This window comes from Citrobacter sp. T1.2D-1 (genome assembly GCF_950098555.1).
GTDB classification, from domain to species: Bacteria; Pseudomonadota; Gammaproteobacteria; order Enterobacterales; family Enterobacteriaceae; genus Citrobacter_A; species Citrobacter_A telavivensis.
In genome coordinates this window covers 172,141-287,483 of the sequence record NZ_CATNHH010000012.1, presented here as the reverse complement: position 1 = coordinate 287,483, position 115,343 = coordinate 172,141, and the positions used below count along the sequence as shown (strand labels likewise).

The 115,343-nt window shown below is 54.3% G+C and carries 97 protein-coding genes, 1 tRNA gene and 2 other RNA genes (1 of these 100 running past the window's edge); 54 read left to right on the top strand and 46 right to left on the bottom strand.

The annotated features are described in order from the left end of the window. The 3 genes in view from QQZ17_RS12760 to gpmM are tightly spaced (at most 9 nt apart) and all read right to left on the bottom strand, a layout consistent with a single transcriptional unit that may run on beyond the window. On the bottom strand, window positions 1-41 hold the start of the coding sequence (locus QQZ17_RS12760; protein WP_152400611.1) for a divergent polysaccharide deacetylase family protein. Its footprint begins 919 nt before the window's first position; only the first 41 of its 960 coding nucleotides appear in the window; its start codon is at window positions 39-41; its stop codon lies beyond the left edge, outside the window. Between the two features lie 3 nt (window positions 42-44). After that, entirely contained in the window at window positions 45-1,328 is a 1,284-nt protein-coding gene (gene envC / locus QQZ17_RS12755; RefSeq protein ID WP_152400609.1) for a murein hydrolase activator EnvC, read from the bottom strand. Between the two features lie 9 nt (window positions 1,329-1,337). Then, window positions 1,338-2,882 (bottom strand): 2,3-bisphosphoglycerate-independent phosphoglycerate mutase, encoded by a 1,545-nt coding sequence (gpmM, locus tag QQZ17_RS12750; protein WP_152400607.1) that lies wholly within the window; start codon window positions 2,880-2,882, stop codon window positions 1,338-1,340. Between the two features lie 246 nt (window positions 2,883-3,128). Here gpmM and QQZ17_RS12745 point away from each other — a divergent pair, with 246 nt between their 5' ends. The 5 genes from QQZ17_RS12745 (at window position 3,129) to cysE (ending at window position 6,337) form a co-directional block, all read left to right on the top strand. After that, entirely contained in the window at window positions 3,129-3,560 is a 432-nt protein-coding gene (locus QQZ17_RS12745; protein ID WP_046492084.1) for a rhodanese-like domain-containing protein, read from the top strand. A 76-nt stretch (window positions 3,561-3,636) separates the two neighbouring features. Then, window positions 3,637-3,888 carry a glutaredoxin 3 gene (grxC, locus tag QQZ17_RS12740; protein ID WP_152400605.1) on the top strand — a complete coding sequence of 84 codons (252 nt, stop codon included), beginning with the start codon at window positions 3,637-3,639 and terminating at the stop codon, window positions 3,886-3,888. Between the two features lie 62 nt (window positions 3,889-3,950). Continuing rightward, entirely contained in the window at window positions 3,951-4,418 is a 468-nt protein-coding gene (gene secB / locus QQZ17_RS12735) for a protein-export chaperone SecB (RefSeq protein WP_042323288.1), read from the top strand. Next, window positions 4,418-5,437 (top strand): NAD(P)H-dependent glycerol-3-phosphate dehydrogenase, encoded by a 1,020-nt coding sequence (gpsA, locus tag QQZ17_RS12730; RefSeq protein WP_152400602.1) that lies wholly within the window; start codon window positions 4,418-4,420, stop codon window positions 5,435-5,437. Before secB ends, gpsA begins: the two co-directional genes overlap by 1 nt. A 78-nt stretch (window positions 5,438-5,515) precedes the next feature. After that, window positions 5,516-6,337, top strand: a complete 822-nt coding sequence (cysE, locus tag QQZ17_RS12725) for a serine O-acetyltransferase (RefSeq protein ID WP_152400600.1) — start codon at window positions 5,516-5,518, stop codon at window positions 6,335-6,337. Window positions 6,338-6,415: 78 nt separating this feature from the next. Here the strand turns inward: cysE and trmL are convergent, their stop codons facing one another. From trmL to QQZ17_RS12695, 6 genes are all read right to left on the bottom strand, one after another. Next, window positions 6,416-6,892: a tRNA (uridine(34)/cytosine(34)/5-carboxymethylaminomethyluridine(34)-2'-O)-methyltransferase TrmL gene (gene trmL, locus QQZ17_RS12720; RefSeq protein WP_152400598.1), complete on the bottom strand. Its 477-nt coding sequence runs from the start codon at window positions 6,890-6,892 to the stop codon at window positions 6,416-6,418. A gap of 46 nt (window positions 6,893-6,938) precedes the next feature. After that, complete coding sequence (locus tag QQZ17_RS12715; RefSeq protein ID WP_152400595.1) at window positions 6,939-8,279, bottom strand: MFS transporter; 1,341 nt, start codon at window positions 8,277-8,279, stop codon at window positions 6,939-6,941. 192 nt (window positions 8,280-8,471) lie between these two features. After that, on the bottom strand, window positions 8,472-9,662 hold the full coding sequence (lldD, locus tag QQZ17_RS12710) for an FMN-dependent L-lactate dehydrogenase LldD (RefSeq protein WP_152400593.1): 1,191 nt from the start codon (window positions 9,660-9,662) through the stop codon (window positions 8,472-8,474). After that, window positions 9,659-10,435, bottom strand: coding sequence for a transcriptional regulator LldR (gene lldR, locus QQZ17_RS12705; protein WP_152400591.1), 777 nt, complete (start codon window positions 10,433-10,435; stop codon window positions 9,659-9,661). The genes lldD and lldR overlap by 4 nt, the downstream gene beginning before the upstream one ends. After that, a complete protein-coding gene (lldP, locus tag QQZ17_RS12700) occupies window positions 10,432-12,087 on the bottom strand; it encodes an L-lactate permease (RefSeq protein ID WP_152400589.1) in 1,656 nt (551 codons plus the stop codon). The genes lldR and lldP overlap by 4 nt, the downstream gene beginning before the upstream one ends. Before the next feature lie 252 nt (window positions 12,088-12,339). Then, complete coding sequence (locus QQZ17_RS12695) at window positions 12,340-12,702, bottom strand: YibL family ribosome-associated protein (RefSeq protein WP_152400587.1); 363 nt, start codon at window positions 12,700-12,702, stop codon at window positions 12,340-12,342. Between the two features lie 287 nt (window positions 12,703-12,989). Here QQZ17_RS12695 and QQZ17_RS12690 point away from each other — a divergent pair, with 287 nt between their 5' ends. Continuing rightward, complete coding sequence (locus tag QQZ17_RS12690) at window positions 12,990-13,196, top strand: hypothetical protein (RefSeq protein ID WP_152400585.1); 207 nt, start codon at window positions 12,990-12,992, stop codon at window positions 13,194-13,196. Window positions 13,197-13,211: 15 nt separating this feature from the next. Here QQZ17_RS12690 and mtlR read toward each other — a convergent pair whose 3' ends face one another. The 3 genes from mtlR to mtlA form a co-directional block, all read right to left on the bottom strand. Continuing rightward, window positions 13,212-13,802, bottom strand: a complete 591-nt coding sequence (gene mtlR, locus QQZ17_RS12685) for a mannitol operon repressor MtlR (protein WP_152400583.1) — start codon at window positions 13,800-13,802, stop codon at window positions 13,212-13,214. Beyond that, window positions 13,802-14,947, bottom strand: a complete 1,146-nt coding sequence (mtlD, locus tag QQZ17_RS12680; RefSeq protein ID WP_152400581.1) for a mannitol-1-phosphate 5-dehydrogenase — start codon at window positions 14,945-14,947, stop codon at window positions 13,802-13,804. Before mtlD ends, mtlR begins: the two co-directional genes overlap by 1 nt. A 129-nt stretch (window positions 14,948-15,076) precedes the next feature. Then, window positions 15,077-16,990, bottom strand: a complete 1,914-nt coding sequence (mtlA, locus tag QQZ17_RS12675; protein ID WP_152400578.1) for a PTS mannitol transporter subunit IICBA — start codon at window positions 16,988-16,990, stop codon at window positions 15,077-15,079. A 532-nt stretch (window positions 16,991-17,522) separates the two neighbouring features. On the opposite strand from mtlA, the gene QQZ17_RS12670 reads away from it, so the two are divergent. From QQZ17_RS12670 to aldB, 7 genes are all read left to right on the top strand, one after another. Then, complete coding sequence (locus QQZ17_RS12670) at window positions 17,523-17,885, top strand: DUF3302 domain-containing protein (RefSeq protein ID WP_152400576.1); 363 nt, start codon at window positions 17,523-17,525, stop codon at window positions 17,883-17,885. 2 nt (window positions 17,886-17,887) lie between these two features. Continuing rightward, window positions 17,888-19,024, top strand: coding sequence for an HlyD family secretion protein (locus tag QQZ17_RS12665; protein WP_152400574.1), 1,137 nt, complete (start codon window positions 17,888-17,890; stop codon window positions 19,022-19,024). Between the two features lie 72 nt (window positions 19,025-19,096). Next, window positions 19,097-19,705, top strand: coding sequence for a glutathione S-transferase (locus QQZ17_RS12660; protein ID WP_152400571.1), 609 nt, complete (start codon window positions 19,097-19,099; stop codon window positions 19,703-19,705). A gap of 120 nt (window positions 19,706-19,825) precedes the next feature. After that, a complete protein-coding gene (gene selA, locus QQZ17_RS12655; RefSeq protein WP_152400569.1) occupies window positions 19,826-21,217 on the top strand; it encodes an L-seryl-tRNA(Sec) selenium transferase in 1,392 nt (463 codons plus the stop codon). Then, entirely contained in the window at window positions 21,214-23,061 is a 1,848-nt protein-coding gene (selB, locus tag QQZ17_RS12650) for a selenocysteine-specific translation elongation factor (protein WP_152400567.1), read from the top strand. The genes selA and selB overlap by 4 nt, the downstream gene beginning before the upstream one ends. A 185-nt stretch (window positions 23,062-23,246) precedes the next feature. Then, window positions 23,247-24,398 (top strand): L-threonine dehydrogenase, encoded by a 1,152-nt coding sequence (gene yiaY, locus QQZ17_RS12645; protein WP_152400565.1) that lies wholly within the window; start codon window positions 23,247-23,249, stop codon window positions 24,396-24,398. Between the two features lie 145 nt (window positions 24,399-24,543). Next, window positions 24,544-26,076 carry an aldehyde dehydrogenase AldB gene (aldB, locus tag QQZ17_RS12640; RefSeq protein WP_152400563.1) on the top strand — a complete coding sequence of 511 codons (1,533 nt, stop codon included), beginning with the start codon at window positions 24,544-24,546 and terminating at the stop codon, window positions 26,074-26,076. Between the two features lie 96 nt (window positions 26,077-26,172). Here the strand turns inward: aldB and QQZ17_RS12635 are convergent, their stop codons facing one another. Continuing rightward, window positions 26,173-27,246 (bottom strand): type I restriction endonuclease, encoded by a 1,074-nt coding sequence (locus QQZ17_RS12635; RefSeq protein WP_152754494.1) that lies wholly within the window; start codon window positions 27,244-27,246, stop codon window positions 26,173-26,175. A gap of 320 nt (window positions 27,247-27,566) precedes the next feature. Beyond that, window positions 27,567-27,881 (bottom strand): hypothetical protein, encoded by a 315-nt coding sequence (locus QQZ17_RS12630; RefSeq protein ID WP_152400561.1) that lies wholly within the window; start codon window positions 27,879-27,881, stop codon window positions 27,567-27,569. 188 nt (window positions 27,882-28,069) lie between these two features. Between QQZ17_RS12630 and QQZ17_RS12625 the strand changes: the two genes are divergently transcribed. Both QQZ17_RS12625 and QQZ17_RS12620 read left to right on the top strand, forming a co-directional pair. Then, a complete protein-coding gene (locus QQZ17_RS12625; RefSeq protein WP_152400559.1) occupies window positions 28,070-28,396 on the top strand; it encodes a DUF3302 domain-containing protein in 327 nt (108 codons plus the stop codon). A 2-nt stretch (window positions 28,397-28,398) separates the two neighbouring features. After that, on the top strand, window positions 28,399-29,535 hold the full coding sequence (locus QQZ17_RS12620) for an HlyD family secretion protein (protein ID WP_152400557.1): 1,137 nt from the start codon (window positions 28,399-28,401) through the stop codon (window positions 29,533-29,535). Here QQZ17_RS12620 and QQZ17_RS12615 read toward each other — a convergent pair. Next, window positions 29,532-30,506 carry a LysR family transcriptional regulator gene (locus QQZ17_RS12615; protein WP_152400555.1) on the bottom strand — a complete coding sequence of 325 codons (975 nt, stop codon included), beginning with the start codon at window positions 30,504-30,506 and terminating at the stop codon, window positions 29,532-29,534. The genes QQZ17_RS12620 and QQZ17_RS12615 overlap by 4 nt on opposite strands. Before the next feature lie 123 nt (window positions 30,507-30,629). Between QQZ17_RS12615 and QQZ17_RS12610 the strand changes: the two genes are divergently transcribed. The 3 genes from QQZ17_RS12610 (at window position 30,630) to QQZ17_RS12600 (ending at window position 32,971) form a co-directional block, all read left to right on the top strand. Beyond that, window positions 30,630-31,370, top strand: coding sequence for a MipA/OmpV family protein (locus QQZ17_RS12610; RefSeq protein WP_152400553.1), 741 nt, complete (start codon window positions 30,630-30,632; stop codon window positions 31,368-31,370). 478 nt (window positions 31,371-31,848) lie between these two features. Beyond that, window positions 31,849-32,256 carry a winged helix-turn-helix domain-containing protein gene (locus QQZ17_RS12605; RefSeq protein WP_226991609.1) on the top strand — a complete coding sequence of 136 codons (408 nt, stop codon included), beginning with the start codon at window positions 31,849-31,851 and terminating at the stop codon, window positions 32,254-32,256. A 241-nt stretch (window positions 32,257-32,497) separates the two neighbouring features. Continuing rightward, complete coding sequence (locus QQZ17_RS12600) at window positions 32,498-32,971, top strand: 4Fe-4S dicluster domain-containing protein (protein WP_152400551.1); 474 nt, start codon at window positions 32,498-32,500, stop codon at window positions 32,969-32,971. Between the two features lie 34 nt (window positions 32,972-33,005). On the opposite strand, the gene avtA is transcribed toward QQZ17_RS12600, so the two are convergent. Together avtA and malS are read right to left on the bottom strand one after the other, a co-directional pair. Then, complete coding sequence (avtA, locus tag QQZ17_RS12595; protein WP_152400549.1) at window positions 33,006-34,259, bottom strand: valine--pyruvate transaminase; 1,254 nt, start codon at window positions 34,257-34,259, stop codon at window positions 33,006-33,008. 172 nt (window positions 34,260-34,431) lie between these two features. Continuing rightward, window positions 34,432-36,462 (bottom strand): alpha-amylase, encoded by a 2,031-nt coding sequence (gene malS / locus QQZ17_RS12590; protein WP_152400547.1) that lies wholly within the window; start codon window positions 36,460-36,462, stop codon window positions 34,432-34,434. A gap of 316 nt (window positions 36,463-36,778) precedes the next feature. Here malS and QQZ17_RS12585 point away from each other — a divergent pair, with 316 nt between their 5' ends. Beyond that, a complete protein-coding gene (locus QQZ17_RS12585; RefSeq protein ID WP_152400545.1) occupies window positions 36,779-37,603 on the top strand; it encodes a protein bax in 825 nt (274 codons plus the stop codon). A 49-nt stretch (window positions 37,604-37,652) separates the two neighbouring features. Here QQZ17_RS12585 and xylR read toward each other — a convergent pair whose 3' ends face one another. The 4 genes from xylR to xylF form a co-directional block, all read right to left on the bottom strand. Next, window positions 37,653-38,831 carry a D-xylose utilization transcriptional activator XylR gene (xylR, locus tag QQZ17_RS12580; RefSeq protein WP_152400543.1) on the bottom strand — a complete coding sequence of 393 codons (1,179 nt, stop codon included), beginning with the start codon at window positions 38,829-38,831 and terminating at the stop codon, window positions 37,653-37,655. 83 nt (window positions 38,832-38,914) lie between these two features. After that, the gene (gene xylH, locus QQZ17_RS12575) at window positions 38,915-40,096 is read right to left on the bottom strand and encodes a xylose ABC transporter permease XylH (RefSeq protein WP_152400541.1); all 1,182 of its coding nucleotides are present in this window, start codon (window positions 40,094-40,096) and stop codon (window positions 38,915-38,917) included. After that, complete coding sequence (locus QQZ17_RS12570; RefSeq protein WP_152400540.1) at window positions 40,074-41,615, bottom strand: xylose ABC transporter ATP-binding protein; 1,542 nt, start codon at window positions 41,613-41,615, stop codon at window positions 40,074-40,076. The genes xylH and QQZ17_RS12570 overlap by 23 nt, the downstream gene beginning before the upstream one ends. A 78-nt stretch (window positions 41,616-41,693) precedes the next feature. After that, window positions 41,694-42,686 (bottom strand): D-xylose ABC transporter substrate-binding protein, encoded by a 993-nt coding sequence (xylF, locus tag QQZ17_RS12565; protein ID WP_042998578.1) that lies wholly within the window; start codon window positions 42,684-42,686, stop codon window positions 41,694-41,696. Window positions 42,687-43,049: 363 nt separating this feature from the next. Between xylF and xylA the strand changes: the two genes are divergently transcribed. The 3 genes from xylA to yiaB all read left to right on the top strand — a co-directional run bounded on the left by xylA (window position 43,050) and on the right by yiaB (window position 46,437). Then, window positions 43,050-44,372, top strand: coding sequence for a xylose isomerase (gene xylA / locus QQZ17_RS12560; RefSeq protein WP_152400538.1), 1,323 nt, complete (start codon window positions 43,050-43,052; stop codon window positions 44,370-44,372). 101 nt (window positions 44,373-44,473) lie between these two features. Beyond that, a complete protein-coding gene (gene xylB / locus QQZ17_RS12555) occupies window positions 44,474-45,928 on the top strand; it encodes a xylulokinase (protein WP_152400536.1) in 1,455 nt (484 codons plus the stop codon). Between the two features lie 167 nt (window positions 45,929-46,095). Continuing rightward, a complete protein-coding gene (gene yiaB / locus QQZ17_RS12550) occupies window positions 46,096-46,437 on the top strand; it encodes an inner membrane protein YiaB (RefSeq protein WP_152400534.1) in 342 nt (113 codons plus the stop codon). 113 nt (window positions 46,438-46,550) lie between these two features. Here the strand turns inward: yiaB and QQZ17_RS12545 are convergent, their stop codons facing one another. Then, window positions 46,551-47,546: an acyltransferase gene (locus QQZ17_RS12545; protein WP_152400533.1), complete on the bottom strand. Its 996-nt coding sequence runs from the start codon at window positions 47,544-47,546 to the stop codon at window positions 46,551-46,553. A gap of 177 nt (window positions 47,547-47,723) precedes the next feature. On the opposite strand from QQZ17_RS12545, the gene QQZ17_RS12540 reads away from it, so the two are divergent. The 3 genes from QQZ17_RS12540 to glyS all read left to right on the top strand — a co-directional run bounded on the left by QQZ17_RS12540 (window position 47,724) and on the right by glyS (window position 51,116). Further along, a complete protein-coding gene (locus QQZ17_RS12540) occupies window positions 47,724-48,029 on the top strand; it encodes a YsaB family lipoprotein (protein WP_152400531.1) in 306 nt (101 codons plus the stop codon). Between the two features lie 96 nt (window positions 48,030-48,125). Continuing rightward, window positions 48,126-49,037: a glycine--tRNA ligase subunit alpha gene (glyQ, locus tag QQZ17_RS12535; RefSeq protein ID WP_042323214.1), complete on the top strand. Its 912-nt coding sequence runs from the start codon at window positions 48,126-48,128 to the stop codon at window positions 49,035-49,037. 9 nt (window positions 49,038-49,046) lie between these two features. Next, on the top strand, window positions 49,047-51,116 hold the full coding sequence (glyS, locus tag QQZ17_RS12530) for a glycine--tRNA ligase subunit beta (RefSeq protein ID WP_152400529.1): 2,070 nt from the start codon (window positions 49,047-49,049) through the stop codon (window positions 51,114-51,116). A gap of 77 nt (window positions 51,117-51,193) precedes the next feature. Here glyS and cueP read toward each other — a convergent pair whose 3' ends face one another. The 4 genes from cueP to QQZ17_RS12510 form a co-directional block, all read right to left on the bottom strand. Next, a complete protein-coding gene (cueP, locus tag QQZ17_RS12525; protein ID WP_152400527.1) occupies window positions 51,194-51,733 on the bottom strand; it encodes a copper-binding periplasmic metallochaperone CueP in 540 nt (179 codons plus the stop codon). Window positions 51,734-51,912: 179 nt separating this feature from the next. After that, the gene (gene cspE, locus QQZ17_RS12520; protein ID WP_004126446.1) at window positions 51,913-52,125 is read right to left on the bottom strand and encodes a transcription antiterminator/RNA stability regulator CspE; all 213 of its coding nucleotides are present in this window, start codon (window positions 52,123-52,125) and stop codon (window positions 51,913-51,915) included. Window positions 52,126-52,397: 272 nt separating this feature from the next. Then, window positions 52,398-52,688, bottom strand: a complete 291-nt coding sequence (locus tag QQZ17_RS12515) for an HTH-type transcriptional regulator (protein WP_152400524.1) — start codon at window positions 52,686-52,688, stop codon at window positions 52,398-52,400. A 257-nt stretch (window positions 52,689-52,945) separates the two neighbouring features. Then, window positions 52,946-54,316 carry an MFS transporter gene (locus QQZ17_RS12510; RefSeq protein WP_152400522.1) on the bottom strand — a complete coding sequence of 457 codons (1,371 nt, stop codon included), beginning with the start codon at window positions 54,314-54,316 and terminating at the stop codon, window positions 52,946-52,948. Between the two features lie 443 nt (window positions 54,317-54,759). Here QQZ17_RS12510 and QQZ17_RS12505 point away from each other — a divergent pair, with 443 nt between their 5' ends. After that, window positions 54,760-55,470 carry a DUF3053 domain-containing protein gene (locus QQZ17_RS12505; RefSeq protein ID WP_152400520.1) on the top strand — a complete coding sequence of 237 codons (711 nt, stop codon included), beginning with the start codon at window positions 54,760-54,762 and terminating at the stop codon, window positions 55,468-55,470. Window positions 55,471-55,511: 41 nt separating this feature from the next. Here QQZ17_RS12505 and ghrB read toward each other — a convergent pair whose 3' ends face one another. From ghrB to QQZ17_RS12475, 6 genes are all read right to left on the bottom strand, one after another. Then, window positions 55,512-56,486: a glyoxylate/hydroxypyruvate reductase GhrB gene (ghrB, locus tag QQZ17_RS12500; protein ID WP_152400518.1), complete on the bottom strand. Its 975-nt coding sequence runs from the start codon at window positions 56,484-56,486 to the stop codon at window positions 55,512-55,514. A 22-nt stretch (window positions 56,487-56,508) separates the two neighbouring features. After that, on the bottom strand, window positions 56,509-57,789 hold the full coding sequence (locus QQZ17_RS12495) for an MFS transporter (protein WP_152400516.1): 1,281 nt from the start codon (window positions 57,787-57,789) through the stop codon (window positions 56,509-56,511). Window positions 57,790-57,858: 69 nt separating this feature from the next. Then, entirely contained in the window at window positions 57,859-58,797 is a 939-nt protein-coding gene (locus QQZ17_RS12490) for a sugar kinase (RefSeq protein ID WP_152400514.1), read from the bottom strand. A gap of 3 nt (window positions 58,798-58,800) precedes the next feature. Further along, window positions 58,801-59,550, bottom strand: a complete 750-nt coding sequence (locus QQZ17_RS12485) for a sugar phosphate isomerase/epimerase family protein (protein ID WP_152400512.1) — start codon at window positions 59,548-59,550, stop codon at window positions 58,801-58,803. 100 nt (window positions 59,551-59,650) lie between these two features. Then, window positions 59,651-60,667 (bottom strand): LacI family DNA-binding transcriptional regulator, encoded by a 1,017-nt coding sequence (locus QQZ17_RS12480; RefSeq protein WP_061075967.1) that lies wholly within the window; start codon window positions 60,665-60,667, stop codon window positions 59,651-59,653. Between the two features lie 124 nt (window positions 60,668-60,791). Further along, window positions 60,792-61,454, bottom strand: coding sequence for an OmpA family lipoprotein (locus QQZ17_RS12475; RefSeq protein WP_152400510.1), 663 nt, complete (start codon window positions 61,452-61,454; stop codon window positions 60,792-60,794). Window positions 61,455-61,608: 154 nt separating this feature from the next. Here QQZ17_RS12475 and QQZ17_RS12470 point away from each other — a divergent pair, with 154 nt between their 5' ends. Further along, window positions 61,609-63,933 carry a molybdopterin guanine dinucleotide-containing S/N-oxide reductase gene (locus QQZ17_RS12470; RefSeq protein WP_152754495.1) on the top strand — a complete coding sequence of 775 codons (2,325 nt, stop codon included), beginning with the start codon at window positions 61,609-61,611 and terminating at the stop codon, window positions 63,931-63,933. On the opposite strand, the gene QQZ17_RS12465 is transcribed toward QQZ17_RS12470, so the two are convergent. Both QQZ17_RS12465 and tag read right to left on the bottom strand, forming a co-directional pair. Beyond that, a complete protein-coding gene (locus QQZ17_RS12465; protein ID WP_152400506.1) occupies window positions 63,902-64,342 on the bottom strand; it encodes an N-acetyltransferase in 441 nt (146 codons plus the stop codon). The two genes, QQZ17_RS12470 and QQZ17_RS12465, sit on opposite strands and share 32 nt — an antisense overlap. Further along, the gene (tag, locus tag QQZ17_RS12460) at window positions 64,323-64,901 is read right to left on the bottom strand and encodes a DNA-3-methyladenine glycosylase I (RefSeq protein ID WP_152406218.1); all 579 of its coding nucleotides are present in this window, start codon (window positions 64,899-64,901) and stop codon (window positions 64,323-64,325) included. The genes QQZ17_RS12465 and tag overlap by 20 nt, the downstream gene beginning before the upstream one ends. Before the next feature lie 158 nt (window positions 64,902-65,059). Between tag and QQZ17_RS12455 the strand changes: the two genes are divergently transcribed. The 11 genes from QQZ17_RS12455 to dppF all read left to right on the top strand — a co-directional run bounded on the left by QQZ17_RS12455 (window position 65,060) and on the right by dppF (window position 76,043). Beyond that, window positions 65,060-65,761, top strand: a complete 702-nt coding sequence (locus QQZ17_RS12455) for an autotransporter outer membrane beta-barrel domain-containing protein (RefSeq protein ID WP_152400504.1) — start codon at window positions 65,060-65,062, stop codon at window positions 65,759-65,761. A 230-nt stretch (window positions 65,762-65,991) separates the two neighbouring features. Continuing rightward, on the top strand, window positions 65,992-67,194 hold the full coding sequence (locus QQZ17_RS12450) for an L-lactate MFS transporter (protein ID WP_152400502.1): 1,203 nt from the start codon (window positions 65,992-65,994) through the stop codon (window positions 67,192-67,194). Between the two features lie 262 nt (window positions 67,195-67,456). Continuing rightward, complete coding sequence (gene eptB / locus QQZ17_RS12445; RefSeq protein WP_152400500.1) at window positions 67,457-69,148, top strand: kdo(2)-lipid A phosphoethanolamine 7''-transferase; 1,692 nt, start codon at window positions 67,457-67,459, stop codon at window positions 69,146-69,148. A 91-nt stretch (window positions 69,149-69,239) separates the two neighbouring features. Beyond that, window positions 69,240-69,316: transfer RNA gene (locus tag QQZ17_RS12440), tRNA-Pro, on the top strand. A 31-nt stretch (window positions 69,317-69,347) separates the two neighbouring features. Beyond that, window positions 69,348-69,480, top strand: a non-coding RNA gene (locus tag QQZ17_RS12435) — RtT sRNA. Window positions 69,481-69,511: 31 nt separating this feature from the next. Further along, window positions 69,512-69,644, top strand: a non-coding RNA gene (locus QQZ17_RS12430) — RtT sRNA. A 697-nt stretch (window positions 69,645-70,341) separates the two neighbouring features. After that, a complete protein-coding gene (gene dppA / locus QQZ17_RS12425) occupies window positions 70,342-71,949 on the top strand; it encodes a dipeptide ABC transporter periplasmic-binding protein DppA (protein WP_152400499.1) in 1,608 nt (535 codons plus the stop codon). Window positions 71,950-72,107: 158 nt separating this feature from the next. Then, complete coding sequence (gene dppB / locus QQZ17_RS12420) at window positions 72,108-73,127, top strand: dipeptide ABC transporter permease DppB (protein WP_152400497.1); 1,020 nt, start codon at window positions 72,108-72,110, stop codon at window positions 73,125-73,127. A gap of 9 nt (window positions 73,128-73,136) precedes the next feature. Then, entirely contained in the window at window positions 73,137-74,039 is a 903-nt protein-coding gene (dppC, locus tag QQZ17_RS12415; RefSeq protein ID WP_152400495.1) for a dipeptide ABC transporter permease DppC, read from the top strand. Between the two features lie 10 nt (window positions 74,040-74,049). Next, window positions 74,050-75,033, top strand: a complete 984-nt coding sequence (gene dppD, locus QQZ17_RS12410; RefSeq protein WP_152400493.1) for a dipeptide ABC transporter ATP-binding protein — start codon at window positions 74,050-74,052, stop codon at window positions 75,031-75,033. Further along, complete coding sequence (dppF, locus tag QQZ17_RS12405) at window positions 75,030-76,043, top strand: dipeptide ABC transporter ATP-binding subunit DppF (protein ID WP_152400491.1); 1,014 nt, start codon at window positions 75,030-75,032, stop codon at window positions 76,041-76,043. Before dppD ends, dppF begins: the two co-directional genes overlap by 4 nt. 55 nt (window positions 76,044-76,098) lie before the next feature. Here the strand turns inward: dppF and QQZ17_RS12400 are convergent, their stop codons facing one another. Beyond that, window positions 76,099-77,397, bottom strand: coding sequence for an amino acid permease (locus tag QQZ17_RS12400; RefSeq protein WP_152400489.1), 1,299 nt, complete (start codon window positions 77,395-77,397; stop codon window positions 76,099-76,101). A 341-nt stretch (window positions 77,398-77,738) separates the two neighbouring features. Between QQZ17_RS12400 and QQZ17_RS12395 the strand changes: the two genes are divergently transcribed. Next, on the top strand, window positions 77,739-77,846 hold the full coding sequence (locus QQZ17_RS12395; protein ID WP_152400487.1) for a type I toxin-antitoxin system toxin Ldr family protein: 108 nt from the start codon (window positions 77,739-77,741) through the stop codon (window positions 77,844-77,846). Window positions 77,847-77,927: 81 nt separating this feature from the next. Here QQZ17_RS12395 and bcsG read toward each other — a convergent pair whose 3' ends face one another. Genes bcsG through bcsE form a run of 3 tightly spaced genes read right to left on the bottom strand, consistent with a single transcriptional unit; the run spans window position 77,928 to window position 81,351 of the window. Further along, the gene (bcsG, locus tag QQZ17_RS12390) at window positions 77,928-79,607 is read right to left on the bottom strand and encodes a cellulose biosynthesis protein BcsG (RefSeq protein WP_152400484.1); all 1,680 of its coding nucleotides are present in this window, start codon (window positions 79,605-79,607) and stop codon (window positions 77,928-77,930) included. Then, a complete protein-coding gene (gene bcsF, locus QQZ17_RS12385; protein ID WP_042323160.1) occupies window positions 79,604-79,795 on the bottom strand; it encodes a cellulose biosynthesis protein BcsF in 192 nt (63 codons plus the stop codon). The genes bcsG and bcsF overlap by 4 nt, the downstream gene beginning before the upstream one ends. Then, window positions 79,792-81,351: a cellulose biosynthesis c-di-GMP-binding protein BcsE gene (bcsE, locus tag QQZ17_RS12380; RefSeq protein WP_152400482.1), complete on the bottom strand. Its 1,560-nt coding sequence runs from the start codon at window positions 81,349-81,351 to the stop codon at window positions 79,792-79,794. Before bcsE ends, bcsF begins: the two co-directional genes overlap by 4 nt. Window positions 81,352-81,639: 288 nt before the next feature. Between bcsE and bcsR the strand changes: the two genes are divergently transcribed. The 9 genes from bcsR to QQZ17_RS12335 all read left to right on the top strand — a co-directional run bounded on the left by bcsR (window position 81,640) and on the right by QQZ17_RS12335 (window position 97,481). Next, entirely contained in the window at window positions 81,640-81,828 is a 189-nt protein-coding gene (gene bcsR / locus QQZ17_RS12375) for a cellulose biosynthesis protein BcsR (protein WP_042323607.1), read from the top strand. A gap of 11 nt (window positions 81,829-81,839) precedes the next feature. Continuing rightward, a complete protein-coding gene (gene bcsQ, locus QQZ17_RS12370; RefSeq protein ID WP_152400481.1) occupies window positions 81,840-82,592 on the top strand; it encodes a cellulose biosynthesis protein BcsQ in 753 nt (250 codons plus the stop codon). Further along, complete coding sequence (gene bcsA, locus QQZ17_RS12365; protein WP_152400479.1) at window positions 82,589-85,210, top strand: UDP-forming cellulose synthase catalytic subunit; 2,622 nt, start codon at window positions 82,589-82,591, stop codon at window positions 85,208-85,210. Before bcsQ ends, bcsA begins: the two co-directional genes overlap by 4 nt. A 10-nt stretch (window positions 85,211-85,220) precedes the next feature. After that, on the top strand, window positions 85,221-87,578 hold the full coding sequence (gene bcsB / locus QQZ17_RS12360) for a cellulose biosynthesis cyclic di-GMP-binding regulatory protein BcsB (RefSeq protein WP_152400477.1): 2,358 nt from the start codon (window positions 85,221-85,223) through the stop codon (window positions 87,576-87,578). Window positions 87,579-87,584: 6 nt separating this feature from the next. Next, window positions 87,585-88,691, top strand: a complete 1,107-nt coding sequence (gene bcsZ / locus QQZ17_RS12355) for a cellulose synthase complex periplasmic endoglucanase BcsZ (RefSeq protein ID WP_152754504.1) — start codon at window positions 87,585-87,587, stop codon at window positions 88,689-88,691. Then, entirely contained in the window at window positions 88,673-92,170 is a 3,498-nt protein-coding gene (gene bcsC, locus QQZ17_RS12350) for a cellulose synthase complex outer membrane protein BcsC (protein WP_152400474.1), read from the top strand. The genes bcsZ and bcsC overlap by 19 nt, the downstream gene beginning before the upstream one ends. A gap of 144 nt (window positions 92,171-92,314) precedes the next feature. Further along, on the top strand, window positions 92,315-94,303 hold the full coding sequence (gene hmsP / locus QQZ17_RS12345) for a biofilm formation regulator HmsP (RefSeq protein WP_152400472.1): 1,989 nt from the start codon (window positions 92,315-92,317) through the stop codon (window positions 94,301-94,303). A gap of 175 nt (window positions 94,304-94,478) precedes the next feature. Beyond that, window positions 94,479-95,765: a C4-dicarboxylate transporter DctC gene (gene dctA / locus QQZ17_RS12340; protein WP_152400470.1), complete on the top strand. Its 1,287-nt coding sequence runs from the start codon at window positions 94,479-94,481 to the stop codon at window positions 95,763-95,765. A 222-nt stretch (window positions 95,766-95,987) separates the two neighbouring features. Further along, on the top strand, window positions 95,988-97,481 hold the full coding sequence (locus QQZ17_RS12335; protein ID WP_152400468.1) for a M16 family metallopeptidase: 1,494 nt from the start codon (window positions 95,988-95,990) through the stop codon (window positions 97,479-97,481). A 103-nt stretch (window positions 97,482-97,584) separates the two neighbouring features. Here the strand turns inward: QQZ17_RS12335 and QQZ17_RS12330 are convergent, their stop codons facing one another. Beyond that, entirely contained in the window at window positions 97,585-98,514 is a 930-nt protein-coding gene (locus QQZ17_RS12330; protein WP_152400466.1) for a sugar kinase, read from the bottom strand. A 232-nt stretch (window positions 98,515-98,746) separates the two neighbouring features. Between QQZ17_RS12330 and pdeH the strand changes: the two genes are divergently transcribed. After that, the gene (pdeH, locus tag QQZ17_RS12325; protein ID WP_152400464.1) at window positions 98,747-99,514 is read left to right on the top strand and encodes a cyclic-guanylate-specific phosphodiesterase; all 768 of its coding nucleotides are present in this window, start codon (window positions 98,747-98,749) and stop codon (window positions 99,512-99,514) included. Between the two features lie 77 nt (window positions 99,515-99,591). After that, the gene (locus QQZ17_RS12320; protein WP_152400462.1) at window positions 99,592-101,652 is read left to right on the top strand and encodes an AsmA family protein; all 2,061 of its coding nucleotides are present in this window, start codon (window positions 99,592-99,594) and stop codon (window positions 101,650-101,652) included. A 106-nt stretch (window positions 101,653-101,758) separates the two neighbouring features. Here the strand turns inward: QQZ17_RS12320 and QQZ17_RS12315 are convergent, their stop codons facing one another. The 3 genes from QQZ17_RS12315 to QQZ17_RS12305 all read right to left on the bottom strand — a co-directional run bounded on the left by QQZ17_RS12315 (window position 101,759) and on the right by QQZ17_RS12305 (window position 105,409). Next, on the bottom strand, window positions 101,759-103,081 hold the full coding sequence (locus QQZ17_RS12315) for an MFS transporter (RefSeq protein ID WP_046491892.1): 1,323 nt from the start codon (window positions 103,079-103,081) through the stop codon (window positions 101,759-101,761). Between the two features lie 352 nt (window positions 103,082-103,433). Beyond that, window positions 103,434-104,462 carry an inner membrane protein YhjD gene (yhjD, locus tag QQZ17_RS12310; protein WP_152400459.1) on the bottom strand — a complete coding sequence of 343 codons (1,029 nt, stop codon included), beginning with the start codon at window positions 104,460-104,462 and terminating at the stop codon, window positions 103,434-103,436. 47 nt (window positions 104,463-104,509) lie between these two features. Then, window positions 104,510-105,409 carry a LysR family transcriptional regulator gene (locus QQZ17_RS12305; RefSeq protein WP_152400458.1) on the bottom strand — a complete coding sequence of 300 codons (900 nt, stop codon included), beginning with the start codon at window positions 105,407-105,409 and terminating at the stop codon, window positions 104,510-104,512. A gap of 119 nt (window positions 105,410-105,528) precedes the next feature. Here QQZ17_RS12305 and QQZ17_RS12300 point away from each other — a divergent pair, with 119 nt between their 5' ends. Both QQZ17_RS12300 and QQZ17_RS12295 read left to right on the top strand, forming a co-directional pair. Next, entirely contained in the window at window positions 105,529-106,287 is a 759-nt protein-coding gene (locus QQZ17_RS12300; protein WP_042323126.1) for an SDR family NAD(P)-dependent oxidoreductase, read from the top strand. Between the two features lie 358 nt (window positions 106,288-106,645). Beyond that, entirely contained in the window at window positions 106,646-107,245 is a 600-nt protein-coding gene (locus tag QQZ17_RS12295) for a helix-turn-helix transcriptional regulator (RefSeq protein WP_152400456.1), read from the top strand. 10 nt (window positions 107,246-107,255) lie between these two features. On the opposite strand, the gene QQZ17_RS12290 is transcribed toward QQZ17_RS12295, so the two are convergent. Continuing rightward, complete coding sequence (locus QQZ17_RS12290) at window positions 107,256-107,810, bottom strand: GNAT family N-acetyltransferase (RefSeq protein WP_152400453.1); 555 nt, start codon at window positions 107,808-107,810, stop codon at window positions 107,256-107,258. A 152-nt stretch (window positions 107,811-107,962) separates the two neighbouring features. Between QQZ17_RS12290 and QQZ17_RS12285 the strand changes: the two genes are divergently transcribed. After that, the gene (locus QQZ17_RS12285; RefSeq protein ID WP_152400451.1) at window positions 107,963-109,543 is read left to right on the top strand and encodes an STY4199 family HEPN domain-containing protein; all 1,581 of its coding nucleotides are present in this window, start codon (window positions 107,963-107,965) and stop codon (window positions 109,541-109,543) included. A gap of 3 nt (window positions 109,544-109,546) precedes the next feature. Here QQZ17_RS12285 and QQZ17_RS12280 read toward each other — a convergent pair whose 3' ends face one another. Further along, entirely contained in the window at window positions 109,547-111,196 is a 1,650-nt protein-coding gene (locus QQZ17_RS12280; protein WP_152400449.1) for an alpha,alpha-trehalase, read from the bottom strand. 415 nt (window positions 111,197-111,611) lie between these two features. Here QQZ17_RS12280 and QQZ17_RS12275 point away from each other — a divergent pair, with 415 nt between their 5' ends. After that, a complete protein-coding gene (locus QQZ17_RS12275) occupies window positions 111,612-113,006 on the top strand; it encodes a cytochrome-c peroxidase (RefSeq protein WP_152400447.1) in 1,395 nt (464 codons plus the stop codon). A gap of 48 nt (window positions 113,007-113,054) precedes the next feature. Here the strand turns inward: QQZ17_RS12275 and gorA are convergent, their stop codons facing one another. After that, window positions 113,055-114,407, bottom strand: coding sequence for a glutathione-disulfide reductase (gorA, locus tag QQZ17_RS12270; protein ID WP_152400445.1), 1,353 nt, complete (start codon window positions 114,405-114,407; stop codon window positions 113,055-113,057). A gap of 71 nt (window positions 114,408-114,478) precedes the next feature. Further along, window positions 114,479-115,321: a 23S rRNA (adenine(2030)-N(6))-methyltransferase RlmJ gene (locus QQZ17_RS12265; protein ID WP_152400443.1), complete on the bottom strand. Its 843-nt coding sequence runs from the start codon at window positions 115,319-115,321 to the stop codon at window positions 114,479-114,481. Window positions 115,322-115,343 lie beyond the last annotated feature (22 nt).

The following is a 115,343-nucleotide window of genomic DNA, read 5'->3' as shown; positions in this document are numbered from 1 at the left end:
AGGCTGGCGAATGAAAGAACGGTACGGCGAAATTGAGGCAAAACTTATCTTCCCAACCACGGTTGTGGATTGACGGCCTGACCCTGGCGACGAATTTCGAAATAGAGCGACGGTCGGCCCTGACCACCGCTGCTACCCACCAGCGCAATTGGCTGACCGGCGCGAACCTGCGTACCGACGCTGACCAGCGCGCTCTGGTTGTAGCCATAAAGACTCATATCGCCCTTGCCGTGTTCAACGACGACAACCAACCCATACCCCTGCAGCCAGTCCGCCAGAATGACACGACCATCGGCAATGGCTTTCACTTCAGTGCCTTCAGACGCACCGATAACCATCCCTTTCCAACGTAGCTCACCTTGCAGCTGTTCGCCATAGCGATGCAGCGTGGGACCACGAACCGGCCAGAATGCCTGACCGCGTGGCGAACCCAGTCCGCCGGTACGCGACATCAGCGATTTCTCACTGTCAGTGGGTTTGTAAGTGGTGCCTTTGCGGGTAGCCTCTTTCTGGCGATTACGTACCGCTTCCGCCTCGCGTGCTTCGCGTTCGGCGCGTGCTTTGGCGGCCGCCTCGGCTCGGGCAATGCTATTGCGCAAACGGGATTCGTTGGCGCGCAGTTCACTGAGCTGTTGCTGACCCTGCTGAATAGAGGACTCCAGCCCGGCAAGGGTTTTCTTACGTTCGTTACGCGCCTGCTCAAGCTTCGCCTGCTGGGCGCGCTGTTCATACAGTAGGGTCTGTTGCTGACTCTGCTTCTCTTCCAGTTCAGTACGCTGGGCGGCGACCTCTTCGCGAGTCTGCTTCAGCTCGTTGATCGTCTCCTGGCGCGCCTGGTTCAGATAACCGAAGTAGGCCTGCAAACGTTGGCCGCGCTGACTCTCTTCACCGCTGAGGATAAGCTGAATGCCGGTGTGTTCACCCTGGCGAAACGCCGCGTCCAGTTGCGCGGCAAGGCTGCGCTCCTGATTGGCTTTCTGCCGTTCCAGCTTCGCGATAGACGCATTCATTTCATCGATTTGCTTGTTCAGTTGCGCGAGGGTGTTTTGCGTTTCACGTAACTGGCGTGCGGCGGCAGAGATGGCCTCTTCCTGCGCCTTCAGTTGCGCAAGCAGGCCTGAACGCTGCTGCTGTTGTTGACGTACCGCACGTTCTTTGGCGGCGATATCCGCCTGAATGGATTTAAGCTGATCGCGGTCATCCGCGTGGGCGGAAAAGGCGCACAACAATACGCCAGCGCTCACCACGCTGGCGTAAATCAGGGGCCTGACTGAAAACCGTCTTGGCTTCATGGCCCCATTTTTGCTATTTATCGTCTTTCCCCTCATGGGGACGGATTATTCCACGATGAACAGCGGCTTACCAGTCATCTCTTGCGGGATTTCCATGCCCATCAGTGTCAACATGGTTGGGGCGATATCGGAAAGTTTGCCGCCTTCCATCGCTTTCACATTTTTGTTGCCGACATAAATCAGCGGTACCGGCAGGTTAGTGTGCGCGGTGTGCGCCTGACCGGTTGCCGGATCGCGCATCTGCTCGGCATTGCCGTGGTCAGCGGTGATCAGCAGTTGACCGCCAACGGACTCAACCGCTTTCGTCACCTGCTCAACACAGTGATCCAGCGCTTCAACCGCTTTAACCGCCGCTTCCATCACACCCGTGTGACCGACCATGTCGCCGTTCGGGTAGTTACAGATGATGGTGTCGTATTTTCCGCTCTCGATAGCCGCAACCAGTTTTTCGGTCAACTCTGCAGAGCTCATTTCCGGCTGCAGATCGTAGGTCGCCACTTTCGGTGAGTTGATCAGGATGCGGTCTTCACCGGTGAACGGTTCTTCGACGCCGCCGTTGAAGAAGAAGGTGACGTGGGCGTATTTTTCGGTTTCGGAGATACGCAACTGCGTTTTATCGTTCTTCGCCATCCACTCGCCAAACGTGTTTGCCAGCGAAGCCGGTGGATAAGCAACGGCCGTTTTGATGTCGGCTGCGTATTCGGTCAGCATGACGAAATTCAGGTTAACCACTTTCTTACGTGCGAAACCGTCGAAGTCAGCGTTAACAAAGGCACGGGTGATTTCACGCGCGCGGTCAGCACGGAAGTTCATGAAAATCAGGGTATCACCGTCTTCCATGGCGGCGTCAGCCTGACCTTCCGCGCGGATCACGGTCGCTTTCACGAACTCATCGTTTTCATCGCGGGCGTAGGCAGCCTGCAAACCTTCAACGGCGGTATTGGCCTGGAATTCACCCTGCGCCAGCGTCATCAGGTCATACGCTTTTTCCACGCGATCCCAACGGTTGTCACGGTCCATGGCGTAGTAACGACCCACAATGGAGGCGACGCGACCTTTGCCCAGCCCGGCAAATTTCTCTTCAAATTTTCTCAGGGAGGACTCTGCACTGCGCGGCGGCGTATCGCGACCGTCGAGGAAAGCGTGCAGATAGATTTTTTCTGCGCCACGTTCTGCTGCCAGTTCAACCATCGCCATGATGTGATCTTCGTGGCTGTGGACGCCGCCAGCAGAGAGCAGGCCCATAATGTGCACGGCTTTACCGGCATTTTTCGCCTGGTCAACAGCCGCGGTCAGCGTTGGATTAGCAAAGAAAGTCCGTTCTTTAATTTCAACGTCCAGACGGGTCAGGTCCTGATACACGATGCGGCCCGCGCCTAGGTTAACGTGACCGACTTCGGAGTTACCCATCTGACGATCGGGCAGGCCGACTTCCAGGCCGGAAGCATCGATCAGGGTATGCGGGCGTTTTGCCCACAGCGCGTCCATTACCGGGGTTTTGGCATTAAAAATGGCGTTGTCCTGGCTCTCTTCACGGTAGCCATAGCCATCCAGAATCACCAGTACCATAGGTTTTTTAGAAACCGACATTGCGAAACCTCACACTCAAGAGACAAAATAATTGCGTAATTTTACTACAGCTGAATCGATAAAATAGCCTCAGAAGATCAAAGAATGGGGCAGGGTAGTTCCTGGATGGCACGGATTTGCGCTTTTTTTTCCGTAGTGCCCCGCAAAAATGCAATCCATTGCACGCGCTGGCTGTATTTGCGCCAACGCGCAGGTATACTCCTGTCCTGGTTTTTTTAATCACTGAGTCGGGAGTTGTTACCCCCCATGCAAGAAATTATGCAATTTGTTAGTCGCCATCCCATACTGAGTATCGCCTGGATTGCGTTACTGGTGGCGGTTTTGTTCACCACGTTTAAAGGCCTGACGTCGAAAGTAAAGGTTATCACTCGCGGTGAAGCCACGCGTCTTATCAACAAAGAAGACGCCGTTATCGTGGATTTACGTCAGCGTGATGATTTCCGCAAAGGCCATATCGCGGGTTCAATTAACCTGCTGCCAAGCGAAATCAAAGCGAACAACGTGGGCGAGCTGGAAAAGCACAAAGACAAACCGGTTATCGTGGTCGATGGTTCCGGCATGCAGTGCCAGGAAGCGGCAAACGCGCTGCTCAAAGCGGGCTTTGAGAAAGTGTCTGTGCTGAAAGAAGGCGTTGCGGGCTGGAGTGGCGAGAACCTGCCGCTGGTTCGCGGTAAGTAATTTACCCGTCGTCTTTCACGGGGCAGGGCTGCCTGCAATATGAAATCCCCAGAGTAAAATGAAATTGGAGATAAGTATGGCCAACATCGAGATCTACACCAAAGCAACCTGCCCGTTTTGCCATCGTGCGAAAGCGCTGTTGAGCAGCAAGGGTGTGAGCTTCCAGGAACTTCCGATCGACGGCGATGCCGTAAAGCGTGAAGAGATGATCAAGCGCAGTGGTCGTACGACGGTTCCGCAGATTTTTATTGATGCACAGCACATTGGTGGCTGTGACGACTTGTATGCGTTGGATGCGCGTGGTGGACTTGATCCCCTGCTGAGCTAACGCTGGGCCATGTTATTGGCATCAAGCGGTATTTAAGGACAACACTAAAGGGTTTTCTACACATGTCAGAACAAAACAACACCGAAATGGCTTTCCAGATCCAGCGTATTTACACCAAAGATGTCTCTTTTGAAGCGCCAAATGCGCCGCATGTTTTCCAGAAAGATTGGCAGCCAGAGGTTAAACTTGATCTGGATACGGCATCTACCCAACTGGCAGACGACGTATACGAAGTGGTGCTGCGTGTTACCGTAACGGCTTCCCTGGGTGAAGAAACGGCGTTCCTGTGCGAAGTTCAGCAAGGCGGTATCTTCTCTATCAGCGGAATCGAAGGCACCCAGATGGCGCATTGCCTGGGCGCATACTGCCCGAACATCCTGTTCCCGTATGCCCGCGAATGCATCACCAGCCTGGTTTCACGTGGTACATTCCCGCAACTGAACCTTGCGCCGGTTAACTTTGATGCGCTGTTCATGAACTATTTACAGCAGCAGTCTGGCGAAGGTACTGAAGAACATCAGGATGCCTGATGAACCAAAGTAATGCTTCAATGACTGTGATCGGTGCCGGCTCGTACGGCACCGCTCTTGCCATCACTCTGGCAAGAAATGGCCATCAGGTTGTCCTGTGGGGCCACGATCCTAAACATATCGCGACCCTTGAGCACGATCGCTGCAATGTCGCGTTCCTCCCGGATGTGCCTTTTCCCGATACGCTGCGCCTCGAAAGTGACTTAGCCACTGCGCTGGCGGCCAGTCGCGATATTCTGGTGGTAGTGCCAAGCCATGTCTTTGGCGAAGTGCTACGACAGATTAAACCACTGCTGCGTCCTGACGCGCGTCTGGTATGGGCGACCAAAGGGCTGGAAGCGGAAACGGGACGCCTGTTGCAGGACGTTGCCCGTGAAGCGCTGGGCGATCAAATCCCGCTGGCGGTAATTTCCGGCCCGACGTTCGCAAAAGAACTGGCGGCAGGAATGCCGACGGCTATCTCTCTGGCCTCTACTGACGACACCTTTGCTGACGATTTGCAGCAACTGCTGCACTGTGGCAAGAGCTTCCGTGTTTACAGCAACCCGGATTTCATCGGCGTCCAGTTGGGTGGTGCGGTGAAGAACGTGATTGCGATTGGCGCGGGAATGTCTGATGGCATTGGTTTTGGTGCTAATGCTCGTACCGCACTGATTACTCGCGGTTTGGCGGAAATGTCACGTCTGGGCACGGCGCTGGGTGCCGATCCGGCAACTTTTATGGGGATGGCCGGATTAGGCGATCTGGTGCTGACCTGTACCGACAACCAGTCGCGAAACCGTCGTTTTGGCATGATGCTCGGTCAGGGCATGGATGTACAAGGCGCGCAGGACAAGATTGGACAGGTGGTTGAAGGCTACCGCAATACGAAAGAAGTTCGCGAGTTGGCGCACCGTTTTGGTGTCGAAATGCCAATAACCGAGGAAATTTATCAAGTATTATATTGCGGAAAAAACGCGCGCGAGGCAGCATTGACGTTATTAGGTCGTGCACGCAAGGATGAGCGTAGCAGCCACTAGTCTCAAGGATCCGTTTTTAAAAACGACCCGGCCCGCGAAGAACGGGCCGGTCGTTAGCCTCATTACCTGGAGCCCGCAATGCCGTGTGAAGAACTGGATATCGTCTGGAAAAATATAAAAGCCGAAGCCCGCGCTCTGGCAGACTGTGAGCCTATGCTGGCCAGTTTTTACCACGCAACGCTACTCAAGCATGAGAATCTGGGCAGTGCGCTGAGCTATATGCTGGCGAACAAACTGGCATCGCCCATTATGCCCGCTATTGCAATTCGTGAAGTGGTCGAAGAAGCGTACGCGGCAGACCCGGAAATGATCGCCTCGGCAGCCTGTGATATTCAGGCAGTCCGCACGCGTGACCCGGCAGTCGACAAATACTCCACCCCGCTTTTGTACCTGAAAGGTTTTCATGCCTTGCAGGCCTACCGCATTGGTCACTGGCTATGGAATGAAGGCCGTCGCGCACTGGCAATCTTCCTGCAAAACCAGGTCTCCGTGACGTTCCAGGTGGATATTCACCCGGCGGCGAAAATTGGCCGTGGGATCATGCTCGACCATGCCACCGGCATCGTGGTCGGTGAGACAGCGGTGATCGAAGATGACGTGTCGATCCTGCAATCGGTCACCCTCGGCGGTACTGGTAAAACCAGCGGCGATCGCCATCCTAAAATTCGTGAAGGTGTGATGATTGGCGCGGGGGCGAAGATCCTCGGCAATATCGAAGTCGGGCGTGGGGCGAAAATTGGTGCCGGTTCCGTGGTGTTACAGCCCGTTCCGCCGCACACCACCGCCGCTGGCGTTCCGGCGCGCATCGTCGGCAAGCCAGACAGCGATAAGCCGTCAATGGATATGGATCAGCACTTCAACGGGATTCACCATACTTTCGAATACGGCGACGGTATCTGACCTCTTGCCCGGTGGCGCTGTGCTTACCGGGCCTATAAAACCGTAGGTCGGATAAGGCGACAGCCGCCATCCGACAATTCAAAGTGTGCGCAATACGGCACCAGGATATCCCAACTGGCGCCACGCCTCATACACCACCACCGACACCGCATTTGACAGGTTCATACTGCGACTGTCCGGCATCATCGGAATACGGATTTTTTGTTCAGCGGGCAGAGCATCGAGAATGCTGGCTGGCAGGCCGCGCGTTTCCGGACCAAACATCAGGTAATCGCCATCCTGATAGCTCACCGCGCTGTGCGCCGGCGTTCCTTTCGTGGTGAGGGCAAACAGGCGCTGCGGATTTTCTGCGCCGACAAAGGCGTCATAATCGTGGTGGCGCTGGACGGCAGCGAACTCGTGATAATCCAGACCGGCGCGGCGCAGGCGCTTGTCGTCCCACGTAAAGCCCATCGGCTCAATGATATGCAGACGAAAACCGGTATTGGCGCAAAGGCGAATAATATTGCCCGTGTTCGGCGGGATTTCTGGTTCAAATAAAACGATGTTAAGCATACTGCCCCCTTAATAACGGGGGGCAGAATAGCAGAAAGGGCAGGTACTATGCGACGGTCAGACGGTGCGGTTTATAGCGTTGCAGCTTATAAATCGTCGCGGCAGCAGCGACCAGCGCCGGAAGACTGAGGAACATCAGTATACTGTCAGCCTGCCATTGCAGGGAAAGCAACTGGGCGCTCATCATGGTCCCGGCAACACCGCCAAAGCGGCCCACGCCCTGCATCCAGGCAATGCCCGTCGCGCGGCAGTGGGTTGGATAAAACGTGGCGGCCAGCGTCTGGAGCCCAGATTGCGCGCCGTTCATGGTAATTCCCATCAGGAAGATTAATGCCCCGAACAGGACGATGTGGTTGTTTTCAAACCCAAGCGCGAGGGCAAACAGCATCGTCAGGACAAAACCGAGAGAGACCACTTTGTGTGCTTCCCAACGATCCATCAGCCACCCAGCCAGCAGGATCCCCGCCGTACCGCCGAACGTGAACAGCGACGTCAGCCAGGCGGATTCCGCCAGTGGATAACCCATTCCCAGCATCAATGTTGGCATCCAGCTGAGCAGCACATAATAGATAACCAGCCCCATAAAGTAGGTCATCCAGAGCATCAGCGTGCCCGGCAACCACGGCATGCTGAAGAGTTGCGCCACGCTCCCTTTTTGGGTCGCGATGCGCTCTTCATCCAGATAAAACTGGGTAACCTGCTCCAGATTCCCCGACATAAAACGTTGGGCAATACGTTTGACGTGTGAAACCTCTTTGCCACGGTGAACGAGATACTTCACCGATTCTGGCAGAAACAGTACCAACAGCACGGTGAGCACCAGCGGTGCGATCGCACCGGCAAGCAGTACACTGTGCCAGCCGTAGTTAGGAATGAGCCAGGAGGAGATCACTCCACCTCCTGCTGCGCCAAGAGGAAAGCCGCAGTACATGGTGTTAATGGCCATTGAGCGGCAGCGCTTAGGCGCAAATTCTGAAACCAGAGTGATGGCGTTAGGCATTGCTGCACCCAGCCCGAGCCCGGTGAGAAACCGCCAGAACGTTAACATATTCAGCGTCTGGGCATACGCCGTTCCCAGACTGGCGAGACCAAAGAACAGGCAGGAAAAGACCAGCACGCGCTTACGACCCATACGATCCGAAACTGGCCCGGCCAGCAGTGCGCCAAATGAGAGTCCCAACAGTGCAGCACTTAATACTGGCCCAAGATCCTGTTTTCTGATGCCCCAGTCGGCTGAGAGCGTGGGGGCAATATAGCCCATCGCCGCCGTATCGAAGCCGTCAATGGCCAGAATGAGGAAACCCAGGACAATAATGACCCAGTGAAAGCGCGAAAAAGGACTGTCATCTATCGCCTGCTGGATATTCACTTTTCCGGTATAAACCATGTCGCCCTCGCCCGTTATGATTGTCGATGTTGTGTTGTTCTTGTATTAGCTTGTCTATACATTTGACAGCGGAATAAAAACTTGTCAAATATATTGGTCATAACTGTTAACCAATCGTTAATTTTGCATAAAAAAGGATCGGGCTGAAAAACAGACCGACCCTATAGCGGCAGAGGTTATGCGAGGTCAGGATCAGGCGGCATCGCCACGGGCAAGCGGAGCCAGCGCGGCGGGTAGACTCTTGCCCAGCTCCTGCACCAGAGAATCACGGCTGATTTCGTTAATGGATTTCGCGCCGGTCAGCGTCATAGCAACCTTCATCTCTTTCTCGATCAGATTCAGCAGATTGGCCACACCGGCCTGACCCGCTGTTGCCAGCGCGTACAGATATGCACGGCCCAACAAGACGGTATCAGCGCCCAGCGCAATCATACGCACCACGTCCAGCCCGTTGCGGATGCCGCTGTCCGCCAGAATGGCGATGTCACCTTTCACCGCGTCGGCAATGGCGGGCAGGGCGCGCGCAGAAGAGAGCACGCCGTCCAACTGACGACCTCCGTGGTTAGAGACCACAATCCCATCGGCACCAAAACGAACCGCGTCGCGGGCGTCTTCTGGGTCGAGGATCCCTTTGATCACCATCGGCCCGTCCCAGAATTCCCGGATCCACTCAAGGTCCTTCCATGAAATTGACGGATCAAAGTTGTTTGCCAGCCAGCCGATGTAATCTTCCAGCCCGGTCGGTTTGCCGAGGTAAGTGGAGATATTGCCGAGATCGTGCGGACGACCGTTCAGGCCGACGTCCCAGGCCCACTGCGGATGGGTAACCGCCTGCCAGTAGCGGCGCAGTGCGGCGTTCGGGCCGCTCATTCCGGAGTGGGCATCACGATAGCGTGCGCCCGGTGTTGGCATATCGACCGTGAAGACCAGCGTTGAGCAGCCCGCCGCTTTTGCGCGTTCCAGCGCGTTACGCATGAACCCACGGTCACGCAGAACATACAACTGGAACCACATCGGACGGTTAATGGTTGGCGCGACTTCTTCAATCGGGCACACGGAGACGGTGGAAAGGGTAAACGGGATCCCTTTCGCATCGGCTGCCGCAGCGGCCTGCACTTCACCGCGACGGGCATACATGCCACACAAGCCGACCGGTGCCAGCGCCACCGGCATCGACAGTTTTTCTTTAAACAGCGTGGTTTCCAGGCTTAAGTCAGACATGTTTTTCAGTACGCGCTGGCGTAGCGCCACGTCCGATAAGTCTTCCACATTACGACGCAGGGTGTGTTCCGCATACGCTCCGCCATCGATGTAGTGGAACAGGAATGGGGGCAGAATGCGCTGGGCTGCGGCGCGATAATCGCTGGCGGCTGAAATAATCATGCTTTGTTCTCCCTGGAATTTTCATTGTGGTCACCGGGCAGGCGGGTAATTCGCGCCTGGCGGGCCTGGTCTTCATCGAATTGTTTAATGGTGGTATGGACGAAACTGAGGTGTGCCATCATCGCCTTACGCGCGCCGTCGGCGTCGCCCGCGAGAATGGCATCTAATACGGCCTGATGTTGCTCCGTCAGCCGGGAAAAGACGGGCGGAACAAGATACATGCGCTGTCGGCTCTGCTTCACCGATGAATGCAGCACGTCGAAGAACCCGCGCATCGTTTGTAACAGCACCACGTTGTGCGAGGCTTCGGCGATAGCCAGATGAAAACGGACGTCGGCCTGTGAGGCGAGATCCGGATCTTCGCTGAGCGTGGCGTCAAAGCAGAGTTTGATTTTCTCTTTGTCGGCGGCAGTAGCGCGCATCGCCGCATGCCAGGCCGTGCTGGCTTCGATGGCGTGCCGGGCCTCGAGGATATCGAAACTGTAATCCGGGTCGTCGGCCATCAGGGTTTTCAGCGGCTGAACGATGTTTTGTTCAGACCACTCTTCATGCTGCCAGCGGACAAACGTGCCGCCGCCGCGACGGCTGAGCAGCACGCCTTCACTGACGAGCTTCGCCAGCGCTTCGCGCAGCGAGTTGCGCGAGACGCCAAGCTGTATCGCCAGCTGGCGCTCGGCGGGCAGTTTCATGCCCGCTTCCAGCTGTTGTTCTTCAATCAGCGCCCGCACACGAGAGGCAATCTCGTCCGACAGGCGTCTGGGCATCACTATCATGGAATCATCCAGGTTAAGACGTAAGCCTGAAGCGTGGTGATCACGCCCACCATGCAGGTGAAAATCAGGCTGTGTTTGACGGTAAAACGGAACAGATCCGACTCTTTGCCGACCAGTCCGACCGCCGCACAGGCGATGGCGATAGACTGCGGCGAAATCATCTTGCCGGTGACGCCACCGGTGGTATTTGCCGCTACCATCAGTACATCGGACACGCCGATTTGCTGTGCGGCGGTGGCCTGCAGGGCGGCAAACAGCGCGTTAGAAGAGGTATCTGAACCGGTCAGGAACACCCCCAGCCAGCCGAGGAACGGCGAGAAGAAGGTAAAGGCGCTGCCCGTGTGCGCCAGCGCTAACGCCAGCGTCGAGGAAAGCCCGGAATAGTTGGAGATAAATGCAAAGGCCAGCACCATCCCGATGGAGTAGATGGGCAGCGCCAGTTCCTTCAGCGTGCTGCCGAATGTCTGAATGGCGGTGGAAGGCTTCATCTTCAGCCAGACGATGGACAGCAGCGCAGCGAACAGGATTGCGGTGCCGGTCGCGGAGAACCAGTCAAATTTATACACGGCCGCGTAGGCGGTGGCTTCGTGGACCACCGGCGGCATGCGGGCAATCAGTTTGTCGAGGAACGGGACCGGTATGTTAATCACCCAGTCGTACAGCGCGCCACCGGGGGTGAACAGGGCTTTAAACGGCGGAACACTCCAGAGGGTCACGGTGGCCGTCAGGAACAGGAACGGCGACCAGGCGCGAACGACCTGTCCGGCGGTATAGTTCGTACGTGCCAGCGTCTGATCGACCTGCGATGCGCCCATGTCGCCAAAGCGGAAGATGCGAACCGGCTGCCAGCGTTTCAGGAACAAGGTCAGACAGACCAGCGATACCAGCGAGGAGATGATGTCCGGCAGTTCCGGACCGATAAAGTTTGAACTGAGGTACTGGGCGATAGCAAACGAACCGCCCGCCACCATGACGGCAGGCCACGTCTCTTTCACGCCGCGCCAGCCGTCCATAATCGCCATGATCCAGAACAGCACGATAATCGTCAGGAACGGTAACTGACGACCGACCATCTGGCCGATTTCAAAGCTGTCCAGCCCGGTAACCTGACCGGCGACCAGAATCGGGATCCCCATTGCGCCAAACGCCACGGGTGCGGTATTGACAATCAGGCACAGTCCGGCGGCATACAACGGGTTAAACCCAAGGCCCACCAGCAGTGCGGCGGTGATGGCGACCGGCGCACCAAATCCTGCCGCCCCTTCGAGGAATGCGCCAAAGCAGAACCCGACAATCAGCATCTGCAAACGTTGGTCAGGGGAGATCGACAATATCGATGAGCGGATGATGTCGAACTGCCCGGTTTTCACCGAGATTTTGTAGACAAACACGGCGGCAATGATGATCCAGGCAATTGGCCACAGACCGTAGAAGAAACCGTACACCACCGAGGCCAGCGCGCGATCGACCGGCATTTTGTAGAACAGCAACGCCACGGCCAGCGCAATAACTACCGTCCACGAGGCGGCAACATAGCCTTTCAGCTTGAGCTTAATCAGTGCGAAAAAGAAGAACAGAATCGGGAGCGATGCGACCAGACTGGAAAGCCAGATGTTACCAGCCGGATCGTAGTTTTGTTGCCAGAGATTCATTGCAGGTCTCCTGAGGGCCACACGCACAATGCAATGAGTCTGTGCTCATCTCGTCGTCACATTATGTGTAAAAGTGGTCCTGCCAATATTGTTGTGTAGGGATAATGACAACGAATAGTTAATCAAATGTTATTTATTGGCAACAGTAGTGTAGGTTCAAATTAATGAATTGTGAACCAGTGGTCGTAACAGCTGGGGATTGGTAGGGCCAATTGGAGGGACCGGACAGCGGACGCGCTGCCCGGTAGAAAATCAGAACTCGGTCTTTGCGAAGCCGGTCATCTCTTTCAGGCCCATTTCGCGACCTAAAGCGGTCATCGGGTGAACCACTACCAGACCCCGCACGCTTTTCTTCAGCTTGCCCATATCGGCCTGCTCTTTTTTGGTGATCGCACGGCGGTACGGCAGGTCCATTAGTTTCTGCGCTTCTTTGCTCAGTTTCTGACTATGAACATCACGCAGGCGGGCGATTTCCGCTTCCAGCGTGGCTTTCTCTTTTTCCAGCTCAGCGTATTTATCGGCAGCGTCAACCAGTGACAGATCGGCTTGCTGGTGGCGGATGGCGTCAAGGCGATCGCTCAGACGTTTGATTTCGTTTTTTTCGACTTCTTTCATGGGATGGCTTCTGATAGAAATAAGGTGAATAGCCTATAGTATGCGCGCAGAGCGGGTTTATTCACAACTAATGGGATAAGAATAATCAAATGCCGCGAGTATTCATTTGCTAACTATTTTTCTAATGGACTGATTAATTAAGAATTTTAGACGATAACAGGATCATGTAAGAGATAATTTGCCGCCGATGGATTAAGCACGTTTTCCTTAATATCATGACGCGGGCGATCCTACACTAAAATTGACCGCTGCGTTGAAGCACAGCGGGAACGTATGGAGGATGTAACATGGCGAAAATAGGTGAGAATGTTCCGCTTCTGATTGATAAAGCTGTGGATTTTATGGCCTCAAGTCAGGCGTTTAAAGAGTATCTGAATAAAATGCCTGAGCGTGACGACGTTCCGAGCGAAGTGCCTGCAGAAAATGCGCAGATGTACCTGCAACGGCTGAAATATTACCGGCGCCTGTATCAGCCAGTACAGGAAAAAGAGTAGCAGGCAGGGAGAGGCTTACTTCTGGAAGGCTTTTTTTAAGCTGATTTTAGAAATCAGCTCAGTCAGGGAGAGAACCATCGTCGAGCGCACCGCTTGCTGGTAGCGCTGGATTTGCATCGCATACAAGCTGGGGTCGGCGGCATCAAACTGTGGCGGCGGCGGCAACGCGACGACGCAATGGAGTTCTGCGAACGGTCCGAGAATTTCATCATCCGTAAAGGCATACTCATTGCCGTCATGATTCATCTCTTCACGCATCGCCATCAGCAGTTCTGCATCTTCATACTCAGGACGACTCAGTACGCCCAGACCGTAGATCAGTTTCAGACGCACAGACAGATCGCCCAGCGGTCCGTCGCCGTCGAGTAACGGTTCTACAGCGTACTTCACTGCGTAGTCATCTTTGCGAAACACCTGAAGCACCAGAATATTTACCGCCTCGGTAAGTAACTCCACGGCGGTGATCAGGAAGCTCCGTACGGTTTTGCCAGCATTCAGACGCTCAAGCACACGATTTTCAAAGGCCTGGGTTTGTTCCATTATTGCCTGCATATCTGACAATCTATTAATCAGGCGCAGGGGCTCCTGCGCCAGTTCCAGCAGCATTACTTTGCGTTATATGCGCTAACGGCCTCGGCAACGACATCACTGTTGATATCCAGTCCGGAAATCTGCGCAAGCGCAGCCTGTGGGCCTTTATCGGCGATCAGCGCAGCCAGTTCCTGCGCCTGCGGATCGTCTTCGCTACGGAAGTGCATCGCGGCAGCGATCCCTTTGACCAGGTTAGCGTGCGGCAGATGGTATTCCAGCGTACCCAGCAGCGGCTTGATCAAACGGTCGCCCGCGCTCAGTTTACGCAGCGGCTGGCGGCCAACGCGCTCAACGTCATCTTTCAGATACGGGTTTTCAAAACGACCGAGGATTTTCTGAATGTATGCCGCATGTTTCTCGGCATCAAAACCGTAGCGTTTGATCAGCACCGCGCCGCTCTCTTCCATCGCCCCTTTGACCACTGCGCGGATTTTCTCGTCGAGAATCGCGTCACGGATGGTCTGATGACCGGTCAATTTTCCGAGGTACGCGGTTATAGCATGCCCGGTGTTCAGCGTGAAGAGTTTACGTTCGACAAATGCCATCAGGTTATCAGTTAATTCCATTCCCGGGATGTTCGGCAACTCGCCTTTGAACTGGGTCTGGTCGACGATCCACTCGCTAAAGGTTTCGACGGTCACTTCCAGCGGATCGTGGGTGGCAGAGGCTGAAGGCGGCACGATGCGGTCAACGGCGGAATCCACGAAACCAACATGGGCGTCAACCCAGGCTTTGTCGTCTTCTGCCAGTGCGTTCATCACATGGCCTTTCAGTTGGGTGGTGCCCCGTACCATGTTTTCACAGGCGATGATATTCAGCGGGGTGGTGATCCCTTGCGCTTTGCGTTTGACCAGGCCTTTGGCGATGGCCGGGGCGATGCGCTCCAGCACGACCGGGCCCACGGCGGTGGTGACCAGGTCAACCTGCGCGATCAGCTCAACAACCTCATCGCCAATGCTGCTTACTGCGTTGACGCCGCTTACGGTATCCACCTGCTCATTTTCACCCACGACATGAACCTGATAGCTATGACGGGCATTCAGGGCGTCGAGCACGACCTGATTTACATCAGCGAATGTCAGTTGTATCCCCGCGTCCGCCAGCAGTTTGCCGATAAAGCCACGACCGATATTACCTGCGCCAAAATGTAATGCTTTCATAGTATTAACCTTCATTAATGTTTTTACCCGAGAGGGCTGGGGTGAGGGAGGAGGCCCTCACCCAAACCCTCTCCACAAGGGAGAGGATTTTGTAGGCCCGATAAGCGTAGCGCCATCGGGCTACGGGGTTTACTTACGACCCGCCAGCAGCGCCAGCACTTCATCCACGCTGGTGGTGTTCGCCAGGCGTTCGATAACAGATTCGTCATCCAGCGCGTTAGTCAGGCTGGTAATGACCTGAATGTGCTCGTTGTTACGGGCCGCGATACCAATCACCAGACGGGCGATGTCGTCTTCTTCTTCACCGAAGCGAACGCCTTGCGGGTACTGGCAGAACACGACGCCGGTTTTCAGTACGCGGTCTTTCGCTTCCACCGTGCCGTGCGGAACGGCGATAGACTCACCCAGATAGGTTGGGGTCAGTTTTTCACGTTCCAACATCGCATCGACATATTCTGGCTCAACATAGCCGCCTTTCACCAGTTGCTCACCGGCGAAGCGAATCGCTTCTTCTTTGGTCGTCGCGGTGCGACCGAGGAAGATGTTCTCTGCGCTCAGTTTGAACAGGTTGTTATCCCCTTCATCGAAGCTGTCTTTCAGGCTATCACGGACTTTTACTTCGTTGTCAGTGTGGCGCTGAGCGGCAACCAGACGCTCGGTCAGGCTGGTGTACAGGCCGCTGTCGAGGAAGTTAGTCAGCGAAATATGCTGCGCCTGCGGGACCTGACGCATCGCACGTTCGGTCAGATCGCGGTGGGTGATGACCAGGTCAACATCCGGCGGCAGGTTGTTAATTGCGCTGTTGGTGACAGAGATCTGGCTCAGACCTGCATCCTGCACTTTCTTACGCAGTACGCCGGCACCCATTGCGCTGGAACCCATACCGGCATCACAGGCTACGATGATTTTACGGACGTGGCTCAGGTCGTTGGTGACATCGCCAGCAGACAGCGGAGTACCGCCTTTGGATTCTGATTTCATGTCCTGCATACGACGAGTTGCGGCTTCAATATCGTCATCTTCTTTCACTTTGCTGGTTTTCAGCAGAATGGCAGAGATAACAAAGGAGACCGCCATTGCCGCACAGATTGCCGCGATGTTAGCGAAGTAAGCCCCTTTTGGCGTCATCGCCAGCACGGCCAGGATAGAACCAGGAGACGCCGGAGAAACCAGACCACCGTTCAGGATAGTCAGCGTGAACACGCCAGTCATACCACCGAGGATAACGGCGAGGATCAGACGCGGGTTCATCAGTACATACGGGAAGTAAATTTCGTGGATACCCCCCAGGAAGTGAATGATTGCCGCACCGCCCGCAGACTGTTTAGCACTACCGCGACCAAAGAACATGTACGCCAGCAGAACCCCCATCCCCGGACCCGGGTTGGCTTCAATCAGGAAGAAGATGGATTTACCCATCTCATGGGACTGCTGAATACCCAGCGGTGAGAAGATACCGTGGTTAATGGCGTTGTTCAGGAACAGGATTTTCGCTGGTTCAACGAAGATAGACGCCAGCGGCAGCATCTCATGGACAACCATGAAGTTAACGCCCGCTGCCAGTATTTTTGACAGAACTTCAACCGCCGGCCCAATGCCGAGGAATGCCAGAATGGCGAGGATCATACCGATGATGCCAGCGGAGAAGTTATTCACCAGCATCTCAAAACCGGATTTGATCTTACCGTCTACCCAGCTATCGAAATGTTTGATTGCCCAGCCGCCCAGCGGACCGGCGATCATCGCACCGAGGAACATCGGCATGTCTGCGCCGACGATAACGCCCATGGTGGTGATTGCACCCACCACGCCGCCACGGTCGCCGCCCACCAGTCTACCGCCGGTGAAACCTATCAGCAGCGGCAGGAGATAAGTGATCATTGGACCGACCAGCTTCGCCAGCGTTTCGTTTGGCAACCACCCTGTCGGAATAAATAGTGCGGTGATAATACCCCACGCGATAAACGCGCCGATATTTGGCATCACCATATTGCTGAGGAATCGACCAAAGCTTTGCACCTTGATCTTAATATCGGATGACATAAAAACACCCCTTCTTATGTGTTTGCTGACGCGCAGGCTGGAAGCCCGAGGTTTTGTTAATGTAGCGGCAGAGGTAGCCGGACCCTGTAGATACTGCGAAATCTGGCACTGAATCGGTAAACTGTCCAGTCAGTGACCTTTGTTGTGATTTGCGTCACACAAATATAGGGGGTAGGGAGGTAATTGATGTGATGCGCATCACAAAATATTTGTGTAGAAAAACAACAAACCTCGGTTTTAACCCATTATTGACATTAATTTGTGATGAGTCTCACGTTTTGTCTTTGGCGATTTGTTGAATGTTTGTGATCTTAATCACGAAAAATTTTCGTCCGGCTTTGTTCCGATGTGATCCTGAGCAGATTCTTCTCACCGTCAGATCGTCGGATGTCATTAAGTAACCATTCAGCGTGAAAAATAGTCTTTGGCGTGATGGCGAAAATGCAGAACTCGAATTATGTTCAAATCATCAGCCAGTTTGCTTTCGGCTGCCTGCAATTAATATTCTGATTAGCGTGAAGCCGGGGCAGATATGTTTCTAAATTATTTCGCGTTGGGTGTGCTGATCTTTGTCTTTCTGGTGATTTTTTACGGCGTTATTGCCATCCATGATATCCCCTATTTAATTGCGAAGAAACGTAACCACCCGCATGCCGATGCTATTCATACTGCAGGTTGGGTGAGCCTGTTTACGCTCCATGTGATCTGGCCGTTTTTGTGGATTTGGGCAACCCTCTACCAGCCAGAACGCGGTTGGGGCATGCAGTCACACGCTACGCCTGCAGGGCAGGAGACCGATCCGGAGATTGCGGCGTTATCCGCGCGTATTACACAACTCGAAAAAAAGCTGGCCGGGGTTAAAACGGCTGATGAGACGACGTTTCCGGAGATCTGACCATGGATCTATTGATTGTATTAACCTATGTGGCACTGGCGTGGGCGGTCTTCAAACTCTTTCGCATTCCGGTGAATCAATGGACTCTGGCAACGGCAGCATTAGGCGGCGTATTTCTGGTAAGCGGTCTGATCCTGTTAATGAACTATAACCACCCGTACACTTTTACTGCGCAAAAAGCCGTTATTTCCATTCCCATTACGCCGCAGGTTACCGGGATTGTCAGCGAGGTTACCGATAAAAATAACCAACTGATTAAAAAGGGGGAAGTGCTGTTTAAACTTGACCCCGTTCGCTATCAAGCGCGCGTGGACAGGCTACAGGCCGATCTGGTCACCGCAACGCACAATATCCAGACGCTGAAAGCCCAACTGACCGAAGCGCAGGCCAATACGACGCGCGTTTCTGCCGAGCGCGATCGATTGTATAAAGATTATCAGCGTTACCTGAAAGGCAGTCAGGCACGGGTTAACCCCTTCTCGGAAAGCGATATTGATACGGCGCGGCAAAACTTTCTGGCGCAGGATGCGCTGGTAAAAGGTTCCGTTGCTGAGCAGGCGCAAATCCAAAGCCAACTGGACAGCATGGTCAACGGTGAACAGTCGCAAATTGTCAGCCTGCGGGCACAGTTGGCAGAGGCTAAATACAACCTTGATCAGACCATTATTCGTGCTCCCAGCAACGGTTACGTTACCCAGGTGCTGATCCGACCCGGTACTTACGCCGCTGCGCTGCCATTGCGTCCGGTGATGGTCTTTATCCCTGAACAAAAACGGCAAATTGTCGCTCAGTTCCGGCAAAATTCACTGCTTCGCCTTGAACCGGGCGATGACGCGGAGGTGGTGTTTAACGCGCTGCCCGGGCAGGTTTTTCACGGTAAGTTGACCAGCATATTGCCCGTGGTGCCGGGCGGTTCGTATCAGGCTCAGGGCGCACTACAGTCCCTGACGGTGGTACCCGGGACCGATGGCGTCCTGGCGACGATTGAACTGGATCCAAATGCCGATGTGGATGCGTTGCCCGACGGTATCTACGCACAGGTGGCGGTCTATTCCGACCATTTCGCCCATGTTTCGGTGATGCGTAAAGTGTTGCTGCGTATGACCAGTTGGATGCACTACCTTTATTTGGATCATTGAGAACTCTGTCACCTGCCTTTTCCCGCTGCGTGAGCCATACTCATTGTTTTGTGTTGGCGAAAAGGACCGAGCATGAAACTCATTGGTAGCTACACCAGCCCGTTTGTACGTAAGATTTCGATCCTGCTGCTGGAAAAAGGCATCACTTTCGAATTTGTTAATGAACTGCCCTACAATGCGGAAAACGGTGTAGCGCAGTACAACCCGCTAGGAAAAGTCCCGGCGCTGGTGACTGACGATGGAGAGTACTGGTTCGATTCGCCGATTATCGCGGAATACATTGAACTGCTGAATATTGCGCCAGCGATGCTGCCTCGCGAACCGCTGGCCTCGCTGAAAGTCCGACAACTTGAGTCGCTGGCCGATGGGATAATGGACGCCGGTCTGGTGTCGGTACGAGAACAGGCGCGTCCTGCCGCGCAGCAATCGGAAACCGAACTGTTGCGCCAGCGCGAGAAAATCAACCGTAGTCTGGATGCGCTGGAAGGGTACCTGGTGGACGGGACGATTAAACCTGACACGGTCAATCTGGCGACTATCGCGATTGCCTGCGCGGTGGGCTATCTCAATTTCCGCCGCGTCTCGCCGGGCTGGTGTGTGAGCAGGCCCCATCTGGTTAAGCTGGTGGAGACGCTGTTCCAGCGTGAAAGTTTTGCCCGAACTGAACCGCCAAAGGCTTAACGCCTATTCGCCAAAGGCTTGATACGTATTATGTCCGTCTGAGCAATCTCACGTTACAATCCCCTCTATGTCGATATCCCTCTCCGTTGTGGAGAGGGCCACCAACAGCCAGGCCTATTCATGACGATCGAAACGCGTTCGCTCTATAGTCAACTCCCCGCCATTGATCGCTTATTGCGTGAAAGTGAATTTCTTACCCTCCGTGAGACTCACGGGCATACCCGTGTCGTTGATCTGCTCCGCCAACTGCTTGATGAAGCGAGAGAGGTGATTCGCGATACGCAAGCGTTGCCTGCATGGTGCGAAGACTGGGCGCAGGAAGTGAATGTCCGGCTGGAAAAAGAGGCCGAGAGTGCGCTGCGTCCGGTTATCAACCTGACGGGCACGGTGTTGCATACTAATCTGGGGCGCGCCTTACAGGCCGAAGAGGCCGTCGCGGCTGTCGCGCAGGCCATGCGCTCGGCGGTAACGCTGGAGTATGACCTGGACGGCGCGGGACGCGGGCATCGCGACCGTGCGCTGGCAGAATTGCTCTGCCGCATCACCGGTGCGGAAGATGCCTGTATTGTGAATAACAACGCAGCGGCGGTGCTGCTGATGCTGGCCGCCTCCGCTGCCGGTAAAGAGGTGGTGGTCTCACGCGGTGAGCTGGTGGAGATTGGCGGCGCGTTTCGTATCCCGGATGTGATGCGTCAGGCGGGTTGCACACTGCATGAAGTCGGTACCACCAACCGGACGCATGCCGACGACTATCGTCAGGCGGTGAATGAAAACACCGCGCTGCTGATGAAGGTGCATACCAGTAATTACAGCATTGAAGGCTTCACCCACACTGTTGATGAGTCGGAACTGGCCCAAATCGGCCAGACGCTGGATATTCCGGTCGTGGCCGATCTCGGCAGCGGTTCATTGGTCGATTTGAGTCAGTACGGTCTGCCGAAAGAGCCGATGCCGCAGCAACTGATCGCCGCAGGCGTCAGCCTGGTGAGTTTCTCGGGCGATAAGCTGTTGGGCGGTCCACAGGCTGGGATCATCGTCGGTAAGAAAGAGATGATTGCACGATTGCAGAGCCATCCGCTTAAACGCGCGCTGCGGGCGGATAAAATGACCCTTGCGGCACTGGAAGCGACGTTGAGTCTGTATCTGCATCCGGAAGCGCTGGCCGAGAAGCTGCCGACGCTGCGCCTGTTAACCCGAAGCAAAGACGCGATTCTGGCTCAGGCGGAGCGGCTTCTGGCTCCGTTAACCGCGCACTACGACGCCGAGTTTGCGGTGAAGGTGCTGCCCTGCCTGTCGCAAATCGGCAGTGGCTCTTTGCCGGTTGATAGACTCCCCAGCGCGGCATTAACCTTTACACCACATGACGGTCGCGGAAGCCGTCTTGAAGCCCTGGCGACCCGCTGGCGTGAGCTGCCGGTTCCGGTCATCGGTCGGATTTACGAAGGTCGCCTGTGGCTGGATTTACGCTGTCTTGAAGATGAGACCCGGTTTATGGAGATGTTGTTGAAATGATTATTGCGACCGCCGGACATGTCGACCATGGGAAAACGACGCTGCTGCAGGCCATTACCGGCGTGAATGCCGACCGCCTGCCGGAAGAGAAAAAGCGCGGAATGACTATCGATCTGGGCTATGCCTACTGGCCGCAGCCGGACGGGCGCGTGCTGGGGTTTATCGATGTCCCCGGTCACGAGAAATTTCTCTCAAACATGCTGGCGGGCGTGGGCGGTATCGATCATGCGTTACTGGTCGTCGCCTGCGACGATGGCGTGATGGCGCAAACGCGTGAACACCTGGCGATTCTACAACTGACCGGGAATCCAACGCTGACGGTGGCGTTGACCAAAGCCGATCGTGTGGATGACGCGCGGGTGCTGGAGGTTCAGCAGCAGGTGCAGGATGTCCTGCGCGAGTATGGCTTTGCACAGGCGATGTTATTTGTGACGGCCGCCAATGAAGGCCGCGGGATTGACGCGTTGCGCGAACATTTGCTGCAACTGCCCGCCCGCGAACACGCCAGGGATCAGACGTTCCGACTGGCTATCGACCGCGCCTTTACTGTAAAAGGCGCCGGGTTGGTGGTGACCGGTACCGCGTTGAGCGGCGAAGTGAACGTCGGGGATACGTTGTGGCTGACCGGTGTGAATACGTCTATGCGTGTGCGCGGACTTCACGCGCAAAACCAGGCGAGCGAGCATGCCCATGCCGGGCAGCGCATCGCGTTGAATATCGCTGGCGATGCCGAAAAAGAACAGCTTAACCGTGGTGACTGGTTGCTTTCAGACGCCCCACCTGAACCGTTTACGCGGGTGATTGTGGCGCTGGAAAGTCACGTTCCACTCACGCAGTGGCAGCCGCTACACATTCACCATGCGGCCAGCCATGTGACCGGGCGCGTATCGCTGCTGGAAGATAATCTGGCGGAACTGGTATTTGATACACCGCTGCTGCTGGTTGATAACGACCGCCTGGTGCTGCGCGATATCTCCGCGCGCGCGACGCTTGCCGGGGCGCGGGTGGTCACTCTCAATCCGCCACGTCGCGGCAAACGTAAACCGGAATATCTGCAATGGCTGGCAACGCTGGCGGTGGCGAAAGATGACGGTGCCGCACTGGCTGTGCATCTGCAACGCGGGGCGGTAAATTTGCCCGACTTTGCGTGGGCACGCCAGTTGAATGGCGATGGCATGCGCTCACTCATTCACCAGCATGGTTTTATTCAGGCGGGTTACAGCCTGCTGAATGCGGAGGTCGCCGCGCGCTGGCAGCGCAAAATTCTCGACACGCTGGCGACTTATCATGAACAGCATCGCGATGAGCCAGGTCCGGGGCGTGAACGCCTGCGCCGCATGGCGCTGCCGATGGAAGATGAAGCGCTGGTGCTGTTGTTGATTGAGCAAATGCGCGACAGCGGTGATATTCACAGCCACCACGGCTGGCTGCACCTGCCGGATCACAAGGCTGGCTTTACTGACGAACAGCAGACGACCTGGCTTAAGACCGCGCCGTTATTTGGTGACGAACCCTGGTGGGTCCGCGATCTCGCCCGCGAAACCGCCACCGATGAGCAAACGATGCGTCTGGTGTTGCGTCAGGCAGCACAGCAGGGGATGATTACGGCGATCGTAAAAGATCGTTACTACCGTAACGATCGCATTGTGGCTTTCGCCAGCATGATCCGCGAACTGGATCTGGAGAAAGGCTCAACCTGCGCAGCCGATTTTCGCGATCGGTTGGGCGTAGGGCGAAAACTAGCGATTCAAATTCTGGAATACTTCGACCGGATTGGCTTTACTCGTCGCCGTGGAAACGATCATCTATTACGTGATGCGTTATTATTTCCGGAAAAGGGATAATACAATTTATTTAAAATAAGAATGAATTGATACAATAAATAGTTTGAAACGAAAAGAGCCCATTAATTTGTAGCCTAATGTGCTCTTTTATTTTTTCATTAAATAAATGACCGCTGCGATCATATTTTATCCTGAGATTCGTTCGTATGCTGCAATTCCTTCTGAAACTATTAAGGATTGAGCATATGGCCGCTTCAACATTTTATATTCCTTCCGTGAATATAATAGGAGCTGATTCATTAAAAGATGCAATGAATACAATGACGGAATATGGCTTTCGTCGGACGTTAATTGTAACGGACAGCGTGCTGATGCAGTTAGGCATGGCGGGTCATATTCAAAAGGCATTGCAGGAACATGATATTTTCAGCGTCATTTTTGATGGCACACATCCTAATCCGACGACAATAAACGTCGCCGACGGCCTGAAGATCCTGAAAGAAAATGACTGCGATAGCGTTATTTCGCTGGGTGGCGGTTCCCCACATGATTGTGCCAAAGGGATTGCGCTGGTGGCCGCGAATGGGGGAGATATCCGCGATTATGAAGGTGTTGATCGCTCGGCAAAACCGCAGTTGCCGATGATTGCGATTAACACCACGGCAGGAACTGCGTCTGAAATGACGCGGTTCTGCATTATCACTGACGTCGATCGTCACATCAAAATGGCGATAGTGGATAAACACGTCACGCCGTTGCTGTCGGTAAATGACTCTTTGCTGATGGTCGGCATGCCGAAATCGTTGACGGCGGCGACCGGCATGGATGCACTGACCCATGCGATCGAAGCGTATGTCTCGGTGGCTGCCACGCCGATCACCGATGCCTGTGCGCTGAAAGCGGTGACCATGATTTCTGACAATCTGAGCATCGCGGTGGAATCGGGTGGCAATGTACATGCGCGCGAAGCGATGGCCTATGCGCAGTTCCTGGCGGGGATGGCCTTCAATAACGCGTCATTAGGCTATGTCCACGCGATGGCGCACCAGTTAGGCGGTTTCTATGACCTGCCGCACGGCGTGTGTAATGCCGTTTTGCTGCCACACGTTCAGGTGTTCAACAGTCAGGTGGCCGCCGCGCGTCTGCGTGACTGCGCGACAGCAATGGGCGTGCATGTCGCGGGGATGACCGACGCCGAAGGCGCTCAAGCCTGTATTGGTGCGATCCGCGCGCTGGCGCGGCAGGTCAATATCCCGGCAGGCCTGCGTGACCTGGGCGTGAAAGAAGAGGATATTCCGGTGCTGGCGACCAATGCGCTGAAAGATGCCTGCGGTCTGACCAACCCAATCCAGGCTACACACGACGAGATCATGGCTATCTATCGTGCGGCGATGTAATTCGTTTATCTGATTATCTGGCTTGCCGATCGGACTGGATTTGCAAGCCGGATAACGTGACCACAGTCGTAAAGCTATCACGACCTGGCGAGAAAATCGCCAGCGCCGACTACCCTTGTTATACCCCTGTAGCAAGGAGACGATCATGACCAATAATCCCCCCCGTATTCAACCCGGCGAGTATGGTTTTCCCCTGAAGTTAAAGGCCCGTTACGACAACTTTATCGGTGGCGGCTGGGTTGCCCCGAGTGATGGCGAGTATTACCAGAACCTGACGCCCGTTACCGGGCAACTGCTATGCGAAGTGGCTTCTTCCGGTAAAAGGGACATTGACCTGGCGCTTGACGCGGCTCACAAGGTGAAAGACAAGTGGGCGCATACTTCTGTTCAGGATCGGGCAGCGATTCTGTTCAAAATTGCTGACCGCATGGAGCAGAATCTCGAACTGCTGGCGACGGCGGAGACCTGGGATAACGGTAAACCGATCCGTGAAACCAGCGCAGCGGATGTCCCGCTGGCGATCGACCACTTCCGCTATTTCGCCTCCTGTATTCGTGCCCAGGAGGGTGGGATCAGCGAAGTGGATAGCGATACGGTGGCTTATCACTTCCACGAACCGCTCGGTGTGGTTGGGCAAATTATCCCGTGGAACTTCCCCTTATTGATGGCGAGCTGGAAGATGGCGCCCGCGCTGGCGGCGGGTAACTGCGTGGTGCTCAAGCCTGCGCGCCTGACGCCGCTGTCCGTTTTACTGTTGATGGAAGTGATTGGCGATCTCCTTCCCCCCGGCGTGGTGAACGTGGTGAACGGCGCTGGCGGTGAGATTGGTGAGTATCTGGCGACCTCGAAACGCATTGCCAAAGTGGCATTCACCGGCTCAACGGAAGTCGGGCAGCAGATCATGCAGTATGCCACGCAGAATATCATCCCGGTCACCCTGGAGTTGGGCGGGAAATCGCCAAACATCTTCTTCGCCGACGTGATAGACGAAGAAGATGCCTTCTTCGATAAAGCGCTGGAAGGCTTTGCGCTCTTTGCCTTTAACCAGGGCGAGGTCTGCACCTGCCCGAGTCGCGCACTGGTACAGGAATCCATCTATGAACGCTTTATGGAGCGCGCCATTCGCCGCGTAGAAAGCATCCGCAGCGGTAACCCGCTGGATAGCGTGACGCAAATGGGGGCGCAGGTCTCTCATGGACAGATGGAAACCATCCTGAATTACATTGATATCGGCAAGAAAGAGGGGGCGGATGTCCTGACTGGCGGACGGCGTAAGCAGCTTGAAGGTGACCTGAAAGACGGCTATTACCTCGAACCGACGATCCTGTTTGGTAAGAACAATATGCGCGTGTTCCAGGAGGAGATCTTTGGCCCGGTACTGGCGGTCACAACGTTCAAAACAATGGACGAGGCGCTGGAGTTAGCCAACGACACCCAGTACGGTCTTGGCGCGGGCGTCTGGAGCCGTAATGGCAATCTGGCGTATAAAATGGGACGCGGCATTCAGGCAGGACGCGTGTGGACCAACTGCTACCATGCTTATCCGGCCCACGCGGCCTTTGGTGGCTATAAGCAGTCTGGGATCGGACGCGAAACCCACAAAATGATGCTGGAACACTATCAGCAGACGAAATGCTTGCTGGTGAGTTACTCCGATAAACCGCTGGGACTTTTTTAACTGACGGCGTTATGCCCGATGACGCTTTGCTTGTCGGGCCTACGATAATATCGTGACTCGTAGGCCTGATAAGTTACTTTTCAGAGAATTTCCGGGCTAATTATATAATGCAGCGGTTGCCTTAAGTTCATCACTAAACGTGTAAATATCATCCAGCGTTTCGATTGGATGGCGTGTTTCGTTCTTTTCTAAATCGAACAATCCAATATATTTCTGATTTCGATTGAAGTGTAACCGGCAAATGGGTTTTCGGTTATTGTCGTCAATCAATATGCCAAAGTAGCTTTTTGTATCTCGGTGCACAATTCTTGGAGCATCGATAACTGCTCTGGTTATTGCTTTAACTATATGAAACCCCTCAAGTTCATCTGCTGTTGTTTGAATGTCGACTTCATCTTTAGTGATGATTTCCATCTCAGGTTCTGGCGATTCTGCTACTGGAGGAACATTACCACCCATTGCTGATTTTAACCGCTCATTGATTTGAGAGTTTATATACTGGCTGGCGGCTTTTTGTGTTAGCACTGTAAAGGTATCTTTAACTTTTTGCGTCAAAATGCCGTCATGAATTCTTGATGCAAAAAATTTAACAAAATCTTCTTCAGGATTGTTAAGCTGTGTATGAAGAATTTTTTTAATCATGCTGACATATTTTAATTCACCGGCAGAGTTAATGATAGATTCCAGGTCAAAGGCTGATTTTGTTAGTTTCTTTATTTCCGGAATAACAAGCTCATCTAAATCAAGAAGATTGACTTCTAAAAATGGTTTTTCATCCATTTTATTTTGTGCATCTAAATCAGTAAAAAATTTATACTCTTGTCCGTTAGTTAAAATAGATATTCTGGCATTGGTTACATGAAAATAACGGAAAAGTTGGGAGGCATGATTTATATTGAGAGGCTCACCTATTTTTTTACACTCAATCAATATTTGAACTTCGCCATTTTTCAGTATTGCATAGTCTATTTTTTCACCTTTTTTTGTACCAATGTCGCAAACAAATTCAGGAATAACTTCCGTAGGATCAAAGACATCGTAGCCTAGCACATTATTGATGAAGGGCATGACGAAAGCATTTTTCGTGGCTTCCTCCGTCTCAATAGCACCTGATTGTTGCTTTATTTTTGAGGCTAATGAGTTTAACTTTTCCATAAATTCTATAGTCATAATATCCTCATGGTACATTGCTATTATATTGGTAACGAATCACTACGTTGATACCTGACAACCGTAAATTTATTCACACTAAACTCATGATAACGGTTGATAAACAAGTAAAAACACTAAAGCTATAATGCACAAAGTAGCAATTTTCCGTACATGAGATTCGTCACGTAATCGAAAAATAGCGCTACTTTTAATGTAGGATTAGTTTTGATGAGACTCTCAAGGATTAAGTTTGCCTAAAAGTCGACTTCATACAGTGTTGGGTGATAGGAAATTGAACGGGTAGCAGCAGGCTGGAGTGTTGCTACCCTACATGACGATTAATCCATCACCTTCACCTGTAACGGACGGAAACGGCTGTAAACCCACAGTCCCAGGCACGCAATCGACCCGATAAAAACGGTAAACAGTACCGTGATAAACACGCCGCTGAACAGCGCGGCAGGAATAGCCAGCAAACCGTGTACGGGTTGATCGTTCCATTTCACCAGGTCGAAGCCAAAGAGACTCAGAACACCGCAAACAAAACTGAAAGATATCATCGGGATACCAAGGCCAATGAGTAATAACCGGTAGATGATGGCAGCGTTGATGCGCTTGAGGCTAACGGTGGATGAGGCTTCCGCGTTGTTCATTTTTGTTCCTGTTGTATTAGTGTTAAAACATAATAAACTGCGACTTGCATAAAAAACAATACACTAAAAAATGTACAGTATATAAAAAACCATATGTCGATATATAAATATGAGAATTGCATGGCATCTGGTCATTCCACTATCATTCTTAAACCCTTTTATTTTTGACTATATCCTCTGGGGGGAATATGTTTCTTGATTATTTTGCACTTGGGGTGCTTATTTTTGTATTCCTGGTCGTTTTCTACGGAATTATTATTTTGCATGATATCCCTTATTTAATTGCAAAAAAACGCAATCATCCTCATGCCGATGCCATTCATGTCGCAGGGTGGGTGAGTTTGTTTACATTACACGTTATCTGGCCTTTCTTGTGGATTTGGGCCACGCTATATCGTCCGGAGCGCGGGTGGGGAATGCAAAGCACTGAGCCTGGCGTTGTGCAACTCCAGGAACGTATTGCCGGACTGGAAAAACAACTGGCTGACCTGAAATCCTCCACTGCCGGGTATTAATTATGGATTTACTGATTATCCTGACCTATGTGGCTTTCGCATGGGCGATTTTTAAGATCTTCAAAATTCCCGCCAATAAATGGACGATCCCGACAGCGGCGCTGGGTGGGATATTTATTGTCAGCGGCTTAATCTTATTAATGAATTATAACCACCCCTATACGTTTAATGCGCAAAAAGCGGTGGTGTCTATTCCTGTTGTTCCGCAGGTCACCGGCATGGTGATTGAAGTGACGGACAAGAAAAATACGCTGATTAAAAAAGGTGAGGTGTTGTTCAGGCTTGATCCCACGCGCTATCAGGCCAGGGTGGATCGTCTGTTGGCGGATATTGTGACGGCGCAGCATAAGCAGCATGCGTTGGGTGCTGAACTGGATGAAATGGCCGCTAATACGCAGCAGGCAAAAGCCACGCGGGACAAGTTTGCGAAAGAGTATCAACGCTATGCGCAGGGAAGTCAGGCGAAGGTGAATCCGTTTTCTGAGAGAGATATTGATGTTGCGCGGCAGAACTATCTGGCGCAAGAAGCCTCGGTGAAATCGTCAACGGCGGAGCAACAGCAGATTCAAAGCCAGTTAGACAGCCAGGTGTTGGGTGAGCATTCGCAAATCGCCAGTCTGAAAGCGCAGCTGGCCGAGGCGGAATATAACCTTGCACAGACCATCGTCCGCGCGCCGAGTGATGGCTATGTGACCCAGGTGCTGATTCGCCCGGGAACCTATGCAGCCTCGTTGCCCCTGCGCCCGGTGATGGTGTTTATTCCTGCTCAGAAGCGGCAAATTGTTGCGCAATTCCGCCAGAACTCGCTGCTGCGACTGGCGCCAGGCGATGAAGCGGAAGTGGTGTTTAATGCCTTACCGGGCAAAGTATTCAGCGGTAAGTTGGCTGCGATAAGCCCCGTGGTGCCGGGCGGGACATACCAGGCTGGCGGGACGTTGCAGTCGCTGAATACGGTGCCGGGATCGGAAGGCGTCATTGCGACGATTGAGTTGAACGAACATGCTGATTTAAGCGCATTACCGGATGGGATCTATGCGCAGGTAGCAGTCTACTCCGACCATTTCAGCCATGTCTCTGTCATGCGTAAAGTACTGTTACGTATGACCAGTTGGGTACATTACCTCTATCTCGACCATTAATTGTCGTTGACGGATGCTTGCTCGGGCCGCAACAAGTGTGCTTGAGCAAGTTGGTTGCGTATTTCACGCAGCATTTCATCAAGCACATACTGCACTCGCCAGGGCTGGTACTCCCGCTTTCGGAAGATTGCAACCAGGTCCAGCCACCACTCATTTTGTGCAGGAAAGCAAGGTACCAGCGTACCGGCCTGGAGATCGCCTTGTACGCTTTTATCAGGGGCAAAGACAATGCCCAGATGATTACGCGCCAGTTCCAGCGCCGACTGGGTGTTGTCACAAACATAATTTCCCGTGACGCGATAATCACGAATCTCTTTACTTCCGGTGACGTTAAACCGCCAGATATTAGCGTCATCAATCATCATGGAATCAATCAGAATACAGGAATGATGCTCAAGATCGTCAGGTTGATGAATGGGATGCATCTCAAGATAAGTGGGGCTGGCGAAAGCGGTTACTGCATATTTGGTGATAAAGCTGGCAACCAGCGATTCGTCCTTGGGATGGGCATAGGTAATTAACACATCACAGTCATCAGGGAATTCAACGCCTTCAAAAAAGGCTTTCCGCTCAAGATTACACGTTTTCAGCGACAAAGTGATGTCGCCAATATCTTTGATTTGCGCAATGACGTGTTTAGACAAGTAAGCGATAATGCCTGTCGGCGCGTACACCGTTACCCGTCCCCGCTTTTCGTGCTTATAATCAGCAATGAAATGGTTAAGCTGCTCGTTTCTGTCGAGCATGTCATTAATGTAGGGCAGGAGCGCCACGCCAAAAGGCGTCAAGGTGAGTTGCCGGGTTGTCCTGTCAAAGACCTTAAGACCGATTTTTGATTCAAAATCAGCAAGATACTTACTGACATTGGCCTGTGCGATGCCAAGTACGGTAGCAGCATGGCTGATGTTTTCACTGGCAGCTATTACCGAAATGATCTTTAACTCCCGGTGCTTGAGTTGTAATTTATTCATCGCAGCAGCTCAATATATATAAGTTTTTATATATTACTATATAAATATGGTCCTTGCACCGAAGAATTTGTAAGCATTATTATTTCCGACGATTTGTGGCTTATTTTAAATGGAATGTCGGGCATGTTAATTAAACGCAATATAGTAGCACTATTTGCTTTCTCCTTTATCGCCAGTGCATCAGCTTCAGAATTATCCATCGGTGCGGGTGCGGTATATAATGAATCTCCTTATCGTGGGTATAATGAAAATACCCATGCCATTCCCCTCATTAGCTATGAAGGTGAATCATTCTATGTCCGGCAGACCGCTCTGGGCTACATTTTGTCTAAGAGTGAACAAAATGAATTCAGCGTGACCGCCTCCTGGATGCCGTTGGAATTTGATCCTTCTGATAACGACGACCACGCCATGAAAAAGCTCGACAAGCGCGACAGCACAATAATGGCGGGCGCGGCATGGTATCACCATGAAAGTTGGGGCAGCGTGAAGGTCTCTGCCGCCGCCGATGTCCTGGATAACAGCAACGGCTGGATGGGGGAATTATCGCTGTTCCGCAAAATTCCTGTCGGCCAACTTTCTCTGATCCCATCCGTCGGCGTTTTCTACTACGATGAAAATTTTAACAATTACTATTATGGTGTTTCAGGTAGCGAATCCCGCCACAGCGGCTTAGACCGTTATTCCGCGCAGGACAGTTGGGTTCCTTACGTCAGTCTGACCGCGAAATACCCCGTCACCGACAATATTGTTCTGATGGCGAGCGCGGCTTACAGCGTGCTGCCGGATGAAATTAAAGACAGCCCGATGATCGATCGTGACGATAGCTTCACCTTCCTGTCAGGTGTGAGCTGGCGCTTCTAAAGACGTGAGAAGACTTGCCGGATGGTGGCCGTTACCCCAGCCTGGGATTGTGTAAATTCGAGGTCTGCCGCCATTCGGCATATTTCTACCGCTATTCTGATAAGAGAACTACACTGTAATGGTAATTGTCCCGGAACTGCCTGTTGCCGGGAGTCACTCCCCCTCTCCATGAAGCATAGTTGACCCATACAGCATATTAAACTGTAGTTTGTGATAAATATGCCCGTTTAACTTGCGCCGTCGAATATTCACACCGAAATAGAGTAACGCTCTGATAATTTGTTTTTAGATATTATTTAACAGCGTCTGAATTTATCCTTCAGCTATTCATTCTGCACTTTACCAATGGCGAGATTAAAATGATCGCTTCAGGTATCTATTGAAATTAACTCTATTTTTTTTAAACTTGCGTAAGACAATATCTACAAGGACTTACACATGTTTAGCTATCGATAGTTCAGTAAAACGTGAGTATGTAATGATGGAATACCAGTTACATGGATTTATGATAGGTCGGGAAATATTTTTTGACATCAATGAGTCGAGAATTTTCAGGCTTCCGGTAAATAAAATGGACAGTGTAATTGCATTTGGTGGCGTATTTTTTAACCACACGATGTTACGCTTGTTTGTTTATCTTTTACTGAACGCCCGGACCCATTATGTTTCAAAAGATGAGTTACTCGTCAACGTCTGGGAAAAAAATGAATTAAGTGCTTCGACACAGCGTTTGTCTACGATGGTAAAAAATCTCAACAACAAATTATATTTGCTGGGATTACCCCAGCATTCCATCGTCAGCGTAAAAGGAAGCGGATACATACTGGCACTGGATAATATTCAACCGCTCTACAGTGTGGTAGATGAGGCAGATTATCAAATATAGGTATCACTCAATCGAGTGCCAGCTTATTCCGTAGCGTGATGTCGCCTGCGGATTATTACCCCTGGACGTCAACGCCCAGGGTTTTTTTTTATATGTCAGGCAGAAAACGAGTCGCAAACATAAGGCGAATCCCCTGAACGTTTCAGGCATCTGACAAAATTCGACCATTTCCCTTGTTTGATCAAGGCAGCCGCGTCATTCTCTCTGGCACTCTGTGGTTTTACGGCGGAGGGAGGGAGCAATGAACCGGTTTATCATGGCGGATGCGGCAAAGTGTATTGGCTGTCGTACCTGCGAAGTCGCATGCGTGGTCTCGCATCAGGAGAATCAGGACTGTGCCGCGGTGTCAGCAGGACATTTTGTCTCACGCATCCGGGTTATTAAGGAAAATACGTTCACCACCGCCGTTGCCTGCCACCAGTGTGAAGATGCGCCGTGTGCCAATGTCTGCCCGACCCAGGCCATTCGTCGCGATCGTGGACATATTTTTGTTGAACAGGCGCACTGTATTGGCTGCAAAAGTTGCATGCTGGCTTGCCCGTTCGGCGCAATGAACGTCGTCGCGCAAACCTCGCGCGTACAGGCAGTGAAATGCGATCTCTGTTGGCATCGTGATACGGGACCTGCCTGCGTGGAGGCTTGCCCGACGGGGGCATTGAATTGTCTGGATGCGGCGAGCGTGCAACGTCAGCGTTTACACGCTCAGCCTTTATAAGCGCGTCACCCGGCCTGGTTGGGCCGGGACAGCGTTACTGATTTTCCGCCCAGGCGCGTTCTACCTCTTCAGCCAGAATTTTTACCCCAGCTTCAATTTTCTCCGGATCGGGAACATAGTTCATACGCATACACTGGTGCGTGTGCGGCCAGGGCTTATCAAGCCCCGGGAAGAAGTAATGTCCCGGTACCATCAGCACACCACGTGCTTTCAGGCGCTGGTAGAGCAGTTCGGTGGTGATGGGCAGGTCCTGGAACCACAACCAGAGGAAAATCGCCCCTTCAGGTTTGTGAATTAAGCACCGATTTTCAGGTAAATAGCGGCGGATGATCGCAATAGTCTGCTGAACGCGCTGTAAGTAAAACGGCTTGATAACCGTTTCTGACAGTCTCATCAGGTCGTTGCGCTTAATCATCTCGCACATCATCGCCGGTCCAATCCCGCCGGGCGCGAGGCTGATGATGCCGTTCATATTGGCGATAGCCGTGATGATTTTTTCATTGGCGATGATGATGCCGCAGCGTGAGCCAGGCAGGCCTAGCTTGGAGAGGCTCATGCACAGCACAATGTTGGGATTCCACAGCGGACGCGCTTCGCTAAAAATAATACTCGGGAACGGTACACCATAGGCATTATCAATCACCAACGGAATACCGTGCTGGTTGGCAAGCGTGTCGAGTTTTATCAGCTCTTCATCTGTGATGACGTTACCCGTCGGATTGGTTGGTCGGGAGACGCAGATCATCCCGGTCTCTTCGCCAATGTGCAGATGTTCAAAGTCAACGTGATACTTGAACTGGCCCTCTGGCAGCAGTTCAATATTCGGTCGCGCCGAGACGAACAGATCCTCCTCCAGCCCGGAATCTGCATAGCCGATGTATTCCGGTGCAAGAGGGAATAGCACCTTTTTGGTGGTCCCATCGGCGCGACGGCCAGCAAAAAGATTAAACAAGTAGAAAAATGCGCTCTGACTGCCGTTTGTTAGTGCAATATTCTGCGGTTCGATATCCCAACCCAGATTCTCACGGAGTAGCGAAGCGAGCGCGGTCAGCAGCTCGGTTTTCCCCTGCGGACCGTCATAATTGCAAAGCGCATCAGTGAGTTTGCCGTTTTCCAGCATCTCAGTCAGGAGCGTATGGAAGTAATCCTGCATCGCCGGGATTTGTGCCGGATTTCCGCCGCCCAGCATGATTGCGCCTGGGGTGCGTAAACCGTCATTGAGGTCCTCCATCAGGCGGGTAATGCCTGAATGGCGGGTGAATTTGTCGCCAAAAAGTGAAAATGTCATAACGGATGGTCTGTCAAACGCTGAGTCGAAGTGGGTTACCTTAACGCTAGCACTGGCAGGGTGCAAATCGAGCTGAAATGCGTGTTTTGGCGTTTTACGCTTATAATTTTCATAAAGGTGGTGTTTTGTTCTGTGGTGTCTGAGGGGTTCAACCCTCAGACGCCGGTTCACGTTAGCGCTGACCCGCCCAGATGACCATTACGGTGTCGTCGCCGTGCTGGCGCACGAAACCGTACCCTTGTTTGAGTGAGAGCGTGGTTTGTCGGCCTGCGCCGATGGCCGGATGTCGGGCTCTGAACTGACCGAGGCGCTGCCAGTGGGTGACATTGTCGGCTAATTTACCGCTGACATCCTGCCAGTTCATATCTGAACGCGTGCCCTGTAACGGATCGGAACCCGTAGGACCGAAAGGCCGTAAGGATTCATCACCATAGAATATTTGAACGGCACCGGGGGCTAACAACAGCAACTCAGCCGCTTTATCACCACCTTCGCGGAACAGGCGAGTATCGTGCGAAGAGAGGTAGCTCAGCACATTAAAACCCTGTAATTTTTCCGCCATCTGTTGCCAGGTGAGATCCATACCAGACAGGCAATCGACTGTTTTTGCAGCCTGCTCCTGATAGTCAAAGTTGATCATGGCGTCAAAGCCGTGGCGATAGTAATCGCTTTGCATCACGCCGTGGCCCCAGGCCTCGCCGGTCATCCAGAACGGCTTATCATCGAGCGCTTTGTCCGGGTTGGCTTTTTTCCACTCCACCAGCGCCGCGCTGGCCTGCGTTTTTAGCTGTTGCCAGGCCGGAAGTTCGACGTGTTTCGCGGTGTCGACGCGAAATCCATCGACACCGTAATCGCGCACCCATTGGCTCAGCCAGTGGGTCAGATAATCCCGGGGCGTGTAGCCTTCAATGGCTTTCGTGCGTGTATCGATTTTGTGTTGATAAAACACCGGCAGGCCGGAGGGGATCGTCGACTCGGTCTTCAGATCCGGCAGAAAAGCCAGCGACATCGTGAGATCGTCAAAGCCAGGGTTGTCGTAATCGCCAATATCAGTACGGATCCACGCTTTCCCCCACCATTTTTCCCAGGCGGCCTTATCGCTAAAGTTGATGTAATCATTGAAGCTGTGCCAGCTTTGTCCGGCAGCGGGTTTCCAGTCTGTCCAGCGATCGCCGAGCGTTTTTTTCAGTTCATCGCCAGAAAGATAGAGCGCGCCGAACTGATATTCCTGCATATCTGCCAGAGTGGCGTAGCCGGTATGGTTCATCACCACATCAAAGAGAATGCGGATCCCACGCTGATGTGCGCCGTCAATCAACGCGCGCAGATCGTCCTCACTGCCCATGTTGGCATCAAGGGTGGTCCAGTCCTGGGTGTAATAACCGTGATAGGCATAGTGCGGGAAATCGCCTTTTGTGCCGCCGCCCACCCAGCCATGGATTTGTTCGAACGGCGCGCTTATCCACAACGCATTCACGCCCAACTGTTGCAGATAATCCAGTTTGCGGGTCAGACCGCGCAAATCGCCGCCGTGAAACGTGCCGATTTCCTCCATGCCGTCTTTATGGCGACCGTAACTCTGGTCATTCGAGGGATCGCCGTTCTCGAAACGGTCGGTCAGCACAAAATAGACCGTGGCGTTGTGCCAGTCGAACGGAGCAGGCGCATCGGTCTCTGCCCGTTCCAGCAGTAACAGACCGTTACTGGCCGGAGCGGGTTGCAGGGTTATTCGTCCGTTTTTAACCATGGCGGTCTGTCCGCTGTAAAAATCGCGCACCACGCTGCCTTCCGGGAAGGTCTGTGCGACCTCTAACGTCAGTGGCGAACCCTCCCACGTCGGACACTGGCGCACCACATTTGCTGTCGGTTCGGCCTCGCGCGGCACCGTAATCATCAATGTTGGCGTGCCAGAGCGGGTATCGATTTCCAGCGTGTAACTGCCGTCTTTGAACAGACGCCACTGCGGCGGGGCGCCTTCGCACGGGATCAGCGAAAGCATCTGATTGAGCTTTATCGCGTTAGCCGGCTGCCAGCACTGTTGGTCAAAATTTAGCGTTAATGAGCGTGTACCCTTTGTCAGCTCAGCGTGGCTGGCAAACTTACCGGTTCCCTCGGCGGTAAAGGCGGGGAAGCCCTGAGACGTCCATGTTGCGGCGCTCGCGATACCTGGCAGCAGCGCGAGGGCAATGGCGGCAAGTTTCATGATGCGGTCCTTTTTGCGGCGATTTTAATCAGTTTGCCTGAGAACCCGCTGACGAAACTCATCCTTCAACCGCATTCAATCAGGATGAGGGGTACGGATGAGTGATTTAGGGCAAAAAATAGCCTTGATTTGCGATAACCACCACAAATCTTTCGAATTAGTCCCTCGCGGGATAGTTTATGCGTGACACGGTTTCGGAATTGGCCTATTCATTAGGGTGCTCTTGATCGCTATTTTTGATATGATTTGAGATTCGAATCTCAAAATTGTGAAAAATAAAAGGTGTTGGAATGATTCAATCCGACCAGGAGACCTAATGATATTGACTCCCATGCGACGATATGGGGCAATGATTCTTATGTTACTCACCATGGTATTTTCGGGTGAGGTGCTGGCAAAGACGCACACAACAACATCGAGTCAGAAGTCCCACGTAACCAAGACAAGTCATAAACAGGTAAGCAGTAAACAAGAGTATTCTCGCAATAGTGCAAAGAGCAGTTCACTTCCTGATTTGCGAAAATACCCTTCCGGAACACCAAGAAAAAAAGCGTTTCTCCGGACCGTTATGCCTTATATTACCAGTCAAAATGCTGCGATCACGGCCGATCGTAACTGGCTGATCTCAAAGCAGTATCAGAACCGTTGGTCACCGACCGAGCGTGCGCGTATGAAAGACATCGCGAAGCGCTACAAGGTGAAATGGTCTGGCAACACGCGGAGCATTCCGTGGAATACGTTGCTGGAACGCGTAGACATTATCCCGACCAGTATGGTGGCGACGATGGCTGCGGCAGAAAGCGGTTGGGGTACCTCTAAGCTTGCGCGTAGCAATAACAACCTGTTCGGCATGAAGTGTGCGAAAGGGAGTTGTAACAATGCGCCAGGTAAAGTGAAAGGTTACTCTCAGTTCGATTCCGTCAAAGAGTCGGTCAACGCCTATGTGATCAACCTGAACACGCATCCGGCTTACGCCTCTTTCCGTAAATCGCGCGCGCAGCTGCGTAAAGCGGATCAGGAAGTGACGGCGACGGCGATGATTCATAAGCTTAAGGGTTATTCAACGAAGGGACAGAGTTACAACAACTATCTGTTCGCGATGTACCAGGATAACCAGCGATTAATCGCAGCTCATATGTAATCCCGAACGCCTTCTGCAAAGAAGGCGTTTTTGTTTCTACCTTACCGCATCATACCAACACTTCACTGTTCAGATCGCGATACTCTTTCGGCGTAGTGTCGTACTCTTTCTTAAAGACAGAATAGAAATATTGCAGCGAAGGATAGCCGCACATCTGCGAGATTTCGTTGATCGACAGCGTCGTGGAAATCAACAGGCTGCGCGCTTTCTCCAGCTTTTCCGCGTGAATCACCGCGTGAATGGTCTCCCCCACTTCTTCTTTAAACCGCTTCTCCAGATTAGAACGTGAAATTCCGACCGCATCCAGAACCTGATCCACTTTAATGCCTTTGCAGGCGTGGTTACGGATATAGTGCATCGCCTGAATGACGGCGGGATCGGAGAGGGAGCGATAGTCTGTCGAACGGCGTTCAACGACGCGTACCGGGGGGACCAGAATGCGCTGAAGCGGCAGTTCCTCATTTGCCAGCAGGCGATGCAGCAGCTTTGCCGCCTGATAACCCATTTGCCTCGCGCCCTGAGCCACCGACGACAGCGCAACCCGTGACAGATAGCGGGTCAGTTCTTCGTTATCAATGCCAATGACGCACAGCTTTTCGGGTACCGGAATATGCAGGTGTTCGCAGACCTGAAGCACATGACGGGCGCGGGCGTCGGTGACCGCTATAATGCCCGTCTGTGGCGGCAGGGTTTGCAGCCAGTCTGCCAGCCGGTTCTGTGCGTGTTGCCAGAGTTCCGGCGCGGTTTCCAGTCCCTGATACACCACGCCACGATACTTTTCCTCCGCCACCAACTGGCGGAAGGCATGCTCGCGTTCAGCAGCCCAACGCTTTCCGCTGGAGGCGGGCAGGCCGTAAAAGGCAAAACGGTTGACACCTTTTTCTTTCAGGTGCAGAAAGGCGCTTTCAACGAGGGCATGGTTATCGGTGGCAATGTAATGGACGGGGGGATAATTTTCCGCCAGATGATAGGAGCCTCCGACACCGATGATGGGCACATGGACATCAACTAACAATCGCGCGATCTCGTCGTCGTCATAGTCAGCAATAACGCCGTCACCTAACCACTCTTTGATGTTATCAATACGGGCGCGGAAGTCCTCCTCTATGAAGATGTCCCATTCGGATTGCGAGGCTTGTAGATATTCACCGACCCCTTCCACAACCTGACGGTCGTAGGCTTTGTTGGCATTAAATAACAGGGTAATACGGTGACGTTTATCAAACATGTTTCTGTCTCTGCTCAATCTTTCATAAACGACAATGCCGGACAGGTGTGACCGGCATGAAAATAGCCCTATTTTTCTGCAGTTCAGGCGCGGCGTTTTGTCGCCGAATCCATCCACACTGCCAGCAACAGAATTGCGCCCTTCACGATGTACTGCCAGAACGTTGGGACATCCATCATACTCATTCCGTTGTCCAGAGAAGCCATAATAAATGCGCCCATGACCGCGCCTGCGACGCTGCCGACACCGCCAGCTAGGCTTGTTCCGCCAATGACGCAGGCGGCAATGGCATCCAGTTCAGCGATATTTCCCGCCGATGGTGACCCGGCACCGAGACGCGAACTGAGGATAAGCCCGGCAATCGCCACCATCAGACCGTTGATGGCAAATACCGCCAGCTTGGTCCGCGCGACGTTAATGCCGGAAAGACGGGCGGCCTCCAGATTGCCACCGATGGCATAAATACGTCGGCCAAATGCGGTTCGCGTGGCCATAAACATCCCGGCGAGCAGCAAGAACACCAGCAGCAGAACGGGCGTCGGCACGCCGCGATAATCATTCAGTAGCCAGATGGCACCTAACACAATGATGGCGGTCAACGCCTGGCGACCCACGACGCTGGTTGATGCCGGGGCACCGAGCCCCAGGGACTGCCGACGCATGCGTCCACGCCACTGCCAGCCGATAAACGCCATCAAACCGATCGCGCCGAGGGTGAAGCCCAACCCATTGGATAAGTAGCTTTGCCCAATTTGCGACATAGCAGAACTGGTCGGCGATACGGTTGTACCATTGGTGATGCCGATCAGGATACCGCGAAACGCCAGCATCCCGGCCAGAGTCACAATAAACGACGGGACTTTGCGGTAGGCGACCCACCAGCCATTCCAGGCGCCGAGCAGTAACCCCAGCGCCAGCGTTACAATAATGGTAAACGGCAGCGGCCAGCCCAGCCAGACGTCGCAGATAGCCGCGACGCCGCCCAGCAGTCCCATCATGGAACCGACAGAGAGATCGATTTCCGCTGAGATGATGACGAACACCATGCCGACCGCCAGGATCCCCGTAATCGCGGTCTGGCGGAGCAGGTTGGAGACGTTACGTGCGCTGAGATACGCACCGTCCGTTGTCCAGGTAAAGAACAGCATGATCACAATGATGGCCGCGATCATCACGAACACCTGGAGATTTAGCGATTTAACCCCGGGAAAAACGCCCGTCAGTGGGGCGGTGAGTTTGACTTCAGACGGATTGTTTTTCGACATGATGTTCGCTCCTCAAAGCGGCTTCCATCACCTGCTCTTGCGTCAGGTTATGATTGACCAGGTTGGCTTTCAGTTTTCCTTCGTGCATCACCAGAATGCGGTCGCTGAGCCCCAGAACTTCGGGCAGTTCCGACGAGATGACGATAACGGCGATGCCCTGCTGAACGAGCTGGTTAATGAGCTTGTAGATTTCATATTTCGCGCCGATGTCGATACCCCGGGTGGGCTCATCAAGGATGAGAATTTGCGGGTTGAGCAACAGGCAGCGCGCCAGAATCGCTTTTTGTTGATTCCCGCCGCTCAGACGTCCGATCGCCAGCTCAGGAGAGGAGGTTTTGACTTTCAGACGTTGCAGGGATTCGAGGATGCATTTGTGTTCGGCAGCATCGTCTAGCTGGCTCACCTTGCCGGTAAACTGATCGAGCGCGGCGAGAGTAATGTTTTTCCCCACCGCCATGACCGGCACAATGCCATCGCGCTTACGGTCCTCCGGGACCATAGCGATCCCGTGGGCGATGGCTTGCTGACAGTTGCGGATATTGACGGACTGGCCGTCAATCACGACTTCACCTTCCCAGCGTCCGGGCCATACGCCAAACAGACACTGAACAAGTTCTGTGCGTCCTGCGCCCACCAGACCGGCGATCCCCAGAATTTCACCGCGCTTAAGCGAGAAGGAGACGTCATTCACGCGCCGAATATGGCGATTGACGGGATGCCAGGCAGTGAGATGATCAACGCGTAAAATCTCTTCACCCATGGTGTGAGGTTCGCTGGGGTAGAGTGCGGTGAGCTCGCGACCAACCATCATGGTGATGATATCGTCTTCGCTCATGCCAGCCGCGTCGCGGGTGCCAATATGCTTGCCATCACGGATCACGCAGATCGTGTCGGAAATGGCCTTCACTTCGTTCAGCTTGTGTGAAATGTAGATGCAGGCGATATCGTGCTGTTGCAGATCGCGGATGATCTCCAGCAGCACGGTCGTTTCCTGCTCGGTGAGTGACGCTGTCGGCTCGTCCAGAATCAGCAGGCGCACCTGTTTATTCAGTGCTTTCGCAATTTCAACCAGCTGTTGCTGACCAAGTCCCAGATCGCCTACCCGGGTATCGGGAGAAATAGCCAGGCTGACCTGATTGAGCAATTTTTGGCAGCGCAGGGTCATCATGTCGTAATCAAGCACGCCATGACGGCTTATTTCGCTGCCGAGGAAAATATTCTCCAGCACGGTTAAGTGTTTAACCAGTGCTAGCTCCTGATGGATGATGGCAATTCCTTTGCGTTCGGTATCACGAATATGGTTGGCCTGCAGTGTTTCTCCGGCAAATGTAATTTCACCTTCGTAACTACCATGGGGATAAATACCGCACAGTACCTTCATCAGCGTCGATTTACCCGAGCCATTCTCGCCGCATAATGAAATAATTTCACCGGCATTCAGTCTGAGGCTGACGTTATCAATCGCCTTGACGACACCGAAGGTTTTGGTGATGTTCTTCATTTCAAGTAGACAGGACATAGCGACTCCGCAGTAGCCAATGAGAGATCCCGGCGTGATGGGAAATGCGCGCCCTCAGCGGTTGCCGGGGCGCTGCGCTTACAGTTCGCTCTGCTTATGGAATCCGTCTTTAATCACGGTCTCATTGATGTTGTTTTTGTTAACGTCAATCGGCGTCAATAAGCGGGAAGGGACATCTTTCAGACCGTTATTTAACGTAGCGTCGGCTTTAGGTTGCTGTCCGTTACCCAGTTCTACGGCGATTTCGGCGGCGGTATTGGCCAGCAGCGTAATCGGCTTATAGACGGTCATGGTTTGTGTTCCTGCGACAATGCGTTTGATACCCGCAAGGTCGGCGTCCTGACCTGAAATCGCCACTTTCCCTGAAAGCCCCTGCGCACTGAGCGCCTGAACCGCCCCGCCTGCCGTTGCGTCATTGGAGGCGACAACCGCGTCAATGTTGTTATTGTTCGCGGTTAAGGCGTTTTCCATTATTTTCAGCGCATTTTCCGGCAGCCAACCGTCAACCCATTGATCGCCCACCACCTTTATTTTTCCGGAATCGATATACGGTTTTAAGACTTTCATCTGCCCGGCGCGGAAGAGTTTGGCATTATTATCGACCGGCGAACCGCCCATCAGAAAATAATTTCCCTGAGGGACGCGCTCAACTAATGCCTGAGCCTGTAACTCACCCACTTTTTCGTTATCAAATGAAATATAGAAATCAATGTCAGCGTCATTGATCATGCGGTCATAAGCTAAAACTTTAATACCTTCCTGTTTCGCCTCTTTAACCACGTTACTTAATACTTGTCCGTTATAAGGAATAATAACGAGGACATCCACCCCTCGGTTGATCATATTTTCAATCTGCGACATCTGGGTTTCTTCATTCCCGTTCGCGGATTGCACAAAGACTTTAGCGCCAAGCGATTCGGCTTTGCTGACGAAAATATCGCGATCTTTCTGCCAGCGCTCGAGGCGCAGGTCATCAATCGCCATGCCGATTTTAATTTCTTTGGCATGTCCCGCCACGCTGGTAAGCAAAAGGGAGGTGCAGACAGTGAGTAAGAGATTCTTCATCTTCATAATCGTGATGCCTTTTGTTAGAGGGAGCAACAATAAAAGTAACAATCACAGCATAAGACGTTGCAGAATTTAGCAATTCATACGGGGAAGACAATTACAGATTTTTATCTTGCGGTTACGAAATTTGGTTTATTTCCTGAATTATGACCAGGATCTTACTTTTTACCGTGGGGACTGGATGTTGCATTTATGCCAGCAGAGTACCCATTTTTTGCAAATGGATATTTTTATTTTGCGAGGTGGCGCACACTTGTGAATTCTCTCAATAGCAGTGTGAAATAACATAATTGAGCAACGGGAATAGAGTGACCAATATTACGGCATGACCTATCACCGCCGTATTTCCTGATTATGGAGTTCATTATGCAGGCATATTTTGACCAACTCGATCGCGTTCGTTATGAAGGTTCCCAATCCACTAATCCGTTAGCATTCCGTCATTACAATCCTGATGAGATCGTTCTGGGCAAACGGATGGAAGATCATCTGCGTTTTGCGGCCTGCTATTGGCACACCTTCTGCTGGAACGGGGCTGATATGTTTGGTGTTGGGGCGTTTAATCGTCCGTGGCAGCAACCGGGCGATGCGCTGGCGCTGGCGAAACGTAAAGCTGATGTCGCGTTTGAGTTCTTCCACAAGCTGCATGTTCCGTTCTACTGCTTCCACGATGTTGATGTTTCGCCGGAAGGCGCGTCGCTAAAAGAGTACAAAAATAACTTTGCTCAAATGGTGGATGTGCTGGCTGAGAAGCAAGAACAGAGCGGCGTGAAGCTGCTATGGGGCACGGCAAACTGTTTCACCAACCCACGTTATGGCGCCGGGGCGGCCACGAACCCGGATCCGGAAGTCTTCAGTTGGGCGGCCACTCAGGTGGTGACAGCGATGGATGCCACGCACAAACTGGGCGGTGAAAACTATGTGCTGTGGGGGGGACGTGAAGGATACGAAACCTTGCTCAATACCGACCTGCGTCAGGAGCGTGAGCAAATTGGCCGCTTCATGCAGATGGTGGTTGAGCACAAACACAAAACGGGATTCCAGGGCACGCTGTTGATCGAGCCGAAACCACAGGAACCGACCAAGCATCAGTATGACTACGATGCGTCGACCGTTTACGGCTTCCTCAAGCAGTTCGGTCTGGAAAAAGAGATCAAACTGAATATCGAGGCTAACCACGCGACGCTGGCGGGCCACTCATTCCACCACGAAATCGCGACGGCAATTGCGCTGGGTCTGTTCGGCTCTGTGGATGCCAACCGGGGGGACGCACAGCTGGGCTGGGATACCGACCAGTTCCCGAACAGCGTAGAAGAGAACGCGCTGGTGATGTATGAAATTCTCAAAGCGGGCGGTTTCACCACCGGTGGTCTGAATTTTGACGCCAAAGTGCGCCGTCAGAGTACAGATAAGTACGATCTGTTTTATGGCCACATCGGCGCGATGGACACGATGGCACTGTCGCTGAAAATCGCGGCACGCATGATTGAGGGTGGCGAACTGGATAAGCGCGTCGCGAAGCGTTATGCCGGCTGGAGTAGCGAACTGGGTCAGCAGATCCTGAAAGGACAGATGTCGCTAAGCGAACTGGCGCATTATGCTGAACAGCACAACCTGGCACCGGTACATCAGAGCGGCCATCAGGAGCAGTTGGAAAACCTGGTGAATCATTACCTGTTCGATAAGTAATCGACGTCACCGGGTGACGCAGTGCTTTCCCGGTCGGTTGTTTTTTACAGGCCCGGTGAGCATTGTGTCACCGGGCATTTTCAGTTTAAGGAACCCACTTTATGTATATCGGGATCGATCTTGGCACCTCGGGCGTGAAAGCGATTTTGCTCAATGAGCAAGGCGAGGTGGTCGCATCGCAAACGGAAAAACTCACTGTCTCCCGTCCTCATCCGCTCTGGTCGGAACAAGATCCCGAACAGTGGTGGCTGGCGACGGACCGCGCCCTGAAGGCGCTGGGCAAACAGCATTCATTAAGCAAAGTAAAAGCGCTGGGGATTGCCGGGCAGATGCACGGCGCGACGTTGCTCGACAGCCAGCAGCAGGTACTGCGACCGGCCATTCTGTGGAATGACGGACGCTGTGGCGAGGAGTGCGCGTTGCTGGAGTCAATGGTGCCGCAGTCGCGGGCTATCACCGGTAACCTGATGATGCCTGGATTCACAGCACCGAAGCTGCTGTGGGTACAGCGTCACGAGCCTGCGGTTTTCCGCCAGGTAGCGAAAGTGCTGCTGCCAAAAGATTATCTGCGTTTACGCATGACGGGTGAGTTTGCCAGCGACATGTCTGATGCCGCGGGAACGATGTGGCTGGATGTGGAAAAACGTGACTGGAGTGACGTGATGCTGAATGCCTGTGGCCTGACTCGTGACCATATGCCCGCGCTATTCGAAGGGAGTGAGATTACCGGCAGGTTGCTGCCTGATGTCGCAATGGCGTGGGATATGCCTGCGGTTTCTGTTGTTGCGGGCGGTGGCGACAATGCCGCAGGTGCGGTGGGCGTGGGAATGTTCAACGCCGATCAGGCCATGCTGTCTCTGGGGACGTCCGGCGTCTATTTTGCCGTTAGCGACGGTTTCCTGAGCAAGCCCGAAAGCGCGGTACACAGTTTTTGCCATGCGTTGCCTGAGCGCTGGCATCTGATGTCGGTGATGTTAAGTGCGGCCTCCTGTCTGGACTGGGCGGCGACGTTAACCGGTCTGGTGACGGTGCCGGCGCTGATTGATGCGGCGCAGCAGGCTGATGATGCCGCAGACCCCATCTGGTTTCTGCCGTACCTTTCAGGTGAGCGTACGCCGCATAACAATCCTCAGGCGAAAGGCGTTTTCTTTGGTCTGACCCATCAGCATGGGCCTGCTGAACTGGCGCGCGCGGTGCTGGAAGGGGTGGGCTATGCGTTGGCTGACGGGATGGACGTGGTACACGCCTGTGGCGTTAAGCCGCGTAGCATCACGCTGATCGGCGGTGGTGCACGCAGCGCGTACTGGCGGCAGATGCTGGCGGATATCAGCGGTCTGCAACTGGATTATCGCACCGGTGGCGACGTGGGGCCGGCGCTGGGCGCCGCCCGTCTGGCGCAAATAGCGATGAACCCGGAGAGATCGTTAGTGGAACTGTTGCCACAACTCTCGCTTGAGCAGACGCATATGCCCGATGCGCAACGTCATAGCGTTTATCAACAGCGCCGCGAAATCTTCCGTCGTCTTTATCAGCAATTACTTCCACTCATGTCCTGAGCCTGAATCCCTCCTGGTCGCAGGAGGGATTTATCTAATCGATAAGAAAATCAAAATAATAGATTAATCGCATGAATGAATTCTGAATTCTCCTGCTGACACTATTTTTCGTTGTTGTCTTTACGGGGTTGTCCCTACTCTGATCCCCTATTGGATAAGGGGACTCAGTGAAAAGCTCAACGTTGATTTCATGGTTGTTGCTCATTTCCGGCATATCGACTTACGTTATCGGCTTATGGATGGCATGTCCGTCACTGAGCGGAAAGGGCTATTTTCTCAGTATCCTGGTGACCGCAATGTTTGTTACGTACGTTTATCTGCGTGAGGCTATGCGCGAGCAACTCGACGACCGCTTTGTCTCCACATGTCAAATGGTGGCGCTGATTACGCTTGGCTTATTTCTGGTTGGGATTATCAATGCGCCGCTTTCGCTGAGTGAACGGGCAGTCTATCTCGTGGCGCTGTGCGTGAGTTTGCAGGGATTCGTACGCGTGGTTCGGGTTAAATAAAAGGAGATCACATTGCTGTGGTGCTGTCTGGTCTGCTATCTGCTTCGCCGCCTGAAACGGCGTTCGGTCTAATTTCCCCCAATGCCCGGTTCAAAAGACCGGGCATTTCAACGTCAACTGACCAGTCTGCGCGTATCGAGTCGTTGTAACAGCATTGAAAGCAGTAAACTGCCTGCGAGGGTGGCGCTAAAGATCCACAGTATATCCAGCGGTGGCCAGCGTTTGATGTCCAGTCCGCCAGTGCGTAACGCATGAATAATGAGCGCATGAAAACCATAAATGCCGAGCGAATGGCGGGAGATCAATCCCAGGCCAGGGACGGTTTGTGTGTTCAGCGTGTTTTTGACCAGAGTAAGCAGTGTGACGGCGCAGATAAAAACCATCGGCCCGCAATAGAGATACCAGGTATCGGCAAAATTACCGCGCCACTGCAATTCATGCAGCGTCCCACGAGATATAACCCACACCGCAACCACGAAAAGCCCCGCGCTTAGCCAGGAAAGCGCACTTTTTTGCGTCTCCATCATGCCAATGGCGCGCCCCAGCATTCCGTACAGAATGTAGTAAAAGGTATCGCCGTTGATATACAAATTAATGGGGAGCCACTCGAACCCGCCCACTTTTTGCGACACGGTGTTTGGGTTGGCGAGAATGCCAATGACCACCATCAGCACCAGCAGCATTTTGCCGCTGACGTTTTTTACCTGAATCAGCGGTGAGACCAGGTAGATTACGGCAATCGCGAAGAAAAACCACAGGTGATAAAACACCGGCTTTTGCAGCAGGTTTTTTAAGGAGAGTCCGGCGTTAATCGAGGTAAATAGCGTGATGTAGAGCAGGGCGACGGCGCTGTAGAACAGCAGGCACAGCGCGATGCGTAAAAAATGGCGCGATTGCGCGCTGCGCTCGCCAAAAAAGAGATAGCCCGAAATCATAAAAAACAGCGGTACGCTGACGCGGGATGCCGAATTCAGTATGTTGGCAAGATCCCAGTTAACGGAACTGACGCTCTGTGCATTTGTAATGTACCAGGTTGTGGTGTGAATCATCACCACCATCAGACAGGCGATCCCTCGCAGGTTATCAATCCAGAAAATTTTGGGCTGCATCAGTTCCTCTGTTTTCGTTTCAAAAATGCTCTGACTCACATTTTGTCAGCCTGTCTCGCTGGATTAATCTGAGTTTTTACACTAAAGCTTGTGATGGTCCGATGAGATTCGCAAAATGCGTCTGCCACACCGAACGTAATAATAATAAGACTGATCAGTAAATTAGGCGGTAATAAAATGATGATGAAATCTTTCTTTCCAGCAATGGTGATGCTTCTGCTGGCAGGATGTACAACCTCTCAACAACCGCCGATGCAAAAGGCGCAGAAAGCGAAAGTCAGCCCCACGCGCACGCTGGATATGGAAGCGTTGTGCAAGGATCAGGCCGCGCGGCGCTATAACACCGGCACGCAGAAAATTGATGTCACGGGCTTTGAACAATTTCAGGGGAGTTATGAGATGCGCGGTGCTACCTTCCGTAAAGAGAGTTTTGTCTGCTCTTTTGACGCGGATGGGCAGTTTTTACATCTTTCCATGCGCTGAGTCCTGCCTTTTTCCCGTTTCGTACTGTATATCTTGCAGTCAGCGGGTATACTGATCCCTTCCTTTTAAAACCACACGTATCCAGCACGAAATACTATGCAAAAGTTTGATACCAAGACCTTCCAGGGCCTGATCCTGACATTACAGGATTACTGGGCTCGCCAGGGCTGCACCATTGTTCAACCTTTGGACATGGAAGTGGGCGCAGGTACCTCGCACCCGATGACCAGCCTGCGCGCGTTGGGGCCAGAACCGATGGCAACCGCGTATGTGCAACCTTCTCGTCGTCCCACTGATGGACGCTACGGCGAAAACCCAAACCGTTTACAGCACTACTATCAGTTCCAGGTGGTGATTAAGCCCTCTCCGGACAACATCCAGGAGCTGTATCTCGGGTCGCTGAAAGAGCTGGGCATGGACCCCACCATTCACGACATTCGGTTCGTGGAAGATAACTGGGAAAACCCAACGCTGGGTGCCTGGGGTCTGGGCTGGGAAGTGTGGCTGAACGGGATGGAAGTGACGCAGTTCACTTACTTCCAGCAGGTTGGCGGACTGGAATGTAAGCCGATCACCGGTGAAATCACCTATGGTCTGGAACGTCTGGCGATGTACATTCAGGGCGTAGACAGCGTTTACGACCTGGTCTGGAGCGACGGCCCGTTGGGTAAAACCACTTACGGCGACGTGTTCCATCAGAACGAAGTGGAGCAATCCACCTACAACTTCGAATACGCGGATGTGGACTTCCTGTTCACCTGCTTTGAGCAGTACGAGAAAGAAGCGCAGCAACTGCTGGCGCTGGAAACCCCACTGCCGCTGCCTGCCTACGAGCGTATTCTGAAGGCCGCCCATAGCTTCAACCTGCTGGATGCGCGTAAGGCCATCTCCGTCACTGAACGTCAGCGCTACATTCTGCGTATTCGTACCCTGACAAAAGCGGTGGCAGAAGCTTACTACGCGTCCCGTGAAGCCCTCGGCTTCCCGATGTGCAATAAAGACAAATAAGAGGCGGCCATGTCTGAGAAAACTTTCCTGGTGGAAATCGGCACTGAAGAGCTGCCACCAAAAGCCCTGCGCAGCCTGGCGGAATCTTTTGCTGCGAATGTGACTGCGGAGCTGGACAACGCCGGCATCGCACACGGTCAAGTCGAATGGTTTGCGGCGCCGCGTCGTCTGGCGCTGAAAATCGCTAATCTGGCAGAATCCCAGCCCGATCGCGAAGTTGAAAAACGCGGTCCGGCGATTGCCCAGGCATTTGATGCCGAAGGCAAACCGAGCAAAGCAGCAGAAGGCTGGGCTCGGGGTTGTGGCATTACCGTTGATCAGGCCGAGCGCCTGACGACTGATAAAGGCGAATGGCTGCTGTATCGTGCGCTCGTGAAAGGCGAAAGCGCCGAAGCACTGCTGCCGAACATGGTAGCCACGTCGCTGGCGAAACTGCCGATCCCGAAACTGATGCGCTGGGGAGCGAGCGACGTGCACTTCGTGCGTCCGGTACACACCGTCACCCTGCTGCTGGGCGACAAAGTCATTCCGGCAACCATTTTGGGTATCCAGTCCGATCGCGTCATTCGCGGCCATCGCTTTATGGGCGAGCCGGAATTTACCATCGACAATGCCGACCAGTATCCGCAGATCCTGCTGGAGCGCGGTAAGGTCATTGCCGACTACGAACAGCGTAAAGCCAAAATCAAAGCGGATGCGGAAGACGCGGCGCGCACCATTGGCGGGAATGCCGATCTGAGCGAAAGTCTGCTGGAAGAAGTGACTTCGCTGGTGGAATGGCCCGTCGTACTGACGGCGAAATTCGAAGAGAAATTCCTCGCGGTACCTTCTGAAGCGCTGGTGTACACCATGAAAGGTGACCAGAAGTACTTCCCGGTCTACGCCAACGACGGCAAATTGCTGCCGAACTTTATCTTCGTTGCGAATATCGAATCGAAAGATCCACAGCAAATCATCTCCGGTAACGAGAAGGTGGTGCGCCCGCGTCTGGCGGATGCCGAGTTCTTCTTTAATACCGACCGTAAAAAACGTCTGGAAGACAATCTGCCGCGTCTGCAAACCGTGCTGTTCCAGCAGCAACTGGGTACGTTGCGCGACAAGACCGATCGTATTCAGGCGCTGGCGGGCTGGATTGCTGGTCAGATAGGCGCAGACGTTAACCATGCTACCCGCGCGGGCCTGCTGTCGAAGTGTGACCTGATGACCAACATGGTCTTCGAGTTCACCGACACCCAGGGCGTGATGGGCATGCACTACGCCCGCCACGATGGTGAAGCGGAAGATGTCGCTGTTGCCCTGAACGAACAGTATCAGCCGCGCTTTGCCGGTGATGACCTGCCGTCTAACCCGGTTGCCTGCGCACTGGCGATTGCGGACAAGATGGATACCCTGGCGGGTATCTTCGGTATCGGTCAGCACCCGAAAGGGGACAAAGACCCGTTCGCCCTGCGTCGTGCTGCGCTGGGTGTGCTGCGCATTATCGTTGAGAAGAACCTGAACCTCGACCTGCAGACGCTGACCGAAGAAGCGGTGCGTCTGTACGGTGACAAGCTGACCAACGCTAACGTCGTTGATGACGTCATCGACTTCATGCTCGGCCGCTTCCGCGCCTGGTATCAGGATGAAGGCTACACGGTGGATACCATCCAGGCGGTACTGGCGCGTCGTCCGACTCGCCCGGCAGATTTCGATGCGCGTATGAAGGCGGTCTCCCACTTCCGCACTCTGGAAGCGGCCTCTGCGCTGGCGGCTGCCAATAAGCGTGTTTCCAACATTCTGGCGAAGTCTGATGAGACGCTGAACGAGCGTGTTAACGCCGCGACGCTGAAAGAGCCGGAAGAGATCGCGCTGGCGATGCAGGTTGTCGTGCTGCGTGACAAGCTTGAACCGTACTTTGCCGAAGGTCGTTACCAGGACGCGCTGGTGGAACTGGCTGAACTCCGTGAGCCGGTTGATTTATTCTTCGAAAAAGTGATGGTGAACGTCGAGGATAAAGACCTGCGTATTAACCGTCTCTCGATGCTTGAAAAACTGCGCGAGCTGTTCCTGCGCGTGGCGGATATTTCGCTGCTGCAATAAGCGTAGTGCCAGCAATAAAAACCTGCCGTTGGGCAGGTTTTTTTATGGGTTCAGTTTGGGCAGCGCTGTCTGCGCGCTTACTGCAACTGCAGTTCCGTCAGACAGGTCTGGCTGTCATCCTTCGTGGCAATCGCGTGTGACGCCGTTTTGCCGTTGTAGCTCACTTCTATTGTCCCTTCGATGTTGCGCGGCAACCAGACGCCGATAAACCCGTTCTGATAGCTTTTGATGGGTTTCTGAATCAACACATCGCCTTTCTTATCCGTCACTTTAACGTTGAACGTGGTATCCGGCATTTCACCCTGACAGCCGGAAAGGCTGTGGTTAAAGCACGGGTGCGTCTGTTGTTGGTAAGGCGCAAAGGAGAGATAGAACTTTTCGCCCAGCGGCAGGGTATACATCTGCCCATCAGAGGCGAGTTTTAACTCGGTACTGGTGATGGAAGCCGAATACGGTAGCGGACGGGACTGCGGCGTTTGATCGATGGTATCCACGATCTGTTCGACTGACTTACCGGCAAGACCATGTTCGGCAAGGAACGCGGCTTCTGGTGATGCAGCAAATGCGGTGCTGCTGGCGAGTAAACCTAACGTAAGGAACAAAGGGAGTCTGGACATAGTGTCAATTCCATGTGTAAAACAAGGTTTTTACTATAAAGCTTACCCTTAGGGAAAGGTCAAAGCCTGGACAGGTAAAGTAATGCAAAGAAGGGGAATGGGGATGGCAAAAGGTGGGAGAGAGATAAAAAAAATCCCCGCCGTCTGGCAGGGATCTTGAATTCTGAGCTTATGTAAGCTTACAGGCTGGTTACGTTACCAGCTGCCGGGCCTTTAGCGCCGCTTTCGATGGTGAAGGAAACTTTCTGACCTTCATCCAGAGATTTGTAGCCTTCGTTCTGGATAGCAGAGAAGTGTACGAACACGTCTTTAGAGCCATCGTCAGGAGTGATGAAGCCGAAACCTTTGTCAGCGTTGAACCATTTTACGATACCAGTCATTTTACCGGACATAGTGTATTACCTTTTAAAAAATAAGTGTGCCTTTCGGCGATATGGCGTGCTCTACAGATTTTTTAAGCGTTAAGGAAATGCGCACTACGAGGGGTATCAACGATAACTCTTGAAGGGGACTACCTTACTAAACTGCTTTAATGGTCTGTACGTCAAACCGTGGGACGCATTAACTCATGTAACGCCAGTTGATGCAACTGTTATTTTGCTCCTGGTGGGTTAAGTGGTCAGAAAACGGCCCTGTATCAGGACCGTTCATTAATCATTGTCGACTACTCCATCAACTGCTTACTCAATGCCGGGTTAGCCTGTATCAGGCGCATCAGCTTCAATTCCGTACTGGAGGGTTTAACGCGTTTTGATTCCCACTCCTGTACCAGTGCAACCGTTACGCCTAACGCTCTGGCGAAATCATCTGTTTTAAGTCCACTCCCTCGTCGTAGCTGTTCAACTTCGCTAAAGGGGCTTGGCTTATTTGTCAGGGTGATTCTTGATGATTCTTCTTTAAAAACAATTTGTTCCAGGCTGCTCAGCAGCTCAAACATAGGATCTTTAGATTCCATTGAGAACTCCTCTAAATCACACTGCGGGATCGTGAATTTCATCGAAGCCAGTTAAGAATAGTCGCAAAAGAGAAAGTATGGAGGGCGTCACATTTTCAGGGGAGAGAAAGACTCGTTTCAGCGACGAGGGGAAGGCGGATGAGTAGCCTGCTAAAGATCTGATAACGGGCGCTATATCACGCGTGACAGAGAGAATTGTAAAGATTACGAAAATCTGACTATTTCCTGGCAGGTTGTTACCTGCCAGGAAGGGGAGATCAGGCTTTTTGCGCGGCGTGAGTCGGCGATTCTGCCAGTGTTGAGGAAGTAGAGAGCTGGCGTTTACCAGCCCAGTATTTCACCATTAAGGCAAATGCAGAAACCAGTGCCGGAATCGCAAGGAATGTGAAGATGGTTTCAAACGCGAGCTGTGCCTGCATCAGGAAGGCACCGCTAAACGCACCGAGAATGCCACCAAAACGGCCCAGACCTAACATCCATGCCACGCCGGTCGCACGGCCCTGCGTGGGGTAAAAACCTGCCGCCAGCGCGGGCATGGACGATTGTGCGCCATTCATGATCGTCCCGGCGATAAAGACCATCACTCCCATGAGCACCAGGCTGCTGGTGGAGAACCCTACCAGGCAGACGAACACCCCGGTCAGCAACCAACCGACCGCGACCACTTTGTTCGGGTTGAGTTTGTCCATCAGCGCACCCAGCACCAGGACGCCAATCCCGCCGCCCAGCGGGAACAGGGCGGTTATGATGGACGCCTGACTCAGCGTGGCCCCCGTTTCACGGATCAGCAGCGGTAGCCAACTGGTCAGCAGATAGAAGATCAGCAATCCCATAAAGTAGGTCAGACACAGCATCACCGTGCCCAGCGCGTAACGCGGCGAGAAGATGACGCCCAGTGCCGATTTCTCTTTAATCTGGCCGGTTTCACGCAGGACAAAGTGCGTTGCTTCCGGCAGCGGGGCGATACGGCGCAGAATGGTGCCTATCTGCTGTTGTGATTTGTTCTTTACGACCAGATAACGGGCGGATTCTGGCAGCAGGAAGATCAGCACCACCGCCAGCGCCAACGGCATCACGCCGCCGAGGATCAGCACGCTTTGCCAGCCGTAATGCGGAATTAACCACGCGGAAATAAACCCGCCCATCGACGACCCAATCGGGAATCCGACGAACATCAGATTCACCAGCAGCGCACGGCGGCGTTCAGGCGCATATTCACTCATCAGGGTTGCGGCATTGGGCATCGCCGCCCCCAGGCCCAGACCGGTTAAAAAGCGCAGTGCCGTCAGTTGGTTCAGCGTGCCGGCAAAGGCGGTGAGCAGGCTGAAGCCGCCAAACACCAGAATCGACATGATCAGGACTTTTTTGCGACCGATACGATCGGCCAGTGGACCCGCAGTGAGCGCTCCCACGGCGAGACCAACCAGCGCCGCGCTCATGACCGGGCCGAGTGCGGATTTTTCAACCCCCCACTCCTGAACGAGATCGGAGGCGATGAACCCAATAATCGCGGTATCGAACCCGTCCATCGCGACGGTCACAAAACACAGCACGAGGATCATCCACTGGTATTTTGAAAAGGGATGCTCGTTAATAAACGCTTGAATATCAGTTGTTCTGTTTGTCATGCGGTCATTCCTGCGAAAGCAACGCGGGGGACAGAGGGCGTTTTTATTTTCTCCACCGCTAGCGTTTGGATTAATTGTGCGATTATCGAACGTTTATTCGGTAATCGTTCAACTAATCAAAACATCGAAGTCCTTGTTCGGCAATCATCCTGCCGTGGTAAACGTGCGATAATCGTACGAATTGCCCCTGCACTGGCTTTGCTAACGATGAAACTCTATTAAAATCATAGGACTACTTCATGGTAATACCCCCGCGGCAGAGGCGGTAAATGTGATGCGATTAACAATAAAGCAACAAATCAACGATCGTCGTTCCGCCATGCGAATTTCCGCCACAAGATTACGCGTAAGGGGTATCCTGCGAGCCTGACCTGGACTATCCTTGTAAGCCGTAAGGCACGCGTGTTGCGTTGTGCGCATTTTTGGGTGAAAGGAGTATTAAAATGGCGACAGGTAAGTCCTGCTCTCGCTGGTTTGCGCCTCTTGCGGCGTTATTAATGGTAGTTAGCCTGAGTGGGTGTTTTGATAAAGAAGGCGATCAGCGTAAGGCATTTGTCGATTTTCTACAGAATACGGTGATGCGTAGCGGCGAGCGTCTACCCACCCTGACTGCCGATCAGAAAAAACAGTTCGGCCCGTTTGTTTCTGATTACGCCATTCTGTATGGCTACTCGCAGCAGGTGAATCAGGCGATGGATTCCGCGTTGCGTCCGGTCGTTGATAGCGTTAACGCCATCCGTGTGCCACAGGATTATGTGACACAACGTGGGCCGCTACGTGACCTGAACGGTTCTCTCGGCGTACTGGGCCAGCAACTGCAAAATGCGAAACTACAGGCGGATGCGGCGCATGGCGCACTGAAACAGACCGATGACCTGAAGCCGGTGTTTGATCAGGTGTATAAGAAAGTGGTGACGACGCCAGCAGACGCGTTACAGCCGCTGATCCCAGCCGCACAGATCTTCACTCAGCAGTTGGTCCAGGTGGGTGACTTTGTCGCGCAGCAGGATACGCAGGTTAGCTTTGTGGCGAATGGTATTCAGTTCCCGACTTCGCAACAGGCAAGTCAGTACAACACATTGATTGGGCCGTTGGCCTCGCAGCATCAGGCATTTAATCAGGCCTGGACTGCGGCGGTAAACGCCATCCAGTGATGAAGTTGCCGGGCAGGCGATAGCGCCTCCCGGCCGTTTTGTTATCCTGCTACCTGCGGGTTCACGCAGTTCTTCTCGACCTTCCCTTGCAGTGCATCAATCAGGTTATCTACCGCGCAGGCCGCCATGTTATAGCGCGTTTCATGCGTAGCCGAACCAATGTGCGGCACCGCCACGACGTTGTTCAGCGACAGCAGCGGCGAGTCAACCGGCAGTGGCTCCTGTTCAAACACATCCAGTCCAGCAGCATGGATCTCGCCCTTTTGCAGCGCGGCAATCAGCGCATTTTCATCGACGACCGGACCGCGCCCGGCGTTGATGAAGATGGCAGAGGACTTCATTTTGGCGAACTGTTCTGCCCCAAACAGATGATGGGTCTCGTCGGTCAGCGGCAGGATCAGGCAGACAAAGTCCGATTCCTGCAGCAGCGTATCGAGATCGCAGTAGCGGGCGTTGAAGCGTTCTTCCGCTTCCTGATGGTGACGGCGGGCGTTGTAGAGAATCGGCATGTTGAAGCCGAAGTGGGCGCGCTGCGCCAGCGCAAGGCCAATGCGTCCCATACCGACAATACCCAGCGTTTTGTGGTGCACATCGATACCAAACCAGTCGGGACCAATGCTGGAGGTCCATTCGCCGACCTTCACACGCTCGGCCACTTCCACGACACGGCGAGCGGTCGACAGCACCAGCGCCATGATTGTATCGGCGACGGTCTCCGTCAGCACGGTAGGCGTATGCATCAGCAGCACCTTGCGTGCGTTCAGCGCATCCACATCGAAATTGTCATACCCCACGGAGATCGTTGAGGTCGCGCGGAGCTTAGGCATTTTCTCCAGCAGCGCGGTATCGACGGTTTGGCTGGAGCCCAGCAGACCTTCGGCACTGGCAAAGGCTTGCGCGTGTTGTTCAACCGTCTGCGGACTCAGGTTCGGCACCTGCGTGACGGTGAAATGTTCTTCCAGGCGATGCAGTAAATCGTCGGGTAACGCTTTGTAGAGAATAATGGACGGCTTCATACGACTCTCCATGAGGTAAAGTTTACGCGTGGCGTGCGCCAACCGGTACTTGCTGATTATTCGCGGGTTTGACGACTAAAGTTAGCCATACTGAGGCGAAAAGCGCCACCCCCATAAAAATGTACGAGGCGGATGGACTGCCGGTCGCGCCGTTGAGGTAACCGACAAACCAGGAGCCGAGGAACGATCCGAGCGCGCCCATACTGTTGATCAGCGCCATCGCGCCGCCGGCAACGTTGCGTGGCAACATCTCCGGAATAATGGCGAAAAACGGGCCATATGGGGCGTACATCGCCGCGCCGGCAATCACAAGCAGGGTATAAGACGCCCAGAAGTTATTCGTGCCAACGGCCCAGGAACCGATAAAGGCGAACGCAGCAATCAGCAGCAGGGGCCAGACGAACAGCTTACGATTCTGTAGTTTATCCGAGGCCCAGGAGGCAACAATCATCGCCACGGTGGCCGCCAGATACGGTACGGAAGAGAGCCAGCCCACTTCGACCATCCCCAGATTCGCGCCGCCTTCGCGGATGATTGACGGCAACCACAGCACGAAGCCGTAGACGCCAATACTCCAGGTGAAGTACTGCATGCAAAGCAGGATAACGTTGCGGGAGCGGAATGCTTCGCTGTAGTTGCGTACCGCCTTAATGCCCTGCTGCTCTTGTTCGAGTTGCGTTTGCAGCGCCGTTTTTTCTGACTCGGTCAGCCAGCCGACCTGCGCCGGTTTATCTTTCACCAGCACCCACCAGCAAAAGGCCCACAGGATGGCGGGAACCCCTTCGATGATGAACATCTCACGCCAGCCGAGCGCCTGGATCAGGTAACCGGACACCACCGACATCCACAGGACCGTTACCGGGTTACCGAGGATCAGGAAGGTATTCGCCCGCGAACGCTCCGATTTTGTAAACCAGTTACTGATGTAAATCAGCATCGCTGGCATAACAGCGGCTTCTACCACCCCGAGAATAAAGCGAATGGCGGCGAGTGCCGGGATATTGCTGACCATCCCGGTTAGCGATGCGCAACCCCCCCATAAAATCAGGCAGACAAAGATCAGCTTGCGCACGCTCCGGCGTTCGGCATACACCGCGCCGGGGATCTGAAAGAAGAAATAGCCGAGAAAGAACAGGGCGCCGAGCAGGGATGAGATCCCTTTGGTGATGCCGAGATCTTCGTTAATGCCCGCAGCGGAGGCGAAGCTGAAGTTTGCACGGTCAAGATACGCCAGGCTATACGTGATAAACACGATAGGCATGATGTACCACCAGCGTTTTGCTGCATTTGTTGAGTTTGCCATAATCAACCTCTGTTGTTTCTGCCGCCGCTGTCTGTAGGGTACAGGGGGCCGTTATCATTACGTAACGCGTTATTCGCCTAACGTTTCACGTGTGGGTAAACCTTCGCTGTCGCCCTGTACCTGAATGGCCAGCGCGCCAATTTTGTTGCCGCGTGTGACGGCCTGATGCAGCGTCCGGCCTTCCAGCAGGGCGCTGATGACGCCGACCGCAAAGCCATCGCCGGCACCGACCGTATCGACCACGTTGTCTACTTTTACCGGAGCGACACTGCCTTTTTCGCCGTCGGCGGTTTTATACCAGGCACCGTCTGCGCCCGTTTTCAGCACCACGGCTTTCACGCCGTGGCGGAGATAGAAATCCGCAATCCCTTCCGGCGTCTGTTGTCCGGTTAAAATCATCCCTTCTTTAAGACCGGGTAACACCCAGTCGGCCTGGAACGCGAGACGGTTCAGTTTCTCAATCATCTCCGCTTCACTTTTCCACAGCACCGGACGCAGGTTGGGGTCAAAAGAGAGCGTTTTACCCTGCGCTTTCATGGTGCGCGCCGTGTGTGCCAGCAGTTCATAAGCGCTGGCGGAAAGTGCTGCTGCGACACCGCTAAGATGCAGATGGCGGGCCGCGGAGAAGTACGCTTCGTTGTAATCCGCCACGGAAAGGTGGCTGGCTGCGGAGCCTTTGCGGAAGTATTCCACAATGGGATCGGTTCCATTTTCAACTTTAGATTTCAACTGAAAGCCTGTAGCGTAGCGCTCATCCAGCGTCACGCCTTGCGCATCAATACCCTCTTTTTTCAGCGAGTTGAGAACAAAACGACCAAAGCTGTCATTACCTACGCGGCTCACCCAGCCCACCTTCATACCCAGTCGCGCCAGGCCTGTGGCAACGTTCAGTTCGGCACCGGCGACGCGCTTGATAAACGGCTCGACCTCGGCCAGATCGCCGGTCTGTGTCGCAACAAACATCGCCATCGCTTCGCCGATGGTGATGACATCCAGTGAATGCTTCATGCCTTACTCCTTACGTAACAAATCGACGTAGCGGCGAGTGACCGCAGTCAGGTCGGCCCCTTCCAGTGGAAATTCAATGCCGCGTGGAACGTCGGTGGGCAATTGGTTGAGCAGCCCGAGCCAGCGAGGCTCGGCGTCGTCCGGGGGAATCGCGCGATAGCTGTCATGGTGCGCGGTGGCGGCTTTGACGTGAACATAACCGACTGATGCGGCCAGTTGACGAGCGGCCTCTTCCGGCGAATCGCCCACCCACAGCCAGTTGCCCATATCAAACGTCAGTTGTACCGGCAGCGCATGTTGCTGACTGGCGGCGTTAAAACGTTGCATCGGAGCCAGTCGTCCGCAGGCGGTCTGGTCATTTTCGACCACCAGAGCCATACCGCTGCTTTCCAGCCAGTCGCGCAGGGTGTCAAACTGATCTGCGTGGACGAAATGGCCCAGAGAAACCTTCAGCCACAGCGCGCGCAGCGTTTGCGCTTCCTGAAGCAGAGACGGCAGTTGCGGATTAAGGCGGCCATCTTCCATGAACAGCGGTTGTGGCGCGGAATAGCAGGCCAGCAGATCGACGCGTTCGATGGCTGCAGCCAGTGTGGTCAGGGCGCTGAGTTCAGCGTCAGTAAACAGTTCACGGCGAATCTCGACGCCGTCTGCGCCTGCACCGGCAATGACCGGCAGCATCGCGGTTTGTCCGCCGGCAGCGCGGACGGTGTCGTAGCCATAGGCGGCGGTGACCACCATAATTTTTCTCTGCATGGGAACTCCAGAACTAACGCTATTGTGATTACGCTAGATGGAACCGGTTCCAAAGAAAAGCATCATGTGTCGAAATTATGATCACCATCACGAAGGAAAATTAGCGGGCGGTGGAACCGCGAACGATCAGTTCGCCGGAAAAAACCTGTTCATGGATGGCATCGCTACCGCCTTCGATCCGGCGTACCACCTGTTCGACGGCGGCATAACCAATCTGCCATGTGGGCTGTTTCATGGTCGTAATCCCGACGCCTGCCAGTTCGGCCCATTCCAGCTCATCAAACCCCAGCAGGCCGATATCGCTGCCCCAGTTGAGGCCAATGCGTTTCAGCGAGCGGGCGACCTGAAGGGTGAGCGCGCCGTTAGCGGAGATCACCGCCTTACGCATCCCGCGATGCTGCTGGTGGAACTGACGTAAAGTGTTATCGAGCTGCGTATTCTCGCTGAGCGGGACTTCGGCGTTTTCGGCGACAACGCCCGGATAGCGCGCCAGCGTTGCCCGAAAAGCACTCAGTCGTTCACGGCGGGTATTGACCATGCCCAGCGGTTCACTGAGAAACAGCAGGGCCTCAAAGCCTTGTTCAATCAGGTGTTCGGTGGCCGTGGTGGCGGCCTGGGTGTTGTCCAGTCCGACGACGTCGCAGGCGAAGTCAGGGATTTTGCGATCGATAAGTACCATCGGCAACGCAGACTGTTGCAGGCGATTCAGCCCCTCTTCGCGCATCCCCACGGCGTTGACCACGATGCCTTCTACCTGATAACTGCGCAGCAGATCGAGATAGTGCAGTTCCTGGTTCACCTCGTTATTGGTGTTACAGACCAGCGGCGTAAAGCCTTTCTCGCGACAGGCGGCTTCGATACCGCTTAAGACGTGGACGGAATAGGGGTTGGTGATATCGGCAATGATCAGGCCAATCAGGCGGGTACGACCTCGTTTCAGGCCGCGAGCCATCAGGCTGGGGCGATAGTCGAGATCGGCAATGGCTTTTTCAATACGCGCCAACAGAGCATCAGAGAGCAGGTGTTTTTCGCCGTTGAGATAACGTGAAATACTGGTTTTACCGGTTTTTGCCGCTTTCGCGACATCGCTGATGGTAGGGCGTGTTGATTTGCTCATCGCTGATTTCCTTGCCTTGGGTGAGCATACCTTAGCGCGAAAATGCCCGGTGGCGCTACGCTTACCGGGCACACTGTTGGGTTTTGTCGGCCGGGTAAGGCAACGTCGCTACCCGGCAGGAAACTTATTGCACAGGACTTAAGGTAATTTCGACACGACGGTTCTGGGCTTTCCCTTCCGCCGTGCTGTTGCTGGCGATCGGATTTGCCGGGCCCAGGCCGCGGGTGCGGATGCGGTTGGCGGCAACACCCTGAGCGATGAGCGAGCTGGCCACGCTGTCCGCACGCTGTTGCGACAGACGCATATTCAGGTCCTGGCCGCCGGTGCTATCGGTATAGCCGATCACATTGACGGCCGTTTTATCGTACTCCTTCAGCACCATCGCCACGCCGGTCAGCGTGTTCGCGCCCGCCGGTTTCAGGGTCGCGCTGCTGCTGTCGAAGGTGACGTTATTCGGCATGTTCAGAATGATGTTATCGCCGCTTCGCGTCACGCTCACGCCGGTTCCCTGCATTTTGTCGCGCAGTTTTGCTTCCTGCACGTCCATGTAATAACCGACGCCGCCACCGAGCGCCGCACCCGCCGCTGCGCCAATCAGTGCGCCTTTACCGCGATCTTTCTTCGAGGAGGAGAGGGCGCCGATACCCGCGCCGACCAACGAACCAATGCCCGCGCCAATACCGGATTTACCCGCTTCGCGTTCACCGGTGTAAGGGTTGGTTGTGCAGCCAGAAACCGCCAGGGCGCCACTCACAATAGCGGCAATGACTAAAACACGTTTCTTCATCTTAATTCCTTAATGACATTCTTATTTTTTGCCACAGCAACCGTGGCGGTTGATTATGACGTGTGAAGATGAAGAAAATTCCAGGGAACTCTCTGAAATTTGTAAGTAACATTGAACGCCGTAATACATCAGCCCATCTGCAGGAGTGCCTGACTTGACGACGCACAATCCGGTGTTAACCGCCGCCCACTGGGGACCCATTCTTGTCGAAACGGACGGAGAAAGGGTGCTCTCCTCCCGGGGCGCGCTGTCCACCTCGCATCCGAATTCACTGCAAAGCGCGGTCCGCGATCAGGTGCACAGTAAAACCCGGGTGTGTTATCCGATGGTGCGTAAAGGGTTTCTTGCATCGCCTGCACAGCCGCAGGGCGTGCGCGGACAGGATGAGTTTGTGCGCGTGAGTTGGGACGATGCGCTGGCGCTGATTCATGCGCAGCATACGCGGATCCGCGACACCTGGGGCCCCTCGTCTATTTTTGCCGGTTCTTACGGCTGGCGTTCCAACGGCGTCCTGCACAAATCGGCGACGCTGTTACAACGCTATATGGCGCTGGCGGGCGGCTACACCGGGCATCTGGGCGATTACTCCACCGGCGCAGCGCAGGCCATCATGCCGTACGTGGTGGGCGGCAGCGAGGTGTACCAGCAGCAGACCAGCTGGCCGGTGATTCTGGAACACAGCGATGTGGTGGTATTGTGGAGTGCCAACCCACTGAATACACTTAAGATTGCCTGGAACGCGTCGGATGAACAGGGGATACCTTACTTTGACGCGCTGCGTAACAGCGGAAAACGACTGATCTGTATTGATCCCATGCGATCGGAAAGTGTCGATTTCTTCGGCGACAAGATGGAATGGATTGCGCCGCATATGGGTACCGACGTGGCGCTGATGCTCGGCATCGCGCATACGCTGGTGGAAAATGGCTGGCATGACGAGGCGTTTCTTGCCCGCTGTACCACGGGTTATACGGTCTTCTCAGACTATCTGCTGGGTATAAGCGACGGGATCGTTAAAACGGCCGAGTGGGCGGCCGCGATTTGCGGCGTTCCGGCAGCCAAAATCCGTGAACTGGCGGAATTGTTCCATAAAAATACCACTATGCTGATGGCCGGTTGGGGCATGCAGCGTCAGCAGTTTGGCGAACAAAAGCACTGGATGATTGTCACCCTGGCCGCCATGCTGGGACATATAGGTACGCCCGGCGGCGGTTTTGGCTTTTCTTATCACTTTGCCAACGGCGGTAACCCGACTCGCCGTTCTGCTGTGCTGGCGTCAATGCAGGGCAGTCTGCAAGGGGGTACCGACGCGGTGGAGAAAATCCCGGTGGCGCGCATTGTTGAAGCGTTGGAAAACCCCGGTGCGCCGTATCAGCACAACGGTATGAACCGTCACTTCCCGGATATCCGCTTCATCTGGTGGGCGGGCGGGGCGAATTTTACCCATCATCAGGACACGAACCGACTGATCCGCGCCTGGCAAAAACCGGAGTTGGTGGTCATCTCGGAATGCTTCTGGACCGCAGCCGCAAAGCATGCCGATATCGTGCTGCCGGCGACGACCTCCTTTGAACGCAACGATCTCACCATGACCGGGGATTACAGCAACCAGCATCTGGTGCCGATGAAGCAGGTTGTACCGGCGCAGGGAGAAGCGCGTAATGATTTTGACGTCTTTGCCGAACTGAGCGAGCGCTGGGAAGCGGGCGGTTATCAACGCTTTACCGAGGGGAAGAGCGAGCTGGAATGGCTGGAAACGTTCTACACCATTGCCGGACAGCGTGGTGCCAGCCAGCAGGTGACGCTGCCGCCGTTTGCCGAATTCTGGGCCGCTAACCAACTGATTGAAATGCCGGATAATCCGGCCAACGCGAAGTTCATCCGTTTTGCCGATTTTCGTCGTGACCCGGACACGCATCCGCTGAAAACTGACAGCGGTAAGATCGAGATATACTCGCAGCGGATTGCCGGTTATGGCTATGCGGACTGTCCCGGACATCCGATGTGGCTGGAGCCGGATGAGTGGCACGGCAATGCCGAACCTGAGCAGTTACAGATCGTGTCGGCGCACCCGGCGCATCGGCTGCACAGCCAGCTTAACTACAGTCACCTGCGCGAACGGTACGCCGTCGCGAACCGCGAGCCAGTGACGATTCACCCGCAGGATGCGCAGGCGCGCGGCATTCGCGAGGGCGATACGGTGCGTATCTGGAATCACCGTGGTCAGATCCTTGCGGGTGCAGTGGTCACCGACGGTATCAAACCCGGCGTGATCTGCATTCATGAAGGGGCATGGCCGGATCTCGACCCTGCGGCCGGGGGCATCTGTAAAAATGGCGCGGTGAATGTGCTGACCAAAGACCTGCCCAGTTCGCGTCTGGGGAACGGCTGTGCAGGCAATACCGCGCTGGCGTGGATGGAGAAATACAGCGGACCCTCGCTCGCGCTTACTGCGTTTGATCCGCCCGCCAGCCCATAATCCAGGTGGGATGCTGGGTATCCTCCTGCCATGCGCTGTCTTCAATACGAAAACCCAGCGCATGGTAGAAATTTACCGCGTTCTGGTTTTTTTGATATACCTCGAGGCTCAGCACGCTATAACGCTGCTGAACATGCCGCACCAGCGCTTTACCAATCCCACTGCGTAACCTATCCGGGGCGACAAACAGCGCCCCTAAAAAGCGTTGTTCCATCACGCTGACAAACCCTTTCAACGCCCCTTCTTCCTCCCAGACCCAGGTTCTGGCGGCGGGCAGGTAGACATCACGCACAACCTCTTCACTCTCGTGCCAGTAACGTTCAGGGATAAAAGGATGCGCATAGATGGTGCTTTCCAGCCATAGCGCCAGCAGCGGCGTCATGTCATCACTATGAAACTCGCGAATCATTTTTATCTCCTGGATGACAGAAACAGCCGGTGATGTGGTCGTTGACCAGTCCGCAGGCCTGCATGAAGGAGTAGCAAATGGTCGTACCGACGAATTTAAATCCCCGTTTTTTTAACGCTTTTGACAAGGCGTCCGAGGCGGGAGTGGAGGTTGGGATCTCACCCAACGTCGCGGCGCGGGTGATTTGAGGCTGATTTTCTACGAATGACCAGACGAAATCGGCAAACGGTTCGCCGTTTTGCGCCATCGCCAGATACGCCCGGGCATTACCGATGATGGCCTGAATTTTCCCCCGATGGCGGATAATCCCGGCATCAAGCAGCAATCTTTCCACATCGTCTTCCTGCATGGCTGCCACGCGTTCGGGATCGAACTGGTGGAAATTAGTGCGATAATTCTCGCGTTTCTTGAGGACGGTAATCCACGAAAGACCGGCCTGCTGACCTTCCAGGCAGATCATTTCGAACAGTTTTTTACCGTCGTGCTCGGGTACACCCCACTCGTTATCATGGTAGGCAATGTAAAGCGGGTCCTGACTGACCCAACCGCAACGTTCCATACTTTCCCTCGCTCTTTGACTTGCCATAAAAATATCGTTCCGGACGCCTTGACGCGCCAGCGAAAAAGACAATATTTAATACAGGGCTTTCGCCTGTCATCCTTAAATTACAATGACAATAATATCGCCGATTTCGGCTCTCTTCTGGAGTCGCATTGATGATGATAAAAAAATGCAGTGGTCGCCGGGAAATTATTCTCCTGGCGAGCGTCGTGGTCTGTTCGCTTTACATCAACACAGCCCGCGCCTGGCAGCAAGAATATATCGTTGATAACACGCCTGGATATACGACTGAACGCTATACATGGGACAGCGATCACCAACCGCGCTATGACGACATTCTGGCTGAACGTATCCGGACGACACAAAGTGTGCCGGGGCTGGCCGTTAATCTTGAGCAGGCTTCGCCGGTGGAGGCAACCAGCGGCATGAGCATGGGCTGGAATTTTCCTGTCTCTGGCGACGTAACCACCGGGCCAGTCGCGGCGTTGCATTACGATGGCACCACTTCCTCTATTTATAACGAATTTGGCGACAGTGTGACCAGCCAATCATTCGATCCGCTATGGCATGCCAGCGTCAGCACGCTGGGCTGGCGGGTGAATTCGCAATTTGGCGATCTGCGGCCGTGGGCGCAAATCAGCTACAACCAGCAGTTTGGCGACAATGTCTGGAAGGCGCAGTCGGGACTCAGTCGAATGACGGCGACCACTCAGGACAGTAACTGGCTGGACGTGACCGTTGGTGCCGATATGCTACTTAATCAGCATATGGCGGCCTATGCCGCACTCTCGCAGGCGGAAAACACCACCAACAGTACCGACTACCTCTACACGATGGGGGTGAGTGCCAGATTTTAACCTGTCATTTACAATTTAAACCCAGTGATAACAGTGTCTGTGTCGATAGTACGCACTAACTGACGGGGCAAAAATTCATTCAATGAATATTTGTCTCGTCATTCATTCCGCATTCCAGGCATTTCATTCCGTTCTGATGGCACTTCATGCCGTTTTCTCCCTGCATAAAATGCATTTCGTTATGGTTGACGGCAGAGAATTTTCCCTTTTGCTTATGCAGGAAGACTGCCATGAAAACCGCATCGTATCAGCGCACCCGTTGGTTGACCCTTATCGGTACCATCATTACGCAATTTGCCTTAGGTTCTGTGTATACCTGGAGCCTGTTTAATGGCGTGCTTTCCGAAAAGCTGGGTGAGCCCGTTAGCCAGGTGGCCTTTTCTTTCGGCCTGTTGAGCTTAGGCCTGGCAATATCCTCTTCTGTCGCCGGGAAGTTGCAGGAACGATTTGGCGTGAAACGCGTCACCATGGCGTCCGGCATACTGCTCGGGCTGGGCTTCTTCCTGACTGCACACTCCAGTAACCTGACGATGCTGTGGCTGAGCGCAGGCGTGCTGGTGGGTCTGGCGGATGGCGCGGGCTATCTGTTAACGCTGTCTAACTGCGTGAAGTGGTTTCCGGAGCGTAAAGGACTGATCTCCGCCTTTGCCATTGGTTCTTATGGTCTCGGAAGCCTGGGTTTCAAATTCATCGACAGCCAACTTCTGGCGACCGTCGGTCTGGAAAACACCTTTGTGATTTGGGGTGCGATTGTGCTGGTGATGATCGTCTTCGGCTCGACGCTGATGAAAGATGCACCCAATCAGGAAGTCAAAACACAAAATGGCGTGGTAGAAAATGACTACACCCTGGCGCAGTCCATGCGTAAACCGCAGTACTGGATGCTGGCGGTGATGTTCCTGACGGCGTGCATGAGCGGGCTGTATGTGATTGGCGTGGCGAAAGATATCGCTCAGGGGCTGGCGCATATGGACGTGGCTTCGGCAGCCAATGCGGTGACAGTGATTTCTATTGCTAACCTGTCTGGTCGTCTGGTGCTGGGTATCCTGTCCGACAAAATTGCCCGTATCCGTGTGATCACCATTGGTCAGGTGGTCTCTCTGGTGGGAATGGCCGCTCTGCTGTTTGCGCCGCTGAATGCGCTGACCTTTTTTACCGCCATTGCCTGTATCGCCTTTAACTTTGGTGGGACTATCACCGTCTTCCCGTCACTGGTCAGCGAGTTTTTCGGTCTGAACAACCTGGCGAAAAACTACGGGGTGATTTACCTCGGCTTCGGGATTGGCAGCATCTGCGGTTCGATTATCGCGTCACTGTTCGGTGGATTCTACGTGACCTTCTGCGTCATTTTCGCTCTGCTGATTCTCTCGCTGGCGCTCTCCACCACCATTCGTCAGCCAACGCGCGAGGTGCTGGAAATAGCACACGCCTGATAGCCGAAAAGAGTTTCTCCAGGCCAGCCGACGTGCTGGCCTTTTTTGTTATGTTTGCCGTGAATAGTTCGCTTTCAAACTTGATTTTTTGTAAATATCTCTTTCGATCACATTCTCTGTTGCCACTTTCTTTGCTGCATGTGGTCTACTTAGCCGCGTGTGTCGATTTTGATATTTGACTACCTTCGCAATTTCACCTGCCCGGCGGATGTCGCCGTTGCGCAGGCGGTGTTAATCCCCTCGATTTCCAGGGCTTGCTTGCATGAGATACATTACGTCGATGTCGCAGCAAAAGCTGAGTTTTTTGCTCGCGATCTATATCGGTCTGTTTATGAATGGCGCGGTTTACCTCCGTCGGTTTGACGGTTACGCGCAAGACTTTACCTTCTGGAATGGAATCTCCGCGGTTGTCGAACTGGCTGGCACAGTGCTGGCAACATTCTTCTTTTTAAGACTTCTGTCACTGTCTGGCAGGGCAGTATGGCGTGTTCTGGCTTCGTTGCTGGTGCTGATTTCAGCCGGCGCAAGTTATTACATGACCTTTATGAACGTGATGATCGGTTACGGTATCGTGGCCTCAGTTATGACCACGGATATCGACCTCTCTAAAGAAGTGGTCGGCTGGACGTTCGTCCTCTGGCTGGTGGCGGTGAGTATTATCCCGCTGATACTTATCTGGTTTAACCGCTCGACGGATACCCTCTGGCGTCAACTCTGTACGCCAAAAGTGCGCTGGCGCAGCGCGCTGATCGTGCTGATGGCGGGGTTGCTGGTCTGGGTGCCGATTCGTCTTCTGGAGATGCATCAGAAGCGCGCCGATCGTATTGCTGGCGTGGATATGCCGAGCTACGGCGGCGTTCTGGCGAACTCCTATCTGCCGTCAAACTGGCTGTCTGCTCTGGGGCTGTATGCCTGGGCGCAGGTGGATGAATCGTCTGATAACAAATCGCTCATCAACCCGGCGAAGAAGTTCACTTATGCTCCGACGCAGAACCTGGATGACACCTACGTGATTTTCATTATTGGTGAAACCACGCGCTGGGATCATATGGGGATGTTGGGTTATGAACGCGACACCACGCCGAAGCTCGCTAAAGAGAAGAACCTGGTGATGTATCGGGGCTATTCCTGTGATACCGCGACGAAACTGTCGCTGCGCTGCATGTTCGTTCGTCAGGGTGGGGCCGAGGACAACCCCCAGCGTACGCTGAAAGAACAGAACGTCTTTGCGGTGCTCAAGCAGTTAGGCTTCAGCTCCGATCTCTACGCGATGCAGAGTGAGATGTGGTTCTACAGCAACACGATGGCTGACAACATTGCCTATCGCGAACAGATTGCCGCTGAGCCGCGTAACCGGGGGAAAGCCGTGGATGATATGCTGCTGGTCAATGAGATTGATCGTTCGCTGCAGGAACATCCGCAGGGTAAGCATCTGATTGTGCTGCATACCAAGGGCTCTCACTATAACTACACTCAGCGTTATCCCCGCGAGTTCGCCCAATGGAAGCCGGAATGCTACGCTATCGATCGTAAGTGTCCGAAAGAGCTGATGATTAATTCGTACGATAACTCGATTACCTACGTCGATCATTTTATCGATACGGTGATTGATCAGGTACGCGATAAGAAAGCGATTGTGTTCTACGCAGCCGATCACGGTGAGTCGATCAACGAGCGGGAGCACCTGCACGGTACGCCGCGCAAGATGGCACCACCGGAGCAGTTCCGCGTGCCGATGATGGTCTGGATGTCTGATAAATATCTGGAGAACCCGTCCAACGCGCAGGCGTTCGCGCATCTGAAGAAGGAAGCGGAAATGAAGGTGCCGCGCCGTCATGTGGAGCTGTACGACACCATCATGGGCTGTCTCGGCTATACCTCGCCGAATGGCGGTATTAATGAGAACAACAACTGGTGTCATATCCCTGACGGGCAGAAAAGCGTCGCTCAGTAAAAGGGCTGACGACTTTCTCGCCGATCAAATGGCATTTTGCGACGAAGGGATTGACGAGGGCGCACCTGCGCAGTAAGATGCGCCCCGCATTCGGTGATTGGCGCAGCCTGGTAGCGCACTTCGTTCGGGACGAAGGGGTCGGAGGTTCGAATCCTCTATCACCGACCAAATTCAAAACCCTGCTCAACGAGCAGGGTTTTTTGCATTCAGGGCCGAGAGGATGAGAACCTCCGGGGGCAGAGGTTCGACTCGAGCGGAGCGAGAGAACGTTGCGCCAGCAACGGCCCGCAGGGCGAGCCACGACGTGGCGAGTCATCCTCTATCACCGACCAAATTCAAAACCCTGCTCAACGAGCAGGGTTTTTTGCATTCAGGGCCGAGAGGATGAGAACCTCCGGGGGCAGAGGTTCGACTCGAGCGGAGCGAGAGAACGTTGCGCCAGCAACGGCCCGCAGGGCGAGCCACGACGTGGCGAGTCATTCTCTATCACCGACCAAATTCAAAACCCTGCTCAGCGAGCAGGTTTTTTTGCATTTGTAGGCCTGATAAGCGAAGCGCCATCAGGCAATTCGTTGCATCATTTCTGGTAGTGTCGGATGGTGAGGCAGGCACCTTACCCAGACTACGGTCGACCTTCATTTCTGCTACAAAAAATGAGCACCACTTCTCACTATTCATTAACGATTTTGTGACATATTCCATTGTCTTTTTTTATCTATGCATGGATCTTTTTTTGCGTTACTTATGGCTGGCGCTAGCATTTTCCGCTGTGCGTTTTAACGTTCGTGGGATTTATCGCTCAGATATGCACCATTTTGTCAGAAATTTTTTTTATTCTGCACAATTGTTAATCACCAAATGTTGAGAAATATTAAGGTATTTATTCTGGTATTCAGGGCGTAGCATAAATTTCTCTGCTGAAAATACCCACCTGAAGTTTTTTTAATCTTTGTTTGCTAATTCTCACCGTTGTTGTAAATCATGGTTACCTGTATTGACGTTTTCACATTCTGTTGACAGATTGTAGGGCATGAGGGGCATTTCATGGAGAATCCGCGCTGCTACTCAGTCGTTTATGTGAACGGAATCCCCACCTCTTAACGCCGACCCAGCCGGTTAAAAAACAAAAAAGGCCAGGCGGTGCAAACCCATTGCAAAGGGTAAAACAACAACATCACATTTGGAGCAGAAGAATGAGTATTTCCTTGAAGAAGTCAGGGATGCTGAAGCTTGGTCTGAGCCTTGTAGCTATGACTGTCGCAGCAAGTGTACAGGCTAAAACTCTGGTTTATTGTTCAGAAGGTTCTCCTGAAGGGTTCAACCCGCAGCTGTTTACCTCTGGCACAACCTATGACGCCAGCTCAGTACCTATCTATAACCGTCTGGTCGAATTCAAAACCGGGACGACGGAAGTGATTCCGGGCCTCGCTGAGAAGTGGGAAATCAGTGAAGACGGTAAAACCTATACCTTCCACCTGCGCCAGGGCGTGAAGTGGCAGGACAATAAAGAGTTCAAACCGACGCGTGATTTCAACGCCGATGACGTGGTGTTCTCTTTTGATCGTCAGAAAAACGCGCAAAACCCGTACCACAAAGTATCCGGTGGCAGCTATGAATACTTTGAAGGCATGGGCCTGCAGGACCTGATCAGTGAAGTGAAGAAAGTGGACGACAAAACCGTTCAGTTCGTGCTGACGCGTCCGGAAGCCCCGTTCCTCGCCGATCTGGCGATGGACTTCGCCTCTATTCTTTCTAAAGAATATGCCGATAACATGATGAAAGCCGGCTCGCCGGAAAAAGTAGACCTGAACCCAATCGGTACCGGTCCGTTCCAGTTGCAGCAGTACCAGAAAGACTCCCGTATTCTCTACAAAGCGTTCGAAGGTTACTGGGGCACCAAGCCGCAGATCGACCGTCTGGTCTTCTCCATCACGCCTGACGCTTCCGTGCGTTACGCCAAACTGCAGAAGAACGAGTGCCAGGTGATGCCGTACCCGAACCCGGCTGACATCGCCCGCATGAAACAGGACAAAAACATCAACCTGATGGAACAAGCGGGTCTGAACGTTGGTTACCTCTCTTTCAATACCGAGAAAAAACCGTTCGATGACGTAAAAGTGCGTCAGGCGTTGACCTACGCGGTGAACAAAGACGCGATCATCAAAGCCGTTTATCAGGGTGCTGGCGTGGCCGCGAAGAACTTGATCCCGCCAACCATGTGGGGCTATAACGACGACATTAAAGACTACTCCTACGATCCTGAGAAAGCGAAAGCTCTGCTGAAAGAAGCCGGTCAGGATAAAGGCTTTACCGTTGAGCTGTGGGCAATGCCAGTACAGCGTCCGTACAACCCGAACGCTCGCCGTATGGCCGAGATGGTTCAGGCCGACTGGGCGAAGATTGGCGTTCAGGCCAAGATTGTGACCTACGAGTGGGGCGAGTATCTGAAACGTGCCAAAGCGGGTGAGCATCAGGCGGTCATGATGGGCTGGACCGGCGACAATGGGGATCCGGATAACTTCTTCGCGACCCTGTTCAGCTGCGCTGCGGCGAAAGACGGTTCCAACTACTCTCGCTGGTGCTACAAGCCGTTTGAAGACTTGATTCAACCGGCGCGTGCGACCGACGACCACAACAAACGTATTGAGCTCTACAAACAGGCTCAGGTGGTGATGCATGACCAGGCTCCGGCGCTGATCGTGGCTCACTCCACCGTGTACGAGCCAGTGCGTAAAGAAGTCAAAGGCTATGTGGTTGATCCATTAGGCAAACACCACTTCGAAAACGTCTCAGTCGAATAATAAAAGCAACGCCGGCGAGCGCTACGCACCGTTAAGTCGGTTCGCGGTGCGTTCCCGGCAGTAATGCTTTATCCCCTTCTCATTGAGGAGGGGATAAGATTTGTGAGCAATACAGACTCACGGTTCCAGGCCGTGTGTCATGAGAGAGAATCCGGGTTATGTTGCAGTTCATTCTCCGACGTTTGGGACTCGTCATCCCCACGTTTATCGGTATCACCCTTCTCACCTTTGCTTTTGTCCATATGATCCCCGGCGATCCGGTGATGATCATGGCAGGTGAGCGTGGTATCTCCCCTGAGCGTCATGCTCAACTGTTGGCTGAACTCGGTCTCGATAAGCCGATGTGGCAGCAGTACCTCCATTACATCTGGGGGGTTATGCATGGTGATTTAGGTATTTCACTGAAAAGCCGTTTACCGGTGTGGGACGAGTTCGTGCCTCGTTTTAAAGCGACGCTGGAACTGGGTGTCTGCGCCATGATTTTTGCCACCGCCGTGGGGATTCCCGTGGGCGTCCTGGCTGCCGTTAAGCGCGGTTCCATTTTCGATCATACCGCTGTTGGCCTGGCGCTGACCGGTTACTCCATGCCTATCTTCTGGTGGGGCATGATGCTTATCATGCTGGTCTCTGTACAGCTCAACCTGACCCCCGTCTCCGGACGCGTCAGCGATATGGTGTTCCTTGATGATTCTAACCCGCTGACCGGCTTTATGCTGATAGATACGGCGATCTGGGGTGAAGAGGGCAACTTCGTTGATGCCGTGGCGCATATGATCCTGCCGGCAATGGTGCTCGGCACCATCCCTCTGGCGGTGATCGTGCGTATGACCCGTTCGTCGATGCTGGAAGTGCTGGGCGAAGATTACATCCGTACCGCGCGCGCCAAAGGGTTGACGCGTATGCGCGTCATCATCATTCACGCGCTGCGTAACGCAATGCTGCCGGTGGTGACCGTGATTGGTCTGCAGGTGGGAACGCTGCTGGCGGGTGCCATTCTGACCGAAACCATTTTTTCCTGGCCTGGCCTTGGGCGCTGGCTGATTGATGCGCTGCAACGTCGCGATTATCCGGTTGTACAGGGTGGGGTGTTACTGGTGGCGACGATGATTATTCTCGTCAACCTGCTGGTCGACCTGTTGTACGGCGTGGTGAACCCGCGTATTCGTCATAAGAAGTAAGGGGCCATCATGTCACAGGTTACTGAAAATAAAGTTGTTGCTGCACCGGTGCCGATGACGCCGATGCAGGAGTTCTGGCACTATTTTAAACGCAACAAGGGCGCGGTAGTGGGACTGGTGTACGTCGCGATCATGATCCTGATTGCGGTATTCGCCAACTTCCTGGCACCGTATAACCCGGCTGACCAGTTCCGTGATGTCCTGCTGGCACCACCTGCCTGGCAGGAAGGCGGCAGCCTGGCGCATCTGTTGGGAACCGACGACGTGGGTCGCGACGTCCTGTCGCGCCTGATGTACGGCGCGCGCCTGTCGCTGCTGGTGGGCTGCCTGGTGGTCGTGCTGTCGCTGGTGATGGGCGTGGTGTTGGGTCTGGTTGCCGGGTACTTTGGCGGCATCGTTGATAACATCATTATGCGTATCGTCGACATCATGCTGGCGCTGCCGAGCCTGCTGCTCGCGCTGGTGCTGGTGGCGGTATTCGGTCCCTCAATTGGTAACGCCGCGCTGGCGCTGACGTTCGTCGCGTTGCCGCACTATGTGCGACTGACGCGCGCCGCCGTGCTGGTGGAGGTCAACCGCGACTACGTGACCGCTTCCCGCGTGGCGGGTGCCGGTGCGATGCGCCAGATGTTTATCAACATCTTTCCGAACTGCCTTGCGCCGTTGATCGTTCAGGCGTCGCTCGGCTTCTCTAACGCCATTCTCGATATGGCCGCGCTTGGCTTCCTGGGCATGGGTGCGCAACCGCCAACACCGGAGTGGGGCACTATGCTAGCGGATGTGTTGCAGTTTGCGCAAAGCGCCTGGTGGGTCGTGACCTTCCCGGGTCTGGCGATCCTGCTGACGGTGCTGGCATTTAACCTGATGGGTGACGGTCTGCGTGACGCGCTCGATCCCAAACTGAAGCAGTAAGAGGTTCGAGATGGCGTTATTAAATGTAGATAAATTATCGGTGCATTTCGGTGATGTTGGCTCCGAATTCCGCGCCGTAGACCGCATCAGCTACAGTGTGAATCAGGGTGAAGTGGTCGGTATTGTCGGTGAGTCAGGCTCAGGGAAATCGGTCAGTTCACTGGCGATTATGGGGCTGATTGATTATCCGGGCCGCGTGATGGCGGAGAACCTGCTGTTCAACGGTCAGGACCTCAAGCGTATCTCTGAGAAAGAGCGACGTAACCTGGTGGGTGCCGAAGTGGCGATGATTTTCCAGGACCCGATGACCAGCCTGAACCCGTGCTACACCGTCGGTTTCCAGATTATGGAAGCGATCAAGGTGCATCAGGGTGGCAACAAGAAAACCCGTCGTCAGCGGGCGATTGACCTGCTAAACCAGGTGGGGATTCCCGATCCGGCCTCGCGCCTGGACGTGTATCCGCATCAGCTTTCCGGTGGGATGAGCCAGCGCGTGATGATCGCGATGGCGATTGCCTGTCGGCCGAAACTGTTGATTGCCGATGAGCCGACGACGGCGCTGGACGTGACCATCCAGGCGCAAATCATCGAACTGCTGCTGGAACTGCAGCAGAAAGAGAACATGGCGCTGGTGCTCATTACCCATGACCTGGCGCTGGTGGCGGAAGCCGCGCATAAAATCATTGTGATGTACGCCGGTCAGGTGGTGGAAACGGGGGCGGCGCACGATATTTTCCGCGCACCGCGTCACCCTTATACCCAGGCACTGTTGCGTGCACTGCCGGAGTTCGCTCAGGATAAAGCGCGACTGGCCTCGCTGCCAGGCGTGGTGCCGGGGAAATATGACCGCCCGATGGGCTGTCTGCTGAACCCACGTTGCCCCTATGCGACGGACAAATGCCGCAGTGAAGAACCTGAACTGGCCCAGTTGGATGGCGGTCGCCAGTCGAAATGTCATTACCCACTCGATGATGCCGGGAGGCCCACACTATGAGTACGCATGAGGCCACCTCGCAACAGCTGTTGTTGCAGGCAATCGACCTGAAAAAATACTACCCGGTGAAGAAGGGGATTTTCTCCCCGGAACGCCTGGTGAAAGCGCTCGACGGCGTATCCTTTACCCTTGAACGCGGCAAAACGCTGGCGGTGGTGGGCGAGTCCGGCTGTGGGAAATCCACGCTTGGCCGTCTGCTGACGATGATTGAAACGCCGACGGGCGGTGAACTGTATTACCAGGGGCAGGATCTGCTTAAGCACGATCCGCATGCGCAGAAACTGCGTCGGCAGAAAATCCAGATTGTGTTCCAGAACCCGTACGGTTCGCTGAACCCGCGTAAGAAAGTGGGACAGATTCTGGAAGAACCCCTACTGATCAACACCTCGCTCAGCAAAGAGCAGCGTCGTGAAAAAGCGCTGGCGATGATGGCGAAAGTGGGGCTGAAAACCGAGCACTACGACCGCTATCCGCATATGTTCTCCGGCGGTCAGCGCCAGCGTATTGCCATCGCCCGTGGGCTGATGCTGGATCCGGATGTGGTGATTGCCGATGAACCGGTCTCCGCGCTCGATGTTTCTGTCCGTGCGCAGGTGCTGAACCTGATGATGGATTTGCAGCAGGAACTGGGGCTGTCCTACGTCTTCATCTCTCACGACCTGTCGGTTGTTGAGCACATTGCTGATGAGGTGATGGTGATGTACTTAGGTCGTTGCGTGGAGAAAGGGACGAAGGACCAGATCTTCAACAACCCGCGCCATCCGTACACCCAGGCGCTGCTCTCCGCCACGCCGCGTCTGAATCCAGACGAGCGCCGCGAGCGCATCAAGCTGACCGGTGAGCTACCCAGCCCGCTGAATCCGCCGCCGGGCTGTGCCTTCAACGCCCGCTGCCGTCGCCGTTTCGGACCCTGCACCCAGTTGCAGCCGCAGTTAAAAGACTACAGCGGTCAACTGGTCGCCTGTTTCGCGGTTGATCAGGATGAAAATGCGCAGAAACCCGTAGCGTAAATTCGTCACTTCTCCAGGCCCGAGGATGCGGTTACGCCCTCGGGCTTTTTTTATTCTATTCAATCAGTTTCAGCAGTGGCGACAGGCACAACAGGATCCCGTAGAGCAAAATCAGCCAGGTTTTCAGACCGCGCAGCTTTTCCAGTGGAGCGACGTTATAAATCAGGAAGAACGGGATGAGGCAGGAGACGATGCCGTACAGCGGGCTGCCCAACTGGAAGAACACCAGCACTGAGACGCGAAACGAAACCCAGACAACCAGCGTAGTGACGATAAACGCGCAGATCCCCAGCGTAATCACGCGTGAAGGAATTTTCCCGACGTTAACGACGCGACCCAGCACATTCAAAATAATGCCCTTCATTGCCTCGTGGAATCCCAGGTAGATCCCAAAGAACGCGGTCAGGACGGCAAAGATATTCAGCACCGTCGAGGTGATGTGAATAATCGGGCCAGGTATGACCTGCGCGGCTAACGCCAGTGCGGAAATGTTTTGCTCAAAGGCGGAGACCGCCTCCTCGTGAGTGATAGAGAAGGTGAACGAGAAGGAGAAAAACAGGATCACCGCAATGAGCGTGATGTAGCTGATACGGTGAGTGCGAATCGCCATGCGGGTTGCCAGTACTCTGTCCGCTTCACGCTTGCGATAGGCAATATTCATCGGGTTGAGAACCTGAATGAAGACCGCCGAAAAGAAGCAGAAGGGGATCGTGAGCAACACGTCGCGAAAGAACACCGTCGCCTGCGGGAAAGCGGTGATATTGCTCAGGTTCCAGTGGGGGATCATCGCCAGCCCAAACACCACGATGATACCGACTTTCACCACCACCATCGGGCCGGAGATTTTGAAAAGCAACTTCTCACCGCCGGAGGCGATCGCCACCAGAGCCGCAAAAATCGCCACTTTATAGACCAACGACTGTGAAAGGTCGGCGTCAGTCAGGCCAAAGGTGCGGATATACGATGCGCTGTCGAACACCACGGAAAGCGAGTAGATAAATATGCCGTGGATGATCATCAGGAAGTAAATCACGCCAAGGAAGACACCCCAGTTTTTCCCCAGGTAATGGCTGATGACATCGGTATAGTCATGACAGGTTTCGCTCTCGGAGAGCGTTTTCAGATAGATATCCTGTACGATCCAGGTGGCAGGATAGGCAATCAGAGAGGCGGTAATAAAAACCCAGATGCCTTTCAGCCCAATCTGCACCGGCATTAATACCGTTCCTGCGCCAATCGCCATGCCAATGCACAGCAGCACCCAGCCAAAATCGTAGCGGGTAAACGGTAAAGTCTGCGATGCCGGTTTGCCGGATGCGCGGTGATCGCAAAGTGGTGATGTGTCGTGCTGCATGGAGTCCCCTGCCAAAAATAGCCGTCACGGCTTGATGACCGCGAGGGGACGCAATTCTACAGAAGAGTGCGGGTCTCTGCCAGTTGACTGATTGCGAGGCGTCACGCAAAGCGAAAGCGTGTCGGATGTCGGGCAAGGCGGGTTATCGTAGAATCTGCTCCAAGCCGGGTGACCCGGTGAGGCGCAACGTTGCGGGGGCTTGATCCCTGGCGGCAATGACGCTAGATGTAGAAAACCCCCGCACATTGCTCGGTAAACCAGGCAACACAACGGGGGCATCCCTATCTCTAGACAAGTTAAGGATAGCCGCGAACGGTTGCCATTGCAACACAGGCGGCGATATGACGCTAACTCAGTTAGGCATTGCCTTCTGGCATGATTTAGCGGCTCCAGCCATTGCCGGCATTATTGCGGGAATGGTTGTGAACTGGCTACGTAGCAGGAAGTAATGCGCTAATGGGCGTCTGCCTGCCGCAGTGGCAATATGCGCCCGAACCAGGCCGCAAGGGCGATCCTTGCGGCCTTCTTCGTTACTGCGGATACGGCACCCAATCGCCACCGTTCAGACGGACGTACGGTTTGTCCTGATACTGGATAACGACCGCGTTGGCGTTTTCCGAGACCGCCGCCGTCTGCGGCAGGTTGCTGGTGAGTTTCGTCCAGTCCACGCTGTCTTCGGTGAAGATCTTACCGTCAAGCACGCGCACCACCAGGTCAGAAATCGCCAGGTAGCTGCTTGGCTGGTTAATGACAATCGGCGCACCCTGATGCGGCGCTTTCATGCCGAAGAATTTCACTCCTGCCGGGACGTTCGTAATCGACGGGCTTGGGATATCACGCAGACCAGAGACCTGCATCCTGTCGCCTTTTAAGGCTCCGCCGTGTTCCGGGACGACCACAACCATCACCTTACGCCCTGATTTCTCCAGCTCAGTGAAGAACGCGTCCAGTTCATCAAAGAATTTCTGTGCGCGGGCTTTGTAATCCGCCGTTTTGCTTACGCCCGGATAGTGGTTACCGTCGTGGAGCGGCAGGGTGTTGTAGAAGGTGGCGCTGCGAGAATCCTTATCTTTCTCCGTGGTCTCCATCCAGCGTTGCAGCACGGCGGTGTCGTCATAAACCGGAGAACCATCAAAGCCCAACAGCGGCGCGGGTAAGCCCTTCTGATCCATCAGCTCAGCCTGCATCCCGCCGTTTTCACGGACCTCTTTCAGGAAGCCGCCGAACTCGCCGTTATGCCCCATCATCAGATGCTGCGTGAAACCCAGTTTTGACAAGTTATCAAACAGATAACATTCGTTGCCTGCTGGCTGATACAGATTGGTGTGCGAGGGCTGTCCACAACTGGCGCGTAACAGACGAATCGCTGCCGGGCCGCTATACGAGGTGGCAGAATTGAAGTGCTTAAACTGAATATCAAAATGCGACCACAGCGGGTGCGACATCAACCCTGCGGCTTCAATATCGGACCAGGAGAGCGAGCAGATGTTGATGACCAGCAGTTCAAACGGCTGCGCATCCGCAGGAAGCGCTGACGGGAAAGGCGTTTTGCGCTTGGCTTCCGCATTGTAGAACGTGTTCAACCATGCGTTGAGATTCGCCGAGGTCGGCGGCGCGGTCTGCGCCGGGATATCACCGACGACCGGCGTTCCTCCGGCGGTCGCGACCGTTTCTGCCGCCGTACCGCCCGTGGTGGTCACCGTGGTCGTCGGTTGACCTGCCGGCCACAGAGAGAAACTGGGGCCTGCCAGCGTCAGGACGTTCAGCCAGACCAGAATCGCCACCACAAAAACGGTAACCCGAATCCATTGTGACAAAAACAGCCACGCGACCAGCAGGACAAACACGGCGCCTATCATCTGCCAGTTGATAAAGCGGGTGGCAAGATCCAGTAAATAGTCCGCGCTAAAACCGGCCACCTGCGAGCCCTGGCTCATAATACTTTCCGGACCAGGCAGCCAGGTGTCGTGCCAGAACAGACCAAAGCCGATCGGAATGGCTATCCAGTGACGAATGCGATGCAGGCTGTAACGCGGAATAGGTATCAGCAGGAAGGCCATAAAGACCAGGTTCAGCAGCGGGTGAAAATTAAGATAGCCCGCCCAGAGCAGGCCGAATTTCACCAGGAAATAGAAGTTCCAGCCAGAAAGGCCGCGCCAGTATTGCCAGAGTGGTGAAGGCAGTGATGCGTTTTGCGTTTGTTGAGTCATTTTTTCGTTGCCCTGGAAATCACCGTGCGGCGCAATGTTCCGGCCGGTTTAACATAACGAGGTTTCGCAAATAACAGCCGGGTCGTATTACTGATCCGCCGAAGTGAATGGCGTGCCAGATACCCCAGCGGGAAGAAAATCAGCGCACAAACAACAATGATCTGCAGGATATCGCTGATGGTCATCATGATGAGCGCTCCGTTTCATCGTCCAGTAAGCGTAGCGGGTGTGGAATGCGGCGCCACGTCTTGCCGTCATGCTCGGCATTGAGGACCGGCTTCACGTTCTGGGTCAGCGGCAGCGGTTGTCCCCACTGCTCTGGCGCCAGTAAACGCATCTGCACCAGTTCAGCGCTGATGAGATTATCTTCAAACCAGACCATGCGGTTAGAAAAGAGATCGCCGGTCGGGAGCGGAAAGATATGATTGAGCGCGGTATCGAGATCGTTCACGCGACAAAACGACAAGAACAGCACCAGGCGGTTGCCGCCAATGGTGACAATATCGCCGGTACGGTGCGGGCGGCACATCGTTAAGGCTTGCTCAACGCGGATACCCGGAACGGGCCGCAACGCTACCATCACCCCTTTCCCGTCGGCAGGCAGCAGGGTGTTGCTCATCATGTTGTTCACCGCTTCACAGAACACATCCCACTTCTGAAAACCGCGCAGTTTCATCGGCTGGGTCATCGACAGTAGCGTCGTGATGTCTTCCGGCACGTAGCGGCTAAATTGCTGGCCCTGAACGCTTTCAATCAGCGTCAGACAACGTGAGAGCGGGGCATTCCACGGAATCACCATATTGGCACCGCAGCCTAACAGCAGGCGTTCATCGGTGGCGCGAAGGCTGGCGATGTTTTCCCGCACGAGGATTTTCAGCGCGCTTCCCCGCTGGCGACGCAGGGTATGAATGCTACGCGCCATGGGTTCAATCTGGCTGTTTTGCTGAAGCGAGAAGATCAGCGTTGCCGCCTGGGCCGTACGCGCCTCATTGAATAAAGCTTCATTATTATCGAATAATTTCCAGTGTTCGGAGAGCGGCGGTGCCCCCTCCAGCACGGCGACATTACTCAGGATCTGTTTTTCATCGCTACGGGGTTGGATTTCAGCCTCTTCTTTCTGTGCCAGTTCCCACTGACCGTCATGATGGCGGATGGTGAGTTGCTGACGAGCGCTGACGCCTTTTTCGTTGCACCAGAAGGCAATATCAAACAAATGTTGATCGCCCTGATAACGCATGCTGGCGAGACCGTAAAGCGATCGGTATTCCCCCATTAAAAGAGAGAATTGTTTATCGTTATTATTCCCGGGGTTAAGCACCACTACAGAACAGTGATGGAGACGCGTCCATTTATTCATTTTGTCCAGCCACAGACGCAAACGTTCAACTGGAATATTTTGCCAGCCGTTATTTGCGCAAATAAGAATGAATAAGTAATGCGTCGGATCCAGAGAGCAGAGTAAATCTCGGGTCATAAAGTATAGACCCTTCTCAGAAGTTGGCATAGAAAATAACTGAATTTTTTCCGGGCCGTGAGATTCATCTAATTTGAATATTTTTCCAGGATCGCTGCCCATAGAAATGGCCGCGACTTTTGCAGTCCCGGTCTGAAAAGCAATCGTTTGATTCGCCAGACTGATAGCATCTTCAACGCGATCAGTGTTAATCCACCAGACTCCACCGGCTGGCATATGGCGTAGTTCATCCCATAATGATGAGATGCCAATTGAAAATACAGGGTCCACAGCGTTCCTCGGGTCGCTATTTTATCTGTTTATCAGTTTACTAGCGAAAGCCCAGAAATAAACCTAACATTGAAATTAAAACGTATCAGATTTAGCATGTGAATCAATTTGGCGAGCAAGAAGCCTTGTAACATCGGCCTTTCCGATTCCATGACGCGTATTTTCACGAAAAAACAACTCAGAAAATGAGCAACTTTTAGCCTTATCGAATTTCGGTGGGGACAAAGCGGAATGCAAACAGAAAAAATGTTTGAAGCATGGCGAGTCTATTCAAAGGGATAAAACAAAATGTCTGACAACGAACCCGGCACGCAAACTGATTCAACATTGGGCTATACCTTTCAAAACGATTTCCTGGCATTAAGCCAGGCTTTTTCATTGCCAGAATTTGATTACACCGATATTTCCCAGCGTGAACAGCTTGCCGCCGCGATTAAACGTTGGCCGCTGTTGGCTGAATTTGCGCAACAACAATAAGGGAGCCGTGAATGGCCATTCTGGGACTCCAGGGCATACGAGGCGGGGTAGGCACGACGTCGATCGCTGCTGCGCTGGCCTGGTCATTGCAATTATTAGGGGAAAACGTACTGGTTATTGATACCAGCCCCGATAATTTGTTGCGCCTGTCATTCAACGTTGATTTCAGTCATCGCGACGGCTGGGCCAGAGCGATGCTCGATGGTCGTGACTGGCAGGACGGTGGGATGCGCTACACCTCGCAACTTGATTTGCTGCCGTTTGGTCAACTGACGGCTCAGGAACGTGAATATCCCGACCGCTGGCTGGAACAGCTGGGCGGTATCGCGGCCGGTATTCGTGCTCTGAAAGAGAGTGGACGATACTCGTGGATTTTACTGGATCTGCCTCCGGGGTGCGCGCCGTTGACCCGGCAACTGGTCAATGAGTGCGACCACACGCTGACGATTGTCAACGCTGACACCAACTGCCATGTTCGTTTGCATCAGCAGTCGCTGCCGGCGGGCGCGCATATTCTGATCAATGACTTACGCGTTGGCAGTCAGTTGCAGGACGATCTCTACCAGGTCTGGCTACAGAGTCAGCGTCGTCTACTGCCAATGGTGATTCACCGCGATGAAGCCGTGGCGGAGTGCATGGCGACAAAACAGCCGCTGGGTGAATACCGCAGCGACTCGCTGGCTGCAGAAGAAGTGTTGACGCTGGCAAACTGGTGTTTATTACATTACTCAGGCCATAAAACCCCTGTCGGGAGCGCATCATGAGTGTCCTGTCCCGGTGGTTGCTTATCCCGCCGGTCAGCGCCCGTTTAAGCGAGCGCTATCAGGGTTATCGTCGTCATGGCGCGTCGCCTTTTAGCGCGGCGCTGGGCTGTCTGTGGGTGATTCTCGCGTGGGTCTTTATCCCGCTGGAGCATCCACGCTGGCAGCGGATCCGTGCCGAACGTAAGGCGCTCTATCCCCATATTAACGCCGCGCGCCCGCGCCCTTTAGATCCTGCTCGTTACGCCATTCAGACCTTCTGGCTGATGGCGGCCTCGCCACGTCAGGAGACGACACCACCCCGCTGGCAGACCTTTTCCCGCCTGCAAGGCTTCGTCGGGCGTTACCACCAGTGGATGGACGCGCTACCGGGACGCGTGACGCAGAACACCACGCATCTGGATAAGCAAAAAGAGCTCGGCCATCTGAGCCCTGGCGCGCGTCGCTTTATCATCGGGATTATCGTCATCTTCTCGCTGATTCTGGCGCTGATTTGTGTGACTCAACCGTTTAACCCGCTGGCGCAATTTATCTTCCTGATGCTGTTGTGGGGCGTTGCGCTGATCGTGCGCCGCATGCCGGGGCGCTTCTCCGCGCTGATGCTGATTGTGCTGTCGCTGACGGTATCGTGCCGTTATATCTGGTGGCGCTATACCTCCACGCTGAACTGGGATGACCCGGTGAGCCTGGTTTGCGGGCTGATCCTGTTGTTTGCCGAAACCTATGCGTGGATTGTGCTGGTATTAGGCTACTTCCAGGTTGTCTGGCCGCTGAACCGCCAGCCGGTGCCGCTGCCAAAAGACATGTCGCTGTGGCCGACGGTCGATATCTTTGTGCCGACCTACAACGAAGACCTTCACGTGGTGAAAAACACCATTTACGCGTCGCTGGGTATCGACTGGCCGAAAGATAAGCTCAATATCTGGATCCTCGACGATGGCGGACGTGAAGAGTTCCGCCAGTTCGCCCAGACCGTAGGGGTAAAATATATTGCCCGTACCACCCATGAACACGCCAAAGCCGGGAACATTAACAACGCGTTGAAATATGCCAAAGGCGAGTTTGTTTCGATCTTTGACTGCGACCACGTGCCGACGCGTTCATTCCTGCAAATGACGATGGGCTGGTTCCTGAAAGACAAGAATCTGGCGATGATGCAGACGCCGCACCACTTCTTCTCGCCGGATCCGTTTGAACGTAACCTCGGACGTTTTCGCAAAACGCCAAACGAAGGCACGCTGTTTTACGGTCTGGTGCAGGACGGTAATGACATGTGGGATGCTACCTTCTTCTGCGGCTCCTGTGCGGTAATTCGCCGTAAACCGCTGGATGAAATTGGCGGCATTGCCGTTGAAACCGTGACTGAGGATGCGCATACGTCGCTGCGTCTGCACCGTCGCGGTTATACCTCCGCGTACATGCGTATTCCGCAGGCGGCGGGGCTGGCAACCGAAAGTTTATCTGCCCACATCGGTCAGCGTATTCGCTGGGCGCGCGGGATGGTACAAATTTTCCGTCTCGATAACCCGTTGACCGGCAAGGGGCTGAAGTTCGCCCAGCGATTATGTTACGTCAACGCCATGTTCCACTTCCTGTCGGGCGTTCCACGACTGATCTTCCTGACCGCCCCGCTGGCGTTCCTGCTGCTGCATGCCTATATCATCTATGCGCCAGCGCTGATGATTGCGCTGTTCGTACTGCCGCACATGGTCCATGCCAGCCTGACCAACTCGAAAATTCAGGGTAAGTACCGTCACTCTTTCTGGAGTGAGATTTACGAAACGGTGTTGGCCTGGTATATCGCGCCGCCGACGCTGGTGGCGCTGATCAACCCGCACAAAGGGAAGTTTAACGTCACCGCGAAGGGTGGACTGGTAGAAGAAGAGTATGTCGACTGGGTGATTTCCCGTCCGTACATCTACCTCGTGCTGATTAACCTGTTCGGCGTGGCGGTGGGCGTCTGGCGTTACTTCTACGGGCCGGAAAATGAAATGCTGACCGTTATCGTCAGCCTGGTGTGGGTGTTCTACAACCTGATTATCCTCGGCGGCGCGGTTGCGGTGTCGGTAGAAAGTAAACAGGTTCGCCGTTCACACCGTGTTGAAATTTCCATGCCGGCGGCGATTGCCCGTGAAGACGGACACCTGTTCTCGTGCACCGTGCATGATTTCTCCGACGGCGGTCTGGGGATCAAGATCAACGGTCAGGCCCAGGTGCTGGAAGGGCAGAAGGTGAATTTACTGCTCAAACGCGGTCAGCAGGAGTATGTCTTCCCGACGCAGGTCGCGCGCGTTTGGGGTGAACAGGTGGGGCTACAGCTGATGCCGCTGACCACCAAACAGCATATCGATTTTGTGCAGTGTACGTTTGCCCGTGCCGATACATGGGCGCTCTGGCAGGACAGCTATCCGGAAGATAAGCCGCTGGAAAGCCTGTTGGATATTCTGAAGCTGGGTTTCCGTGGCTATCGCCATCTTGCGGAGTTCTCCCCGTCTTCTGTCAAAATAATTTTCCGGTCTCTGACTTCTCTGGTTTCCTGGGTTGTGTCGTTCATTCCACGCCGTCCTGAGCAGGACGAGGTGGCGGTGCAACAGCCGGATCAGGTTATGGCTCAACAATGATGATAACGCGATGAAAAGAAAACTTTCCTGGATTTGTGCAGTGGCAATGGGGATGAGCGCAATCCCTTCTTTCATGACGAATGCGACGCCTGCAACGCAACCACTGATAAATGCTGAGCCAACCGTGGTCCCGGCTGCGGCCGAACCTGCACAGGCAGATGCAAATCAGCCGGTGGGGCAGGTGATGCCGGGTGTACCGGGAGCCGATGCGCCGATTGTGGCGCAGAATGGCCCTTCCCGGGACGTGAAACTAACGTTTGCGCAGATAGCGCCGCCGCCGGGCAGCATGGTGCTGCGTGGCGTGAACCCAAACGGCAGTATTGAGTTTGGCATGCGTAGCGATGAGGTCGTCTCCAGAGCCGTACTGAACCTGGAGTACACGCCGTCACCCTCACTGCTACCGGTACAGTCGCAGCTCAAGGTCTACCTGAATGATGAGCTGATGGGCGTGCTGCCGGTCACCCAGGAACAGTTGGGTAAAAAGACGCTGGCCCAAATGCCGATCAACCCGCTGTTTATCACCGATTTTAACCGCGTGCGGTTGGAGTTTGTCGGTCACTACCAGCAGGTTTGTGAAAACCCAGCCAGCAGTACGCTGTGGCTGGACGTCGGTCGCAGCAGCATGCTGGACCTCACTTACCAGACGCTGGAAGTGCAAAACGATCTCTCGCACTTCCCGGTACCGTTCTTCGATCCGCGTGACAGCCGTGCGGTGACGCTGCCGATGGTCTTTGCCGGAGCACCAGATAGTACCCTGCAACAGGCGGCGTCGATCGTGTCTTCCTGGTTTGGCTCCCGGGCGGGCTGGCGGGGTCAGCACTTCCCGGTGTTGTACAACGCGCTGCCGGATCGTAATGCTATCGTCTTTGCCACCAACGACAAACGACCTGATTTCCTGCGTGAACATCCGCCGGTGAAAGCGCCGGTTATCGAAATGATCGGCCATCCGGATAACCCGTATGTGAAACTGCTGGTGGTATTTGGTCGTGACGATAACGATCTGCTGCAGGCGGCGAAAGGCATTGCCCAGGGCAATATCCTCTTCCGTGGTAGCAGCGTGGAGGTGAACGATGTGAAGCCGCTGTTGGCGCGTAAACCGTACGATGCGCCAAACTGGGTCCGTACCGATCGCCCGGTGACCTTCGGCGAACTGAAAACCTATGAAGAGCAACTGCAGTCCACCGGGATGGAACCTGCCGCCATCAACGTCTCTCTGAACCTGCCACCGGATCTCTATCTGCTGCGCAGTACCGGTATTGATATGAACCTCAATTACCGTTACACCACGCCGCCGACCAAAGACAGCTCGCGCATGGACATCAGCCTGAACAACCAGTTCCTGCAAGCCTTTAGTCTGACCAGCAATGAGAAGAGCAACCGTCTGCTGCTGCGTCTGCCGGTGCTGCAAGGGCTGCTGGACGGGAAAACGGATGTCGCCATCCCGGCGCTGAAGCTGGGCGCGATGAACCAGTTGCGGTTTGACTTCGAGTACATGAACCCGATGCCGGGCGGCTCGATTGAAAACTGTATTACCTTCCAGCCGGTGCCGAACCACGTGGTGATTGGCGACGACTCCACCATCGACTTCTCGAAGTACTACCACTTCATTGCGATGCCGGATCTGCGTGCGTTTGCGAACGCAGGCTTCCCGTTCAGCCGTATGGCGGACTTGTCCGAAACCATCACCGTGATGCCGAAAAACCCGAACGAAGCGCAGATGGAAACCCTGCTCGACGCGACCGGGACCATCGGCGCGCAAACCGGCTTCCCGGCGATTAACCTGACCATCACCGATGACAGCAGCAAGATTCAGGGCAAAGAGGCAGACATCCTGATTATCGGGTCGATCCCGGACAAACTGAAAGACGACAAGCGTATTGACCTGTTAGTTCAGGCGGCGGAGAGCTGGGTGAAAACCCCGATGCGCCAGACGACGTTCCCGAGCATCATGCCGGATGAAGCCGATCGCAAAGCGGATGCGCAGGCGACGGTGACGTCAAGTGGACCGATGGCTGCGGTCGTCGGCTTCCAGTCACCGTTCAGCGATCAGCGTAGCGTAGTGGCGCTGCTGGCAGACAGTCCGCGCGGCTATGAATTGCTGAACCAGGCCATCAATGACAGCGGTAAACGGGCGGCAATGTTTGGTTCTGTCTCTGTGATCCGCGAATCTGGCGTGAGCAGTTTACGCGTCGGCGATATCTACTACGTGGGTCACCTGCCGTGGTTTGAACGTCTGTGGTACGCGCTGGCCAACCATCCGGTGCTGTTAGCGGTACTGGCGGCCATCAGCGTGGTGTTACTGGCCTGGGTGCTGTGGCGTCTGCTGCGCATCATCAGTCGCCGCCGTCTCGATCCGGATCATGAGTGATAAATAATGAACGCGTTGCGTAGTGGGATAGTCATGGTGTTAATGCTGGCCGCGCTGAGTGTACAGGCGGCCTGTACCTGGCCTGCATGGGAGCAATTTAAAAAGGATTACATCAGTCAGGAAGGGCGGGTGATTGATCCCAGTGACGCACGCAAAATTACCACCTCGGAAGGGCAAAGTTATGCAATGTTCTTTGCCCTCGCCGCCAACGATCGCCGGGCCTTTGATGCGTTACTTGACTGGACGCAGAACAACCTCGCGCAAGGGTCGTTACAGGAGCATCTGCCCGCCTGGCTGTGGGGACAAAAAGAACCTTCCACCTGGGCGGTGCTGGATAGCAACTCCGCTTCTGATGGCGATATCTGGATCGCGTGGTCGCTGCTGGAGGCGGGACGCTTGTGGAAAGAGCCGCGCTACACCGATATCGGCAAAGCCCTGCTGAAGCGGATTGCCAGCGAAGAAGTGGTAACGGTGCCGGGGCTGGGCTCCATGCTCTTACCCGGCAAGATTGGTTTTGCCGAAGCCAACACCTGGCGCTTCAACCCGAGCTATCTGCCGCCGCAGCTGGCGCAGTATTTCGCCCGCTTCGGCGCGCCGTGGTCCACCCTGCGCGAAACCAACCAGCGACTGCTGTTAGAAACCGCGCCGAAAGGCTTCTCGCCGGATTGGGTCCGTTACGAGAAAAACAAAGGCTGGCAACTGAAGCCAGAGAAAACGCTGGTCAGCAGTTACGACGCGATTCGCGTCTACCTGTGGGCGGGCATGATGCATGACGGCGACCCGCAGAAAGCGCGGCTGCTGGCAAAATTCAAACCGATGGCAACCCTGACAACTAAAAACGGTCTCCCGCCGGAGAAAGTGGACGTCGCCAGCGGCAAAGCGCAGGGCAATGGCCCGGTGGGCTTTTCTGCGGCCTTACTGCCTTTCCTGCAAAACCGCGACGCACAAGCGGTGCAGCGACAGCGCGTGACGGACCATTTCCCTGGCAGCGATGCCTACTATAGCTACGTGCTAACCCTCTTCGGACAAGGGTGGGATCAGCATCGTTATCGCTTCACCGTTAAAGGTGAGCTACTACCTGACTGGGGCCAGGAATGCGCAAGTTCAAATTAAGTTTACTCGGGGTCTCACTCGGCATTGCCCTGATGCCTTTTGCCGACGCGGCGCCGTCGGCGCAACAGCAGTTGCTGGAGCAGGTGCGGTTAGGCGAAGCCACGCACCGTGAAGATCTGGTGCGTCAGTCGCTCTATCGCCTCGAACTGATTGACCCGAATAATCCGGACGTGGTCGCTGCCCGTTTTCGCTACATGCTGCGTCAGGGCGATAACGACGGCGCGCAGAAGCAGCTTGAAAGACTTTCTCAGTTAGCGCCGAGTTCTAACGCCTATCAATCTTCCCGCACGACCATGCTGTTAGCGACGCCAGAAGGGCGCCAGTCTTTGCAGCAGGCGCGTCTACAGGCGACGACCGGGCATGCTGAGGAAGCGGTTGCCGCCTACGATAAGCTGTTCAAAGGCAGCCCGCCGGAAGGCGACCTGGAAGTGGAATACTGGAGTGCGGTGGCAAAAATTCCTGCCCGCCGCAATCAGGCGATCAATCAGTTGAAGGCAATTAACGCCCGCAGTCCAGGCAATAACACGCTGCAAAATACGCTGGCGCAGTTGCTGTTTGATAACGATCGTCCAGCGGAAGGCTTTGTGATTCTGGAGCAGATGGCGAAATCCAACTCCGGGCGGAATGCCGCAGCCAATATCTGGTACACCCAGATCAAGGATATGCCGGTCAGCGACGCCAGCGTGAAGGCGCTGCAAAAATACCTCATGGTATTCAGTGAAGGGGACAGCGTGGCCGCTGCGCGCAGTAAGCTTAGCGAACAGCAAAAACAGCTCTCCGATCCTACATTCCGCGCGCGTGCGCAGGGCCTGGCGGCAGTTGAAGCCGGACAGGGCGGACGGGCGGTCTCTGAACTGCAGCAGGCGGTGAAAGCGAACCAAAGCGACAGCGAGGTCGTGGGCGCGCTGGGGCAGGCCTATTCTCAGCGTGGCGATCGCGCCAGCGCCGTTGCGCAGTTTAAGAAAGCACTGGCGATGGATCCGCAAAGCGGGAGCCGCAGCAAGTGGGAAAGCCTGTTGAAAGTGAACAGCTACTGGCTGGCGATTCAGCAGGGCGACGCCGCGTTGAAAGCCAACAATGTTGACCAGGCTGAACGCCTCTATCAGCAGGCCAGAAACATCGACAATACCGACAGCTATGCGGTTCTGGGACTGGGCGATGCGGCAATGGCGCGGAAAGATTATCCGGCTGCCGAACGCTACTATCAGCAGACGCTGCGCATGGACAGCGGCAACACCAATGCCGTACGCGGTCTGGCAAACCTTTATCGCGCGCAGTCGCCGGAGAAAGCCTCCGCGTTTATCGCCACGCTCTCTGCCAGTCAGCGTCGCAGCATTGATGACATTGAACGCGGTCTGGAAAACGATCGCCTGGCGCAGCAGGCTGAAACGCTGGAAAACCAGGGCAACTGGGCGCAGGCGGCGGAACTGCAACGCCGTCGACTGGCGCTGGATCCGGGCAGCGTCTGGATAACCTATCGTCTGTCACGCGACCTGTGGCAGGCCGGGCAGCGCAGCCAGGCTGACGCACAGATGAGTGCGCTGGCGCGCCAGAAACCCAACGACCCGGAACAGGTTTACGCGTACGGACTGTACCTGTCCGGCAATAATCAGGATCGGGCGGCGCTGGCGCATATCAACAGCCTGCCGCGCAGTCAGTGGAACAGCAACATTCAGGAACTGGCAGAACGGTTGCAGAGCAACCAGGTGCTGGAAACGGCTAACCGCCTGCGCGACAGCGGCCGGGAAGCCGAGGCCGAAGCGCTGTTACGTCAACAGCCTGCTTCGACCCGTCTCGACTTAACGCTGGCCGACTGGGCGCAGCAGCGCGGGGAATACAATGCGGCGCGAGGCGCTTACGACGCCGTGCTGGCGCGCGAACCGGACAACGTCGATGCGATGTTGGGTCTGACAGAAGTGTACATCGCCCAGGGCGACAAGCCCGCCGCGCGAGCGCAACTGGCAAAACTGCCCGCAACGCAGACCCCGTCGATCAACATGCAGCGGCGGATTGCGCTGGCGCAGATGCAGCTTGGCGACACCGCTGCCGCAACGCAGACCTTCAACACTCTGATTCCGCAGGCCAAAGCGCAGCCGCCGTCAATGGAAAGCGCAATGGTGCTGCGTGACGCCGCGAATTTCCAGGCGCAGAGCGGCGAGCCGCAGCAGGCGCTTGATACCTATAAAGACGCGATGGTGGCGTCCGGCATCACGCCAACGCGTCCGCAGGATAACGACACCTTTACTCGTCTGACCCGTAACGATGAGAAAGATGACTGGCTGAAGCGCGGCGTGCGCAGCGACGCGGCGGATTTATATCGCCAGCAGGATCTGAACGTCACGCTGGAGCATGACTACTGGGGATCGAGCGGCACCGGCGGCTATTCCGATCTGAAAGCGCATACCACCATGCTGCATGTGGATGCGCCATATTCGGACGGTCGCATGTTCTTCCGTACCGATCTGGTCAACATGAATGCAGGCAGCTTCTCAACCGATGCGAATGGCCGCTACGACAATAACTGGGGCACCTGTACGCTGGAAGACTGTAGCGGCAGCCGCAGCCAGTCGGATACGGGGGCGAGCGTCGCCGTCGGCTGGAAGAATGACACCTGGAGCTGGGATATCGGCACCACGCCGATGGGCTTCAATGTCGTCGATGTTGTCGGCGGCGTCAGTTACAGCAATGACATTGGGCCGTTGGGTTATACCCTGAACGCGCATCGTCGCCCCATTTCCAGTTCTCTGCTGGCCTTTGGCGGACAAAAGGATGCGCAGAGCCACAACGGCGACAGCAACGACATTAATACGGGCAAAAAATGGGGCGGCGTTCGCGCTGACGGCGGCGGGATTAGTCTCAGCTACGACAAAGGTGAAGCCAACGGCGTCTGGGCCTCTCTTGGTGCCGATCAGTTGACCGGGAAGAACGTTGAGGATAACTGGCGCGTCCGGGGGATGACCGGTTACTACTACAAAATCATCAACGAGAACAACCGTCGCGTGACCGTGGGCCTGAACAATATGATCTGGCACTACGACAAAGATCTGAGCGGTTATTCACTGGGCCACGGCGGTTACTACAGTCCGCAGGAATACCTGTCCTTCGCCGTGCCGGTGATGTGGCGTCAGCGGACGGAAAACTGGTCCTGGGAATTGGGCGGTTCGGTGTCCTGGTCGCATTCGCGCACCAAAACGATGCCACGTTATCCGTTGCTGAATTTGATTCCATCGGATTACCGTCAGGAAGCCAGCGAACAAACCAACGGTGGCGGTAGCAGCCAGGGCTTTGGTTATACCGCGCGGGCGCTGATCGAGCGTCGGGTGACCTCTAACTGGTTTATCGGGACTGCCGTGGATATTCAACAGGCTAAAGACTACGCGCCAAGCCATTTTCTGCTGTACGTTCGCTATTCCGCCGCAGGATGGCAGGGCGATATGGATTTACCGCCGCAGCCGCTGGTGCCTTACGCGGACTGGTAAGGGTTATGATCGCAGGCCGGATAAGCGCTGTGCTATCCGGCAGTCAATAATCAGAAAAGTCCTTTTCCGACACAGCCTCTCTCAATGTCGCTGCGATCGGGTATACTCGGGCGGCAATCTGGGATATCCGGGGGGGAGACAATATTGCGCGTCAGTCGCTCGTTAACAATTAAGCAGATGGCAATGGTGGCTGCCGTTGTCATGGTGTTTGTATTTTTGTTTTGCACCGTTTTGCTGTTTCATCTGGTACAGCAGAACCGCTATAACACGGCGACGCAACTGGAAAGTATTGCCCGTTCTGTACGTGAACCTCTCTCTTCCTCAATTTTAAAAGCCGATATTCCCGGAGCCGAAGCGATTCTCGCTAGTATCAAACCGGCCGGGGTGGTGCAACGGGCCGATGTGGTGCTGCCGAATCAGTTTCAGGCGCTGCGCATGAGCTTTATCCCTGAACGGCCCGTGCCGGTGATGGTGACCCGGCTCTTCGAACTGCCGGTGCAGATCTCGCTTCCCGTCTATTCGCTTGAGCGTCCTGCGAATCCACAGCCGCTGGCGTATCTGGTGCTCCAGGCCGACTCCTTCCGCATGTATAAGTTTGTGATGAGTACGCTGTCTACGTTAGTGACCATTTACTTACTTTTGTCCCTGATGCTGACGGTGGCCATTAGCTGGTGTGTGAATCGCCTGATTTTGCACCCGCTGCGCAAAATTGCCCGCGAGCTGAATAACATTCCGCAGCAGGATTTGATTGGACATCAGCTGGCGTTGCCGCGTCTGCATCATGACGATGAGATTGGCCTGCTGGTGCGCAGTTACAACCTCAATCAGCAGCTGGTTCAGCGCCACAGCGAAGAGCAGACGGACAACGCGATGCGTTTTCCGGTCTCCGAACTGCCGAACAAAGCGTTCCTGATGGGGCTGCTTGAACAGGTTGTGGCGCGTCAGCAAACCACGGCGCTGATGATTGTCACCTGTGAAACGCTGCGCGACACGGCGGGCGTGCTGAAAGAGGCGCAGCGGGAAATCCTGCTACTGACGCTGGTGGAGAAGCTAAAATCGGTGCTGTCGCCGAGAATGGTGCTCGCACAGATTAGCGGTTACGATTTTGCCATTATCGCCCACGGCGTTAAAGAGCCGTGGCACGCGATTACTCTAGGTCAGCAAGTACTCACTATCATTAATGAACGACTGCCAGTGCAGGGGATCCAACTGCGTCCGAGCTGCTGCATTGGCGTGGCGATGTATTATGGCGATCTCAGCGCCGAACAGCTCTACGGACGCGCGGTCTCGGCGGCGTTTACCGCCCGACACAAGGGCAAAAACCAGATTCAGTTCTTCGACCCTGAGCAGATGGAAGCGGCCCAGAAACGGCTAACCGAAGAGAGTGATATTCTTACCGCTCTGGACAACCACCGCTTTGCCCTGTGGTTACAGCCTCAGGTGGAGATGAGCAGCGGCAAGGTGGTGAGTGCCGAAGCGTTGCTGCGCATGCAACAGCCGGACGGAAGCTGGGAATTGCCGGAAGGGATGATTGAACGTATTGAATCCTGCGGCCTGATGGTCACTGTGGGCCACTGGGTGCTGGAGGAGTCCTGCCGCCAGCTCGCGGCCTGGCAGGAGCGGGGGATCACGCTACCGCTGTCGGTCAATCTGTCGGCGCTCCAGTTGATGCACCCGAATATGGTGCCAGACATGCTGGAACTGTTAAACCGTTACCGTATCCAGCCGGGTATGCTCATTCTGGAAGTGACAGAGAGTCGGCGGATCGACGATCCGAATGCCGCCGTGGCGATACTGCGTCCGTTGCGTAACGCAGGCGTGCGTATCGCGCTGGACGATTTCGGCATGGGCTACGCGGGGCTGCGCCAGCTCCAGCATATGAAATCCCTGCCAATCGATGTGCTGAAAATCGACAAAATGTTTGTCGATGGTCTGCCAGAAGATAACAGCATGATCTCGGCCATTATCCTGTTGGCGCGTAGCCTGAATCTGCAGATGGTGGCGGAAGGCGTCGAGACCGAAGCCCAGCGTGAATGGCTGGCGCAGGCGGGCGTTGAAATCGCTCAGGGCTTCCTTTATGCCCGTGCTGTACCCGCAGAAACCTTCGAAGAACGTTACCTGAAGCACAATTGACGTGATTACAATACTTTAAAAAGGTCCGGCTTGTGCGAGCCAGCTCAAGTTTTTTAACATTTTTGTTTCAATTATGATCCTTGTGCATTTCTGCCATGTTGTCTGGGTGTTATTTTAAGGCCGCAGGTTAACCAAAACCTTACAAGACCTGTGGTTTTTACTTCAAGGACACCTTATGAAAATCTCTCTGTTTAAAAGCCTCTACTTTCAGGTCCTGACAGCAATAGCCATTGGTATTCTCCTTGGCCATTACTACCCTGAATTTGGCGCACAAATGAAACCGCTTGGCGACGCGTTCGTTAAGCTGATTAAGATGATCATCGCCCCTGTCATCTTCTGTACTGTCGTGACCGGCATTGCAGGTATGGAAAGCATGAAGGCAGTGGGCCGTACAGGTGCGGTTGCGCTCCTTTACTTTGAGATTGTCAGTACGATTGCGTTGGTAATTGGTCTTATCATCGTCAACGTCGTACAACCCGGTGCCGGAATGAACGTCGACCCGGCAAGCCTTGATGCGCAAGCGGTAGCGGTCTATGCCGCTCAGGCGAAAGACCAGGGCATTGTTGCCTTCCTGATGGATGTGATACCGGGCAGCGTCATTGGCGCCTTTGCCAGCGGCAACATCCTGCAGGTTCTGCTGTTTGCGGTATTGTTTGGTTTTGCCCTGCATCGTCTGGGCAGCAAAGGTCAGTTGATTTTCAACGTGATTGAAAGCTTCTCGCAGGTCATTTTCGGCATCATCAATATGATCATGCGCCTGGCGCCAATCGGGGCGTTCGGGGCGATGGCCTTTACGATTGGGAAATATGGTGTCGGTACGCTGGTGCAGTTGGGGCAGTTGATTATCTGCTTTTACATCACCTGTATCGTGTTTGTGGTGGTGGTTCTGGGTTCAATTGCCCGCGCCACAGGCTTCAGCATCTTTAAATTTATCCGTTATATCCGTGAAGAACTGCTTATTGTGCTGGGTACGTCCTCTTCCGAGTCCGCGCTGCCGCGTATGCTCGACAAGATGGAGAAACTCGGCTGTCGCAAGTCGGTCGTGGGGCTGGTTATTCCCACCGGGTATTCGTTTAACCTTGATGGGACATCGATATATCTGACGATGGCGGCGGTGTTTATCGCCCAGGCCACCAACAGTCATATGGATATCTTCCATCAGATTACGTTGCTGGTGGTTCTGCTGCTCTCCTCTAAAGGGGCGGCGGGCGTCACCGGAAGTGGCTTTATCGTGCTGGCGGCGACCATCTCTGCGGTTGGCCATCTGCCGATTGCCGGTCTGGCGCTTATCCTGGGTATCGACCGCTTTATGTCTGAAGCTCGTGCGCTGACCAACCTGGTCGGTAACGGTGTGGCAACGGTGGTTGTGGCGAAGTGGGTGAAGGAACTGGACCACAAGAAGCTTGACGATGTGCTGAATAATCGTGCACCTGAAGGCAAAACGCACGAAATATCCTCTTAATCTCGACACTTATGACCGCAGTCCCTTGTGGGGCTGCGGCCTCCTGCGCATAATTGACCCCTGGGCCCGAATCCTTCAACATGGAGGTATCGGGTTTATTTCACTTCTTCCGTGACATTTTCATGTTCTTGCGGTCTAACACGAAGTGTTTTTAACGTCATATTCAGGCAAACCCAACAGGGGTTGTCTTTTTATTACCAGGATTGTTGATCAGGGGTTCACATGCAGGGCACAAAAATTCGACTTATAGCGGGCGGTTTGCTGATGATGGCCACTGCTGGCTATGTGCAGGCGGATGCGCTCCAGCCAGACCCGGCATGGCAACAGGGGACGCTGGCAAATGGTTTACAGTGGCAAGTGTTAGCCACCCCGCAGCGCCCCAGCGACCGTATCGAGGTCCGTCTGCTGGTAAATACCGGTTCGCTCACCGAAAGTACTCAACAGAGCGGTTTCAGTCATCTTATTCCCCGTATTGCGTTAACCCAGAGTGGCGGCCTTGATGCCGCACAGGTGCGTTCACTGTGGCAGCAGGGATTTGACCCTAAGCGTCCGATGCCGCCCGTGACGGTCTCTTACGATTCCACGCAGTACAATCTTAGCCTGCCCAATAACCGTAACGATCTGCTGAAAGAGTCGCTGAACTATCTGGCGAATACGATGGGCAAACTGACTATCACCCCTGAGGTCGTGAATCACGCGCTGAGCACGGAAGACATGGTCACCACGCTGCCCGTCGATACCAAAGAGGGCTGGTGGCGCTATCGTCTGAAAGGGTCAGCGCTGCTGGGCCACGATCCTGCCGAGCCGGTGAAAATGCCGGTGGATGCGGCGAAAGTTCATGATTTCTATCAGAAATGGTACACCCCGGATGCGATGACGCTGATTATCGTCGGTAACGTCGATGCGCGTTCGGTGGCCGAGCAAATCAACAAAACGTTTGGTGAACTGAAAGGTAAACGCGAAACGCCTGCGCCAGTGCCGACGCTTTCACCGCTGCGTGCGGAAGCGGTAAGCATCATGACCGACGCCGTGCGCCAGGATCGTCTTTCCGTGATGTGGGATACGCCATGGCAGCCGATTCGTGAGTCCGCTGCGCTGCTGCGCTACTGGCGCGCGGATTTAGCGCGTGAAGCGCTGTTCTGGCACATTCAGCAGGCGTTGAGCAAAAACAACGCGAAAGACATCGGCCTCGGCTTTGACTGTCGCGTGTTGTTCCAGCGCGCCCAGTGTGCTGTCAACATTGAATCGCCAAACGACAAGGTTACCGCCAATCTGAGCACGGTGGCGCGTGAACTGGCGAAAGTGCGTGATAACGGCCTGCCGGAAGAAGAGTTCAACGCGCTGGTAGCGCAAAAGAATCTGGAATTGCAGAAGCTGTTTGCGACCTACGCCCGTACCGATACCGATATTCTGATCGGTCAACGTCTGCGTTCGCTGCAAAATCAGGTCGTGGATATCGCGCCCGAGCAGTATCAGCGTTTGCGTCAGGATTTCCTGAACAGCCTGACCGTTGAAATGTTGAATCAGGATCTGCGTCAGCAGTTATCACAGGATATGGCGCTGATTCTGCTGCAGCCGAAAGGTGAGCCGGAATTCAACATGAAGGAGTTACAGGCGACGTGGGAACAGATTATGACCCCGGTTGCGGCAGCGGCGACGCCAGTTGAGACGGATGAAGTGCATCCTGAAGTGACAGATATTCCGGCGGCGCAGTAGGGAAATCACAGAATTGCTGAATGTTGCTCGTTTATCAGGCCTACGGAGACGATTTCTGTAGGCCTGATAAGGCGTTTACGCCGCCATCAGGCGCTGGTCGATTTTACTGTGGCATGGCGTCGCGTGGGATAATCGCCCCGCGATGCTGAATGACGGTGCTGGCTGTCAGGTGACCCCGTTTGGCAGCTTCGGCGGCATTGCCACCGGTTAAACGAACGGCCAGATACCCGGCGCTGAACGAGTCGCCAGCGGCAGTGGTATCGATCACTTTCTCTTTTGGCAGTTTTACCGCGGGAACGTCGATCGGTTCTTGACCGTCGACAGACACCAGGCAAGAATCTGCACCCCGTTTCACGACCACTTCCTGCACTCCCGCGGCATGCGTACGTGCGATCACCTCTTCAACCGGCTTCACGCCCCAGAGCGCATCTTCGTCGTCCAGCGTCAGGAAGGCGATATCGGTGCATTCCAGCATCTTCTGATAAACCTGCTGAGTCTCTTCTTTGCTGGCCCACAGGCGCGGACGGTAGTTGTTGTCGAAAATGACTTTCCCGCCGTTGGCGCGGCATTCGCGCAGCAGCGACAGCAGTTTGTCACGGCTCGATGGGCTCAGGATCGCGAGGCTGATACCGCTCAGGTAGAGATAGTCAAAGGTCGCCAGTTCTTCGCAAATGGCCGCTGACTGCTCGCTCTCCAGCCAGAATTTCGCCGCCGCTTCGTTACGCCAGTAATAGAACGTCCGCTCGCCGGTGCTGTCGGTCTCGATGTAGTAGAGGCCCGGCAGACGGTTTTCCATGCGCTGCGTCAGTGAGGTATCCACGTTTTCACCGTGCCATGACTCCAGCATCTGCTGGCTGAAACTGTCCGTGCCCAGTGCCGTGACGTAGTGTACGGAGAGTGCCGCAGCATCAACCTGACGGGCAATGTAAACGGAGGTATTCAATGTATCGCCACCGAATCCGCGCTGAACATCTGCGCCTTTCTGTGACAGCTCAATCATGCATTCGCCAATCACGGCAATCTTTTTGGACATAGTCGTGAACCTGCTTAGAAAAAGTTAGCGTTAGTGTGCGCTGTGGGTGTTGGGTGGTCAATCATATTAAAACAACGTTCCAAAAATTTTTTTGAGCCAGTCCGTATTCTGCGTTGATTTTTACAAACGCGTTTTCAATTTTGCGCGTGACCGAACATAAAGTTCTCCGCCTGAAGGCCGATAACCTTTGACGAGTCGGGGCAGTAACACACTTAATCACGGGACATCTGAGATGATAAACCAGGTTATCCAGCAGCTAAGCAATTCCGAGGCGAGCGTTGAAAGCTTGCAGGATCGGCGCTTTTGGCTGCAGTGCGAGCGTGCTTACACTCACCAGCCGATTTACCAGACCAACGGACGCCTGTTAGCGGTTGAACTGCTGACGGTGGTGACGCATCCGGACAATCCGACCCAACGTATCGCTCCCGATCGCTATTTTGCCGGGGTGGCGGTGCGCCATCGCGTTGATATCGTCAAAGAACAACTTCAGTTGCTGGAGCAAAAGGCTGACTTTTTCCAGCGTCATGAATTACTGGCCTCCGTGAATGTCGATGGTCCAACGCTGCTCACCATGCGCCAGCAGCCCAACATTGTGCAGATGATTGAACGGATGCCGTGGCTGCGTTTTGAACTGGTAGAACATATTCATCTGCCAAAAGAATCCTCCTTCGCCAGCATGTGCGAGTTTGGCCCGCTGTGGTTGGATGATTTCGGGACCGGGATGGCTAACTTCTCTGCCCTGAACGAGGTCCGCTATGACTACATCAAAATCGCGCGCGAACTGTTCGTGATGCTTCGCCAGACGCCTGAGGGGCGCAATCTCTTTACCATGCTGCTGCAACTGATGAACCGCTATTGCCGCGGCGTGATCGTTGAAGGAGTGGAAACGCTGGAAGAGTGGCGCGATGTACAACGTTCGCCTGCCTTTGCCGCACAAGGCTATTTTCTGTCGCGCCCGGTCCCATTTTCCCATCTCGATGAGGTCATTCTGTCACTGTAAAAACCGGCGGTTTCCGCTAACTCCGTCTGGCTGGACTATCTTTAGGACAGGCAAGGGAAGACGTGAGGACGCTAACTATGACCAAAGCCGGAAAAATAACGACAGTAATAACAGGGACTTTCTTGTTGTTGATCGTTGTCGTTATCGTACTGATAGCGACATTTGACTGGAACCGCCTCAAACCGACCATCAACCAGAAAGTCTCTACCGAACTTAACCGACCGTTCGCCATTCGTGGTGATTTGGGGGTCGTCTGGGAGCGCCAAAAGCAGGAGACCGGCTGGCGCAGTTGGGTGCCGTGGCCGCACGTGCATGCTGAAGATATTATCCTCGGCAATCCCCCCGATATTCCCGAAGTGACGATGGTGCACCTTCCCCGCGTCGAAGCGACGCTCGCCCCGCTGGCGCTATTAAGCAAAACCGTCTGGCTGCCGTGGATCAAACTGGTGAAACCCGATGCGCGGCTGATTCGCCTGTCTGAGAAGAACAATAACTGGACATTTGACTTGGCAGGCGCAGAAAACAAAGACGCCAATGCCAAACCTTCTGCCTGGTCTTTCCGGCTGGACACGATTCTCTTCGATCAGGGGCGGATCGCCATTGACGATAAGGTCAGCAAAGCGGATATCGAGATCCTGGTCGATCCGCTGGGCAAGCCGTTGCCGTTCAGTGAAGTCACGGGAAGCAAAGCAAAAGGCGATAACGCGAAGGTTGAAGATTACGTGTTTGGCCTGAAGGCACAGGGGCGATACAACGGCGAACCGCTTACTGGAACGGGAAAGATGGGCGGTATGCTGGCGCTGCGTAGCGAAGGCGCCGCGTTTCCAGTGCAGGCTGATTTACGCTCCGGCAATACCCGAGTGGCGCTGGTGGGCGTGGTTAAGGACCCAATGAAGATGGGCGGCGTCGATCTGCAACTGAAATTCTCCGGGGATTCACTGGGCGAGCTGTACGATCTGACGGGGGTGCTGCTGCCGGATACGCCGCCGTTCGAAACGGACGGTCGGCTGGTGGCGAAAATCGATACCAACGCCTCGTCAGTGTTTGACTACCGGGAGTTCAATGGGCGAATCGGCGACAGCGATATTCACGGCTCGCTGACCTATACGACGGGGAAACCGCGTCCGAAACTGGAAGGCGACGTGGAATCACGCCAGCTCAGGCTGGCGGATCTGGGGCCGCTGATCGGCGTTGATTCCGGTAAAGGCGCGGAGAAAGCGCAGCGCTCAGAACAGAAAAAGGGCGAAAAGAGCATACAGCCAGCGGACAAAGTGCTGCCCTATGACCGCTTCGAAACGGACAAATGGAACGTGATGGACGCCGACGTGCGCTTCAAAGGGCGGCGTATTGAACATGGCAGCAGTCTGCCGATCCGCGATCTCTCAACCCACATCATTCTGCAGAATGCTGACCTGCGCCTGCAACCGCTGAAGTTTGGTCTGGCGGGTGGCAGCATCAGTTCAACGATTCATCTGGAAGGCGACAAAAAGCCGATGCAGGGGCGCGCAGATATTCAGGCGCGGCGCTTAAAACTGAAAGAACTGATGCCGAACGTCGAACTGATGCAGAAAACGCTGGGTGAAATGAACGGTGACGCCGAACTTCGCGGCAGCGGGAACTCCGTGGCGGCGCTGCTGGGCAACAGCAATGGCAACCTGAAACTGCTGATGAACGACGGGTTGATCAGCCGCAACCTGATGGAGATCGTTGGCCTGAACGTCGGGAACTACATTGTCGGGCAGATCTTTGGCGATGACGAAGTGCGGGTCAACTGTGCGGCGGCGAATCTCGATATTGTGAACGGCGTGGCGCGTCCGCAAATTTTTGCATTCGACACCGAAAATGCGTTGATCAACGTCACCGGGACGGCGAGCTTTGCCTCAGAACAGCTGGATTTGACCATCGACCCGGAGAGCAAAGGTATCCGCATCATTACCTTGCGTTCACCGCTGTACGTGCGTGGGACGTTTAAGGAGCCGCAGGCGGGGGTAAAAGCCGGGCCGTTGATTGCCCGTGGCGCGGTGGCTGCGGCGCTGGCGACGTTAGTGACGCCCGCCGCCGCGCTGCTGGCACTGATTTCACCCTCGGAAGGGGATGCCAATCAGTGCCGGATGATTTTATCGCAGATGAAGAAATGATGGTGTGGTCTGCGTTGTGCCGGGTGGCGCTTGCGCTTACCCGGCCTACGGAAGTGGTCGTGTTTGTAGGCCGGGTAAGGCGTAGCCGCCACCCGGCATGTAAAGATTACAGCGACTGGTGACGCGTCTCATGGGTTAACAGCAGCGCGATCAGCGTTAACGCCGCCATAGACGCGAGATAGGTCCCCACGGCCGCCAGCCCATAGTTGGACTGTAACCATGCAGCGATATACGGCGCAACGGACGCGCCCAGAATCGAAGAGACATTATAGGAGAACGATGCGCCGGTGTAGCGCACTTCGGTCGGGAACAGTTCAGGCAGCAGTGCGCCCATCGGCCCAAACGTCAACCCCATCAGACTCAGCCCCAGCAGCAGGAAGGCGAAGACCAGCGCCGGATTGCCGGATCCCAGCAGCGGTTTAAAGGCGAACAGCGCGAACAGGATAATCATCGTGGTGATGATGACCATGCTCTTGCGACGACCAAAGGCGTCAGCGAGCAGGCCAGCAACCGGCACCATCACGCCAAAGCCAATGACCGCCATCATCAGCATCCACAACACTTCATTACGCGGCAGGCCCAGACCGACCGGCGCAGCGGCGGTACTGAACGTCATCGAATACACGGTCATGATATAAAACAGCGTATAGGTCGCCAGCATGATGAACGTGCCAAGGATCGTCACGCGAACGTGTTTGGTCAGCAGGGTTCCGAGCGGGATTTTCACCTGCTTTTTCGCGGCAGCCACTTTGGCGAAGACCGGTGTCTCATGCAGCGACACGCGGACATACAGACCGATAATCACCAGCACCGCCGAGAAGATAAACGGCACGCGCCAGCCCCAGTTCATGAACTGCTCATCGGTCAGCAGCCAGGAGAGCAGCAGGAAGGTGCCGTTGGCAAAGAAGAAGCCAATGGGGGCGCCCAACTGCGGGAACGAGCCGTACAGCGCACGCTTACGCGGCGGGGCATTCTCCGTCGCCAGCAGCGCCGCGCCGCCCCATTCTCCGCCCAGTCCCAGCCCCTGACCAAAACGTGCCAGCGCCAGCAGCAGCGGGGCGAAGATGCCAATGGTGGCGTAGCCAGGCAGCAGGCCGATGATCACCGTCGAGATCCCCATTGTCAGCAAAGACGCCACCAGCGTCACTTTACGCCCTACCCGGTCGCCAAAGTGGCCGAAGAGCGCGGAACCAATCGGGCGCGCGACAAAGGCGATAGCGAACGTGGCGAGCGACTGTAGCGTTGCCGCCGTCGGGTCGCCCTGCGGGAAGAAGATGTGCGGGAAGACAATCACGGCGGCGGTCGCATAGATGTAGAAGTCGAAGAACTCAATGGCAGTGCCAATGAGCGAGGCGACGACAACTTTATTGCGCGAATTGACCGGGGTATGTTCCTGCTCGTTATCGAGTGTGGTGGCGGTTGCTTGCATAGTATTTTCTTATTTTTGGCGAACGAACGGCCATATTACGCACAGCAAAAGCGACATTTCAATCTGTAACAACCGCTCAACATGGTTAAAAATCAGGCAAAAAGCGGATAATGTTTATGCCTGCGATTTCTCGTCCATGAAATGCTTCACACAATTTTAAAATTAGTGGATAAAACTGGTTTTTGGTTAAATAAAAGTTAAGGGCTGGATTTAAATGCTGAATGAGTGAGGCGATGCGGAAGTAAGTGCCTGACCATATTGCCGGATGACGGCGCAAGCGCCTGATCCGGCCTACGATTTGCGATGTTTTGTCGGCCGGATAAGCGCAGCGCCATCCGGCAGAGGGTGAGAATCAACGGTGCGTTTTGCCTGGCATCCGGGGATCGTCTTTGTACTCGGCGGTCGCAATCCACGCCGCGCAGAACAGCGTCAGGCGCGCGAAAAAGTAGAAGAACGCCATCAGCCCCAGCACGGAACCAAACGCCGCGCCGGAGGGCGATTTCACCAGCGCCGGCAGGGTCCAGGTCATGATGATTTTAATGACTTCAAAGCCAATCGCCGCAATCAGCGTACCGCGAATCAACGCCTTTTTACGCGGGCGGTGACGCGGCAAACGCCAGAAAATCCAGAAGAACAGCAGATAGTTAGCGAAAATAGAGATCGCCAGGCCAATCAGCCGCCAGGTGGGCTTCAGCCACTCTATGCTGTCGAGGTAGAGGGCAGAGATAATCATCTGCTGCGCTGAACCGGCGACCGAGGTGATCGACAGCGTCACAATCAGCGCAATCAACAGGCCAATCAGCGAGATAAAATCACGCAGGTATTTGATCCAGATTTTCTCCTGATCCTGTGGCGTGCGTTCCCAGACGTCCCGCGACTGGGCGCGTATCGCCTCGCGCAGGTTACCCATCCAGTTAATCCCGGAGTAGAGGGCAATCCCTAATCCGACCAGGCCGACGGTGGTACGCTGCTGGACAGCCGTATTGATGGTGCTTTTCAGCGTAGCGGCAAGCGTCGGGTCGCTGACGTTCATCAGGATTTTATTGAAGATGTCCTGCAACAGCGTGGGATGTGAGGCGAGAATAAAGCCCGCGGCGGCAAACGACACCATCAGGATGGGGATCATCGACAAAAACGAGAAGTAGGTGATGGCCGCGCCGAACTGATTCCCTAACCGATCGTTAAAGCGTTCTGCCGCGCGGAGCAGGTGCGCAATCACCGGGATGCGCTGGATTTTTTCGACGGTGGTGGTCACCGTTTTCAGCTTCTCGCTGGCGGCGTTTTTCATCTCGTGCTTTGCGGCCCCGGCTGTGTCGACTTTGCGTACCGGGTCGTGTTCAAGTTCCTCAGTGGGGCGTTTTACGTCGTTATCCTGCATCATCAGGTCAGGCGTCCTTCTTTTGTTAATTCTCTGGACAGTATAGCGTCTCAGTCCACGTAGTCCTTCATCACGCCGGTCAGCCACTCCATAAACAGGTGCACGCGGCGTGAAAGATTACGCCGGTGTGGGTAGAGCAGCGATACCGGCATCGGCGAGGCGCGGTATTGTGGGAGCACCTCAACGAGTGTACCGCTGCGTAACGCCTCACGAACCCCGACACGAGGAACCTGAATAATTCCCAGCCCTGCCAGACAGGCGGCGTGATAGGTTTCGGTGCTGTTTACCGTCAGGGTACCGCCGGTTTTTATCCACTGCGTCCCGCTGCTGGTGGCGATTTCAAAACCCGGCGGTCGTGTCCCCAGGTTTAGCGAGTAGTGCACCACCGCGTGGGAAGCGAGATCCTCCAGGCTTTCCGGATAGCCAAAACGCGCCAGGTACTGCGGGCTGGCGCAGTTGATCACGGTAAGCTTGCCCAGCGGGCGTGCGATCAGACCGGAATCCTTTAGCGTGCCGACCCGCACCACGCAGTCAAAACCTTCGCGGATCAAATCCACCAGCCGATCGCTGCTGCTGAGCTCCAGCTCGATTCCCGGATACTGCTGTAAAAAGGCGGGCAGTCGAGGGATCACCAGATTTCGTGCGACGCCAACCGGCATATCGACCCGTAATTTGCCGCTGATACTGGTGGGATCGTGCTGAAACAGACCATCCAGTTCATCCAGATTGCTCAACAAGTCTTTCGCCCGCTCGTAGTAGACCATGCCGTCTTGCGTCAGTTGTACCCGCCGCGTGGTGCGGTGCAAAAGCTGAGTCCCCAGATGGTTCTCCAGCGCCTGAATCTGGCGCGATACGCTACCTTTAGGGAGTCCCAGGGTGTCGGCAGCGCGAGAAAAACTCTCCAGCTCCGCGACACGAATGAATAACTGCATTGCATGAATTTTATCCATTCTATGACCCTATTGTTGTTCCGGATGAAACAGTTATGCGCAATTAGCGACATTTATTGTTTTTCTATCACCTAATAAGCTTTATCTCAATCAACACAACAGATGAAATGAGGTTTCTTATGACGCAACGTATCGCATTGGTGACCGGCGGGAGCCGCGGACTGGGTAAAAACGCCGCGCTTAAGCTGGCGGACAAAGGAACGGATATTCTCTTTACCTATCACAGCCAACAGCAGGCAGCGCTGGATGTCGTCGCTGAAATTGAGCAAAAGGGCAGGAAAGCGGCGGCAATTCAACTGAATGTCGGTGATACGGCTGGCTTTGTCGCTTTCGCCGCCGAGGTGAAAACGCAGTTGCAAACCCGCTGGAATCGACAGACGTTTGATTATTTAGTGAACAATGCCGGAATCGGCTTATATGCGCCCTTTGCCGACACGTCAGAAGAGATGTTTGACGAACTGATGCGCATCCATTTTAAAGGCCCGTTTTTCCTGACGCAGCACCTGCTGCCGCTGATCAACGAAGGCGGGCGTATTCTTAATGTTTCAACCGGGCTGGCGCGTTTTGCGTTGCCGGGGTACGCCGCCTACGCATCCATGAAGGGGGCGATGGAAGTGCTGACACGTTACCAGGCGAAAGAACTTGGCGCGCGTGGGATCTCGGTCAACGCCATCGCGCCCGGCGCGATTGAAACCGACTTTGGCGGTGGACGCCTGCGGGATAATAAAGAGCTGAATGCGTACGTGGCGTCGCAAACGGCCCTGGGCCGCGCCGGTCTTCCCGATGATATTGGCGATGCGATCGCCGCGTTACTCAGCGACGAGCTGGCCTGGATGACGGCGCAGCGTATCGAAGTTTCGGGAGGAATGTTCCTGTAAGCCGAATTCAGCGAGCCGTTGTGCTCGCTGAATGAACATGAAATGCGAATTTTAATTCTGTTACATAATTCCGCGCAGGAGACAATTTCTTTTCTCATGCGCGTTCGTTATTCTTTCCGTGATTTAATATTCAATTAATTTAAGAAGCGGTGAGATATAAGGAATGTCTTACTTTATTGCCTGCTTTCTATACCTGAATGTAATTCTCATGTTTCAGCTGTAAAAATTTATTTTTTTACTTTTCTCCCGTCCCGATATCTGTAGAATGACCCTCCGCCAAATGGCGAATGTTTATTTTACCCGTCGGGTAATACCCTTCCCCTCCTTAATATTATTATCGGAAACGGTGGAGAGAGTAATGCAAATCATCATGTTTGACAGGCAGTCAATATTTATTCATGGAATGAAAATCAGTTTACAACAGCGAATTCCAGGAGTGAGTATTCAGGGTGTCAGTCAGGCCGATGAACTCTGGTACAAACTGGAAGAGAACCCGGAAGCCCTGCTTATGCTGGACGGCGATCTTGACGGCGAATTCTGCCGTTGGCTTCTGCAAAAAACGGTGCAACAGTTTCCACTCGTCAAAATCTTAATTATCGCGACAGACTGCGGTAAAAAAGGGTTGCAGGAGCTGGCGCAATATAACGTTTTGGCCATTATTCCACGCGATTCTGAGCCGGAAAAATTTGCGCTGGCGATCAATAGCGTCGCGATGGGGATGATGTTTTTACCCGGCGAATGGTTAACGATGCCGCCCACAGAATGCCGCGATATTAATGCGCTAAGCGCTCGTCAACGAGAGATTCTCGCGATGCTGGCGTCAGGTGAGTCAAATAAGGAAATTGGCCGTGCGCTAAATATTAGTACCGGAACGGTGAAGGCGCATCTTGAATCACTCTATCGCCGACTGGATGTTAAAAATCGCACCCAGGCGGCCATGCTGTTGGTTCAGTCGTAATAATCTGTAGTTATATTACGACCGGAGATCCTGCGGTCGTAATATATTCCTGTTTTAATAACCCCAGCAGCCAGTCATTCTGCCAGCGCTGTTGCAGCCAGTAGCTCTCCCTGAGCGTGCCTTCCAGTACAAATCCCACTTTCTCCAGCACATGCCTGGAAGCCTGATTACCTTCAGTAACGCAGGCGGTCAGACGGCGCAGGCCACCGCGGGTAAATGCGTAATCACAGACGGCCCGTAACGATTCTGTCCCGTAACCCTTTCCCTGCGCGTCAGGCGCCAACAAAAAGCCAACCTCGGCACACGCTTCTGCGCGATGAATGTAGCCCGTCACACCGAGGGGATTGTGGGTTTCGTTATCGCACAGGATCAGACACAGCCAGTGCGGGTCACCCGGATGCCATGCCGGTAAGCGAGAATCGAACGCTTCCCGAATCTCGCCCTCGCTTCGCGCGTCTGCCACATGGCGCATCACATTCCTATCTTGCTGGAGTGCGAGAAAAAAAGGCCAGTCGGCAGGAGCGATAGGGCGGCAGGTCAGACGGGCTGTTTTCAGTATGGGCACGGGCTCTCTCCTGAGATATTTCTCAATGTTCACGTAGCGGTCACTGTAATAATTATTGAACTTGTTATATCTATAAAAACTAATAATTAAAACAAAGAACTAAAACAAAATTAATGACCTCCGCATGGGGGCACTTTTGGCGAAGGAAGAGAATGACAATTAGCGTTTTGACGACACGCACGACCTTTGAGCACTGCCTGGGGATTATCCGCCAGGCCTCGGTGGAGATCCTGCTACTGCTGGGGGTGCATGCCTCCGACGGTAAAGATCCGCGCTGGTTTCTGGAACATCTGGATCAGGCCCGGCTGAATCTGGGCGGCTGGAGCCAGGTCGCCAGGCGTTTGCACCTTAACGACGCTCAGTTGAGCCAGTTCACGCTGCAACTGCGCCATCTTCAGCAGTGCGTACCGCAATATGACAGCGGGCAGGAGGTCAGTGAAAACCAACTGATTGCCGCTCTGCGCGTGGTCAGGTCGCTGGAACAACTGCGCCATCATCAGTCGTTACTTAATTTTAAAACAGAGATTGAAGAGGCGGATCACAGTCAGCAAGTGCGCGCAGAGCGGCAGTTACGCGCGATTGAACTGACCCTGACCGCGCTGATCTCGCAGATGTGGCCGGATAAAACGCAGCTCAATAATTACCTTAAAGACAACTTTGGCACGGATAAGCTCAGGCGCTGGATTAAGCTGGGCGAACGCCAGGATCCGCTGAATGGCATGCGTTTTGGTGAGCTGGCGCTGATGATTGTCGATAAGAAGATTTTTACCCGCCACTATTCCGGAATCTTTAACGATGCCTCAGTGCTGACCCTGTTTGTCGAACCGCGTCTGACGTTGCGGGTGTTTCTCGATGACTGTCGGCAGGCTCGTAACACGGTGCTGGCCGGAGAGCCGCTGTCATCGGCACAGTTGACGCTACTCTCCTGTCAGTTTCAGCATATTGTCCGTCCCGTCCAGCGTGCCTATGAACAGGGACGCGCCCGCATTAACCCGGCAACGTTGATGATTGTGGAAGAGGGGCAACTGGCACAGTTTTGGGAGGACGCGCGGAAAAAGGACCGTCAGGCCGGGGGTGACACAGAGGAAATTGGCGAATCTGTTGAACCGCCGCGTAAGCGCTCGCTGCGTACGGCAGAAGAACGTGAGCAGCTGATCACGGGCGTGCTCTGGGGCGCGGTGGGGCTCATGGTGATCGCCATCCTGGGCGGCGGTGCGTGGTTAGTGAGTTCGCAGCCGGCCGCGCCCGCGCCGAACATCAAGATCACTCAGGCGGAACCTAAGCGCGAATTGCCTTCCGCACGCGAAATGGTGACGCAGATGGGCATCACCTGGGATGTGTTTAACATGCGTGCGGCGATAGACAGGAATGACAGCCGGGTCACCGCGCTCTTTTTGCAGGGCGGCATGAACTGGCAGGTCTCGTGGACCGAAGCGGCGTTTGCCCGCAACAATACGGATGTCCTTGAGTTGCTGTTGCGTTATCCCTCACAGATGGATGAAAACAAACCCTGTCGCCGGTTTATCAACACGGTTGGTCACGCGATGTCTGGCGGTGCGCCGTTGACGAGTCAACACAAAGCCTATTTGCGGCGCTTTTGCACGGTGCCTGCGGTGGTATCGCGACAGCAGCATGATACCGAGCAGGCAGAGCGACGTTATCGCGCCGATCCCAGCGCGGATAACAAGAAGTGGCTGAAAATCCAGAGCGCCGTTTATGAGGTGATCCGTTAGCCATTACGGCTCCCCATACAACCCGATTAAGCGGCGCGCGACGCCGTTGGTCCAGCCAAAGCCATCCTGCAACGGATATTCCCCGCCGCCGCCTTCGCGCGGGGTGCCGCTGGCGATGTGGTATTTCTCAATGAGCTTATGGTGCTGCTGATAAAAGTGATTCACCGTCTGGAGCCAGCTATGGGCGATTTCATCTCCCAACGCATCATCGCCGTACATCTTAAAGCCCTGAATCGCCATCCACTGTAGCGGTGCCCAGCCGTTGGGTTTATCCCACTGTTCGCCCGTTTCGTATTCGGAGGCCATAATACCGCCGGGGGTCAACAGACGGGTACGCACGGTATCTCCCAGCCGATCGGCCTGTTCATGGGTCGCCATCCCGACGTAGAGCGGAACGATGCTGGCGGCAGAAAACAGCGCCATTTGCTCACGCCGCCAGTCATAGTCGCGGTAGCAGCCATTTTCCTCATCCCACAAATAGCGATTGATGGCAGCCCGCCGGTTGCTCGCCTTCTGGCGGAACTGCGCTTCAACGTCGCGCTCCCCTTTCAGCGCCGAGATATTGGCAATAGCGCTCTCCAGTTTGAACAGGAACGCGTTGAGATCGATAGGGATAAACTGCGTAGTGCGAATGCTTGCCAGTCGTCCGGCGTCGCGTAGCCAGCGGGAGGAATAATCCCAGCCGGATGCCGCGCCCGCACGCAGATCGCGATACACCTCGTTCGGTGGACGTCCTGAGTGTTTGGCGGTTTCCACATCCTCCAGCCATGACTCATCGCGCGGCGTGTCGCGGTCATCCCAATAGCGGTTGAGCAGGGAACCGTCCGGCATCCTGACGACATGACGATAGGCCTGATTGAGCACCAGCGACTCTGCGCCGTCCATCCAGAAGGCATACTCCATTTTCAGATGATCGAGGTAGCGCCGTGCGCCGCGTACGCCGTCCTCCTCGAACAGCTCGACCATCAGCGCAAACACCGGCGGCTGCGAGCGGCTGAGATAATAGGTGCGGTTGCCGTTCGGAATGTGACCGTAGTTTTCAATCATCCATGCGAAGTTATCCGCCATACACTTCAGCAGGTCTTCCCGACCGCTTTCCGCGAGGCCCAGCATGGTGAAATAGGAGTCCCAGTAGTAGGTTTCGCTGAATCGACCACCCGGTACGATATAGGACTGCGGCAGTGCCAGCAGCGATGACCACGGAATGTGATCCTGCGGTTCACGGGTTAGCACCGGCCACAGCTGGTCGATATGCTCTTTCAGGGAATTTTCGGGATTGGAGACATATTCGGTACCGTACTCTTCCGGCAGCCAGAAATGATTTTCAACAAAGCGTCGCAGGTCGAAGTCCCGATGACGGCGGACTTTACGGTAGCGAATCAGGATATCGAGCGGATCCATTTTTGGCGCGCAGTCAGGAAAGGTTTTGCTGTCGGCAAAAATCTTTGAGCACTGAACGTGCTCGAAGAGTTCCAGATAACGGTCGGCTGGCGTCAGCGCGTCAGAGGCGGGAAGCCCCTCGATCATCTCAGGTTCCGGCTCTGCCTCGATCATCTCATCCAGCTTTAACTCGCACGGATCCGTTTCGTAGAAAAGATCGACGTCGATCGTGAATTCCTCTGACGGGGCGTGTTGCAGTTTCTGGTTGATCATAATGAGAAAGGCCTCCGGATTGCGTCGTAAAAGATACGGGTGTTGCCCGGCTGTCTTTTAAGCGTAGACATTCGCTTCGGTACGTGGGGGATAAAGCGTGCGGTAGATCACGTTTACACCGCAAGCATTTAACGCAATAACTATATAGTGCACTGATAATTCGAGATAATTATTTTCCAATGCAATATATGAGAAGGCTTATTTTCGGAACATTCGATTGCAACGATTTGTGAATTAGATAAACCTTACTCTTAATAGGGAAAAGCTATCTCATCGATAGATACCGCCCATGTAATTGATTGATACTTATCAAGTTAGCGTCTTGTTTATTTTCTATGATGGCAAGGTCCATAAAGGACACCCACTTTTCTTAATTTTCTGGGTCACAATAACTCACTACCGTGAGGGTAAAATAATGAAAATCATTACCCGACTTACTGCGATTGCCATAGCAGGCATCGTTATCTGTTATTTAGGATTATCCGGTTACGTTTGGTATCACGAAAAACAACGCAGTCAGGCTGCTTCCGTTCAGGCTTCAACGCGGGAAGAAAATAATCAGGTTCTGGGATTTTTACGTGAGAAAGGATGCGATTATTGTCATACCCCTTCCGCAGAATTACCGTTTTATTCCTCTTTTCCCATCGCGAAACAGTTGATGAATTACGATATTCAACTGGGTTATAAATCCTTCAACCTTGAAGCCGTTCGCGCCGCGCTGCTGGCGGATGAACCCGTTTCACAGAGCGATCTCAATAAAATTGAATGGGTGATGCAGTATGAAACCATGCCGCCAACCCGCTACACCGCGCTGCACTGGGCGGGGAAGGTGAGTGATGAGGAACGGGAAGCGATGCTTGGCTGGATTGCGACACAACGTGAGCAGTATTACGCCAGCAATGACACGGCCAGCCAACATCGCAATGAGCCAGTGCAGCCGATTCCTGAAACGTTGCCGACCGATGCACAGAAAGTGGCACTCGGTTTTACCCTTTATCACGATCCGCGTTTGTCAGGCGACAGCACTATCTCTTGTGCGCATTGTCATGCCCTGAATGCGGGAGGCGTGGATGGGCGGAAGACATCGATTGGCGTCGGCGGTGCGATTGGACCGATCAACGCGCCAACGGTATTCAACTCGGTCTTTAACGTGGAGCAGTTCTGGGATGGTCGTGCGCCAACGCTGCAGGCACAGGCGGGGGGACCGCCATTGAACCCGATAGAAATGGCGTCGAAATCCTGGGATGAAATCATCGGTAAACTTGACAAGGATCCCATCCTGAAACAGCAGTTCCTCGCGGTCTATCCGCAGGGATTCAGCGGTGAAACGATTACCGATGCGATTGCAGAGTTCGAGAAAACGTTGATCACGCCTAATTCTCCGTTTGATAACTGGTTGCGCGGTGATGAAAACGCACTGACGGCTAAACAGAAGCATGGCTATCAATTGTTTAAAGACAATAAATGCGCCACCTGCCATGGTGGGATGATTCTGGGGGGGCGTTCATTTGAACCGCTGGGTCTGAAGAAAGACTTTAATTTTGGTGAGATTACCGCAGCCGATATTGGTCGAATGAACGTGACCAATGAAATGCGCGATAAATTACGCCAGAAAGTCCCGAGTCTGCGTAACGTTGCGCTCACGGCACCGTATTTCCACCGCGGCGATGTCCCGACGCTGGATGGGGCGGTTAAGTTGATGCTGCGTTATCAGGTGGGGAAAGAGATCCCGCAGGAAGATATCGATGATATTGTCGCCTTCCTTGAGAGTCAGACCGGAGTGTATACGCCGTATATGCAGGGTAAATGATCAGGATGTGCCGGATAGCGCTGATGCCCTATCCGGCATTTTAAATGCTTAACGCATGGTCACGAACTCTTCCGCTGCCGTCGGATGAATGGCGACGGTGTTGTCGAAGTCTTTCTTGGTGGCGCCCATTTTCAGCGCCACCGCAAAGCCCTGCAACATTTCGTCCATGCCAAAGCCGATGCCGTGGATACCGACGATTTTCTCTTCCGGGCCAACGCAGACTAACTTCATACGGCACGGCTGACGGTGCGAGGTCACCGCGGTATACATTGCGGTAAACGAGGATTTATACACTTTCACCTGGTCGTCGCCATACTGCTCGCGCGCCTGCGGTTCAGTCAGACCCACGGTGCCAATCGGCGGGTGGCTGAAGACCACGGTCGGGATGTTGCTGTAGTCCAGATGTTCGTCCGGCTTGTTGTTAAACAGACGCTCGGAAAGACGACGGCCTGCCGCAACGGCAACCGGAGTCAGCTCGACGGCACCAGTGTTATCACCGACGGCATAAATTCCATCCACGCTGGTGTTCTGGTATTTATCGACAACGATATACCCTTTTTCGTTGGTTTTTACCCCAGTCGCGGCCAGGTTGAAGTTATCGGTGGCCGGTTCGCGACCAATCGCCCAAATCAGGCAATCGACCGTTTCGCTGCGGCCGTCTTCCAGTTCGAGCGTCAGGCTACCGTCGGCATTTTTTACCACCGCTTTCGGGATCGCATGGGTATGGAGCGCCGGCCCTTCGGCATTCATCACTTCGACCAGGGTTTCGGTGATCATCGGATCAAAGCTGCGCAGCGGCGCGTGTTTACGCACGAACAGATGGGTTTTGGCCCCCAGACCGTTAATCACGCCCGCCAGTTCCACGGCGATATAACCGGCACCGACAACGGCAACGCGCTCAGGCAGGGCTGGCAGTTCAAAGAAACCGTCGGAGTCGATACCGTATTCCACGCCCGGAATATTCGGGTGGCTCGGACGACCGCCGGTGGCAATCAGGATATGGTCAGCGGTAATGGTCTCACCGTTGACTTCGATCGTTTTGGCATCGACGAAGCGGGCAAAGCCTTTGATCACATCAACGTTATTCTTACCCAGCACGTTGTCATACGAGGTGTGAATGCGGTCGATATAGGCGGTACGGCTGGCAATCAACGTATCCCAGTTGAATTTATTGATCGTGGTGTCAAACCCGTAGTCCGGGCCGTACAGGTGGATCGCTTCACGGATTTGTGCAGCATGCCACATCACTTTTTTGGGGACGCAACCAACGTTGACGCAGGTGCCGCCCAGTTCTTTGGCTTCAATCAGCGCACACTTCTGGCCGTACATGGCTGCACGGTTAATCGAGGCGATACCGCCGCTACCACCGCCGATGGCGATGTAGTCATAATGCTTGCTCATGAGTCTTATCCTTCCATTCTGATTGCCGCGATTGTATACCTGAAATCAATAGGTTCCACCGATGACTGCGATTACTCAGGCACGATCCAATTTACCGAGGTATGCCCGGTACCTGCTGGCACCAGCTTGCTGTGTAGCCAGGGCAGCACGGTGTTCATTTGCGCTTCCAGCTTCCATGGCGGGTTGATCACAATCATGCCGGAGGCGGTCATGCCGCGCTGGTCGCTGTCCGGGCGCACCGCCAGCTCAATTTGCAGGATTTTACGGATACCGGTCGCTTCCAGGTCATGCACCATGCGCTTGATTTGCTGACGCAATACGACCGGATACCACAGGGCATATGTCCCGGTGGCAAAACGTTTATAGCCTTCGTTGATCCCGGCGACGACGGCCTGATAGTCCGATTTAATTTCGTAAGGTGGGTCGATGAGGATCAAGCCGCGACGGGAGACCGGCGGTAGCTTCGCCTTCAACTGCTGATAACCATCGGCACGGGCCACGCGGGCACGCTCATCTTTCTGGAATTCTCCTCGCAGCAGCGGGAAGTCGCTCGGGTGTAATTCAGTCAGGTGCAGACTGTCCTGCGCGCGTAGCAGCTGACGGGCAATAAGCGGAGAACCCGGGTAGTAACGCAGCTGTCCGCTGCGGTTAAAGTGTTTGACCACGCCAATGTATGGCTCCAGCTCGGCAGGCAGATCGTCCTGCTGCCAGACGCGAGCGATGCCTTCCAGGTATTCGCCGGTACGTTCAGCCTGCTCGCTGCTTAGCTGATAACGGCCCGCGCCTGCATGGGTGTCCAGATAGAGAAACGGTTTATCTTTCTCTTTAAGCGACTCGATGATCAGGCTCTGAACCGTGTGTTTAAGGACGTCGGCGTGGTTGCCAGCGTGGAAGCTGTGGCGATAACTGAGCATGGGTAAACGTGTTCCAGGTTAT

Coding starts and splice junctions, on each gene's coding strand:
- bcsA (WP_152400479.1), top strand. CDS start 82,589: ATGAGTGTCCTGTCCCGGTGGTTGCTTATCCCGCCGGTCAGCGCCCGT.
- ghrB (WP_152400518.1), bottom strand. CDS start 56,486: ATGAAGCCGTCCATTATTCTCTACAAAGCGTTACCCGACGATTTACTG.
- dppC (WP_152400495.1), top strand. CDS start 73,137: ATGTCACAGGTTACTGAAAATAAAGTTGTTGCTGCACCGGTGCCGATG.
- QQZ17_RS12505 (WP_152400520.1), top strand. CDS start 54,760: ATGGCGACAGGTAAGTCCTGCTCTCGCTGGTTTGCGCCTCTTGCGGCG.
- dctA (WP_152400470.1), top strand. CDS start 94,479: ATGAAAATCTCTCTGTTTAAAAGCCTCTACTTTCAGGTCCTGACAGCA.
- aldB (WP_152400563.1), top strand. CDS start 24,544: ATGACCAATAATCCCCCCCGTATTCAACCCGGCGAGTATGGTTTTCCC.
- QQZ17_RS12670 (WP_152400576.1), top strand. CDS start 17,523: ATGTTTCTAAATTATTTCGCGTTGGGTGTGCTGATCTTTGTCTTTCTG.
- bcsF (WP_042323160.1), bottom strand. CDS start 79,795: ATGATGACCATCAGCGATATCCTGCAGATCATTGTTGTTTGTGCGCTG.
- secB (WP_042323288.1), top strand. CDS start 3,951: ATGTCAGAACAAAACAACACCGAAATGGCTTTCCAGATCCAGCGTATT.
- QQZ17_RS12545 (WP_152400533.1), bottom strand. CDS start 47,546: ATGCAGCCCAAAATTTTCTGGATTGATAACCTGCGAGGGATCGCCTGT.
- grxC (WP_152400605.1), top strand. CDS start 3,637: ATGGCCAACATCGAGATCTACACCAAAGCAACCTGCCCGTTTTGCCAT.
- QQZ17_RS12320 (WP_152400462.1), top strand. CDS start 99,592: ATGACCAAAGCCGGAAAAATAACGACAGTAATAACAGGGACTTTCTTG.
- xylB (WP_152400536.1), top strand. CDS start 44,474: ATGTATATCGGGATCGATCTTGGCACCTCGGGCGTGAAAGCGATTTTG.
- dppB (WP_152400497.1), top strand. CDS start 72,108: ATGTTGCAGTTCATTCTCCGACGTTTGGGACTCGTCATCCCCACGTTT.
- QQZ17_RS12490 (WP_152400514.1), bottom strand. CDS start 58,797: ATGAAGCATTCACTGGATGTCATCACCATCGGCGAAGCGATGGCGATG.
- QQZ17_RS12600 (WP_152400551.1), top strand. CDS start 32,498: ATGAACCGGTTTATCATGGCGGATGCGGCAAAGTGTATTGGCTGTCGT.
- QQZ17_RS12625 (WP_152400559.1), top strand. CDS start 28,070: ATGTTTCTTGATTATTTTGCACTTGGGGTGCTTATTTTTGTATTCCTG.
- bcsQ (WP_152400481.1), top strand. CDS start 81,840: ATGGCCATTCTGGGACTCCAGGGCATACGAGGCGGGGTAGGCACGACG.
- QQZ17_RS12400 (WP_152400489.1), bottom strand. CDS start 77,397: ATGCAGCACGACACATCACCACTTTGCGATCACCGCGCATCCGGCAAA.
- QQZ17_RS12335 (WP_152400468.1), top strand. CDS start 95,988: ATGCAGGGCACAAAAATTCGACTTATAGCGGGCGGTTTGCTGATGATG.
- lldD (WP_152400593.1), bottom strand. CDS start 9,662: ATGATTATTTCAGCCGCCAGCGATTATCGCGCCGCAGCCCAGCGCATT.
- QQZ17_RS12495 (WP_152400516.1), bottom strand. CDS start 57,789: ATGGCAAACTCAACAAATGCAGCAAAACGCTGGTGGTACATCATGCCT.
- lldR (WP_152400591.1), bottom strand. CDS start 10,435: ATGATAGTGATGCCCAGACGCCTGTCGGACGAGATTGCCTCTCGTGTG.
- bcsZ (WP_152754504.1), top strand. CDS start 87,585: ATGAACGCGTTGCGTAGTGGGATAGTCATGGTGTTAATGCTGGCCGCG.
- QQZ17_RS12315 (WP_046491892.1), bottom strand. CDS start 103,081: ATGCAAGCAACCGCCACCACACTCGATAACGAGCAGGAACATACCCCG.
- xylF (WP_042998578.1), bottom strand. CDS start 42,686: ATGAAGATGAAGAATCTCTTACTCACTGTCTGCACCTCCCTTTTGCTT.
- QQZ17_RS12475 (WP_152400510.1), bottom strand. CDS start 61,454: ATGAAGAAACGTGTTTTAGTCATTGCCGCTATTGTGAGTGGCGCCCTG.
- QQZ17_RS12715 (WP_152400595.1), bottom strand. CDS start 8,279: ATGGTTTATACCGGAAAAGTGAATATCCAGCAGGCGATAGATGACAGT.
- QQZ17_RS12630 (WP_152400561.1), bottom strand. CDS start 27,881: ATGAACAACGCGGAAGCCTCATCCACCGTTAGCCTCAAGCGCATCAAC.
- glyQ (WP_042323214.1), top strand. CDS start 48,126: ATGCAAAAGTTTGATACCAAGACCTTCCAGGGCCTGATCCTGACATTA.
- eptB (WP_152400500.1), top strand. CDS start 67,457: ATGAGATACATTACGTCGATGTCGCAGCAAAAGCTGAGTTTTTTGCTC.
- QQZ17_RS12690 (WP_152400585.1), top strand. CDS start 12,990: ATGGCGAAAATAGGTGAGAATGTTCCGCTTCTGATTGATAAAGCTGTG.
- cspE (WP_004126446.1), bottom strand. CDS start 52,125: ATGTCCGGTAAAATGACTGGTATCGTAAAATGGTTCAACGCTGACAAA.
- QQZ17_RS12455 (WP_152400504.1), top strand. CDS start 65,060: ATGATGATAAAAAAATGCAGTGGTCGCCGGGAAATTATTCTCCTGGCG.
- dppF (WP_152400491.1), top strand. CDS start 75,030: ATGAGTACGCATGAGGCCACCTCGCAACAGCTGTTGTTGCAGGCAATC.
- trmL (WP_152400598.1), bottom strand. CDS start 6,892: ATGCTTAACATCGTTTTATTTGAACCAGAAATCCCGCCGAACACGGGC.
- QQZ17_RS12275 (WP_152400447.1), top strand. CDS start 111,612: ATGAAAATCATTACCCGACTTACTGCGATTGCCATAGCAGGCATCGTT.
- glyS (WP_152400529.1), top strand. CDS start 49,047: ATGTCTGAGAAAACTTTCCTGGTGGAAATCGGCACTGAAGAGCTGCCA.
- pdeH (WP_152400464.1), top strand. CDS start 98,747: ATGATAAACCAGGTTATCCAGCAGCTAAGCAATTCCGAGGCGAGCGTT.
- gorA (WP_152400445.1), bottom strand. CDS start 114,407: ATGAGCAAGCATTATGACTACATCGCCATCGGCGGTGGTAGCGGCGGT.
- QQZ17_RS12620 (WP_152400557.1), top strand. CDS start 28,399: ATGGATTTACTGATTATCCTGACCTATGTGGCTTTCGCATGGGCGATT.
- mtlD (WP_152400581.1), bottom strand. CDS start 14,947: ATGAAAGCATTACATTTTGGCGCAGGTAATATCGGTCGTGGCTTTATC.
- QQZ17_RS12305 (WP_152400458.1), bottom strand. CDS start 105,409: ATGGATAAAATTCATGCAATGCAGTTATTCATTCGTGTCGCGGAGCTG.
- xylA (WP_152400538.1), top strand. CDS start 43,050: ATGCAGGCATATTTTGACCAACTCGATCGCGTTCGTTATGAAGGTTCC.
- QQZ17_RS12635 (WP_152754494.1), bottom strand. CDS start 27,246: ATGACTATAGAATTTATGGAAAAGTTAAACTCATTAGCCTCAAAAATA.
- QQZ17_RS12395 (WP_152400487.1), top strand. CDS start 77,739: ATGACGCTAACTCAGTTAGGCATTGCCTTCTGGCATGATTTAGCGGCT.
- QQZ17_RS12265 (WP_152400443.1), bottom strand. CDS start 115,321: ATGCTCAGTTATCGCCACAGCTTCCACGCTGGCAACCACGCCGACGTC.
- QQZ17_RS12745 (WP_046492084.1), top strand. CDS start 3,129: ATGCAAGAAATTATGCAATTTGTTAGTCGCCATCCCATACTGAGTATC.
- QQZ17_RS12540 (WP_152400531.1), top strand. CDS start 47,724: ATGATGATGAAATCTTTCTTTCCAGCAATGGTGATGCTTCTGCTGGCA.
- bcsR (WP_042323607.1), top strand. CDS start 81,640: ATGTCTGACAACGAACCCGGCACGCAAACTGATTCAACATTGGGCTAT.
- yhjD (WP_152400459.1), bottom strand. CDS start 104,462: ATGATGCAGGATAACGACGTAAAACGCCCCACTGAGGAACTTGAACAC.
- QQZ17_RS12285 (WP_152400451.1), top strand. CDS start 107,963: ATGACAATTAGCGTTTTGACGACACGCACGACCTTTGAGCACTGCCTG.
- QQZ17_RS12605 (WP_226991609.1), top strand. CDS start 31,849: ATGATGGAATACCAGTTACATGGATTTATGATAGGTCGGGAAATATTT.
- malS (WP_152400547.1), bottom strand. CDS start 36,462: ATGAAACTTGCCGCCATTGCCCTCGCGCTGCTGCCAGGTATCGCGAGC.
- QQZ17_RS12510 (WP_152400522.1), bottom strand. CDS start 54,316: ATGACAAACAGAACAACTGATATTCAAGCGTTTATTAACGAGCATCCC.
- selA (WP_152400569.1), top strand. CDS start 19,826: ATGACGATCGAAACGCGTTCGCTCTATAGTCAACTCCCCGCCATTGAT.
- tag (WP_152406218.1), bottom strand. CDS start 64,901: ATGGAACGTTGCGGTTGGGTCAGTCAGGACCCGCTTTACATTGCCTAC.
- QQZ17_RS12485 (WP_152400512.1), bottom strand. CDS start 59,550: ATGCAGAGAAAAATTATGGTGGTCACCGCCGCCTATGGCTACGACACC.
- dppA (WP_152400499.1), top strand. CDS start 70,342: ATGAGTATTTCCTTGAAGAAGTCAGGGATGCTGAAGCTTGGTCTGAGC.
- QQZ17_RS12330 (WP_152400466.1), bottom strand. CDS start 98,514: ATGTCCAAAAAGATTGCCGTGATTGGCGAATGCATGATTGAGCTGTCA.
- selB (WP_152400567.1), top strand. CDS start 21,214: ATGATTATTGCGACCGCCGGACATGTCGACCATGGGAAAACGACGCTG.
- QQZ17_RS12695 (WP_152400587.1), bottom strand. CDS start 12,702: ATGAAAGAAGTCGAAAAAAACGAAATCAAACGTCTGAGCGATCGCCTT.
- QQZ17_RS12465 (WP_152400506.1), bottom strand. CDS start 64,342: ATGATTCGCGAGTTTCATAGTGATGACATGACGCCGCTGCTGGCGCTA.
- lldP (WP_152400589.1), bottom strand. CDS start 12,087: ATGAATCTCTGGCAACAAAACTACGATCCGGCTGGTAACATCTGGCTT.
- bcsC (WP_152400474.1), top strand. CDS start 88,673: ATGCGCAAGTTCAAATTAAGTTTACTCGGGGTCTCACTCGGCATTGCC.
- mtlR (WP_152400583.1), bottom strand. CDS start 13,802: ATGCTGCTGGAACTGGCGCAGGAGCCCCTGCGCCTGATTAATAGATTG.
- mtlA (WP_152400578.1), bottom strand. CDS start 16,990: ATGTCATCCGATATTAAGATCAAGGTGCAAAGCTTTGGTCGATTCCTC.
- QQZ17_RS12515 (WP_152400524.1), bottom strand. CDS start 52,688: ATGGAATCTAAAGATCCTATGTTTGAGCTGCTGAGCAGCCTGGAACAA.
- bcsG (WP_152400484.1), bottom strand. CDS start 79,607: ATGACTCAACAAACGCAAAACGCATCACTGCCTTCACCACTCTGGCAA.
- QQZ17_RS12660 (WP_152400571.1), top strand. CDS start 19,097: ATGAAACTCATTGGTAGCTACACCAGCCCGTTTGTACGTAAGATTTCG.
- xylH (WP_152400541.1), bottom strand. CDS start 40,096: ATGTCGAAAAACAATCCGTCTGAAGTCAAACTCACCGCCCCACTGACG.
- bcsB (WP_152400477.1), top strand. CDS start 85,221: ATGAAAAGAAAACTTTCCTGGATTTGTGCAGTGGCAATGGGGATGAGC.
- gpmM (WP_152400607.1), bottom strand. CDS start 2,882: ATGTCGGTTTCTAAAAAACCTATGGTACTGGTGATTCTGGATGGCTAT.
- avtA (WP_152400549.1), bottom strand. CDS start 34,259: ATGACATTTTCACTTTTTGGCGACAAATTCACCCGCCATTCAGGCATT.
- QQZ17_RS12610 (WP_152400553.1), top strand. CDS start 30,630: ATGTTAATTAAACGCAATATAGTAGCACTATTTGCTTTCTCCTTTATC.
- QQZ17_RS12665 (WP_152400574.1), top strand. CDS start 17,888: ATGGATCTATTGATTGTATTAACCTATGTGGCACTGGCGTGGGCGGTC.
- QQZ17_RS12570 (WP_152400540.1), bottom strand. CDS start 41,615: ATGTCCTGTCTACTTGAAATGAAGAACATCACCAAAACCTTCGGTGTC.
- QQZ17_RS12280 (WP_152400449.1), bottom strand. CDS start 111,196: ATGATCAACCAGAAACTGCAACACGCCCCGTCAGAGGAATTCACGATC.
- cysE (WP_152400600.1), top strand. CDS start 5,516: ATGCCGTGTGAAGAACTGGATATCGTCTGGAAAAATATAAAAGCCGAA.
- QQZ17_RS12295 (WP_152400456.1), top strand. CDS start 106,646: ATGCAAATCATCATGTTTGACAGGCAGTCAATATTTATTCATGGAATG.
- yiaY (WP_152400565.1), top strand. CDS start 23,247: ATGGCCGCTTCAACATTTTATATTCCTTCCGTGAATATAATAGGAGCT.
- QQZ17_RS12585 (WP_152400545.1), top strand. CDS start 36,779: ATGATATTGACTCCCATGCGACGATATGGGGCAATGATTCTTATGTTA.
- QQZ17_RS12615 (WP_152400555.1), bottom strand. CDS start 30,506: ATGAATAAATTACAACTCAAGCACCGGGAGTTAAAGATCATTTCGGTA.
- xylR (WP_152400543.1), bottom strand. CDS start 38,831: ATGTTTGATAAACGTCACCGTATTACCCTGTTATTTAATGCCAACAAA.
- QQZ17_RS12480 (WP_061075967.1), bottom strand. CDS start 60,667: ATGAGCAAATCAACACGCCCTACCATCAGCGATGTCGCGAAAGCGGCA.
- dppD (WP_152400493.1), top strand. CDS start 74,050: ATGGCGTTATTAAATGTAGATAAATTATCGGTGCATTTCGGTGATGTT.
- envC (WP_152400609.1), bottom strand. CDS start 1,328: ATGAGGGGAAAGACGATAAATAGCAAAAATGGGGCCATGAAGCCAAGA.
- cueP (WP_152400527.1), bottom strand. CDS start 51,733: ATGTCCAGACTCCCTTTGTTCCTTACGTTAGGTTTACTCGCCAGCAGC.
- QQZ17_RS12300 (WP_042323126.1), top strand. CDS start 105,529: ATGACGCAACGTATCGCATTGGTGACCGGCGGGAGCCGCGGACTGGGT.
- gpsA (WP_152400602.1), top strand. CDS start 4,418: ATGAACCAAAGTAATGCTTCAATGACTGTGATCGGTGCCGGCTCGTAC.
- QQZ17_RS12450 (WP_152400502.1), top strand. CDS start 65,992: ATGAAAACCGCATCGTATCAGCGCACCCGTTGGTTGACCCTTATCGGT.